Annotated in this window: 107 protein-coding genes, 1 tRNA gene and 2 pseudogenes (1 of these 110 running past the window's edge); 51 read left to right on the top strand and 59 right to left on the bottom strand. The window is 68.7% G+C overall.

Features of this window, described 5'->3' with window-relative positions; translation table 11 throughout:
* On the top strand, window positions 1-315 hold the 3' portion of the coding sequence (trxA, locus tag OXS27_RS03860) for a thioredoxin (RefSeq protein WP_243925026.1). It extends 9 nt beyond the left edge of the window; 315 of the gene's 324 nt are visible here — the last part of the coding sequence; the start codon falls outside the window, past its left edge; it ends in the stop codon at window positions 313-315.
* 142 nt (window positions 316-457) lie between these two features.
* Here trxA and OXS27_RS03855 read toward each other — a convergent pair whose 3' ends face one another.
* The 3 genes from OXS27_RS03855 to trpA all read right to left on the bottom strand — a co-directional run bounded on the left by OXS27_RS03855 (window position 458) and on the right by trpA (window position 3,610).
* Entirely contained in the window at window positions 458-1,783 is a 1,326-nt protein-coding gene (locus OXS27_RS03855; RefSeq protein WP_243925027.1) for a folylpolyglutamate synthase/dihydrofolate synthase family protein, read from the bottom strand.
* Window positions 1,784-1,793: 10 nt separating this feature from the next.
* Window positions 1,794-2,690, bottom strand: a complete 897-nt coding sequence (accD, locus tag OXS27_RS03850) for an acetyl-CoA carboxylase, carboxyltransferase subunit beta (RefSeq protein WP_243925028.1) — start codon at window positions 2,688-2,690, stop codon at window positions 1,794-1,796.
* 80 nt (window positions 2,691-2,770) lie between these two features.
* The gene (gene trpA / locus OXS27_RS03845; protein WP_244004913.1) at window positions 2,771-3,610 is read right to left on the bottom strand and encodes a tryptophan synthase subunit alpha; all 840 of its coding nucleotides are present in this window, start codon (window positions 3,608-3,610) and stop codon (window positions 2,771-2,773) included.
* Window positions 3,611-3,759: 149 nt separating this feature from the next.
* On the opposite strand from trpA, the gene OXS27_RS03840 reads away from it, so the two are divergent.
* Window positions 3,760-4,422 carry an HAD-IA family hydrolase gene (locus OXS27_RS03840; protein WP_267354353.1) on the top strand — a complete coding sequence of 221 codons (663 nt, stop codon included), beginning with the start codon at window positions 3,760-3,762 and terminating at the stop codon, window positions 4,420-4,422.
* An 86-nt stretch (window positions 4,423-4,508) separates the two neighbouring features.
* Entirely contained in the window at window positions 4,509-7,163 is a 2,655-nt protein-coding gene (locus tag OXS27_RS03835) for a glucosidase (protein WP_267354352.1), read from the top strand.
* A gap of 28 nt (window positions 7,164-7,191) precedes the next feature.
* On the opposite strand, the gene OXS27_RS03830 is transcribed toward OXS27_RS03835, so the two are convergent.
* From OXS27_RS03830 to OXS27_RS03795, 8 genes are all read right to left on the bottom strand, one after another.
* On the bottom strand, window positions 7,192-7,599 hold the full coding sequence (locus tag OXS27_RS03830; protein ID WP_243925032.1) for a MucR family transcriptional regulator: 408 nt from the start codon (window positions 7,597-7,599) through the stop codon (window positions 7,192-7,194).
* A gap of 349 nt (window positions 7,600-7,948) precedes the next feature.
* Window positions 7,949-8,665: an LrgB family protein gene (locus OXS27_RS03825; RefSeq protein ID WP_243925033.1), complete on the bottom strand. Its 717-nt coding sequence runs from the start codon at window positions 8,663-8,665 to the stop codon at window positions 7,949-7,951.
* Between the two features lie 3 nt (window positions 8,666-8,668).
* Window positions 8,669-9,073 carry a CidA/LrgA family protein gene (locus OXS27_RS03820; protein WP_243925034.1) on the bottom strand — a complete coding sequence of 135 codons (405 nt, stop codon included), beginning with the start codon at window positions 9,071-9,073 and terminating at the stop codon, window positions 8,669-8,671.
* A gap of 14 nt (window positions 9,074-9,087) precedes the next feature.
* Window positions 9,088-9,549 carry a TerB family tellurite resistance protein gene (locus OXS27_RS03815; protein WP_267354351.1) on the bottom strand — a complete coding sequence of 154 codons (462 nt, stop codon included), beginning with the start codon at window positions 9,547-9,549 and terminating at the stop codon, window positions 9,088-9,090.
* 178 nt (window positions 9,550-9,727) lie between these two features.
* Window positions 9,728-10,378 carry a DJ-1/PfpI family protein gene (locus tag OXS27_RS03810; protein ID WP_267354786.1) on the bottom strand — a complete coding sequence of 217 codons (651 nt, stop codon included), beginning with the start codon at window positions 10,376-10,378 and terminating at the stop codon, window positions 9,728-9,730.
* Window positions 10,379-10,523: 145 nt separating this feature from the next.
* Window positions 10,524-11,222, bottom strand: coding sequence for a thiaminase II (gene tenA / locus OXS27_RS03805; protein WP_267354350.1), 699 nt, complete (start codon window positions 11,220-11,222; stop codon window positions 10,524-10,526).
* A 1-nt stretch (window position 11,223) separates the two neighbouring features.
* The gene (locus tag OXS27_RS03800; RefSeq protein WP_267354349.1) at window positions 11,224-11,898 is read right to left on the bottom strand and encodes a response regulator transcription factor; all 675 of its coding nucleotides are present in this window, start codon (window positions 11,896-11,898) and stop codon (window positions 11,224-11,226) included.
* Window positions 11,895-13,313, bottom strand: a complete 1,419-nt coding sequence (locus OXS27_RS03795; RefSeq protein ID WP_267354348.1) for an ATP-binding protein — start codon at window positions 13,311-13,313, stop codon at window positions 11,895-11,897. Before OXS27_RS03795 ends, OXS27_RS03800 begins: the two co-directional genes overlap by 4 nt.
* Window positions 13,314-13,621: 308 nt before the next feature.
* Between OXS27_RS03795 and OXS27_RS03790 the strand changes: the two genes are divergently transcribed.
* On the top strand, window positions 13,622-14,434 hold the full coding sequence (locus OXS27_RS03790) for a hypothetical protein (protein WP_267354347.1): 813 nt from the start codon (window positions 13,622-13,624) through the stop codon (window positions 14,432-14,434).
* Between the two features lie 265 nt (window positions 14,435-14,699).
* Here OXS27_RS03790 and OXS27_RS03785 read toward each other — a convergent pair whose 3' ends face one another.
* The 3 genes from OXS27_RS03785 to OXS27_RS03775 form a co-directional block, all read right to left on the bottom strand.
* The gene (locus OXS27_RS03785; RefSeq protein ID WP_243917973.1) at window positions 14,700-16,463 is read right to left on the bottom strand and encodes a DEAD/DEAH box helicase; all 1,764 of its coding nucleotides are present in this window, start codon (window positions 16,461-16,463) and stop codon (window positions 14,700-14,702) included.
* Window positions 16,464-16,615: 152 nt separating this feature from the next.
* Window positions 16,616-16,999 carry a type II toxin-antitoxin system VapC family toxin gene (locus OXS27_RS03780; protein WP_243917975.1) on the bottom strand — a complete coding sequence of 128 codons (384 nt, stop codon included), beginning with the start codon at window positions 16,997-16,999 and terminating at the stop codon, window positions 16,616-16,618.
* Complete coding sequence (locus tag OXS27_RS03775; protein ID WP_267354346.1) at window positions 16,996-17,253, bottom strand: type II toxin-antitoxin system prevent-host-death family antitoxin; 258 nt, start codon at window positions 17,251-17,253, stop codon at window positions 16,996-16,998. Before OXS27_RS03775 ends, OXS27_RS03780 begins: the two co-directional genes overlap by 4 nt.
* A gap of 107 nt (window positions 17,254-17,360) precedes the next feature.
* On the opposite strand from OXS27_RS03775, the gene OXS27_RS03770 reads away from it, so the two are divergent.
* The gene (locus OXS27_RS03770; protein ID WP_243917979.1) at window positions 17,361-18,455 is read left to right on the top strand and encodes a calcium:proton antiporter; all 1,095 of its coding nucleotides are present in this window, start codon (window positions 17,361-17,363) and stop codon (window positions 18,453-18,455) included.
* Window positions 18,456-18,620: 165 nt separating this feature from the next.
* On the opposite strand, the gene OXS27_RS03765 is transcribed toward OXS27_RS03770, so the two are convergent.
* On the bottom strand, window positions 18,621-19,358 hold the full coding sequence (locus OXS27_RS03765; protein ID WP_267354345.1) for an FAD-binding oxidoreductase: 738 nt from the start codon (window positions 19,356-19,358) through the stop codon (window positions 18,621-18,623).
* A complete protein-coding gene (locus OXS27_RS03760) occupies window positions 19,333-19,938 on the bottom strand; it encodes a sulfite oxidase-like oxidoreductase (RefSeq protein ID WP_267354344.1) in 606 nt (201 codons plus the stop codon). The genes OXS27_RS03765 and OXS27_RS03760 overlap by 26 nt, the downstream gene beginning before the upstream one ends.
* A gap of 167 nt (window positions 19,939-20,105) precedes the next feature.
* Between OXS27_RS03760 and OXS27_RS03755 the strand changes: the two genes are divergently transcribed.
* Entirely contained in the window at window positions 20,106-20,408 is a 303-nt protein-coding gene (locus OXS27_RS03755) for a hypothetical protein (RefSeq protein WP_010682882.1), read from the top strand.
* Here OXS27_RS03755 and OXS27_RS03750 read toward each other — a convergent pair.
* From OXS27_RS03750 to OXS27_RS03740, 3 genes are all read right to left on the bottom strand, one after another.
* Window positions 20,378-21,340, bottom strand: a complete 963-nt coding sequence (locus tag OXS27_RS03750) for a DMT family transporter (protein WP_243917985.1) — start codon at window positions 21,338-21,340, stop codon at window positions 20,378-20,380. The genes OXS27_RS03755 and OXS27_RS03750 overlap by 31 nt on opposite strands.
* Entirely contained in the window at window positions 21,337-21,612 is a 276-nt protein-coding gene (infA, locus tag OXS27_RS03745) for a translation initiation factor IF-1 (protein WP_243917987.1), read from the bottom strand. The genes OXS27_RS03750 and infA overlap by 4 nt, the downstream gene beginning before the upstream one ends.
* Before the next feature lie 211 nt (window positions 21,613-21,823).
* Window positions 21,824-22,972 (bottom strand): branched-chain amino acid ABC transporter substrate-binding protein, encoded by a 1,149-nt coding sequence (locus OXS27_RS03740; protein WP_267354343.1) that lies wholly within the window; start codon window positions 22,970-22,972, stop codon window positions 21,824-21,826.
* A gap of 236 nt (window positions 22,973-23,208) precedes the next feature.
* Between OXS27_RS03740 and OXS27_RS03735 the strand changes: the two genes are divergently transcribed.
* Both OXS27_RS03735 and OXS27_RS03730 read left to right on the top strand, forming a co-directional pair.
* On the top strand, window positions 23,209-24,414 hold the full coding sequence (locus OXS27_RS03735) for an amino acid aminotransferase (RefSeq protein ID WP_267354342.1): 1,206 nt from the start codon (window positions 23,209-23,211) through the stop codon (window positions 24,412-24,414).
* A 4-nt stretch (window positions 24,415-24,418) separates the two neighbouring features.
* The gene (locus tag OXS27_RS03730) at window positions 24,419-25,450 is read left to right on the top strand and encodes a hydroxyacid dehydrogenase (protein ID WP_267354341.1); all 1,032 of its coding nucleotides are present in this window, start codon (window positions 24,419-24,421) and stop codon (window positions 25,448-25,450) included.
* A gap of 189 nt (window positions 25,451-25,639) precedes the next feature.
* Here the strand turns inward: OXS27_RS03730 and OXS27_RS03725 are convergent, their stop codons facing one another.
* The 3 genes from OXS27_RS03725 to OXS27_RS03715 all read right to left on the bottom strand — a co-directional run bounded on the left by OXS27_RS03725 (window position 25,640) and on the right by OXS27_RS03715 (window position 28,234).
* The gene (locus OXS27_RS03725) at window positions 25,640-26,434 is read right to left on the bottom strand and encodes a TIM barrel protein (protein ID WP_267354340.1); all 795 of its coding nucleotides are present in this window, start codon (window positions 26,432-26,434) and stop codon (window positions 25,640-25,642) included.
* A gap of 3 nt (window positions 26,435-26,437) precedes the next feature.
* Complete coding sequence (locus OXS27_RS03720; protein ID WP_267354339.1) at window positions 26,438-27,109, bottom strand: aspartate/glutamate racemase family protein; 672 nt, start codon at window positions 27,107-27,109, stop codon at window positions 26,438-26,440.
* A 75-nt stretch (window positions 27,110-27,184) separates the two neighbouring features.
* Complete coding sequence (locus tag OXS27_RS03715) at window positions 27,185-28,234, bottom strand: LacI family DNA-binding transcriptional regulator (RefSeq protein ID WP_267354338.1); 1,050 nt, start codon at window positions 28,232-28,234, stop codon at window positions 27,185-27,187.
* 120 nt (window positions 28,235-28,354) lie between these two features.
* On the opposite strand from OXS27_RS03715, the gene OXS27_RS03710 reads away from it, so the two are divergent.
* The 7 genes from OXS27_RS03710 to OXS27_RS03680 all read left to right on the top strand — a co-directional run bounded on the left by OXS27_RS03710 (window position 28,355) and on the right by OXS27_RS03680 (window position 37,209).
* Window positions 28,355-29,662: an alpha-hydroxy acid oxidase gene (locus tag OXS27_RS03710; protein WP_267354337.1), complete on the top strand. Its 1,308-nt coding sequence runs from the start codon at window positions 28,355-28,357 to the stop codon at window positions 29,660-29,662.
* A gap of 13 nt (window positions 29,663-29,675) precedes the next feature.
* On the top strand, window positions 29,676-30,731 hold the full coding sequence (locus tag OXS27_RS03705) for a lactonase family protein (RefSeq protein WP_267354336.1): 1,056 nt from the start codon (window positions 29,676-29,678) through the stop codon (window positions 30,729-30,731).
* Window positions 30,732-30,885: 154 nt separating this feature from the next.
* Window positions 30,886-32,181 (top strand): MFS transporter, encoded by a 1,296-nt coding sequence (locus OXS27_RS03700; RefSeq protein WP_267354335.1) that lies wholly within the window; start codon window positions 30,886-30,888, stop codon window positions 32,179-32,181.
* A 13-nt stretch (window positions 32,182-32,194) separates the two neighbouring features.
* Window positions 32,195-33,028 carry an NAD(P)-dependent oxidoreductase gene (locus OXS27_RS03695; RefSeq protein ID WP_267354334.1) on the top strand — a complete coding sequence of 278 codons (834 nt, stop codon included), beginning with the start codon at window positions 32,195-32,197 and terminating at the stop codon, window positions 33,026-33,028.
* Between the two features lie 260 nt (window positions 33,029-33,288).
* Entirely contained in the window at window positions 33,289-33,990 is a 702-nt protein-coding gene (locus OXS27_RS03690) for a substrate-binding domain-containing protein (protein ID WP_243918002.1), read from the top strand.
* A 129-nt stretch (window positions 33,991-34,119) separates the two neighbouring features.
* Window positions 34,120-35,751: an AarF/UbiB family protein gene (locus OXS27_RS03685; protein WP_267354333.1), complete on the top strand. Its 1,632-nt coding sequence runs from the start codon at window positions 34,120-34,122 to the stop codon at window positions 35,749-35,751.
* Between the two features lie 252 nt (window positions 35,752-36,003).
* Entirely contained in the window at window positions 36,004-37,209 is a 1,206-nt protein-coding gene (locus OXS27_RS03680) for a PAS domain-containing sensor histidine kinase (protein ID WP_267354332.1), read from the top strand.
* On the opposite strand, the gene OXS27_RS03675 is transcribed toward OXS27_RS03680, so the two are convergent.
* Window positions 37,146-37,547 carry an Hpt domain-containing protein gene (locus OXS27_RS03675; protein WP_243918020.1) on the bottom strand — a complete coding sequence of 134 codons (402 nt, stop codon included), beginning with the start codon at window positions 37,545-37,547 and terminating at the stop codon, window positions 37,146-37,148. The genes OXS27_RS03680 and OXS27_RS03675 overlap by 64 nt on opposite strands.
* A 228-nt stretch (window positions 37,548-37,775) precedes the next feature.
* Here OXS27_RS03675 and OXS27_RS03670 point away from each other — a divergent pair, with 228 nt between their 5' ends.
* The 5 genes from OXS27_RS03670 (at window position 37,776) to OXS27_RS03650 (ending at window position 42,768) form a co-directional block, all read left to right on the top strand.
* Complete coding sequence (locus tag OXS27_RS03670) at window positions 37,776-38,144, top strand: BrnT family toxin (protein WP_267354331.1); 369 nt, start codon at window positions 37,776-37,778, stop codon at window positions 38,142-38,144.
* Window positions 38,131-38,361: a BrnA antitoxin family protein gene (locus tag OXS27_RS03665; protein WP_267354330.1), complete on the top strand. Its 231-nt coding sequence runs from the start codon at window positions 38,131-38,133 to the stop codon at window positions 38,359-38,361. The genes OXS27_RS03670 and OXS27_RS03665 overlap by 14 nt, the downstream gene beginning before the upstream one ends.
* An 87-nt stretch (window positions 38,362-38,448) precedes the next feature.
* Window positions 38,449-39,909 carry a HAMP domain-containing sensor histidine kinase gene (locus OXS27_RS03660; protein ID WP_267354329.1) on the top strand — a complete coding sequence of 487 codons (1,461 nt, stop codon included), beginning with the start codon at window positions 38,449-38,451 and terminating at the stop codon, window positions 39,907-39,909.
* Entirely contained in the window at window positions 39,894-41,297 is a 1,404-nt protein-coding gene (locus OXS27_RS03655; protein WP_267354328.1) for a sigma-54 dependent transcriptional regulator, read from the top strand. Before OXS27_RS03660 ends, OXS27_RS03655 begins: the two co-directional genes overlap by 16 nt.
* 145 nt (window positions 41,298-41,442) lie before the next feature.
* Window positions 41,443-42,768 carry an MFS transporter gene (locus OXS27_RS03650; RefSeq protein ID WP_267354327.1) on the top strand — a complete coding sequence of 442 codons (1,326 nt, stop codon included), beginning with the start codon at window positions 41,443-41,445 and terminating at the stop codon, window positions 42,766-42,768.
* Between the two features lie 260 nt (window positions 42,769-43,028).
* On the opposite strand, the gene OXS27_RS03645 is transcribed toward OXS27_RS03650, so the two are convergent.
* Window positions 43,029-43,241, bottom strand: coding sequence for a hypothetical protein (locus OXS27_RS03645; protein WP_243918032.1), 213 nt, complete (start codon window positions 43,239-43,241; stop codon window positions 43,029-43,031).
* A gap of 171 nt (window positions 43,242-43,412) precedes the next feature.
* On the opposite strand from OXS27_RS03645, the gene OXS27_RS03640 reads away from it, so the two are divergent.
* The 3 genes from OXS27_RS03640 (at window position 43,413) to eda (ending at window position 47,401) form a co-directional block, all read left to right on the top strand.
* Entirely contained in the window at window positions 43,413-44,534 is a 1,122-nt protein-coding gene (locus tag OXS27_RS03640; protein WP_243918034.1) for an asparaginase, read from the top strand.
* A gap of 387 nt (window positions 44,535-44,921) precedes the next feature.
* Complete coding sequence (gene edd, locus OXS27_RS03635) at window positions 44,922-46,748, top strand: phosphogluconate dehydratase (RefSeq protein WP_267354326.1); 1,827 nt, start codon at window positions 44,922-44,924, stop codon at window positions 46,746-46,748.
* A gap of 23 nt (window positions 46,749-46,771) precedes the next feature.
* Complete coding sequence (eda, locus tag OXS27_RS03630; RefSeq protein ID WP_267354325.1) at window positions 46,772-47,401, top strand: bifunctional 4-hydroxy-2-oxoglutarate aldolase/2-dehydro-3-deoxy-phosphogluconate aldolase; 630 nt, start codon at window positions 46,772-46,774, stop codon at window positions 47,399-47,401.
* Window positions 47,402-47,532: 131 nt separating this feature from the next.
* Here eda and OXS27_RS03625 read toward each other — a convergent pair whose 3' ends face one another.
* Both OXS27_RS03625 and OXS27_RS03620 read right to left on the bottom strand, forming a co-directional pair.
* Window positions 47,533-49,644 carry an ABC transporter ATP-binding protein/permease gene (locus OXS27_RS03625; protein WP_267354324.1) on the bottom strand — a complete coding sequence of 704 codons (2,112 nt, stop codon included), beginning with the start codon at window positions 49,642-49,644 and terminating at the stop codon, window positions 47,533-47,535.
* A 148-nt stretch (window positions 49,645-49,792) separates the two neighbouring features.
* Window positions 49,793-50,110, bottom strand: coding sequence for a hypothetical protein (locus tag OXS27_RS03620; protein WP_243918041.1), 318 nt, complete (start codon window positions 50,108-50,110; stop codon window positions 49,793-49,795).
* A 289-nt stretch (window positions 50,111-50,399) separates the two neighbouring features.
* Here OXS27_RS03620 and OXS27_RS03615 point away from each other — a divergent pair, with 289 nt between their 5' ends.
* Both OXS27_RS03615 and OXS27_RS03610 read left to right on the top strand, forming a co-directional pair.
* Entirely contained in the window at window positions 50,400-51,032 is a 633-nt protein-coding gene (locus tag OXS27_RS03615; protein ID WP_243918043.1) for a 2OG-Fe(II) oxygenase, read from the top strand.
* Between the two features lie 20 nt (window positions 51,033-51,052).
* Window positions 51,053-51,697, top strand: a complete 645-nt coding sequence (locus OXS27_RS03610; RefSeq protein ID WP_267354323.1) for a peptidase inhibitor family I36 protein — start codon at window positions 51,053-51,055, stop codon at window positions 51,695-51,697.
* 28 nt (window positions 51,698-51,725) lie between these two features.
* Here OXS27_RS03610 and lpxB read toward each other — a convergent pair whose 3' ends face one another.
* From lpxB to OXS27_RS03565, 9 genes are all read right to left on the bottom strand, one after another.
* On the bottom strand, window positions 51,726-52,889 hold the full coding sequence (lpxB, locus tag OXS27_RS03605; protein WP_243918047.1) for a lipid-A-disaccharide synthase: 1,164 nt from the start codon (window positions 52,887-52,889) through the stop codon (window positions 51,726-51,728).
* The gene (gene lpxI / locus OXS27_RS03600) at window positions 52,886-53,752 is read right to left on the bottom strand and encodes a UDP-2,3-diacylglucosamine diphosphatase LpxI (RefSeq protein ID WP_267354322.1); all 867 of its coding nucleotides are present in this window, start codon (window positions 53,750-53,752) and stop codon (window positions 52,886-52,888) included. Before lpxI ends, lpxB begins: the two co-directional genes overlap by 4 nt.
* Window positions 53,753-53,764: 12 nt before the next feature.
* A complete protein-coding gene (gene lpxA, locus OXS27_RS03595) occupies window positions 53,765-54,583 on the bottom strand; it encodes an acyl-ACP--UDP-N-acetylglucosamine O-acyltransferase (protein WP_267354321.1) in 819 nt (272 codons plus the stop codon).
* Window positions 54,580-55,056, bottom strand: a complete 477-nt coding sequence (fabZ, locus tag OXS27_RS03590) for a 3-hydroxyacyl-ACP dehydratase FabZ (RefSeq protein WP_243918053.1) — start codon at window positions 55,054-55,056, stop codon at window positions 54,580-54,582. Before fabZ ends, lpxA begins: the two co-directional genes overlap by 4 nt.
* Window positions 55,057-55,212: 156 nt before the next feature.
* Window positions 55,213-56,271: a UDP-3-O-(3-hydroxymyristoyl)glucosamine N-acyltransferase gene (gene lpxD / locus OXS27_RS03585; RefSeq protein ID WP_267354320.1), complete on the bottom strand. Its 1,059-nt coding sequence runs from the start codon at window positions 56,269-56,271 to the stop codon at window positions 55,213-55,215.
* A 52-nt stretch (window positions 56,272-56,323) separates the two neighbouring features.
* Complete coding sequence (gene bamA, locus OXS27_RS03580) at window positions 56,324-58,894, bottom strand: outer membrane protein assembly factor BamA (RefSeq protein WP_267354319.1); 2,571 nt, start codon at window positions 58,892-58,894, stop codon at window positions 56,324-56,326.
* 435 nt (window positions 58,895-59,329) lie between these two features.
* Complete coding sequence (gene rseP, locus OXS27_RS03575) at window positions 59,330-60,484, bottom strand: RIP metalloprotease RseP (RefSeq protein WP_243918059.1); 1,155 nt, start codon at window positions 60,482-60,484, stop codon at window positions 59,330-59,332.
* A gap of 136 nt (window positions 60,485-60,620) precedes the next feature.
* On the bottom strand, window positions 60,621-62,198 hold the full coding sequence (locus OXS27_RS03570) for a DHA2 family efflux MFS transporter permease subunit (RefSeq protein ID WP_243918061.1): 1,578 nt from the start codon (window positions 62,196-62,198) through the stop codon (window positions 60,621-60,623).
* A gap of 8 nt (window positions 62,199-62,206) precedes the next feature.
* On the bottom strand, window positions 62,207-63,448 hold the full coding sequence (locus OXS27_RS03565; protein ID WP_267354318.1) for an HlyD family secretion protein: 1,242 nt from the start codon (window positions 63,446-63,448) through the stop codon (window positions 62,207-62,209).
* 138 nt (window positions 63,449-63,586) lie between these two features.
* On the opposite strand from OXS27_RS03565, the gene OXS27_RS03560 reads away from it, so the two are divergent.
* Window positions 63,587-64,225: a TetR/AcrR family transcriptional regulator gene (locus OXS27_RS03560; protein ID WP_267354784.1), complete on the top strand. Its 639-nt coding sequence runs from the start codon at window positions 63,587-63,589 to the stop codon at window positions 64,223-64,225.
* Between the two features lie 9 nt (window positions 64,226-64,234).
* On the opposite strand, the gene dxr is transcribed toward OXS27_RS03560, so the two are convergent.
* The 4 genes from dxr to pyrH form a co-directional block, all read right to left on the bottom strand.
* Window positions 64,235-65,413, bottom strand: coding sequence for a 1-deoxy-D-xylulose-5-phosphate reductoisomerase (gene dxr / locus OXS27_RS03555; protein WP_243918065.1), 1,179 nt, complete (start codon window positions 65,411-65,413; stop codon window positions 64,235-64,237).
* Between the two features lie 19 nt (window positions 65,414-65,432).
* A complete protein-coding gene (locus OXS27_RS03550; protein WP_267354317.1) occupies window positions 65,433-66,302 on the bottom strand; it encodes a phosphatidate cytidylyltransferase in 870 nt (289 codons plus the stop codon).
* Window positions 66,303-66,322: 20 nt separating this feature from the next.
* Window positions 66,323-66,886 (bottom strand): ribosome recycling factor, encoded by a 564-nt coding sequence (gene frr, locus OXS27_RS03545; protein WP_243918069.1) that lies wholly within the window; start codon window positions 66,884-66,886, stop codon window positions 66,323-66,325.
* A gap of 116 nt (window positions 66,887-67,002) precedes the next feature.
* Window positions 67,003-67,725 carry a UMP kinase gene (pyrH, locus tag OXS27_RS03540; protein ID WP_243918071.1) on the bottom strand — a complete coding sequence of 241 codons (723 nt, stop codon included), beginning with the start codon at window positions 67,723-67,725 and terminating at the stop codon, window positions 67,003-67,005.
* Window positions 67,726-68,072: 347 nt separating this feature from the next.
* Here pyrH and OXS27_RS03535 point away from each other — a divergent pair, with 347 nt between their 5' ends.
* Window positions 68,073-68,621 (top strand): metallophosphoesterase, encoded by a 549-nt coding sequence (locus OXS27_RS03535; protein WP_267354316.1) that lies wholly within the window; start codon window positions 68,073-68,075, stop codon window positions 68,619-68,621.
* Window positions 68,622-68,909: 288 nt separating this feature from the next.
* Here the strand turns inward: OXS27_RS03535 and tsf are convergent, their stop codons facing one another.
* Both tsf and OXS27_RS03525 read right to left on the bottom strand, forming a co-directional pair.
* Window positions 68,910-69,836, bottom strand: coding sequence for a translation elongation factor Ts (gene tsf, locus OXS27_RS03530; RefSeq protein ID WP_267354315.1), 927 nt, complete (start codon window positions 69,834-69,836; stop codon window positions 68,910-68,912).
* Between the two features lie 118 nt (window positions 69,837-69,954).
* A complete protein-coding gene (locus OXS27_RS03525; protein ID WP_243918083.1) occupies window positions 69,955-71,022 on the bottom strand; it encodes a 30S ribosomal protein S2 in 1,068 nt (355 codons plus the stop codon).
* A gap of 328 nt (window positions 71,023-71,350) precedes the next feature.
* Here OXS27_RS03525 and OXS27_RS03520 point away from each other — a divergent pair, with 328 nt between their 5' ends.
* A complete protein-coding gene (locus OXS27_RS03520) occupies window positions 71,351-71,608 on the top strand; it encodes a hypothetical protein (RefSeq protein WP_267354314.1) in 258 nt (85 codons plus the stop codon).
* A gap of 18 nt (window positions 71,609-71,626) precedes the next feature.
* Here the strand turns inward: OXS27_RS03520 and OXS27_RS03515 are convergent, their stop codons facing one another.
* The 7 genes from OXS27_RS03515 to OXS27_RS03485 all read right to left on the bottom strand — a co-directional run bounded on the left by OXS27_RS03515 (window position 71,627) and on the right by OXS27_RS03485 (window position 77,310).
* Complete coding sequence (locus tag OXS27_RS03515; RefSeq protein WP_267354313.1) at window positions 71,627-72,364, bottom strand: pseudouridine synthase; 738 nt, start codon at window positions 72,362-72,364, stop codon at window positions 71,627-71,629.
* Window positions 72,361-73,266: a class I SAM-dependent methyltransferase gene (locus OXS27_RS03510; RefSeq protein ID WP_267354312.1), complete on the bottom strand. Its 906-nt coding sequence runs from the start codon at window positions 73,264-73,266 to the stop codon at window positions 72,361-72,363. Before OXS27_RS03510 ends, OXS27_RS03515 begins: the two co-directional genes overlap by 4 nt.
* 159 nt (window positions 73,267-73,425) lie before the next feature.
* Window positions 73,426-74,412 (bottom strand): GTPase Era, encoded by a 987-nt coding sequence (gene era, locus OXS27_RS03505; RefSeq protein WP_267354311.1) that lies wholly within the window; start codon window positions 74,410-74,412, stop codon window positions 73,426-73,428.
* Window positions 74,409-75,185 carry a ribonuclease III gene (gene rnc, locus OXS27_RS03500; RefSeq protein ID WP_267354782.1) on the bottom strand — a complete coding sequence of 259 codons (777 nt, stop codon included), beginning with the start codon at window positions 75,183-75,185 and terminating at the stop codon, window positions 74,409-74,411. The genes era and rnc overlap by 4 nt, the downstream gene beginning before the upstream one ends.
* Complete coding sequence (lepB, locus tag OXS27_RS03495) at window positions 75,185-75,970, bottom strand: signal peptidase I (RefSeq protein ID WP_267354780.1); 786 nt, start codon at window positions 75,968-75,970, stop codon at window positions 75,185-75,187. The genes rnc and lepB overlap by 1 nt, the downstream gene beginning before the upstream one ends.
* A gap of 183 nt (window positions 75,971-76,153) precedes the next feature.
* On the bottom strand, window positions 76,154-76,564 hold the full coding sequence (gene acpS / locus OXS27_RS03490; RefSeq protein ID WP_267354310.1) for a holo-ACP synthase: 411 nt from the start codon (window positions 76,562-76,564) through the stop codon (window positions 76,154-76,156).
* On the bottom strand, window positions 76,561-77,310 hold the full coding sequence (locus tag OXS27_RS03485) for a pyridoxine 5'-phosphate synthase (RefSeq protein ID WP_267354309.1): 750 nt from the start codon (window positions 77,308-77,310) through the stop codon (window positions 76,561-76,563). Before OXS27_RS03485 ends, acpS begins: the two co-directional genes overlap by 4 nt.
* A 381-nt stretch (window positions 77,311-77,691) precedes the next feature.
* On the opposite strand from OXS27_RS03485, the gene rpsF reads away from it, so the two are divergent.
* From rpsF to OXS27_RS03460, 5 genes are all read left to right on the top strand, one after another.
* A complete protein-coding gene (rpsF, locus tag OXS27_RS03480; protein ID WP_243918120.1) occupies window positions 77,692-78,156 on the top strand; it encodes a 30S ribosomal protein S6 in 465 nt (154 codons plus the stop codon).
* A gap of 3 nt (window positions 78,157-78,159) precedes the next feature.
* Window positions 78,160-78,423, top strand: a complete 264-nt coding sequence (rpsR, locus tag OXS27_RS03475; RefSeq protein ID WP_058194722.1) for a 30S ribosomal protein S18 — start codon at window positions 78,160-78,162, stop codon at window positions 78,421-78,423.
* A gap of 129 nt (window positions 78,424-78,552) precedes the next feature.
* The gene (locus OXS27_RS03470) at window positions 78,553-79,599 is read left to right on the top strand and encodes a DUF2232 domain-containing protein (RefSeq protein ID WP_267354308.1); all 1,047 of its coding nucleotides are present in this window, start codon (window positions 78,553-78,555) and stop codon (window positions 79,597-79,599) included.
* 41 nt (window positions 79,600-79,640) lie between these two features.
* Window positions 79,641-80,213, top strand: a complete 573-nt coding sequence (rplI, locus tag OXS27_RS03465) for a 50S ribosomal protein L9 (protein WP_243918124.1) — start codon at window positions 79,641-79,643, stop codon at window positions 80,211-80,213.
* A 155-nt stretch (window positions 80,214-80,368) separates the two neighbouring features.
* Window positions 80,369-81,907, top strand: a complete 1,539-nt coding sequence (locus OXS27_RS03460; RefSeq protein ID WP_267354307.1) for an AMP-binding protein — start codon at window positions 80,369-80,371, stop codon at window positions 81,905-81,907.
* Between the two features lie 9 nt (window positions 81,908-81,916).
* Here the strand turns inward: OXS27_RS03460 and mgtE are convergent, their stop codons facing one another.
* Window positions 81,917-83,287, bottom strand: a complete 1,371-nt coding sequence (mgtE, locus tag OXS27_RS03455; protein WP_243918134.1) for a magnesium transporter — start codon at window positions 83,285-83,287, stop codon at window positions 81,917-81,919.
* Between the two features lie 428 nt (window positions 83,288-83,715).
* On the opposite strand from mgtE, the gene pqqA (OXS27_RS03450) reads away from it, so the two are divergent.
* Window positions 83,716-83,805 (top strand): pyrroloquinoline quinone precursor peptide PqqA, encoded by a 90-nt coding sequence (gene pqqA, locus OXS27_RS03450; protein WP_007559223.1) that lies wholly within the window; start codon window positions 83,716-83,718, stop codon window positions 83,803-83,805.
* Window positions 83,806-83,886: 81 nt separating this feature from the next.
* Complete coding sequence (gene pqqA, locus OXS27_RS03445) at window positions 83,887-83,976, top strand: pyrroloquinoline quinone precursor peptide PqqA (protein WP_091712468.1); 90 nt, start codon at window positions 83,887-83,889, stop codon at window positions 83,974-83,976.
* 140 nt (window positions 83,977-84,116) lie between these two features.
* Here pqqA (OXS27_RS03445) and OXS27_RS03440 read toward each other — a convergent pair whose 3' ends face one another.
* Complete coding sequence (locus tag OXS27_RS03440; protein WP_267354306.1) at window positions 84,117-85,364, bottom strand: nucleoside transporter C-terminal domain-containing protein; 1,248 nt, start codon at window positions 85,362-85,364, stop codon at window positions 84,117-84,119.
* Window positions 85,365-85,419: 55 nt separating this feature from the next.
* Window positions 85,420-86,016: a TetR/AcrR family transcriptional regulator gene (locus OXS27_RS03435; RefSeq protein WP_267354305.1), complete on the bottom strand. Its 597-nt coding sequence runs from the start codon at window positions 86,014-86,016 to the stop codon at window positions 85,420-85,422.
* Window positions 86,017-86,165: 149 nt separating this feature from the next.
* Between OXS27_RS03435 and OXS27_RS03430 the strand changes: the two genes are divergently transcribed.
* From OXS27_RS03430 to OXS27_RS03420, 3 genes are read left to right on the top strand one after another with little or no spacing between them, the layout of a single operon-like run.
* Complete coding sequence (locus OXS27_RS03430; RefSeq protein WP_243918139.1) at window positions 86,166-87,017, top strand: SDR family oxidoreductase; 852 nt, start codon at window positions 86,166-86,168, stop codon at window positions 87,015-87,017.
* A gap of 1 nt (window position 87,018) precedes the next feature.
* Window positions 87,019-87,924: an alpha/beta hydrolase gene (locus tag OXS27_RS03425; protein ID WP_267354304.1), complete on the top strand. Its 906-nt coding sequence runs from the start codon at window positions 87,019-87,021 to the stop codon at window positions 87,922-87,924.
* A complete protein-coding gene (locus tag OXS27_RS03420) occupies window positions 87,921-89,402 on the top strand; it encodes an NAD(P)/FAD-dependent oxidoreductase (protein ID WP_267354303.1) in 1,482 nt (493 codons plus the stop codon). The genes OXS27_RS03425 and OXS27_RS03420 overlap by 4 nt, the downstream gene beginning before the upstream one ends.
* A gap of 13 nt (window positions 89,403-89,415) precedes the next feature.
* Here OXS27_RS03420 and OXS27_RS03415 read toward each other — a convergent pair whose 3' ends face one another.
* Both OXS27_RS03415 and OXS27_RS03410 read right to left on the bottom strand, forming a co-directional pair.
* Window positions 89,416-90,069: a protein-L-isoaspartate O-methyltransferase gene (locus OXS27_RS03415; protein ID WP_243918145.1), complete on the bottom strand. Its 654-nt coding sequence runs from the start codon at window positions 90,067-90,069 to the stop codon at window positions 89,416-89,418.
* Window positions 90,070-90,913: 844 nt separating this feature from the next.
* Window positions 90,914-91,285 carry an FkbM family methyltransferase gene (locus tag OXS27_RS03410; protein WP_276592297.1) on the bottom strand — a complete coding sequence of 124 codons (372 nt, stop codon included), beginning with the start codon at window positions 91,283-91,285 and terminating at the stop codon, window positions 90,914-90,916.
* A gap of 795 nt (window positions 91,286-92,080) precedes the next feature.
* Here OXS27_RS03410 and OXS27_RS03405 point away from each other — a divergent pair.
* The 5 genes from OXS27_RS03405 to OXS27_RS03385 all read left to right on the top strand — a co-directional run bounded on the left by OXS27_RS03405 (window position 92,081) and on the right by OXS27_RS03385 (window position 96,450).
* Complete coding sequence (locus OXS27_RS03405) at window positions 92,081-93,370, top strand: PQQ-dependent sugar dehydrogenase (protein WP_267354301.1); 1,290 nt, start codon at window positions 92,081-92,083, stop codon at window positions 93,368-93,370.
* On the top strand, window positions 93,370-93,963 hold the full coding sequence (locus OXS27_RS03400; RefSeq protein WP_346732983.1) for a c-type cytochrome: 594 nt from the start codon (window positions 93,370-93,372) through the stop codon (window positions 93,961-93,963). Before OXS27_RS03405 ends, OXS27_RS03400 begins: the two co-directional genes overlap by 1 nt.
* A 301-nt stretch (window positions 93,964-94,264) precedes the next feature.
* Window positions 94,265-94,972: a glutathione binding-like protein gene (locus tag OXS27_RS03395; protein ID WP_267354299.1), complete on the top strand. Its 708-nt coding sequence runs from the start codon at window positions 94,265-94,267 to the stop codon at window positions 94,970-94,972.
* A gap of 9 nt (window positions 94,973-94,981) precedes the next feature.
* A complete protein-coding gene (locus OXS27_RS03390) occupies window positions 94,982-95,557 on the top strand; it encodes an NUDIX hydrolase (RefSeq protein ID WP_243918154.1) in 576 nt (191 codons plus the stop codon).
* Window positions 95,554-96,450, top strand: a complete 897-nt coding sequence (locus tag OXS27_RS03385; RefSeq protein WP_267354298.1) for an inositol monophosphatase family protein — start codon at window positions 95,554-95,556, stop codon at window positions 96,448-96,450. Before OXS27_RS03390 ends, OXS27_RS03385 begins: the two co-directional genes overlap by 4 nt.
* Before the next feature lie 30 nt (window positions 96,451-96,480).
* Here OXS27_RS03385 and OXS27_RS03380 read toward each other — a convergent pair whose 3' ends face one another.
* Entirely contained in the window at window positions 96,481-96,834 is a 354-nt protein-coding gene (locus tag OXS27_RS03380) for a helix-turn-helix domain-containing protein (protein WP_243918158.1), read from the bottom strand.
* A 50-nt stretch (window positions 96,835-96,884) separates the two neighbouring features.
* Between OXS27_RS03380 and OXS27_RS03375 the strand changes: the two genes are divergently transcribed.
* The gene (locus OXS27_RS03375; protein WP_267354297.1) at window positions 96,885-98,030 is read left to right on the top strand and encodes an MFS transporter; all 1,146 of its coding nucleotides are present in this window, start codon (window positions 96,885-96,887) and stop codon (window positions 98,028-98,030) included.
* An 81-nt stretch (window positions 98,031-98,111) separates the two neighbouring features.
* Here the strand turns inward: OXS27_RS03375 and clpB are convergent, their stop codons facing one another.
* The gene (clpB, locus tag OXS27_RS03370) at window positions 98,112-100,736 is read right to left on the bottom strand and encodes an ATP-dependent chaperone ClpB (RefSeq protein ID WP_267354296.1); all 2,625 of its coding nucleotides are present in this window, start codon (window positions 100,734-100,736) and stop codon (window positions 98,112-98,114) included.
* 199 nt (window positions 100,737-100,935) lie between these two features.
* Between clpB and OXS27_RS03365 the strand changes: the two genes are divergently transcribed.
* Together OXS27_RS03365 and OXS27_RS03360 are read left to right on the top strand one after the other, a co-directional pair.
* Window positions 100,936-101,706 (top strand): MOSC N-terminal beta barrel domain-containing protein, encoded by a 771-nt coding sequence (locus OXS27_RS03365; RefSeq protein WP_267354295.1) that lies wholly within the window; start codon window positions 100,936-100,938, stop codon window positions 101,704-101,706.
* A gap of 124 nt (window positions 101,707-101,830) precedes the next feature.
* A complete protein-coding gene (locus OXS27_RS03360) occupies window positions 101,831-102,841 on the top strand; it encodes an NAD-dependent epimerase (RefSeq protein ID WP_267354294.1) in 1,011 nt (336 codons plus the stop codon).
* A 145-nt stretch (window positions 102,842-102,986) separates the two neighbouring features.
* On the opposite strand, the gene OXS27_RS03355 is transcribed toward OXS27_RS03360, so the two are convergent.
* Window positions 102,987-103,745, bottom strand: a complete 759-nt coding sequence (locus tag OXS27_RS03355) for a collagen-like protein (RefSeq protein WP_267354293.1) — start codon at window positions 103,743-103,745, stop codon at window positions 102,987-102,989.
* A gap of 269 nt (window positions 103,746-104,014) precedes the next feature.
* Window positions 104,015-105,928, bottom strand: a complete 1,914-nt coding sequence (locus OXS27_RS03350) for a GGDEF domain-containing phosphodiesterase (RefSeq protein WP_267354778.1) — start codon at window positions 105,926-105,928, stop codon at window positions 104,015-104,017.
* A 489-nt stretch (window positions 105,929-106,417) separates the two neighbouring features.
* Here OXS27_RS03350 and OXS27_RS03345 point away from each other — a divergent pair, with 489 nt between their 5' ends.
* A complete protein-coding gene (locus OXS27_RS03345; RefSeq protein WP_267354292.1) occupies window positions 106,418-107,485 on the top strand; it encodes a spore photoproduct lyase family protein in 1,068 nt (355 codons plus the stop codon).
* A 48-nt stretch (window positions 107,486-107,533) separates the two neighbouring features.
* On the top strand, window positions 107,534-107,992 hold the full coding sequence (locus OXS27_RS03340; protein ID WP_267354291.1) for a nucleoside deaminase: 459 nt from the start codon (window positions 107,534-107,536) through the stop codon (window positions 107,990-107,992).
* A 4-nt stretch (window positions 107,993-107,996) separates the two neighbouring features.
* Here OXS27_RS03340 and OXS27_RS03335 read toward each other — a convergent pair whose 3' ends face one another.
* Entirely contained in the window at window positions 107,997-108,308 is a 312-nt protein-coding gene (locus OXS27_RS03335; RefSeq protein ID WP_243918178.1) for an ETC complex I subunit, read from the bottom strand.
* A 25-nt stretch (window positions 108,309-108,333) separates the two neighbouring features.
* Window positions 108,334-108,410 (bottom strand) — tRNA-Pro (locus tag OXS27_RS03330).
* A gap of 343 nt (window positions 108,411-108,753) precedes the next feature.
* Here OXS27_RS03330 and OXS27_RS03325 point away from each other — a divergent pair.
* The 3 genes and pseudogenes from OXS27_RS03325 to OXS27_RS03315 form a co-directional block, all read left to right on the top strand.
* Window positions 108,754-109,692: pseudogene (locus OXS27_RS03325) on the top strand (IS630 family transposase); the annotation flags it as partial.
* A gap of 367 nt (window positions 109,693-110,059) precedes the next feature.
* Window positions 110,060-110,944 (top strand): glycoside hydrolase family 16 protein, encoded by an 885-nt coding sequence (locus OXS27_RS03320; protein WP_267354290.1) that lies wholly within the window; start codon window positions 110,060-110,062, stop codon window positions 110,942-110,944.
* Between the two features lie 45 nt (window positions 110,945-110,989).
* Window positions 110,990-111,523, top strand: a pseudogene (locus OXS27_RS03315) (transposase).
* The last annotated feature ends 1 nt before the right edge of the window (window position 111,524 follow it).

Below are 111,524 nucleotides of genomic sequence, written 5' to 3'. Positions count from 1 at the left end.
ATGAAGGTGACCGACGCGAGCTTCGAGCAGGACGTTCTTCAGTCCGCCGAGCCCGTCGTGGTGGATTTCTGGGCGGAGTGGTGCGGCCCCTGCCGCCAGATCGGCCCGGCCCTTGAGGAGATCGCCACCGATCTGCAGGGCAAGGTGAAGATCGCCAAGGTCAACGTCGATGAGAACCCGCAGATCGCCGCCCAGTACGGCATCCGCTCGATCCCGACGCTGCTGCTGTTCAAGAACGGCGAGCGCGTGGACCAGAAGGTTGGCGCCGCGCCGAAGGGCGACCTGTCGCGCTGGATCGGCGCCCAGACCGCCTAATCAAAAAGCACCGATTTGACGTGGAAAGCCCGGCCGTAAGGTCGGGCTTTCTTGGTTCAGAGGCCGGATGTGGTGTCTGTGATCCCACGCCGAGGTCCGGTGCACGGTTGTCCGGTCTCAGGACGAGCCGAGAACGTGCCGTTCAGACCGGCGGGGTGTCGTTGGCGGCCAGGACTAAGCCGGCGAGGTAAAGCGAGCCGCAGATCAGGATGCGCGGTGGCCGCTCGAAGGCGATGTCCTTGACCATCGCCAGGGCCGCTTCGATGCTCGGCGCCGCGTAGGTCGAGAGGCCGACGCCCTCACCGATCCGGGCGACTTCTTCGGCCGGACGCGCCGCCAGCGTGCCGCTGATCGGCACCGCCACGAGGGCGCGCGCCAGTCCGACGAAGTTGCGCAGGAAACCGTCCGCGTCCTTGGTGCCGAGGAGCCCGACGATCAGCACCAGGGGGACGTCGCTCTTCTCGCCGAGATCCGCCATGGCGGCGGCGAGGATCCGGCCTCCGTCGATGTTGTGGCCGCCATCGAGCCACAGCTCGGTGCCGGGATCGAGCTGCGCGGCCAGCCGCCCGCGACCCAGGCGCTGCAGCCGGCCCGGCCAGTCGACCTCGGTGAGGCCCTTCTCCAGGGCCGTGTTGCCGATGTCGCCGAAGCCCGCCGCCCGCAGGGCCGTGATCGCCGTGCCGGCATTGACCAGCTGGTGGCGCCCGGCGAGGCGGGGGCGCGGCAGGTCGAACAGGTCGGTCTCGTCCTGGTAGACGAGCCGGCCGCGCTCCTCGTGGACCGAAAAATCCTGGTTGCCGACGAAGATGGGCCCAGCCCCGATCTCTTCGGCGCGCCGGCACAGCACCGCGTCGGCCTCGGCGTAGTCCTGGGCGGCGATCACCGCCGGGCAGCCGCGCTTGAAGATCCCGGCCTTCTCGGTCGCTACCGATTCCACCGTGTCGCCGAGATACTCCGCATGGTCGCGGCCGATCGGCGTCACCACCGCGCAGGCGGGCTGCGCGATCACGTTGGTTGCGTCGAGCCGCCCGCCGAGCCCCACCTCCAGCAACAGGACATCGGCCGGGCTCTCCGAGAACAGCACCAGGGCCGCCGCCGTGGTGATCTCGAACATGGTGATCGGCGCGCCGGCATTGGCGCTCTCGCAGCGCGCGAACGCGTCCGCCAGCCGATCCTCGTCCACGAAATGTCCACCCCCGATCCCGCCGATCCGGATCCGCTCGTGGAAGCGCACGAGATGTGGCGAGGTGTAGACATGCGCGGCCAGCCCGCCCGCTTCGAGGATCGCGCGCATGAACGCGATGGTCGAGCCCTTGCCGTTGGTGCCGGCGACATGGATCACCGGCGGCAGGCGCCGCTCCGGATGGTTGAGCTGGGCGAGCAGCCGCTCAATCCGGCCAAGCGACAGGTCGATGGTGCGGGGGTGCAGCGCGAGGAATCGCGCCATCAGGGCATCGGATGAGGCCATCGCGCGGGCTTTACGCCGCCTCGTCGGCCGTGACCGGGGTCGCCGGCGCGGCGACGTTGGTCAGGAGGCCGCAGAGGCGGGTGATCGTCTCCTTGAGCTGGTGGCGGTGGACGACCTGATCGACCATGCCGTGCTCACGCAGGTATTCCGCCCGCTGGAATCCGTCCGGCAGCTTCTCGCGGATGGTCTGCTCGATCACCCGGGGACCGGCGAAGCAGATCAGCGCCCCCGGCTCGGCGAGGTGCACGTCACCCAGCATGGCGTAGGAGGCCGTGACGCCGCCGGTGGTCGGGTTGGTCAGAACCACGATGTAGGGTAGCCGTGCCGCATTGAGCCGGCGGACCGCCACGGTCGTACGCGGCATCTGCATCAGCGACAGGATGCCCTCCTGCATCCGCGCCCCGCCCGAGGCCGCGAACAGCACGTAGGGCGTGCGCTTCTCCAGCGCCGTCTCGGCGCCGCGCACGAAGGCCTCGCCCGCCGCCATGCCGAGGGAGCCGGCCATGAAGCCGAATTCCTGCGCGGCCAGCACCATCGGGAGGCCGCCGACCCTGCCGAAGCCGATCTTGAACGCGTCCTGCAGACCGGTCTTGGCGCGCGCCTCCTTGAGCCGGTCGACGTAGCGCTTCTCGTCGCGGAACTTGAGCGGGTCGATCGGCGCCTCGGGCAGCGCCACGTCGATCCACGTGCCCTCGTCGAACATCATCTTGAGGCGCGCCTGGGCGCTCATCTTGAGATGATGCTCCGAGCCGGGGATCACCCAGTTATTGGCCTCCACCTCCTTGTGGAATACCATCTGGCCCGTATCCGGGCATTTGACCCAGAGATTCTCGGGCGTTTCGCGCTTGAATAGGGTCTTGATCCGGGGGCGCACCACCTCCGAGATCCAGTTCATCGGTTCGACCATCGCCTCGCGTCCGTCCGCTTCGAGCCCGCGACAATATCAGGTGGCCGGCGCTTCACCGCCAGGGTCGGCATGGATGACCCTCAGGCCGCCCGCTCCACCGAAGCGGCGCGCACGCCCTCGGCCAGTTCGCGCACCAGCCCCGCCACCGCCGGGACACTGCCCGCCTGGGGACGGCCCTCGGCGTCGAGCGAGCGCACCAGCGCGTCCACCAGGGCCGAACCGACCACGACACCGTCCGCACCCTTCGCGATCGCCGTCGCATGCGCGCCGGTCTTCACACCGAAGCCGACCACGACCGGCAAATCGGTGTGGCGGCGGATGCGGCCCACCGCCTCCGAGACCTTGCCGAAATCCGGCGTCGCGGTGCCGGTGATGCCGGTGATCGACACGTAATAGACGAAGCCCGCCGTGTTCGCGAGCACCGCCGGCAAGCGCCGCTCGTCGGTGGTCGGCGTCGCGAGCCGGATGAAGGCCAGCCCTTTGGCGAGTGCCGGCAGGCACAGCTCGGAATCCTCCTCCGGCGGCAGATCGACCACGATCAGCCCGTCGATTCCGGCCGCCACCGCGTCCTCCAGGAACCGGTCGACGCCGTAGGTGTGGATTGGATTGTAATAGCCCATCAGCACGATCGGCGTGGCGTCGTTCTCCGCCCGGAAGCGGCGCACGAGGTCCAGCGTGCCGGCGACGGTTTGTCCGGCTTTGAGCGCCCGCAGGCCGGCCGCCTGGATGGCCGGGCCGTCCGCCATCGGGTCGGTGAAGGGCAGGCCGAATTCCAGGATGTCGGATCCGGCACCCGGCAGGGCCTTCAGGACCTCCAGGGAGGTCTCGGGATCGGGGTCGCCCGCCATCACGTAGGTGACGAGGACGGCCCGGTTCTCCGCGCGGGCGCGGGCGAAGGTGGCGTCGATGCGGCTCGGCATGGGTCGGCAGGGTTCGCGGTTGCGGGCATCTGGAGCCCGGGGTTGCACCCGCGCTACACCAAAGCCGGCGGCCCGTGAAGCGGGCGGCGCTCGGCTCCCCTGCGCGCACCCTGGTTGCTGCCGTGGCGGCCCGCCGCTAGCGCTCCGCCATGACCATTACGCTCCCGACGCGCCGTTTCGCCGCGCTGCTGTTCGACATGGACGGCACGCTCATCAGCTCGATCGCCTCGGCGGAGCGGACATGGTCGCGCTGGGCTGCAGCGCGCGGGCTCGACGTGGCCACGTTCCTGCCGACGATCCACGGCGTGCGTTCCGTGGAGACGATCCGCCGCCTCAACCTGCCGGGTGTCGACCCGGATGTGGAGGCCGCTGCGATCACGCGGGCCGAGATGGAGGATGTCGGCGACGTCACCGAGATCCCGGGGGCGCGCGCCTTCTTGGCGACGCTACCGCCGGATCGCTGGGCGATCGTGACCTCGGCGCCGCGAGCCCTGGCCCGGCGCCGACTCGAAGCGGCCGACATGCCAACACCCACCCTGATGATCGCAGCCGAAGATGTGGCCCAGGGCAAGCCCGCGCCGGACTGCTTCCTGCTGGCCGCGCGCCGACTTGTAATCGCCGCGGCGGAGTGCTGCGTGTTCGAGGACGCGCCGGCCGGGATCCGCGCCGCCGAGGCGGCGGGCGCATCCTTGGTGGTGGTGACGGCGACCCATCACGAACCGGCGCCGGCCGGGCATCCGGCGATCGCCGATTACCGCCGGCTCCGCGCGGTGGCGGATCCGGACGGTATTCGCCTCACGACGGAGCATTGAGGCAATCTCGGCAGAGCCGTTGACTTTCGTCGCCGGCCGCGTGGCCCTATTCAGCGTGCGAACGCCGGATGCGGAACAGTATGCCGATGACCAAGCCCGACGGCATGAGGCCGCGCCTCTTCGAGACCGAAGAAGGCCTCCGGCTGGTCGCAGCGCGCAGCGATCCGGCGTGGCGCCACTGGGGGCCGTATCTCAGCGACCGGCAATGGGGCACGGTCCGGGAGGATTACAGCCCGGACGGTGAGGCCTGGGATTACCTGCCCCACGACCATGCCCGGTCCCGCGCCTATCGCTGGGGTGAGGACGGGATCGGCGGGTTCGGTGACCGGCACCTCAACTGGTGCCTGTCGCTGGCCCTGTGGAACGGCCGCGATCCGATCCTGAAGGAGCGGCTGTTCGGACTGACCAACCAGGAGGGCAACCACGGCGAGGACGTCAAGGAACTCTACTACTACCTCGACGGCACTCCGACACACGCCTTCATGCGGATGCTCTACAAATATCCGCAGGCCGAATTCCCGTATGAACGGCTCGTCGCGGAAAACGGGCGCCGCGGCCTCGACGATCCCGAATTCGAGCTGCTCGACACCGGCGTCTTCGAAGCAGGCCGCTACTTCGATCTCGAAGTGGCCTACGCCAAGGCGGCGCCCGACGACATCCTAATGCGGGTCACCGCCACCAACCGGGGGCCGGACCCCGCCGATCTGACGCTGCTGCCGCAGCTCTGGGCCCGCAACACATGGTCGTGGAAAGAGGGTTCGCCGAAGCCTGAGCTGATGGCGGGATCCGACGGATCGGTCTGGGTACGCCATCCCGATATGCCGCCGATGCGCTTCTTCGCCGAGGATGCCGCCGAGCTGCTGTTCACCGAGAACGAGACCAACACGCGTCGCCTGTTCGGCGCCGGGCCCGCGGATGGCTTCTACAAGGATGGGATCGACCGATGCGTGGTCGGCGGCGATCGGGCGGCCGTCAATCACCTGTCCGGCACCAAATGCGCCGCCCGCTACGTGCTCCATCTTGGCCCCGGCGAGAGCCGTATCTTACGCCTGCGCCTGCGCGCCGAGACCGCCCCGGGGGAGCCCTTCGCGGATTTCGACACGGTCTTCGCCCAGCGTGAATCCGAGGCGGATAGCTTCTATGCCGCCCTGCAGGCCCCGATCGCCGATCCCGAGATGCGCCGCGTCCAGCGGCAGGCGCTGGCCGGCATGCTGTGGTCGAAGCAGCTCTATCATTACGATGTGCGCGAGTGGCTGGCGGGCGACCCTGCACAGCCCGTCCCCTCCCCTGCGCGCCGGAACGGGCGCAACGAGGACTGGGCGCATCTGCGCGCCAACGACATCATCTCGATGCCGGATGCCTGGGAATATCCCTGGTTCGCCTCTTGGGACCTCGCCCTCCAGGCGATCGTCTTCGCGCTGATCGACCCGGACTTCGCGAAGAACCAGCTGCTGCTCCTCGTCGACGAGGCCTACGCTCATCCGAACGCGGCGCTGCCGGCCTACGAATGGGGGTTCGGGGACGCCAACCCTCCGATCCACGCGCTGGCCGCCTGGCGGGTGTTCGAGCTGGACCGGGCGCTCGCAGGCACCGCGGACCACGCCTTCCTCAAGCGGATCTTCAACAAGTTGACCCTGAACTTCACGTGGTGGGTCAACCGCAAGGATGCCGACGACCGCAACCTGTTCCAGGGCGGCTTCCTCGGGCTCGACAATATCGGGATCTTCGACCGGTCGAAGCCAGTGGGCGACGGCGCCACCCTCACACAGTCCGACGCCACCGCCTGGATGGCCGCCTACGCGCTGGCCCTGATGCGCATCGCCATCGAGCTGGCGCTCCAGGACCCGACCTACGAGGACATGGCAGAAAAGTTCTTCGAGCATTTCCTCCTGATCGCCGCGGCCACGGGCGACGGCGTCTGGGACGAGGAAGACGGCTTCTTCTACGACGTGATCGAGACCCGCGACGGCGCGCGGCTGCCGATCCGGGTGCGGACCCTGGTGGGCCTGATCCCGATCTTCGCGGTGGCCACGATCAACGAATGCGACCTCGAGAAGCTGCCCGCTTTGCGCAACCGGATGCTGTTCTTCCTGAAGAACCGCCCGGACCTTGCCTCCCTGGTGTCGCGCTGGAACGAGCCGGGCCAGGGCCAGACCGCGCTGCTGTCGCTGCTGCGCGGACATCGGCTGAAGGCGCTGCTGCACCGCGCCCTCGATCCGGCGGAGTTCCTATCCGATCATGGCCTGCGCGGGGTGTCGCGCGTCTATGCGGATCGGCCCTTCTGCTTCGCCTGGGACGGGCGGGATCTCGGTCTCGCCTACGAACCCGCGGAGTCGCGCTCGCGCCTGTTCGGCGGCAATTCGAACTGGCGCGGGCCAGTCTGGATGCCGGTCAACTACCTGTTGATCACCGCCCTGAACCGGTTCCACGACTATTACGGCCCGGATTTCCGGGTCGAGGCACCGACCGGCGCGGGGGGAACCTCCTCCCTGCGCGAGATCGCCCTCGACCTGTCACGTCGCCTGATCGCCCTCTCGACCCGGGATTCTGACGGGCACAGGCCGGTCTACGGAGAAAGCCGGATCGAGCAGGACGATCCGCATTTCCGCGACCTCGTGCTGTTCTATGAATATTATGACGGCGACACCGGCCGGGGCGTGGGCGCCTCCCATCAGACCGGCTGGTCCGGGCTCGTGGCCCTGCTGATCCAGGACGTCGCCACAGCTTCGGCGCCGGACTGAACGGCAGCGCGTGATCCGACGGTGCCCCCTACTCGGCCGCCGTCCTCATCCGGAGCCGCTGATCGGCCCCGATCTGGCGCGAGATGTCCGAACGACGGGCGCTGTAGATCGCCGACACCAGCGGGTAATCGACCGGCAGGCCCCACTTGGCCCTGTAGGCTTCGGGCGTCAGCCCGCGGAGGGTCAGATGCCGTCGCAGGGTCTTGTAGGGTTTTCCATCCTCGAAACTGACGATCGCGTCGGGCCGGATCGACGCCCGGATCTGCGCTTCGGTCGCGCGTCTGGTCGGCGCTTGCGACGGGCGGTCCAGACCCACAACCGCGCCGTGTACCGTGGTCAGTAGATCCGGCAGAATATCGGCCGGGACGCTGTTGCGCGTGACGTAAGCGCTCGTGATCCGCGCGGCGATCTCGACACTGGGCGGGGTGATCCGCATGGCCGCCTCCTCCGTACCGTCGGAATTCGACGGGGGTTTATATTCGCGTTGCGACGTCGACCGACCTTGAGAGTCTGAACAGTCGAACACTCGACACAACTAGAGCGCGAATTAATTTATGAATCACTCTACCTAAAATATGTAAAGGCCGTCAACGCCAATCCAGCATGCGCGCCTATCGGGGACGGCGTCGATGTCGCCGGGCGTGCCGCTCAGCCCCAGCGGGCGAGGTGTCGAGGCTGGGCGTGCCAGGATGCTCCGGACAGGACGGGAGGTACGCTTCCAGTCGGCAGCCGCGTGGATCGCACGTCACCCGCACGAAGCCGGCCGCCCGATCCGCGAACGCGGCTCAGAACAGCAGGTGCAGCGCCAGCGGCGCCAGGATCGCCGTCAGGAAGGCGTTGAGCCCCATAGCAATGCCCGCGAAGGTGCCGGCCACTTCGCTTACCTGGAAGGCGCGTGCGGTGCCGATGCCGTGGGCGGCGAGGCCAGCCGCGAAGCCCCGGGCGCGCATGTCGTGGATCTTCAGCGCGTTCATCATCGGCGTGACGAGGATCGCCCCGATGATGCCGGTGAGGATCACCAGGATCGCGGTCAGCGTCGGGTCGCCGCCGAGCGCCTCCGCGATGCCCATGGCGACGCCGGAGGTCACCGATTTCGGGGCGAGCGAGACGAGAACCGGCTGCGGGATGTCGAGCAGCCGGGCCAGCGCGATCACCACCGCCAGCGTCGTCGCCGCCCCCGCGGCGAGCGCCGTGAGCATTGGCACCAGCGCCCGCTTCACGGTGGCCCGCCGCTCATAGAGCGGCATCGCCAGCACGACGGTCGCGGGTCCGAGCAGGAAGTGCACGAACTGCGCGCCCTCGAAATAGACCGGATAGGCCGTGCCGCTCAGGGCCAGCACGCCGCCGACCAGCGTCACCGTGATCAGCACCGGATTGGCGATCGGATGCCGGCCGGTCGCGGCGGCGATCCGGTCCGCCAGGACGTAGGCGGTCAGCGTCACGGTCAGCCACAGCAGCGGCGTCTTGGCGAGGTAGACCCAGAGGGAGAAATCGCCGCTCACGCGTCAGGACTCCCCATCGCGCCCCGGCCCCTCCACCCGGGCCGCCACCGCACGGAACACCAGCACGGTCACGAGCAGCGAGAGCGCCGTCGACACCACCAGCACGATAGCGAGCTTGACGCCCTGCGCCCGCAGCAAGTCGAGGCGGCCCACGACGCCGACGCCCGCCGGAACGAACATCAGCGACAGGTTCATCAGGAGCCCCCGCGCGGTGGTCTCGAGGGTGCCGTCGGTCAGCGGCTTCGGGAGAAAGCGGGGCAAACCGAACCGCGGATTGTCGCGCAGCAGCAGGAAGCCGAACATCAACCCCATGCCGATTACGGGTCCAGGGATCGGCACGTGGGCACCGCGGGCGATCGCCTCGCCGACGAGCTGGGCCAGAAGAATGAGCGCCAAGCTCGCGATCATCGCCCAGCTGCCCCTTACGCCAGCCCGGCCTGCTGCTGGCCGGTCCGGCGCGCCGTCGCGATGGCGCCATCATCGAAGCCGAGCAGCCGACCGAGCCGCTCCACCAGGGCCTCCTCGAACTCGTCGACCCGGCCGTCCGCCGCCGCGACCGACCATGCCATCGCGAGAAGCTCCTGGCGCTCGGCCTTGTTGGCCTCGTGAGGGATCATCTCGACGAGGCTCACCACGTCGCGGGTCTCCGCATCCATCGCGGCCGCGCGCTCGATCAGCGCCCGCGCCGCGTCCGGACCGTCGGCGTAATGGCCCTGCACGAGGCGGGACAGGCGCTCGCTCTCGGAGTCCGCCAGGATCCCGTCGACCCGCGCCACGTGGACGAGGAGCGCGGTTGCGGCGAGATGCGTGTCGTCCACGGCTTCGTGCGCACCCACGCCGAGGGCTTCGGCCGCGTAGGCGCGCAGGCGTGCGATGAGGGACATGGGAGCTCCGAAGGGGGCACCGATCGTTCGTGCCTCGCACAGTTCGGGCCGAGGCCGACCGCCGTCAAGCACGGCACCGCGGATGGAAGCCGGGCGTGGCCGCGCTGCATCGCCCCGGTCTTGGAGTCATGACGCGCTCACTTGCGCCGAACCGGTGTCCACTTCGGCGCAGAGCGCCCTAGCGCCGCGCCGCCTCGGTCGCCCTGGCGACCAGATCCGCCAGGATCGCGTCCGCCGCCCCAACCACCTCGGGCCCGGCCTCCGCGGGTGTGCCAGCCCGGAACGGCGGGACCGGGGCGTATTCGGCCACGAGCTGCGCCGTGCGGGCGTAGGCAGGTCCGCGCAAACGGGCGGCCAGCGCCAGCCCGAGGTCGAGCCCCGCCGAAATTCCGGCACCGGTCATGCGATTGCGATCGATGACGACACGCTCCGCCACCGGCTCGGCGCCGAGGAGCGGCAGCACCGCGTCGCGCACGCACCAATGCGATGTGGCGCGATACCCCCGCAGCAGGCCGGCGGCGCCGAGGATCAGCGATCCGGTGCAGACGCTCGTCACCCAAGCGGCCCGTTCGGCACGATCCCGCAGGAAGGCGAGCAGCCGGGCGTCGCGCATCTGCGCGGGCGTTCCGTCGCCGCCCGGCACGAACAGGACGTCGAGGTCCCGCGGGCAGGTCTCGAAGGTGTGGGTCGCCAACAGCGACAGGCCGGTATCGCTCGCCACCGGACCGGCGGCCTCGGCGACGAAGTGCAGGCTGCCGGGCGCCAACCCCGCGAGCAGCTCCTGCGGGCCGACGAGATCGAGCGCGGTGAGGCCCGGGAACAGCAGCATCGCGATCCGGACCGGCCGATCGTCCGGGATCGGCGCCGGAGCGTCGTCCGCCCGGGTTAGGAGCGGCCAAGCGGCAGCCGCCGCAGCCGCGGCGGCGATGAGGTCCCGGCGGTGCGGGCCCGCCGGCCCGGTCACGAAAGGCGCGTCACAGCGGCCAAGCCGCGTCGCGATAGGCGCTGTCCCAGAACATCCATTCGAGGCGCGTGGCCTGGGTGAAGGCGTGGTGCATGCGTGCCCGCTGGCCGGCAGTGACGTCCTCCGCCGCCCGGTCGGTGGCGGCGATCATCGCGGCGACGGCCTCGGCGAACTCCGCGCCCGCATAGGTGTCGATCCAGGCGCGATAGGGGTTGTCGGGTTGGGCGCGGGCGAAGATGTCGTCGCCGACTTCCTTGTAGATCCAGAAGCAGGGCAGCAGGGCAGCGCAGACCACCGGGAACGGCTCGGCATACGCAGTGGCGAGCAGGTAGTTCACGTAATGGTCGCAGGCCGGCGTCAGCGGCGTGGCCGCGAAGGTCTCGGGCCCGATGCCGTAATCGCGAAAGAAGCCGCCGTGCAGGGCGCGCTCCACCACGATGGCCTCCTGGGCGGCGGCCGAAAACTGCACGATCCCGTCCGGATCCGGTGCCTTCGCGGCGGCGAGGCTCAGCGCTCGGCCGAAACCCACAAGGTAATGCGCATCCTGCACGATGTAGTGGCGGAACCTGTCCTGCCGCAGCGTGCCGGCGGCGAGTTCCGCGTTGAACGGCATCGACCGGATCGTCTCGTAGGCGACGGCGTTGCGCGCCCAGGCCTCCCCGGAGAACGGCCCCTGTCCGGAATGCTCGACTATGTCAGCAGCGGCCATGTCAGCCCTGCCGCTGAGCGTGCGTGACGGCGACGTGGATCAGCTCGGCCAGTGTTCGCACGCCGAGCTTTTGGCGCATCTGCGAGCAGGCATTCGTGACGGTTTTGTAGCTCACCGACAGGTCGGTGGCGATCGCGCCGTAGGACCGCCCCTGGGCGAGGCGCGCCAGGATCTGCTGCTCGCGCGGGGTCAGCTGCGATTCCGGCGTGCGCCGGGCGTCCGCCCGCAGCATCGCGACTTCGGTGGCCAGCCGCCGGTCGAGATAGACCTCGCCGATCCGCACCTTGCCGAAGGCCTCGAACAGCTCGGCCGAGGCGTGATCCTTCAGGACGTAGCCGAGCGCCCCGGCCTCCAGGGCGCGGGCGACGATCACCGGATCGTTGTGCATGCTGAACACGAGGATCCGCGTCTGCGGCGCCACCGCGCGGATCCGGCGGATCAGGCCGAGACCGGCCATGCCGCTGCCCTGGAAGGTCAGGTCGCAGATCACCACCGGCGGCCGGAGCCGGTGGAAGATCCGGTAGCCGGCGACCACCGAAGTCGCCTCCGCGATGGTCTCGACGCCGGCATCCTCCAGCACGCGGCGACAGCCCTGCAGGACGATCGGGTGATCGTCGATGACGAGAACCGGCAGGCGCGTGGCGGCGATGTCGATCTGGGAGGTAATGGCGTTCATGCGCTCTGCGCGTTGTTCTCGTCGCCCCGGTCCGGCGGGACCGGGATCATGATCCGGACGATTGCGCCGGGGCCGGCATTGTCAAGGGCGAAGGAGCCGCCCAGGGCCTCGACTCGCTCGCGCATCCCCGAAAGACCCAGCCCGGTGCCGGGCTCAGCCGGGGCGCCGGGGCCTGGAAGCCCGGTGCCGTTGTCGCGGATCGTCACCGTCAGGTGGCTCCCGGATTCCATGGCCTCCGCCTCGACCCGGGTGGCGGCGCCATGCCGCACGGCGTTGGTGGCGCTCTCCTGCACGCAGCGGAACACGGTGAGATCCACGAGGTCGCCGTAGCCGCGCGCCAACCCATCGAACCGGCCGACGAAGTCGAGGCCGGGATGGCGCTGGGCGAAGCCGCGCAGGAGCAGATCGAGGCAGGTGGCGAGCGGCGCCTGCCCGAGACCGTGCGGCCGCAGACGGTTCAGCAACTCCCTGTTGACGGTCTGGACCTGCCCGACGATGGCGCTGATCTCGGCCGCCCGCGCGGTAAGCTTCTCGCGGCTCGGTTCGGTCGGACCCGAGGCGATCCGGGCGATCGAGGCCGCATTCGCCTCCAGCGCGAACAGGCACGGGCCGAACTCGTCGTGGAGTTCCAGGGCGGTGCGGCGGCGCTCGTCGTCCTGCGCGGTTAGCAATTGCCGGTTGAGGCGCCCGTTGGCGGCGCGGACCTCGCCCAAAGCCGCCGCCACCTTGTTGAACCGCTCGGCGATGACCGCGAGTTCCTGGGCGCCGGGGGGCGCGAGGCGGGCGGTGTAATCGTGGTGCTCTAGCTGCGTCAGGCCGACGCCGAGCCGCCGCAGCGGCGCCAGGATGCGGCCGAGAGCGACGTAGAGCGCCATCAGCATGGCGACGTTGATCGCCGCCGTGGTCAGCGAGAGCGCCCGCGCGTAGCCCCAGATCTCGTCGATCTCGTCGAGGGGCTGGGTGGTGATCTGCGCCGAGCCGAGTTGCTGCCCCTTCGCCGTGATCGGAAGGGTGTGGCGCTCGATCGGCGGCATGATCAGGTCGGCGAACCAGCCCGGTGCTTCCCGTACGGTCCGATGGGTCGGGACCGCGCTGCCGACGCGCGCACCGGCATCGTCGAGGACCGCGACGCGGACGTGCCGCAGCACCTTGAAGCGCAGGTCGAGGGTCTGGAGCAGGCTTTCGGGTGGGGTCGTCTCGGAGAGGCGGATCGTGTCGGCGACCAGCGATTCCACGGTCGCGAGCGAGGCCCGGGTCTCCACCCGCACCGCCGTCCGGGCGTTGAGCACGATCACGCCACACGAGATCAGGGCCGCCAGGGCGTCGATGAACAGCACCACGGCGATGAGCCGCGCCCGGGTCGACCACGTCGACCAGGGCCAGCGCCCGGCCCGGCTTGCGGCAGCCGCGGCCATCGGGAGATTTGTAGGTCGTGCATCCACGCCGAGACCCATAGCGGGCACGCGGGCGAAGTCCATGCGGCGGCGGTCGATCCGGGCGTCTTCAATGTGCCGGTCGATGACGGATCGTTAAGCCGTAGCTGCATATCTTGTGGAACGTGGATAGACTGGCCCCGCCCAGAATTCGGACCGACATCTTTGCGCCGTATTGCGGCTCCTCTACTGGCAGCCGAGTTGAACCGCCTCCGGCTCGCCGGAGGAAGGCGATCGGTCATGGGGGGGCTGGTCGCGCGCGTCGTGCCTCGTGTCAGAGACCCCGGACCATGATCGACCTCGCTCTGGACCCCTCAGACACCCGAGACAATCGGAATCCGGCAGCGCCACCGCGCCGTGCGCTCGACCTGCGCATCGTCCTGTTCGGGCTGGCCGGGATCGGCGTGCTCGGCGGCTTCGGGGTCGCCGCCTCGACGCTGATGGCCGGGCTCGCATCGCCCCCCCCGATGAAGTTCACCGCCGCGCCAGGCCGGGCCCAGGACTGGCCCGATTTGAAAGACGGGCTTCCGGCCCTTGCCGGAACCGTCGCGTCGGCGCCCCCTGAAGCGAAGCCGGCCGAACCGGTCGCTCAGGCCCCGCGCATGGCATCCTTGCCCGACACGTTTACCCCTGCGGCAGCACCCAGCAAGGCGCCGGTTGCGCCCACCGCCAAAGCCGCCGACGCATCCGTTCCCCCGACCCGGCGCATCCCGACCCCGACACAGGTCTCGCCGCTCGCCGCGAGCCGTCAGGTCGTGCCGCTTCCGCCGAGCCGCACGGCTGCGCTCCAGACGCCGCGCGCATCCGAGACGGTACGCGCCCGCGTGCTGACCGAGCCGGCCCCGAAGCCGGTCGCGGCGTCCGCACCGGCGGAGAAGGCCGCGAAACCGACGCCCAAGGTCGTCGCCACGAAGCCGACACCGCCGACGAAGACCGCCGAGAAGGCCAAGCGTACGGCTCCCACCGCCGTTGCACAGGCGGAGCCCGCGGAATCGGAAGAAACGGAAGTGCTCGGGATCAAGCTGCCGTCGCTGGCGCCCGCCGGACGCAAGCTGAAGGAAAGCGTCGACGCCATCGGCGACGCGGTGAAGAGCGTATTCTGAACGGCCGGACAGCCCGCGCGCGCTTCCTGAAAATTCACTGCGGGCTACGAAGTCCACACAATCGCGCCGACACGCTCTCCGCCTCCTTGCGGGGAGAAGTTGGAGGTGGGGGGTGGCGCAGGCGGCACCATTGCGCCTCATCCTGAGCCACCCTCACCCCTGGCCCCTCCCCAAAAGGGGGAGGAAAAAGCGCTTTCTTTTGAGAGCCTTGAGCCTGGAGCGAGATGTGTAAATCCACAAGTCCGCGCCAGCGAGCGCTTCGGCCTCAGCCGCGGCCCGTATTGCGGCCTGGCTTGTGCTCGGGACGCGGGCCGGACTGTTCGGCCTTGCGCTGATGCTTGCCGGCACGGGGGCTGGCGTAGCCCTTCGGGCCGCTGGGACCAGCCGAACGGCCCTGACGCTCGGTCGGTGCGGCATCCCCCGCGATCGCCTCGATCTGGATCTCCGGCGAGCCATTCCGGGCGAAGGCTTCGGCGAAGCGTGCCGCCGCGTTGCCGCGCACCTCGAACTTGGTCTCGCGATCGAAGATCCGGATCGCGCCGATCTCCTGGCGGTCGATGCCGCCCCGGCGGGTCAGCATCGGCAGCAGGCGGCGCGGATCGGCATTGTCGCGGCGGCCGAGGTTGAGCCGGAACCAGACCGCAGGCCCCATGGAGGCGATCCGCTCAGGGTCCATCGGATCGTAGGGCGGACGCTCGCCCCGGGGGGCCCGACCCTCACCGGGGTCGCTGACCTCCTCGGGAGCCGGCAGGCGGGTGCGGTAGACGCGGGCCAGCAACGCCGCCAGTTCCTCCGGGCTCTTGCCGGCGAGCAGCGTCTCGGCCAGCGCGATGTCCTCCTCGGCGGGGGGCTCGGCGAAGAGCGGGTCTTCGAGCATGCGCTCGCCGTCGAGACGCCGGATCTCGTCGGCCGAGGGCGGCCCCGACCATTCGGGGCTCACCTTGGCCATGGCGAACATCTGCTCGGCCCGGCGCCGCCGGGAATTCGGGATCAACAACACCGAGGTGCCCTTGCGCCCGGCGCGGCCGGTGCGGCCGCTGCGGTGCTGCAGGACTTCGGCGTCGTGCGGCAGGTCCGCGTGGATCACGAGGCTGAGCGACGGCAGGTCGATGCCGCGCGCGGCGACGTCGGTGGCGACGCAGACCCGGGCGCGACCGTCGCGCAGGGCCTGGAGCGCCGCGTTGCGCTCGCCCTGGCCGAGTTCGCCCGAGAGCGCCACCACCGAGAAGCCGCGCTCGGTCAGGTTCGCCTGGAGATGGCGAACGGCGTTGCGGGTGTTGCAGAACACGATCGCGGTCGCGGCATCCGCCTCGCGCAGGAGGTTGAGCACCACGTGCTCGGTCTCCCGCGGCATGATCCGTACCGCCCGGTAGGCGATGTCGGCGTGGCCCCGGGTCTCGCTCTTGATCGCGAGCCGCAGGGCGCCGCGCTGGTAGCGCTCGGCCAGCGTTTCGATCGCCTTCGGCAGCGTCGCGGAGAACAGGTAGGTCGCCCGCTCCGGCGGGGTCGCCGAAAGGATGAACTCGATATCCTCCCGGAAGCCGAGATCGAGCATCTCGTCGGCCTCGTCGAGGACCACGGCGCGCAGAGCGGTCGGATCGAGGTTGCGCCGCTCCAGATGATCGCGCAGGCGCCCCGGCGTGCCGACCACGATGTGGGTGCCGTCGGCGAGCATCCGGCTCTCCCGCCGGGGATCCATGCCGCCCACGCAGGCGGTGATCCGGCCACCGGCCGGGCCGTAGAGCCACAAGAGTTCGCGTTGCACCTGGAGCGCGAGCTCCCGGGTCGGCGCGATCACCAGGGCGAGCGGGGCCGCCGCAGGCGGGAGGGCCTCGGCGTCGCCCATGAGCATGCCGGCCATGGCGAGGCCGTACGCCACGGTCTTGCCGGAGCCGGTCTGAGCCGAGACGAGGAGGTCGCGTGCGCCGGCTGCCGCCTCCAGCACCGCGGCCTGGACCGGGGTGGGATCGGCGTAGCCGCGTTCGGATAGGGCCCGCGCGAGGGGGGCGGGCAAGGTCGGGAAAGGCAAGTTTTAGAAACTCTCAACGGCCGCGCCGCACTCGGCTGCGCGCCATCGCGCGGCGAAGAGTTCTGGCACCGGACTTTATTCGGGTCGCCTTAAGGTAACGCCAACCGGGCGCGCTGACCACTCCCGCCGCAGCATGGGGCGGTTGCACCGGCTCAATCCAGGGTGCGAAGGTCGGTTTGGCTGAAATCCTGGCCTACAAAGAGCAGCGGGCAATCCTGTTCCTTCGCGAGGTGATACGCGAAGCAGTCGCCGAAGTTCAGGCCGGCCGGTTGAGACCCTTTCCCCCAGCGCCGATCGATTCCGGCGATGCGGCGCGCCGCGGCGGCGGTCACCGGCACGATCTCGATGGCGAGCGCTTCGATGAGGGTGCTCATCTCGTCGTTGATGTTCCGACGGGCAGAGACGATCAGGGCCTCGGCCAACGTGGCCGCCGACATGAGAAGCCGCTCTTCGCGCTGGATGATGGCGCTACACCGCTCCGCCTCCGGTTCTCTCAGGAGAATCGCCATCAGCGCCGATGTATCGATGACGATCATCCTGGCAGGCCGTCGTCGCCGTAAAGGCAGTCCTGGCTCCAGGCTGCACCGGGCCCGGGTGCGAGCTTGGCGGCAGCGGCAGCTTGCAGGGCCGCGATGATGTCGCCGCGTGCCGCGAGATCAGGCTTCGGCACGATGGTGGTGAGGCGAACCACAGGCTGGCCGTGCCGGGTCAGAATCACTTCGTCGCCGGCCTCTGCGCGCCGGACCAAGTCGGTGAGTTGTGCCTTGGCGTCGGTCACAGATACCCGCATCGCATCCTCCCGGATCGCCTCTGGTCGCGTCATGCAAATGGACTATGACATGGTCTAACATTGGAAGCCGCAGCGTCAATGCGGCGGGTCAGGAGAGCGGCACGGACATGATCGGACTCCTGCGGGTGGCGGTGGCCTGGGCGACGGTTCTCGCCTTCGCGTGGTTCGGAAAGGGCTGGCTTGCCGACCTGTCGCAGCCGCTCGTCGCTGGAGCGCTGTTCGCGTGGCTGCTGGCGGTGATCGTCTGGGCGGCCTTCGGCGTCGTGCACGAGGCGGAGGCGATCGCCCACCGGCTGGGCGAGCCGCTCGGCACCCTGGTGCTGACGCTCGCCATCGTGATCATCGAGGTGGCGCTGATCTCGGCCGTGATGCTCTCGGCGAAGGACGCACCGACCCTCGGCCGCGACACGATGTTCGCCGTGCTGATGATCGTGCTGAACGGCGTGGTCGGGCTCGGGCTGCTGGTCGGCGGCCTGCGCCATCACCAGCAGCGCTACAACCTGCAGGGGGCATCCGCCTTCATGGCGGTGATCATCCCGCTCACCACGATCGCACTCGTCATCCCCAACTTCACCAGCTCGACCAGCGACGGCACGCTGACGACCCTCCAGGCCGTGGCCTTCTCGGTGTTCACCCTGGCGCTCTATGGGGTGTTCCTGTTGATCCAGACCGGCCGGCACAGCGAGTTCTTCATCGACGCGGAGGCTCGGGATGCGGAGCCACCGGCCGACGCCGCCTCCGAGTCGGGCGGCAGCATCGCCAAGTCGATCGGCCTGCTTCTGGCCAACGTCGTGCCGATCGTGATCCTGGCCAAGAGCCTCGCGGTGATCCTCGACCATGGGATCGCGGCGCTGGGTGCCCCCTCGGCGCTCGGCGGCGTGCTGATCGCCGCCATCGTGTTCACCCCGGAGGGAATCTCGGCGCTCAAGGCGGTGGCCCGCAACGAGTTGCAGCGGGCGATCAACCTGTGCCTGGGCGCGGCGACCTCCACGGTCGGCCTGACCGTGCCGGCGGTCCTGGCCATCGGGCTGCTCACCGGCCAGACCGTGGTGCTCGGCCTCAAGCCCACCGAGATGACCCTGCTCGCCGTGACGCTGATCCTCAGCGCCCAGACGTTTTCCGGCACCCGCACCACGGTGCTGGAGGGCGCTGTGCACCTCGTGCTGTTCTTCGTCTACCTCGTGCTGATCTTCAGCCCGTGAGCTTCGACGTCGGCGTGTCTATTGATCACGTTGCGACACACCAATGGAGGAACACCGTTCGTACTCACGGACGCGACGAGCCCCCTCTCCCGTGCGGGAGAGGGGACCCGAGCCTAGCCGGGTTGGGATTGTGCAAATGGCTTCGTCAAAGCGCCGTCGCAGCGCTCACGCCCCGAACCGCTCGGTGCGGATGATTCCCGGTGCTACGCCGGCCGCCACGATCAGGTCGGAGGCCGCCGCGACGAAGCGGTTGGAGCCGCAGAGGAACACCTTCCCGGGCGGCCCGGTCCGGCGCAGCGCTTCTGCGACGAGGGCGGCATCGATGCGCTTGCCCCCCGGTTCCCGGGTCGTCGCGAGGTGGAGCGAGACGCCGGGATCCTCGGCCGCCAGCCGCTCCAGCTCAGGGAGCGCGATCGCGTCGGCCCGGGTCCGGACCGAGTAGATCAAAGCCGCCGGAATCGCCCGCCAGCCCTGCGCCCGCCGCCGCAGCATCGCCAGCAGGGGAACCACGCCGGATCCACCGCCGCCGAGGAGCAACGGGCCGCCATCGGGACCGTCCCAGGAGAACGAGCCGCCGATCGGCCCACGCAGCTCGACCTGATCGCCCACCTGGGCGATTCCGGTGAACCAGCCCGAGACCTCGCCGTCCGGCAGGCCCTCGATCATCAGTTCCAGGGTGCTGCTGCCATCCGGCGCCGAGGCGATCGAGTAGCTGCGCTGGGCCCGATACCCGTCCTCGGCGGTGAGCCGGACGTCGACATGCTGGCCGGCGCGATAGGTGTCCGCCAGCGGACAGCACAGCCGGACGCTCGTCACGTGGGGCGTGACCGGCGCGATCGCCGTGATCGCGGCCCGGTGCCAGCGGAAGACGATCGCCTCAGTCACCGGTGTAGCGCTGCTCACGCCAGGGATCCCCGTACATGTGATAGCCGCGCAGCTCCCAGAAGCCGGCGGTGTCGGTCTTGGTGAAGCGCAGGCCCTTCACCCATTTGGCGCTCTTCCAGAAGTAGAGATGCGGCACGAACAGCCGCGCCGGGCCGCCGTGATCCGGGTGGATCGGCTGGCCGGCGTAGCGCGTCGCCACCAGGGCCTGCCCGCCGACGAGATCGGCCACCGGCACATTGGTGGTGTAGTCGTCATAGGATTCCGCCAGCAGGAACGGCGTCGGCGCCGCGATCCCGGCGTCCGTCAGCAGGTCGTCGAAGCTCACGCCCTCCCAGGCGGTGTCGAACTTCGACCATTTGGTGACGCAGTGGATGTCCCCGTTCCACGTAGTCCGGGGCAGCGCCTCGAACGCCTCCCAGCTCCACGTCTTGATCGGGCGGGAGCCGTCGCGCAGCGTGAACTGCCACGTGGCGCGATCGACCGTCGGGTTCGGGCCGATCTGCAGGATCGGAAAGTCGTCGGTCAGATACTGGCCCGGCGGCAGGCGTGCACCGGTCTCGGGCGGCTGCCTGCGCCCGACGAAACCCCGTGTCACCATGCCGGCCTCCGTTGCGCACCCGATCGAGCGGGTGTGGTGCGGCGGAACACCCCACGTCAAGCCGGCCGGTCCGGCCGTGTGCGGCCGAACAAACGCCCCAAAGCTCAGGCGTGCTAGCAGGACTGTGCCGATGTTCGGCACGAATCGCCTGCTTCCAGGGGGATGTCATGAAGTACCTACTCGCGACGAGCCTCGTCGTCGGGAGCCTCGCCACGCTGGCGCCGGCCGCTCAGGCCCGCGACGGCATCGGGGCCGGCGGCGCGGCTGCGCTCGGCGTGCTCGGCGGCCTCGCGGTCGGCGGCGCCATCGCGTCGTCCAACAACGGCTATTACCCGGGCCGCCCGGTCTACCGCGCCCCGCCGCCGGTCTACGTCGAAGAAGATTACGGCCCGGTCTGCCATTTCGAGCGCCGCCGGACGGTCGATCCCTACGGCGACGTCTACATCCGCCGCGTCCGCGTCTGCGAGTAAGTGGCCTCCGGCGCGGGCTCGACGGCCCGCCCCGGCTTCAGCCGCTCGGCACAGGCGATGCCGCCGAGCACCAGCGCCAGGGCGATCCCTTCCGTCGCCCCGAACGGCTCGCCGACCAGCAGGACGGCGAGGATCGCGCCGAAGATCGGCACGAGGTTGACGAACAAGCCGGCCCGGTTCGGGCCGATCAACTCGACCCCGCGCATGAAGAACAGCTGCGCCAGGAGCGAGGGCCCGAGGCCAACGAAGGCCACCATCGCCCATCCCTCCGGGCCCGGCCAGACGGCGTGCCCCGTTGCCCATTCCACCGCCAGCGGCGGCAGCGAGGTCAGCAGGGCGGCGACCGCCATGGCGGCGAAGAAGGCCAGCCCCGGGACCTTCGGCCGGGTCGGCAGGAAGATCGTGTAGCCCGCGTAGAGGAGGCAGGCGCCGAACACGAGCACGTCGCCGCGGTTGAAGGCGAGGTGCGTGAGCACGGCCAGGTCGCCATGGGTCGCGGCCAAGCCTGCGCCGATCAGGGTGAGAACCACGCCCGCCATCTGACCGGCCGTGACCGGGACCCGGTAGGCCACGCGGTTCAGGAGGATCACCAGCACCGGGATCGCCCCCTGGAACAGGGCGAGGTTGATCGCCCCGGTATAGGCGCCGGCGGCGTAGAACAGGCAATTGAAGGCCGTATAGCCGAGGCCGCCCATCAGCAGGATGCGCAGCCAGTGCGGGCGAAGCAGGGGCCAAGCCGCGGCGAGCTTGCGCCCCGCGAAGGGCACCAGCACCGTACAGGCCACGGCCCAGCGCAACGTCGTGATGACCTGGGGCGAGATATGCCCGGGCGCCCAGCGGCTCGTGACGGCGTTGCCGGCCCAGAGCAGCGCCGTGAGTGTGAGCAGGCCGTAAGCGGGTGCGGCCGCGTGGGCCGCCCGCTCCGAACTCAACGGCGGCGGAACTGGCCGCCACGCACCTGCGGCCGCGGGCCGGAGGAGCGCTCGTCCTTGTGGCGGAACACGAGGCGGCCCTTCTCGAGATCGTAGGGCGACATCTCGACGGTCACCCGGTCACCCGCCAGCGTCTTGATGCGGTTTTTCTTCATCTTGCCGGCCGTGTAAGCCACGATCTCGTGGCCCTGGTCGAGCTGCACGCGGTAGCGCGCATCCGGCAGGATCTCGACGACGAGACCGTCGAACTGCATCAATTCTTCTTTTGCCATGCACCTTCTCCAGTCGGACCGTCCGGCAGCAGGCGTTCCGGCAATACGTCTCGGTTTATGATCGAGCTCGGGAAACGCCGCAGGGCGCGGATCCGATCCGACGGACCGCCCGCGCCAGCTCAGCAGCACGCTCGCATGTAGTCGCCGCGGGAACCGGCCGCAAGTCGCGGAGCGGCCTAAGGGATCCGTCATCGACATGATTTGGCGGCTTTCACGGCTCGGCGGTGTCGTGTCCGGCATAGTCGAGGCGGCCATCCGGCATCCGCCGCCACACACGCAGGGTGACGGCGCCGCCGGTCCAATCGCCCCTCGCGTCAAAACCGACCGACCCGAGGATCGTGCGGGCGGGTGGGCCGCTACGCAGGGCCTCAGCCACCTTGCGACCATCCGCGATCCGGCCGGTCTTCGGATCGGCCGCACGGGCACGGTCGACCGCCTGATAGAGCAGTTCCACTGCCGCGTAGGCGCCGGCCGCCACGCTGTCCGCATCCGGGCCGCGCGGGACCGGCTTGCCGCTTCGGGGATCGGGTAATCGCGGCGGATCGGGCGCGAGCGTCATGACGGTGCCCTCGCCAGCCGTGCCGGCCATCGTCGTGAAGCCGGGATCGAGGATCCCGTCGCTCGCCACCAGGGTGGCACCGAGCCCGGCCTGCCGCATCGCATGCAACAGGGTCGCGGCCTCGGGGGCGAGCCCGCCGAAATAGACCGCCTCGACCCGCGCCGCCTTCAGCCGGGCGACGAGATCCGCGAGATCGCGGGTACCGCGGGGGAAACTGTCGAACAGCACCTCCGGCGCACCGGCCTCCTTCAGCTGCGCCGCCACCGCGTCGGCGAGGCCACGGCCGAAGGTCGAGCGATCGTTGAGGATGCCGACCCAGCGACCGGCGAAGGTTTTGGCGAGGTAAGCCCCGGCGGCCCGGCCCTGCTGCGCGTCGCTGGGACCCAGCCGGAATGTGTTCCAGAAGCCGCGGCCGGTGAGCGGCGAATAGCTCGCGCCCGTCGTGACCAGCACGGCGCCGGCATCCTCGTAGACGGGCGAGGCGGCGGCGACCGCGCCGGATTCGAACGGCCCGACCACGAGACGCACCCCGTCGGCCATGAATTTCCGGGCTACGGAGACGGCCTGCCGGGCGTCCCCGGCATCGTCGGTGGGCACCAGCACCAGCCGGGGGCGCCCGCCGGCTGCCCGGTTGATGTCGGCCACCGCCTGCTCGGCCCCCTGCCGGAGGCCCTGGCCGAAGGCGGCGTCCGGGCCTGAGAGCGGCGCCGAGAGGCCGATCCGCACCGGCGCCTGCGCGGTGGCCGGCGTCGCGGCCGTGGCGATGAGGCCGGCGAGGGCCAAGGCGAGGTGTCGGATCATGGCGGCACCCTACGGCCCGGCACAGGGTTTCCGGAAGAGGCGCTTCCACGTACGGACGAGCCTGTCCGGCCGGCAATGGGCCATGCACCCTGTGAGCGTATCGGCATACAGATTCGCACGGAAGCGCTGGCGGGCGGGCGCGATGTGCGGAATAAGGGCGTCACCCCGGCTTGACGCCGGGCCTGCTGGCGCGCCGACGCGCCGCCGACCAAGACCCTCTGGGACGATTGACGATCATGACCTCGCTGTTCGCCGGCATCCAGGACGCGCCGCTCGATCCGATCATGCGCCTGTTCGAGGCCTTCAACGCCGACCCGAGCCCGAAGAAGCTCAACCTCGTGGTCGGCGTCTACACCGATGCGGACGGCAAGGTGCCACGCCTGCGCGCCGTGCAGACCGCCGAAAAGCGCTGGATCGAGAAGGGCCTGCCGAAGACCTACCGGCCGATCGAGGGCACCAAGCCGTTCCGCGACGCGGTCCAGGAGCTGCTCTTCGGCAAGGGCGCGCCGATCCTGTCGCAGAACCGCACCGCGACGCTCCAGAGCATCGGCGGCACTGGCGCGCTGAAGACCGGCGCGGACGTGCTGGCCAAGCTCTATCCGAACGCCCAGGTGGCGGTCAGCAACCCGAGCTGGGAGAACCACAAGGCCCTGTTCACCCAGGCCGGCTTCACCGTGGTCGATTACCCCTATTTCTCGGCCGAGACCGGCGGCGCCGACTATCCGGCCATGAAGGCCAATCTCCAGGATCTGGCGAAGGGCTCGATCGTGGTGCTGCACGCCTGCTGCCACAACCCGACCGGGGCCGATCTCAGCCTCGATGAGTGGCGCGACCTCGTGCCCCTGATGGCCGAGCGCGGCCTGATCCCGTTCCTCGACATCGCCTACCAGGGCTTCGGCAACGGCCTCGACGCCGATGCCGAGCCGGTGCGCCTGTTCGCCGAATCGGGTCAGGAGTTCCTGGTCGCCTCCTCGTTCTCGAAGTCGTTCTCGCTCTACGGCGAGCGCGTCGGCGCGCTCACCATCGTGGCCGAGAACCCGGCCGCGCGGGCCAAGGCCGAGTCCTTCGCCAAGCGGCTGGTGCGGGCGAGCTACTCGAACCCGCACACCCACGGCGCGGCGATCGTCGAGATCGTGCTGACCGATCCCGAGCTGCGGGCTGACTGGGAACGCGAACTCGGCGAGATGCGCGACCGGATCCGCACCATGCGCGAGCGGATGGCCGACAGCCTGCAGCAGCGCCACCCCGAGCGCGGCTTCGACGCGATCAAGACGCAGAAGGGCATGTTCTCCTACACGGGCCTGAGCCCCGCCGAGGCCACCCTCCTGCGCGAGGAGCACGAGGTTTACGCTCTGGAGACCGGCCGGATCTGCGTGGCCGCGGTCAACACCCATAACATCGACCACGTCATCGATGCGATCGACGCGGTGGTGAAGGGCTGACCCTGTGGCGGCCCCCAAGCGCGTCTGCCGGTTCAACGTCTGGATCAACTCGGTCTTCGACGAACTGCTGAGGGCCGAGCCCGATATCGACCTGCAGGTCGGCGATCTGCAGGGACCGGAGGACGCGCTGCTGGCGCTTTTGCGCGAGGCCCACGTCTTCCACGTCTCGCCCGCACGTGACGAGCTGCCGCGCCGGTGGCACGTCACCGACGCGCTGCTGGCCGAGTGCCCGAACCTGCTGGCCGTTTCGTCGGGCGGCGCGGGCTTCGACACGGTCGACGCCGCCGCCTGCACCCGGGCCGGCGTCGCGGTGGTCAATCAGGCCGGCGGCAACGCCCGATCGGTGGCGGAGCTGGCGATCGGCCTGATGCTCGCGGTCTCGCGCAAGATCTGTATTTCCGACCGTCTGCTCCGGACCGCGCGGGGCTTCTCGCGGGAATCGCTGATGGGCCACGAGATCGGCGGCTCGACGCTGGGGCTCGTCGGGATCGGGCATACCGGCCGCGCGGTGGCCAAGCTCGCCCGCGGCTTCGACATGCGGGTCCTGGCCTACAATCCGCTCCTGTCGGCTGACGAGATCCGGGCCCGCGGGGCGGAGCCGGTGGAGCGGGCGCAGTTGCTCGCCGAGTCCGACATCGTGTCCCTGCATTGCCCGCTCGACGACACGACCCGCGGCAGCTTCGACGCCGAGACATTCGCGGCCATGAAGCCGGGGGCGCTGTTCATCACCACCGCCCGCGGCGGCATCCACGACGAGGCTGCGCTCGCGGAGGCGCTGGCTTCCGGACAACTGGCCGGCGCAGGCCTGGACGTCTGGGCACCGGAGCCGCCGACGCTGGGCTCGGCGCTGCTCCAGCTCGACACGGTGGTGGCGACCTACCACACGGCCGGCGTCACGCATGAGGCGCGCCGCAATGTCGCTGCCTGGGGCGCCGAGCAGATCATCGGCATCCTGAATGGCGAGCCCCCACCAAGGCTGGTCAACCCGGAGGTGTGGCCGGCGGTGCTGGAGCGGCGGGCGCGGCTGCTGGGCTGAGCTCCAGGCGGCAACCGCTATAAGGCGCTGATCCACCCCTCCACCTCATCTGAGGTGCCCGCGTCAGCGGGCCTCGAAGGAGGGCTTCACGGATCGCAGTGCTATCTGGAGGGCTCCTTCGAGGCCTCCGCTGCGCTCCGGCGCCTCAGGATGCGGGTGAAATTCGGATTTCCCAGATCTGGCGGCCCGCTATGGCGCAGCCCCCATCCACCCAAACCCCGCCTCGGTCCCGGCCGCAGGGTGATACTCGCAGCCGACGAAGCCAGCATATCCGACCTCTTCCAGCGCCGCGAAGATCGGGTCGAACGCGATCGTGCCGGTCCCGGGCTCGTGCCGGCCGGGATCGTCGGCGATCTGGACGTGGGCGATGAGCGGCGCGTGGGCGCGAATCAAAGCCGCCGGATCGTGGCCTAGACAGACGCAGTGATAAGCGTCGAACAGCAGCTTGACGTTGTCGCGCCCGATCGCCCGGATTGCATCCACCGCCACCAGCGGATCGTCGATCACGTAATTGGCGATCGAGCCTGGGCCGATCGGCTCGACGATCACCGTCATGCCGCGTGCCTTGGCGGCATCGGCCGCGAAGGCGAGGTTTTCAAGATACGTGTCCCAGAGCTTCGCCTGCTCGACCCCCGCGGGTCGGACGCCCGCCATTGGGTGGACCATGCGGCAGCCGAGTTGTTCGACGTAATCCAACATCGGCGCGATCGTGGAGCGGTAATACTCCACCTTGTCGGGTAGGGCCGCGAACCCCTTCTCGCCCTTGGAGGCGTTGCCCGCCGGGAAGCCGGTCTGAACCAGCGGGACGCCAGCCCGCTCCAACCAGCCCGCCACCTCCCGGGCCGGCGTCGCGAACAGATTCGGATGCTCCACAGCCCGGAACCCGGCCTTCGCGGCAGCCGCGAAGCGTTCGGCGAGCGGCAGCTCCGTGAACAGGAAGCCGCAATGGCCGCTGAGGCGGTTCTTGAAAGCACCGAGCTTCATGGGTCAGGCGCTCCGGCCGGTCTCAAGCGTGGCGCGCATCCGGTCCACCGCGGCGTGGGGCGCGGTCAAGACCGGGAGGGACACCGCCTTCCGCACCGCCTCGGCGGCCCGGGAGGTGGAGAAATGCGCCAGCATAATCGCGTCGCAATCGGCCAGTTCCGGTGCACGCTCGGCGATCAGGCGATTGTGGGTCTCGGCATCGCCGGCCCGCAGGCGCGCCATGGCGTCGTGCACTAGGATGGTCCGCAACGTGGCCGGGCGCCCCGACTGGCCCACGAACTCCTCGAACTCGTCGGTCATCGTGCCGATGGACGGGCCGAAGGTCGCCAGCATGCCGATGCGCTCGCCCTGCGCGATCGCGGCGCGGAACATCGCCTCGTTGGGCTTGAGCACCGGCACCGGCACCGTCTCGATCAGCCGGTCGATCGCCGGCCCGAAGGCCGAGCAGGTGATCAGGATGCCGTCCGCGCCCATGTCGTGGCCATAGCGGCCGAACCGCACGAAGCGCTCGATCATGCCCTCCGAGATGGCGCCGGGCTCCTTCGCCCGGTCGGCCGAGAGGCCGTCGTCGAGGAGGTTCACCGTCTCGGCCTCGGGCCAGCGTTCCACGAAGGCGGCCTGGATCGGCGCCATGGCGACCGGCGTCGCGTGCAGGAGGACGATGCGGGGCGCCATTGGATCTTCCAGGTTGAAGGCAGGGGCGATCGACGCGTTGTAAGCGATTTCAGAACGGTGGCACAATAGCGCAGGTCACCCCGCACCGCGCCGGGGCGGCGCCGTGCTGGCGCGCAGGATCAGCTCAGCGTCGATCTCCGTGAGCCGCACCACCGGGCGTCCCTGGATCCGGGCGATCAGGTGGTCGCCGGCGGCATGGCCGATCTCGACGGAGTGGATGCGGATCGTCGTCAGCGGCGGGTCGAGGAAGGGCGCGAAATCGGAATCGTTGTGGCCGATCACCGACAGATCGCCCGGCACCGAGATCCCGCGGGCACGGGCCTCGATCATTGCTCCAAAGGCGATCTGATCCGTGCCGCAGATGATCGCGGTGGGGGGCGGTCCACCCGCCAGCATCTGGCGGAACCCGTCGCGGCCGCCGCCGATCCCGTAGGAGATCTCGATGTCGTGCTCGGGCGCCAGCCGCAGCCCGCGTGCGGCGAGCGCCTGGGCGATGCCGGTCACCCGGGCGCCGCCGCGGTCGTTGTCCTTGCGGAGCCCCGAGATTACCCCGATCCGGCGATGACCGAGATCCATCAGGTAATTGGCCGCCCGCGCTGCGGAGGCAGCGTTGTCGAACCCCACGCAGGGGTACTCGCGCGACAGACTGAAGGTCTGCACCATCGGGATGCCCGAGCGGGCGATCCGAGCATGGAGATCCGGGTGGTGGATGTCGCCCACCAGCATCAGCCCATCGATGCCCCGTTCCAGCAGGAAGGTCGCCTCGCGCAGCTCGTCCTCCAGGTCGTAGCCGGCATTGGCGGCGATGAGCGTGTAGTCCGCCTGCCGCAGCCGGTCCTGCACGCTCGACAGCACGCGCACGAACGCCTCGTTCTCGATGTTGGGCACGACCGCGCCGACTGCCATGAAGCGGCGGGTTGAGAGCGCCCGGGCGGCGCCGTTGGCGACGAAGCCGAGATCCTGCGCGGCGCGCATAACGGCCTCGCGCTTATCGGCTCGGACCCCGGCAGAACCGTTCAGCACGCGGGAGACCGTCGCGGTGGAGACGCCGGCGCGGTGGGCCACGTCCCGCGCCACCGGGCCGCGCCCCGGCGGTTCAAGGATGTCGTCCGGCAGATCCAGCACCGATTTCTTCTCCCCCCCTGCTCGGGCTCGTCCAGCATTATATTGACACTCCTGCGCGCGGCTGGCTATCTGAAAGCGCTTTCAAAAACCGCTCCACGCGGCGGCCCTGAGGGAGGATCCATGGCGACGCTCGACCACCCGGCCTCCACAACGGGAGTGCCTGAGCGCGAGGCGCCGACCGTCGGCGGGGCCGACGCCGGCGCGCCGGGGATCGCCGCACCACAGGCAATCGTTACCAGCCTCAAGCGCAGCGACGCGGTCACGCCCTACTGGTTCCGCGACCTGCTGGCGCTCGACGATTTCGAGCGGCACGCCAAGCGGCTCCTGCCGCCGATGATCTTCCAGTACGTCTCCGGCGGGGTCGAGACCGGATCGGCGCTGGCGCAGAGCCGCGGCGCCTATGCTGACTACGCTCTCGTCCCCCGGCTGATGCGAGACACCTCGGCGCGCGACACCGCCACAACGCTGTTCGGCCACACCTACGCGGCGCCCTTCGGGATCGGCCCGCTCGGCGGGGCCGCCTTCATCGCCTACCGGGGCGACCTCGCGCTCGCCGAGGCGGCGCGGCGGATGAACCTGCCGATGTGCCTCAGCGCCTCCTCGCTGATCAAGCTGGAGGACGTCTTCGCCCAAAACCCGCAGGCCTGGTTCCAGGGCTACCTGCCGGGCGACCAGACCCGGATCGATCGCCTGCTCGATCGGGTCGCCGCCACCGGCTACCGGACCTTCGTGGTCACCGCCGACACGCCGACGCTGGGCAACCGCGAGCACAACACCCGCAGCGGCTTCTCCATGCCGATCAAGGTCACGCCCAAGGTCGCGTGGCAGAGCGCGACCCACCCGCGCTGGCTGATCGGCACTGTCGCCCGCACCTTTCTCAAGCACGGCGCGCCGCATTTCGAGAACACAGAGGCCGAGCGCGGGCCGCCGATGATGTCGCAAGGCGCGGTGCGCAACACCATCGCGCGGGACCAGCTTTCCTGGAAGAATCTGGAGGCGATCCGCAAGCGCTGGACCGGCAACCTCCTCGTGAAGGGGCTGCTTGCGCCCGAGGATGTCGAGATCGCCCGGGAATGCGGCGCCGACGGCGTGATCCTCTCCACCCACGGCGGGCGCCAGCTCGACTACGCCGTGGCGCCCCTGGACGTGTTGCCGGAGATCGCGGCCAAGAAGGGCGGACTGAAGATCATCGTCGACAGCGGCATCCGCCGGGGCACCGACGTGATGAAGGCTTTGGCGCTCGGTGCCGACTTCGTCCTGCTCGGCCGGCCCTTCATGTTCGGCGCGGCGCTCGGCGGCGCGGCGGGCGTCGAGCACGCCATGCGGATCCTCAAGGAGGAGCTCAACCGCGACATGGCGCTGATCGGGATCAACCGCCTGTCCGAACTCAATCCCGATTTCCTGCGCCGCGTCCCGCGTCGGACCTGATCCGGAAACCTCCATGCCCGACGCCCCCCTCGGACTCGCCTTCGTCGGCTGCTTCACCACCGAGCGGCGCCGGGCGCGCGGCCAGGGCATCGATGTCTACCGGACCGGGGACGGGCTTGATGGCTGGGCGCATCTCGGCCGGGTCGAAGGCCTGACCAATCCGTCCTTCCTCGTCGCTGACCCTCGGCGCGCCGTGCTCTACACGGTGCAGGGTGACGGCGCGGACGCGAGCGCCTTCGCGGCTGCCCCGGACGGCACCCTGTGCGCCCTCGGCAGTGCCGCCACGGGCGGCACCAACAGCGTGCATCAGGCCCTCGACCCGACCGGGCGCTTCCTGATCGTTGCCAACTACGCCAGCGGCTCGGTCGCCCTTCTGCCGGTCCGTTCCGATGGCGGGCTTGAGCCAGCGTGCCACGTCCTGCCGCTGTCGGGCGATCCGGGGCCGCACCGAACCGAGCAGGCCTGTGCCCACCCGCACCACGTGGTCCTGGCGCCGGACGGGCGGCACGTGCTCGTGCCCGACAAGGGGCTCGACCGCGTCTTCGTCTTGGCGATCGACGGCGAGCGGCTGGCAATCGTGTCGGAGACCGCGATGCGGCCCGGCGCCGGGCCGCGCCACATCGCATTCCACCCGCGGGCGCCCCTCGCCTTCCTGATCAACGAGCTGGAGTCGAGCATCGCGACCTGCCGCTGGGACGCGGAGGCTGGAGCGCTCACGCCGCTACAGCTTACTCCGACCCTGCCGCCGGACTTCTTCGGCGCCAGCACGGCCGCGGCCATCGTGGTCAGGCCGGACGGACGGTTCGTCTACGCCTCGAACCGTGGCCAGGACGGCATCGTGCGCTTTCGCGTGGATGCCGAGGCCGGGCGGCTCGATCCCGCCGGCTGGACCCCTTCGGGCGGCCGCGACCCGCGCTTCATGACCCTGGCGCCGGACGGACGACACCTCCTCGTGGCCAACGAGCAGGGCGACAGCCTCGTGGAATTCGCCATCGATGCCGTCAGCGGGGACCTGACCAAGACGGGCACGCGCCCGAGCCTCAGTCCCTGCACGATCGCGTTTTTGTAGGAGGTCCAAGTCTTTGTCCGCAGTCATGATTCCAGCGGACCGCATCCTACGACCCATACCAATCCCACCCGCAACCTCATCCTGAGGTGGAGGGCGGGAATGACCAAGATCAACAAACGACAATAAAAATGACGAAAACCCCGGAGGAAACCCCATGTTCGCCAAGCGCTACAGGTTCCTGATCGCGTTCCTGCTGTTCATAGCCGGGATCATCAACTACATGGACCGCGCCGCGCTCGGCGTGGCGGCGCCGTTCGTCAAGCAGGATCTCAACCTGTCGCCCGCCGAACTCGGGGTGATCTTCTCGACCTTCTTCTTCGGCTACGCCCTGTTCGCCTTCGTGGGTGGCCAGCTCGCCGATCGCTACGGCCCGCGCAGCGTCTACAGCTGGGCCGCCGCCGCCTGGTCGGTCCTGTGCATGCTGACCGGCGCGGTGACCGGCTTCGCCCAGATGTTCGCGGTCCGCGCCCTGTTCGGCTTCGCCGAGGGGCCGATGAACTCCACCACGAACCGCACCCTGACCACGTGGTTCCCCCGCGAGGAGACCGCCCGGACCATCGGCTTCACCTTCTCGGGCCAGACGGTCGGCAGCGCCATCGCGGCGCCCGTGGTCGGCCTGCTGGCGATCCAGTACGGCTGGCGGGTCGCCTTCGTGGCGATCGGCGCGGTCGGCCTGCTCTGGGTCGTGGCGTGGCGCCTCCTGATGACCGATCGGCCGCAGGACAATCCCCGCGTCGGCGCGGAGGAGATCGCGCTGATCGAGCGCAGCCGCGCGGTCACGCACCTCGCGCCGTCGGACCACGCCCGCTCGCTGAAGGAATACCTGTTCCTGCCCAGCACCCTGTCGCTGGGTCTCGGCATGTTCGCGGTGAACTACACCCTCTACATCTTCCTCTCGTGGCTCCCGAGCTACCTGACCGATGCCCTGCACATGCCGGTGCAGCAGATGGCGCTCGTCGCCTCGATTCCCTGGGCCTGCGGCTTCGTCGGCTATGTCGGCGGCGGCATCGTCGCCGACCACCTCTACAAGCGCATGGGCGACAAGCTCGCCGCTCGGAAGATCACCACGATCGTGCCGCTCGCCATCGCGGGTGTCGCGCTGATCGCCGTCAACGCTGCGCCGAATGCCGCGGTGGCGGTCGCGCTGATCGCGCTGGCCGTGCTGATGCTGACGAGTTCCGTGCAATCCTGCTGGGCGACGATCCACGAGCTGGTGCCCGAGGCCCGCGTCGGCGGGGTGAGCGGCTTCATCCACCTCCTGAGCAACATCTCAGGCATCATCGGACCGACCGCCACAGGCCTCGCCGTGCAGTATCTCGGCGGCTACGCCAGCGCCTTCGTGATCGCGGCCCTGATCGCGGCTGCGGGCGTCGTCGCGATGGCGATCTTCGTGCGGCGGCCCCGCCTGCCTGAGCCGGCCGCCTCCCTCGACGTGGCCAAGGCCGTTTGACCCCGGAGCATCCATGAGCGCCGAGACCCTCCCGCAAAGACCCGTCCTGCTGACCGGCGCGTCGGGCGCCCTCGGGCGCGTGCTGACCCGCGCGCTCGGGGAGGCCGGCTGGACGCTCCGGCTCACCGATCGCGTCCCCTTCCCCGATCCGCTGCCGGACGGCGCCCGCTTCCAGCGCGCCGACCTCGAGGACGGCCCCGCGATCCTGCGGCTGGCCGAGGGCTGCGGCACGATCCTGCATTTCGGCGGGATCTCGGTGGAGCACCCGTTCGAGACGGTGATCGGCCCCAACATCCGCGGCCTCTACCACGCCTACGAGGCGGCCCGGCGCGAGGGCGCTCGGATGGTGTTCGCGTCCTCGAACCACGCCATCGGGTTCCACGAGCGGTCCGAGGTTCTGGACGATAACTGCGCGCTGAAGCCGGACGGCTATTACGGCCTGTCGAAGGCCTACGGCGAGCTGATGGGCGGCCTGTACCGCGACAAGCACGGGGTCGAGAGCGTCTTCCTGCGGATCGGCTCGTGCTTTCCGGAGCCCACAGACGCGCGGATGCTGGCGACGTGGCTGTCCTATGGTGACATGACCCGGCTGGTCATGCGCGCGACCCTGGCGCCGACGCTCGGCCCCGACGGTACGGTCGTGATCTGGGGCGCCTCGAACAACAGCCGCATGACGTGGTGGGGTCGGGACGGGCGCGACACCATTGGCTGGGCGCCGCAGGACAGCGCCGATCCCTACACGCAAGCCCTGGAAGGCAAGACCAGCGGTGATCCGGTTGTGGAGCGCTACCAGGGTGGCGGGTTCACGGGGCTCGATTATTCCCGGGGAGATTTGGGGAAATCCTGATCCGCGCTTGCCGTGTCTCCCCTCCCCCTTTGCGGGGGAGGGTGGCCCCTGCGTCAGCAGGAGTCGGGAGAGGGGAGCGCGGTTTCCGAAAGAAGCGCGGCCGGCATGAAGGCCAGTAACACCTTTTGATCCGTCGCTCCCCTCTCCCGCCCCCCTTCGGGCGCCACCCTCTTCCGCAAGGGGGGGAGGGAGAGAAGCGGACGGGCTTGCGAGCCCGATCGCCGGATCGACCGGCTCTCCAAAAAAAGATGGATCACGACATGACCGACGATCACGCCGCAACCCGCCTGAAATGCGCCCTGGTGGTGCGCGGCGCCTTCGACGCGCATGTCATCCCGGCCTTCGAGGCGGCAGGCGGCCGGGCGGCGATCCACTGGGCGCCGACCGCCGTCATCATGAAGGTGCTGGAAGCGGGCGAGACCGCCGACGCCGTGCTGGTCCTGTCGGACGCCATGGACCGCCTGATCGCGGACGGCCGTGTCGAACCGGAAACGCGGGTCGATGCGGTGCGCTCGCGCTACGGCCTTGCCGTGAAGGCCGGGACGCCCCATCCGGACATTTCCACCGTCGAGGCCCTGAAGCGCACCCTCACAGCAGCGCGCTCGGTGGCCTATTCGCGCACCGGCGCCAGCGGGATCTACTTCGCCGGCCTGCTGCCGCGGCTCGGGCTCGCAGACGCCGTGAACGCCAAGGCCACCATCATCCCGCAGGGCTTCACGGCAGAGAAGCTGGTTTCGGGCGAGGCCGACATCGCGGTCCAGCAGATCAGCGAATTGATGGTTGTGCCGGGGATCGAGGTGGTCGGGCCCTTCCCCGATCCGGTGCAGGAGGTGACGACCTTCGCGGCGGCGATCCTGCGGGGCGCGACCGACCGGGCGGGCGCCGCCCGCTTCCTCGCCGGGCTGACAACGCCGGAGGCCACCGCGGCCTACCGGGCGAGCGGGCTGGAGCCGGCCTTCTGAGCGGGAGGAGGAGGGACCCCCTTTTGACGACGGGCGCGGCGACCTTCCACGCTTCGCGACCGCAAAAAAGTCCTTATGCTCGTGCTGTCCGGGCGCTCTTCCATCCCGTCGGACCGGATCGCGCCCTCCATGCTGAAGACCGCCTTCGTTGCCGCCCGCGACCGCCAGCGGCTGTCGGAGATCGCGACGATCCTGATCGGCTTCGGCGTCACCCGCGTCGTGGACCGCCTCGGCCTGCGCTATCTGCCCCTGCTGCCCCGCCGACGGCCCCGGGTCGACGTGACCCGCCTGTCGGAGCCGGAGCGGCTGCGTCGGGCGATCGAGGCGCTCGGCCCCACCTTCATCAAGTTCGGGCAGGTTCTGGCGAGCCGGCCCGACCTCCTGTCGCCGGCCTGGACCGAGGAGCTGCAGAAGCTTCACAGCCAGGTCGTGCCGGTCTCCTGGGAACAGATCGGGCCGCAGCTCGAACAGGACCTCGGCGCACCGCCCCAGGAGGTGTTCGCCGAGTTCGACACGAACCCGATCGCCTCGGCGTCGATCGCCCAGGTCTACCGGGCGCGGCTGCACACGGGCGAGGACGTCATCGTCAAGGTGCTCCGCCCGAACCTGCGCAAGATCATCGAGGCGGATCTGCGCCTGATGGCCCACGGCGCCCGCATCGTGGAGAACGAGTGGCCCGACATGGCCCGCTACCAGCCGCGGGAGCAGATGCGCCACCTCGCCGACGGGTTGAACGGCGAGCTCGACCTGCTCAACGAGGCGCGCAACTGCGAATTGCTGGCGCAGATCTTCGAGGAGCGCGACGACATCGTCTTCCCGAAGATCCACTGGGAGCACTGCTCCGAGCGGGTGCTGGTGCAGGACTTCATCCACGGCATCCCGCCGAACGACGACGCGGCGCTCCGCGCGGCCGGCCTCGACAAGAAGCTGCTTGCCCAGAAGGGCACCGACGCCTTCCTGCAGATGGCGCTGATCGAGGGGCACTTCCACGCCGATCCGCACCCCGGCAACATGCTGGCGCTGCCGGGCAACAAGATCGGCTTCATCGATTTCGGGATCATCGGCCGCCTGTCGCAGCGCCGCCGGTCGCAGCTGCTGGTGCTGATCGGCGCGATGCTCAAGCAGGATTCCGACGGCCTGATGGCCGTACTGCTCGACTGGACCGGCACCAGCAACCCCGACCTGACCCGTCTCCAGGTCTCGGCCCAGTCCTTCGTGGAGAGTCACTCCTCGATCCCGCTGAACCTCGGGCTGGTGCTGACCGACTTCATGAACATGGCCCGCGAGAACGACCTCGCCATGCCGACCGATCTCGCCATCCTGTTCAAGGGGCTGGTGACCGCCGACGGCGTGATGCGCCACCTCGATCCCGATTTCGATCTGTTCGCGGCGGCTGGCCCCACGGTCAAGGCGAGCATGCAGACGCAGTTCTCGCTCTCTGCCCTCAAGCAGAAGGCCGAGGCGCTCGGCGTCGGCCTGTACGGGGCGGCCTCCGAGCTGCCGACCCTGATTCACCTGATGCTGGTGCGCCTCAAGCAGGGCCGCGTCACGGTCGAGATCGAGGTGAAGGGCCTCGACAAGCTCACCCGCGGCATTGAGCGCGCGGCCGCCCGGGTGGCGGTGGCCCTGGTGGTGGCGGCCTTCGCGACCCAGCTCGCGCCGCGGCTCATCGACCTCGGCACGCCGGTCTTCGTCTCGATCGGCTTGATAATCTTCGTGCTCGGGATCGGCTGGCTCGTGCTGCTGATGCGCAAGAAGTAGCCGACTTCGTTACGGAGGCCGAGCGCGACATAAGTTTTCGCCCCGCAGTTAATACACGTTTCGATTGATTATCCGGGCCGCCATGGTAGCGTGAGGCATCCAACGATTCGCTCGGCGGCGGCAGGGATCCGGCATCAGAAGCGGCTCAAGCCGTCGATGCCCCCTCCCGATATCGTGTCGCCGCATCTGCGCGTCGGTGGACCTGCTGCGTCGCGCAGAGGCGCGCCGCCGGGTGGACCAGGGGGGCGAACGATGGAAGCAATCATCGTGTTGCCGCGGATCAACGGGGCTGAGCGGCGCCTCGACATGCTCGAGGCGGAGAATGCCCGCCTGCGCGATCTGTTGGCGCAGGCGAGCGCGCTGGCCGATCGGGAGCGGCAGCGCAGCCGCCGCCTCGGTCGAATCATCGAGGCCGCGAGCCGCGTCGAGGCCAGCCGGGTCGCCGCCGAGCGGCCGCGGGCCGCAGCGCCGGAGGCCCGGGCGCCGCTGGCCGGGCTCAAGCCCTCGGCCCAGCCATCCGCCTTCAACGACTACCTCGAACTGCTCGATCACGACGGGTACCTGATCACCGCCTCGGCCGACGGCCCGGCCCTGTCCGGCGTTCAGGACGAGGCGGACGCGATCGGCCGCTCCTGGATCGAGGTATGGACGCGCCAGGAGGATCGCGAGGCCGCAGCCGGGGCCCTCGACTGGGCACGCCTCGGCCGGCCGAGCCGTTTCCAGGCGCGGATCGAAACCGTTCAAGCGATCCGGTGGTGGGACGTGGCCGTGACGCCGATCGGCGCGACGCCCGGCAGCCCCGAGCGGATCCTCACGGTGTCGCGCGACATCAGCGAGTTGAAGCTCGCGGAGGCGCATCAGACGCTGCTGATGCAGGAACTCGCGCACCGGATGAAGAACACGATGGCCGTGGTCCAGGCGGTCGCGGCGCAGACCATGCGCAACGCGGTCTCGCTGGAAGCCGCCGGCGAGGCGCTGGCGGCGCGCCTGCTGGCGCTTGCGAAGGCTCACGACGTCCTGCTCCAGGGCTCGTTCGCCCGAGCGTCCCTGGTCGGTCTGGTCGCCGGGGCGATTTCGCTGCACGACGACGGCCTGACCGATCGGTTCCGGGTCGAGGGCGCCGACCTGACCCTGGGACCGCGCCACGGCCTGACGCTGGCGCTGATGCTGCACGAACTCGGGACCAACGCCGCCAAGTACGGCGCCCTCTCGGTTGCCGGCGGCAAGGTCGGCATCACCTGGACGGTGATCGACGCGGAGGGCGGCTCGCGCCTGCGCTTCCGCTGGGAAGAGAGGGGCGGCCCGCCCGTGACGCCGCCGACCCGCAGCGGGTTCGGCACGCGCCTCATCGCCCGCAGCCTCGTCCACGGCTTCGGCGGATCGGCGCAGCTGACCTATCCGCCGGAAGGGGCGGTGCTGACGTTCGAGGCGCCGCTCGAAGCGGTCATCGCCGGCTGACCGTCGCCATGCGTGACGGCGGCCAGGTCCTGCAGGGCCGGGATCGTCCGATCGCGCAGCATCCGCACGGCGGCCAGGGGCTCCGTCAGGTCGTGTCCCGCGGCGGCATTCTCCTCGACCGCCCGGCAGGCCTGGGAAAGCGGATCGCAGCCCAGCATGCCCGACATCGACACGAGCGTGTGTGCCTCGCGCCCGTAATCGGCCGCAGAGCGGTCCCCCTCCGCGAAGGCGGTGGCGAGGCTGAGGCGGAAGCGGTCGACGATGCGGCCGAGCTTCTCCGGTCCGATCACCGCGCTAAGCTCGTCGAGCGCTTGTCGATTCACGAGCGCCTGGGACACGGTCCGTCTCCGTCGGAGCCTGCTGGTGGCGGTCCCGAACGCATGACGATCGGCAACAGCCCTGAACAAACCGTCCGTACAGCGGGTCGCTCCGCTGCCTCGCAGTCCTGATGCACACCTTAGGGCATCTTCGCGGGAATCGGAACTGGCGCGATGCTCTGGACCTCTAGCCTTGTATTATCGCTCCTTGGGCCGGGCGCCGGCATTTGCGAACGATACTCTCGGTGCATGCTGCGAGGCGCACGCTTGCACCGGGTCGCGACCGCCCTGACGGAGCAGATTCCGTTGTTGGCAACCAATTTTTTGGGTGTACGAAAATTCGTGGATATCGAGTTCGACCCAGTCACGGACCGTGCCAACGTCATCAAGCACGGCATATCCCTGCTGGCGGCGGAGGAGTTCGATTGGGATACGGCGTTGGAGCGTGAAGACGATCGCTTCGATGATGGAGAGGTCCGGTTCGTCGCCCTCGGCCTGATCCGGGATCGTCTGCACGTGCTGATTTTCACTGAAGGCTCCCAGGCGGATGTGATCCGGCCCATCAGCTTGGGTCTGGCGGAGAAGCACGAGGTGAGGTTCTACCATGGCCACGTTTGATCCCGAGCGTCACGACGATAATCCGCCGCTGGACGCGGCCTTCATGGCCGGGATGGTGCCGGCCCGGCGCGGGCGGCCGAAAGGGGAATCGCCGAAGGTGGCGGTCAAAATCCGCCTGGATGCCAAGACTGTGGAATCCCTGCGCGGAAGTGGCCCCGGGTGGCAGACCCGCGTGAATGCGCTGCTCGGTAAGCTGGTGGCGACCGGTCAGATCTAGACTATTCTCTGCCGGGGCCGATACCGGTTCGGCGCAAGAGAGCGCGGCAAGGCGGGGACTCGAAGCCGTGTTCGACCGAGCGCCGCCGTGACGGCCTACAGCTTGCGCGCCCGGCTCCTCGCCCTGTGGATCCTGCTCCTCGCCTCGGCGATCGCGACCGCCTACCTGATGTTCGGCGTCTACGCCCAATCGACCGGCGTCCAGGTGGCCCGGGCGGACATCACCGTCGGACGGGCCTGCCGCGAGATCATCGATCGGTACGCCGCCCGGGTCGGCCTGCGGGGCGACATCGCCGAGTCCGACCTCGCCGGCGTGGTCGAAGCCGCGCTTGCCGGCACACCGGGGATCGAGGGCGGGATCTGGAGCGCCCAGGACGGGTCGATCGCCTACGCCTATCCGACCTACGAGGGGAGCGGTCCGAAGACCGATCTCCCGGTCGCCGAGCGCCACACGATCGCCACCCTGAACGCCCAGGCCCTGCGCGTCGGCCATGCCGTGTCGCTGAACCGGCCGAGCCGCACACAGGTGCTGCTGCTCCAGGCCTGCCCCCTGCGTGGACCGGAGCCCGGGCTGACGGCCTGGGCCATGGGACGCGCCCACGTCAACGACGGCCCGACCTACACGCGCTTCCTCGCCGGGCTCGGGTTCCTGACCGCCACGGTCCTGGGCTCGGCGGCCTTTCTCGGTTGGTTCCTCTATGGATTCTCCGACCGGATCGCCCGGCTCGAGGCCGCCCTTTCGGCGCCGCGACCGGACGGCGAAGACCTGCCGCGCCTCGATCACACCGGCGAGCGGGAGTTCGACCGCCTGGTCGAGGCCCTCAACGCGGCGGGCGGACGGCTGCGGGACGCGCGCGGCCGGGTCGTGGCCGCCGAGCGCTTGGCCGCCGTCGGCCGGCTCGCGGCAAGCATCGCCCACGAGATCCGCAACCCGATCGCCGCGATGCGGCTGAAGGCCGAAAACGCCCTGGTCAGCGGCGATCCGGACCGGGCGACAGCGGCCCTACGCACGGTGCTCGGCCAGATCGCGCGCGTCGACACGCTGCTGCGCGACCTCCTCAACCTGACGCAGGCGCGCCCGCTCAACCGGGCGCCGACCGCGGTGGCGCCGCTGCTCGTGGAGTGCGCCGGCCTGCACGAGGATCTCGCGAGCGCACGCGCCGTGCGGATCGTGATCGCGGCGACCGGACTGCCCGAGGGGGACCATCCGCATATCGACCGTGCCCAGATCGCGCGCGCCCTCGACAACCTGCTCCTGAACGCCCTCCAGAACACGCCGCCCGGTGGTCGAGTCGACCTCGGCGCCGAACGGGCCGCGGTCGATGGCGCCCTCCGCCTGCGGCTGCGGGTCAGCGATACCGGCCCCGGCATCGATCCGACGATCCGCGACAACCTGTTCGAGCCCTTCGCCACGGGTCGCGCGGACGGGACCGGCCTCGGGCTCGCGATCGTGCGCGAGATCGCGCTGGCCCATCGCGGCGAGGTCAGGCTGGACGAGAACGCGTCGGAGACCACCTTCCTGCTGGATCTGCCATGGCAACCATCCTGATCGTCGACGACGACCCGGCCCTGCGCGAGGGGCTCGCCGAGACCGTGGCCGACCTCGGACACAGGCCGCTACCGGCGGCGTCCGGCTCGGAGGCGCTGGCACGGCTGCAGGCGGGCCCGGTGGATGCTGTGCTCCTCGACCTGCGCATGCCCGGCGACCTCGACGGCATGTCGGTGCTGGAGCGGATCTGCGCGCTGCCGGACCGGCCGCCCGTGACTGTGCTGACGGCGTTCGCCAGCCCGGCCAACACCATCGAGGCGATGCGCCTGGGCGCGCATGACCACCTGACCAAGCCGATCGGCCGCGCCGACCTCGCGTCCGTCCTCGACGCGATGCTCAAGACGGTCCGGCCGGCGGGCGCCGTCCCGGATGCCGCGGCTGGCCATCCGGGCCTCGTCGGCTCCAGCGAAGGCATGCGGCGGGTCCAGAAAACGATCGGCCTCGTGGCCGACACCGCCTCGACAGTGCTGATCCAGGGCGAGACCGGCACCGGCAAGGAAGAGGTTGCGCGGGCGCTCCACGCCTTCTCCCGGCGGCGGGCGCGCCCCTTCGTCCCGGTGAACTGCGCGGCGATCCCGGGGGATCAGCTGGAGAGCGAGCTGTTCGGGCATGTCCGGGGGGCGTTCGGCGGGGCGACCGGGGACCGGGCCGGCGCCTTCCACCTGGCCGAGGGTGGCACGCTGTTCCTCGATGAAATCGGCGACATGCCGGCCGCCATGCAGGCCAAGATCCTGCGGGTCATTCAGGACTGCGTGGTGACGCCGCTGGGCGGCCGCTCGGCGCGGGTCGATGTCCGCCTCCTGGCCGCCACCCATCGCGACCTCCCGGCGCTCGTCGCCGAGGGCCGGTTCCGCGCCGATCTCTACTACCGCCTCAACGTGGTGCCGCTCGCCCTGCCGCCCCTGCGCGAGCGCCTCGCGGACATCGTGCCGCTGGCCGAGCATTTCCTCGCCCGTTCGAGCAAGCGCCTCGACCGGGGCGCCGCCTCCCGCCTGCTGGCCCACGACTGGCCGGGCAACGTCCGAGAGCTGCGCAACGTCGTCGAGCGCGCGGCGGTGCTGGTCCGCGGCGGCGTGATCGCGGCCGCGGACCTTGACTTGCCATCAGACCGGCCCGAACGGCGGAACGGAGATTCTCCGCCGGCCGATTGGCTGTCCGGCGATCTGCCGAGCGCCGTCGCCCGCCTCGAGCGGGCGATGATCGTGGCCGCCCTGCGCGAGACAGACGGCAACCGGGCGGGCGCCGCCCGCCGGCTGGGGATCCAGCGCCAGCTCCTCTACGCCAAGATCGAGCGTTACGGCCTCGGCGCACCGGGCCTCGATCTGTCGGCGGATCCGACATGCGATGTCGGGAATCCTGACGCTTCCAGCAGCCTCGGCCCCGAATAACCCGTTCATCCCGAAGGCAATCGTCCGCGATGCGGTCACGATCACCTTTGTGACGGAACCGAACATCCGCGCGGGCGTCGAGCACCGCGAGCGATGGGCTGTCCGGATCCCGGCGGGCCCTTTGGTGTGATCAGGGCGGATCGGGATGAGCAGAATCGGGACGAGCGCGACGTGCGCCGACGCGGAGACCCGCGCCGCCTCGACCAAGGCCCTGCGCGGCCTTGATGCGCTCAACTTCTTTCTGGCCGACGTGCGCGACGGGCTCGGCCCCTACCTCGCCATCTACCTGATCGCCGTGCGCGGACCGGACCAGGGCTGGAACGAGGCGACCACCGGTCTCGTCATGACCTTCGCGGGTATCCTCGGCCTCGTGGCGCAGACGCCCGCGGGCGCCTTCATCGACGCAACCAACCACAAGCGCGCCGTGGTGATCGGCGGCGCCATTGCGGTGACGGCGAGCTGCCTGGTCCTGCCGTTCATCTCCAACTTCTACGTGGTGACGGCGACCCAATCGATCGCGCATGTCGCCGGCACGATCTTCCCGCCGGCTCTGGCCGCCATCACCCTCGGCCTCGTCGGCCCGAAGATGTTCGCCAAGCGGATCGGCCGCAATGAGGGCTTCAACCATGCCGGCAACGCGGTCTCGGCCGCGGTGGCGGGGGGGCTGGCTTACTTCTTCGGGCCGATCGTCGTGTTTTGGCTCATGGGCATCCTGGCCGCCTGTTCGATCGGCGCCATGCTGATGGTGCCGGCCGACGCCATCGACGACGATCTCGCCCGGGGCATGACCGAGGAAGAGGAAGCCGCGCAGGAAAAACCCTCCGGCCTCGCCACCCTGCTCCAGAACAAGGCCCTGCTCCTGTTCGCGGTGCTGTGCGCGATCTTCCACCTCTCCAACGCCGCCATGCTGACCTCGGTCGGCCAGCTTCTGACGCACCTGTCGGGCAAGGATCACGCGACCTCGCTGATCGCCATCTGCATCGTGGCGGCGCAATGCGTGATGGTGCCGGTGGCGATCTTCGTCGGCGCCAAGGCCGACGTGATCGGCCGCAAGCCGATCTTCCTGGCGGCCTTCGGGGTGCTGGCCCTGCGCGGCGTACTCTATACCCTATCGGACAACCCGTTCTGGCTGGTGGGCGTCCAGCTCCTCGACGGGATCGGCGCGGGCATCTTCGGCGCGCTGTTCCCGATCGTGGTGTCCGATCTGACCCGGGGCGGCGGTCGCTTCAACACCGCCCAGGGGGCCGTTGCCACCGCTCAGGGCATCGGCGCCTCGCTCAGCGCCACGCTGGCCGGCGTGATCATCGTGTCGGCCGGTTATTCCACGGCCTTCCTGGCGCTCGCCGCCATCGCGGCCCTGGGCTTCGTGCTGTACCTCGCGCTGATGCCCGAGACCCGCGACGCGGTCGCCGCCGGCAACGAGCCCGAGAGCGGCGGCACGCTCCCGCCGGTCGTTCCCGCGAACGCCTGAGCGGCTGCTTCTCAGGACGACCCCCCGACTCGCTCACACGATGTTGGCTCTGCACCGCCGCTTTCCCGGGCACATGCAGCGCCAAGGAATGCGGCCTGGGAATCAACGAAAGACTGCGCGAAGCGTCGATCCGGATCGATCGGAGCCGCTTGCGCGACGCTATGCGTGCTGGTTTCCGGATCAGATCCCGCTGTGACTCCGCCCGTCCGGCAAAGGACGGCGCATCCCGAAACCGGTTAGCGCCCTACCCGCCCCGTGCGTCACGAAGCGACAGCGAGGTCCGGTGCAACCGCGAACGCCTGGGTCGCTTCCGGCGGCGCCTTGCGCGAGATGTAGTAGATGTCGACGGCGCGCCAGAAGGCACCCTGCTCCTCTTCTGAGCGACGGGAGAGAGAGCCTTGGAGGATTGCCATCGCGGCTCGGGCGGGCTCGCTCCGCTCCAGTTCGTCGAGCAGGCCGGCGAGATGCTGCATGGGGCGAACCTCCGTTCGGAGAGCGACGAGTTCTAACGCTCGAGCTTGCGTAACGATCCAGGCCGGCGTGATCCGCGACGGCCCGCACGATCCTTGCCTGACGAGGCTGCGCGGCTACCATCGCCGCGTCGAGTCCGACTCGTCATCGTTTCAGAGCTAGAGGATCACCGCATGTTTTCCTGCCGAAGCGGCGCGGCCCATTCCCTGCGCGGAGCGGTCTTCGCGCTGGCCCTGGCCAGCCTGTGCGGGGCGAGCCCGCTGAGCGCGCGCGAGATGCCCGAGTCCGGGACGGCCGCCGCGACCCGGAAGCCGAACGTCGTGATCCTCGCCACCGGCGGCACCATCGCGGGCGCCGGCGCGGATGCCGCAAACAGCGCGACCTATACCGCCGCCAAGGTGCCGGTCGACAAGCTGATCGCGGCCGTGCCGCAGATCAGCACCGTCGCCAATGTCCGCGGCGAGCAGGTCTTCCAGATTGCCTCCGAGAGCTTCACGGATGCTCAGCTCGTCCAGCTCGGCAAGCGCGTCTCGCAGCTCCTCAAGCAGGACGACGTCGACGGCGTGGTCGTCACCCACGGCACCGACACCCTGGAAGAGACGGCCTTTTTCCTCGATCTGGTCGTGAAGAGCGACAAGCCGATCGTGGTCGTCGGCTCGATGCGGCCGGGCACGGCGATCTCGGCCGACGGCGCCCTCAACCTCCTCGACGCCGTGACCGTGGCGGGCAGCAAGGAGGCGATCGGCAAGGGCGTCACCGTGACGATGAACGACACCATCCAGTCCGGCCGCGATGTCACCAAGCGGACCAATGTCGTGCCCAGCGCCTTCTTCAGCCAGTGGGGGCCGCTCGGCATGGTCATCGAGGGCAAGACATACTTCTTCCGCTCGCTCTCAAAGCGGCACAATTCCAGCTCCGAGTTCGACATCGACCAGATCGACAGCCTGCCGCTGGTCGGCATCGTCTACGGTTCGGGCAACATGATTCCGGGTGTCTACGACGCGGAGGTCCAGGCGGGCGCGAAGGCGATCGTCAATGCCGGCACCGGCAACGGCTCGGTGGCAGGCTACCTCGTCGACAAGCTCAAGGACATCCGCTCCAAAGGCACGCTCATCATCCGCTCGTCGCGCGTGCCGGACGGGCTCGTGCTGCGCAACGCCGAGCAGCCGGACGACACGTACGACTGGGTGGTCGCCAACGACCTGAACCCCGCCAAGGCCAAGATCCTGGCGGCCGTGGCGCTCACCAAGACGAGCGACACGAAGGAGCTGCAGCGGATCTTCTGGGAATATTGAGGCTCTTCAAGGTGAAGAGCCCCTGCTGAAAAGGCGGAGGCTCCGCGAGTTCCCTCCCCCCACTGCGGGGGAGGGTGGGCCCTGCGTCAGCAGGGGTCGGGTCGGGACGAAGTCCCGCGAGGGGGGAACCCGGCTTCCGGAAGCAGCGAGACCTTCAAGACGAGTTGGACCAATCCTGCACCGTCGCTCCCCTCTTGCGGGACTTCGCCCCGACCCGCCCCCCTTCGGGGGCCATCCTCCCCCGCAGTGGGGGGAGGGAGAGCACTTGGCCGCTGGGTTACATCCCACGGCACACAGCTTAAGTACCGGCAACCGACGCGGCCGTGGCGCCGAGTCCGAATCACAGCCTCGACCCCGCCCGTCGGCCCCGAGCCTGGAGAAACCAGCATGACCGAGCTCCATCCCGAGGTCGCGGCGGTCACCGAGCGCGTCGTCACGCGCTCCCGCGAGACCCGACGCGCCTATCTCGACCTGATCGCCCGCGAGCGCGAGGCGGGCGTCCGGCGCGGCAAGCTCGCCTGCGGCAACCTGGCCCACGGCTTCGCGGCGGCTGGCGAGGACAAGGCGGCGATCCGCGACGAGCGGACCACGATGAACATCGGCATCGTCACCGCCTACAACGACATGCTCTCGGCCCATCAGCCGTACGGGCGCTACCCGGAGCAGATCAAGCTGTTCGCCCGCGAGCGCGGCGCGACCGCTCAGGTGGCAGGTGGCACCCCGGCCATGTGTGATGGGGTTACGCAGGGCCAGAGCGGCATGGAACTGTCGCTGTTCTCCCGGGATGCGATCGCGCTCTCGACCGCGGTCGCGCTCAGCCACGGGATGTTCGACGGGGCGGCGCTGCTCGGCATCTGCGACAAGATCGTCCCGGGCCTGCTGATCGGCGCCCTGCGCTTCGGCCACCTGCCGACGATCCTGATCCCGGCCGGGCCGATGCCTTCGGGGCTGGCCAACAAGGAGAAGCAGCGGATCCGCCAGCTCTACGCCGAGGGCAAGGTCGGCCGCGCGGAACTGCTCGAATCCGAGTCCGCCTCCTATCATTCGGCCGGCACTTGCACGTTCTACGGTACGGCGAACTCGAACCAGATGATGATGGACATGATGGGCCTGCACATGCCGGGCGCCTCGTTCATCAATCCCGGCACCAAGCTCCGGCAGGCTGTGACCCGGGCGGCGATCCACCGGCTCGCCGAGATCGGCGGCGGCGGCAACGACTATCGGCCGCTCGGCCTCTGCGTCGACGAGAAGGCGATCGTGAATGCCGCGGTCGGTCTGCTCGCCACGGGCGGCTCGACCAACCACGCCATCCACCTGCCGGCCATCGCGCGTGCGGCCGGCATCGTGATCGACTGGGAGGATATCGACCGGCTGTCCAACGCCGTGCCGCTGATCGCGCGCGTCTATCCGAATGGCGCGGGCGACGTGAACCACTTCCACGCGGCCGGCGGCATGAGCTTCGTGATGGCCGCGCTGCTCGATGCCGGACTGCTGCACGACGACATTCTCACCGTGGCGGGCCAGTCTTTGCGCGACCACGCCCGCGACCCGAAGCTCGACGGCGAGGAACTGGTCTTCGAGGATGCCGTGTCGGAGAGCCTGGACGATGCCATGCTCCGGCGGCCCGCCACGCCGTTCCAGCCGGATGGCGGCATGCGGCTGGTGAAGGGCAATCTCGGCCGGGCGACGTTCAAGACCAGCGCCGTCGAGGAACAGCGCCGGACCATCGAGGCCCCGGCCCGGGTCTTCTCCGACCAGGACGCGGTGTTGAAGGCGTTCAAGGCCGGCGAGCTGGAGCGGGACGTCGTGGTGGTGGTCCGGTTCCAGGGCCCGAAGGCCAACGGCATGCCGGAATTGCACAAGCTCACCCCGCCGCTCGGTGTGCTGCAGGACCGTGGCCACAAGGTCGCCCTGGTGACGGACGGCCGGATGTCCGGCGCCTCCGGAAAAGTCCCGGCCGCCATCCACCTCAGTCCCGAGGCGCTCGGCGGCGGACCGATCGGCCGGATCCGCGACGGCGACATCGTCCGGCTCAGCGCCGCCGACGGTCTGCTCGAAGTTCTGGTGGACGAAGCCGAGTTCGCCGCCCGTTCCCAAGCCGAAGCACCGCCGCCCAGTCAGGGCACCGGGCGCGAGTTGTTTGCGTTCATGCGCCATGGGGCCGATACGGCGGAGCGCGGTGCCTCCGCGATGCTCGCCGCCGCCGGCCTCTGAATTCAGCACAGGAGTTGCCGACCATGAACGATCTGACCAGCATCGACGCGCTGATGCGCTCAGTGCCCGTCATTCCGGTCCTGGTGATCGACGATGTCGCCCAGGCTCGGCCCATCGCCGAGGCCTTGGTGAAGGGCGGGCTGACCGCCCTGGAGGTCACCCTGCGCACGCCGGCCGCACTCGACGTCATCCGGGAAATGACCCGGGTCGAAGGCGCAGTCGTGGGCGCCGGGACAGTGCTCAACCCCCGCGATCTGGAGAACACACTGGCGGCGGGGGCCGAGTTCATCGTCTCGCCCGGGCTCACGGAGCCGCTGACCGACGCCGCCAAGGCCAATGGCGTGCCCTACCTGCCGGGCGTCGCCACCGCGGCCGACATCATGCGCGGGCTGGATCACGGGCTTGACCGGTTCAAGTTCTTCCCGGCCGAGGCCGCGGGCGGCATCAAGGCGCTGAAGTCCCACGCGGCGGTGTTCGGTGCGGTGCGGTTCTGCCCGACGGGCGGAATCACCGAGGCGACAGCGCCGGATTGGCTGGCGATCCCGTCGGTGCTCTGCGTCGGCGGCAGCTGGGTGGTGAAGCCCGGTACGCCGGATCCGGCGGCGATCGAGCAGGCGGCCCGGGCAGCCGTGCGGTTGCGCAAGGCGGCGTAAGAGCACCACGTCCTGAGCATCTCGAAGGGACCCTCCAGGAAGCTCTGCGATCCCGGAAGCTCTCCTTCGAGTCCCGCCGACGCGGTCACCTCAGGATGAGGTCGCGGGCTGGAGAGGCGTACGTCTGCCAGCTACTCCGCCGGCAGCGGCCGCCTCTGCTCACGCGGAGTGAACACCCCACCCTCCGGCTCGAGCGTGATGCGCCGGTCGTGGAAAGCCTCCAGCGTCGATCGGTGACCGATCGACACGATCGTGGTGCCGGGCAGCCGCTCGCGCAGCATCCGGTAGAGTGCCGCCTCGGAGGGCTCATCGAGGGAGGCGGTTGCCTCGTCGAGGAACAGCCAAGCCGGCTTGGCCAGCACCACCCGCGCGATGGCGAGCCGCTGCTGCTCGCCCCCTGACAGGCGCCGCTCCCAGGTATCGACCTCGTCCAGGCGGTCGGCGAGGTGCGGCAGCTGGGCGGCGACCAGGGCCTCCTTGATGGCGTCGTCGAAGAACTGATCGATGGTGTTCGGGTAGACCACGGCGCCGCGCAGGGTACCGAGCGGGATGTAGGGCCGCTGCGGCAGCAGCAGCGCCGACTGCCCCGCCGGCACGTCGATCCGGCCCTTCCCAAACGGCCAGATCCCGGCAATCGCGCGGAACAGCGTCGACTTGCCCGAGCCGGACGGCCCGGTGACCAGGGTCGCGCTGCCCCGCGGCAGCGTCAGCGCGTCGGCGGTCACGATCTGGCGTCCGTCCGGCAGGGCGAGCACCAGCCCGCGCGCGGTCACGTCGCCGGTCGTGTCGTTGCCCTGGACGAGCCCGTAGCCGGCATTCTCCAGCGCCTCGGCCTTGGTCATGGCCCGGCGGAAGGAACCGAGACGGTTGGTGTTGGCCTTGTAGGCGGCGAGTGTCGTGTAGGAATCCACGAAGAACGAGAGCGAACTCTGGACCTGCCCGAAGGCCTGCGAGGTCTGCTGGAGGGCGCCCAGCGTGATCTTCTTGGCGAAGAAGGACGGCGCTGCCAGCACCATCGGAAAGATCACGCTCGCCTGCCGGTAGCTGAACGTGAAGGCGATGAGCTTGATGCGGCGGAAGATGATGCCGACGTAATTGTCGATGACGCTGTGGAACAGTGTCGAGAGCCGCGAAGCCTCAGCGCGCTCGCCGCGCAAAAGCGCGATCTGCTCGGAATAAATCCGGTTCCGGGCCAGCGCGAAGCGGAAATTCGCCTCGACCTGCTCCTGCCGGAAGTCGAGCCCGATCAGCGGCCGGCCGATCAGGTGGGTCAGCCACGTGCCCACCACCGCGTAGCCGATCACCAGCCAGACCAGGAAGCCCGGGATGACCGTGTCGGTGAACGGCACCACGAAGTCGCGCGACAGGGTCCAGAGAATCACCATGAACGAGACGAGCTGCGCCGCCTGGCTGAGCAGGCGGATCGACAGCGTGGTGGTCTGCACGATGAAGCTGTTGACGTCCGCCTGGATACGCTGATCCGGGTTATCCGCCTCCTCGTCGGTGAACGGGATCCGGTAATGGGTGCCGTTGCCGAGCCAGCGCTCGTAGAGGCTGTGAGTCAGCCACGTGCGCCAGCGGATCAGCAGCGAGGAATCCACGAACAGGTCGAACATGCCGATGGCGATGTTCAAAGTGGCCAGCGGCACGAACACCCAGAGCAGCTGGTACCAGAAGGCGTTCGCGTCGTACTCCTGCAGGGAGTTGTAGATGTCACGGTAGAAGAAATTGAACCGCAGCGTCAGCGCCACGTCGGCGAAGTTCACGAAGATCGAGAGCGCCACAAGGTTGCGGCCGATTCGGCCTTCGGTGGTCCCGAACCAGCGGAACAGGCCGATCTCCTTGGTCGGCTTATCGCGGTTGGCGAAGTACGGGTCTGCGATGTTGGTGATCGCCTGGATCGGCTCGAGATAGGAGATGCCAAGCACAATGGCGGCGAACACCACCGCGCCGGTGGCGGCGAAGGCCGGCGGCAGGAGTGCGGCGATCACGGGCGGCAACAGACCCATCGCGGCGGCCGTCTTCGTACCGGCGAGCAACAGGTAGCCGACGCCGTAGACCGAAACGAACACCTTCAGGTAGGCCGAGATGGTGTTGGACGCGATCAGGATGCCGGCAAGCACGAAGCCCGCGAGGGAGACGTAAAGCGGCGGGCTCGGGATGCCCGGCAGGGCCAGCAGGATCAGCGCGGCGATGGCCGTGAGCACGGCTTGGATCCCGAGCCCGGTCCTGAGTGCTGCCACGCGTCTCTCCCGCCCCACCGCGCCTGAAAGAGGCGCAACCCGGCGGCCTTGGCCCCGGTCGATGGCGAGATAGTGGCCTTTGCCGCACGCTGTCGCGTGAAATTATCGTCACGTTCGCGGGATGCGGCGATTTACGCCGATCGCGCGCCTACCAGTTCCACTCCTCGAAGCCGGGCTCGCGGCACCGATAGCCGATCGGGCATTGCGGATTGTCGCGGGTTGGCGCGAAGCGCAACTCGGCGATCTCAGAGCCGCTGCACTGGGCGGGGCCGCTGACGAAACGCTCCGGCGCCGACCCGGCCGCGATCACGACATCCCGCTCGCCTTTGACCAGCGCCATCGCCTCGGCGCAAGTCATCCGGGCCGTTATCGAGCCGCGTGGCGCCCGGGTTTGCGCAAGCGCCTCCGCCCCGGGCGTGACCGCGACGAGGTGTATACACAGCAGGGCGAAGGCCAGCGGCCTCATCAGACACGGGTCCAGCATGCGCCCAGGACGACTATCCGCGGGCATCAAACTTATCCTGCACGGGCACGCGGCCCGAGACTGTCACCGGAATGCGCCACCGGACGGCTTTCGCCGTCGGACCGCCGCAATCGACAGATTATGAGATTCTCGGACCGCCGCGACGGGTTGCACCATGACGGCCGAGGCCCGACGGGGGCCGAACAGGAGCATCCCTCCGCCCGGACCTCCGGCACGTGCCATCCGCGCCCGGCGTGTCGGCCGATTCGCCCTGGACCCAAGGGATCCCTCGATGTCCGCCCTCTCGATCCTCGACATCTCGGCGGTGCGCGCCGCGCCCCTCTCCCGGGAGCCCTACGCCTTTACGCTGGGCAACAACGTCCTGAATCCCGAGGCGATTGACGAGATCCGCCGCGACTTCCCCGATATTTCCAAGCCCGGCTATCTCACCGTCGACGAAGTCGCCCTCAAGGGGCGCTTCAAGGCGCTGATCGACGAACTAGAGAGCGACGAATTCTCGAAGATCCTCGGCGAGAAGTTCGGCATTGATCTCGTCTCTTGCCCGCGGCTCACCACCATCATGCGGAAGAGCCAGCCAAAATATGGCTCGATCCACACCGACGGGCCGTCGAAGGTCTTGACGCTCCTCGTCTACATGAACGACGCCTGGGAGGCCCCGGCCGCCGGCCGCCTGCGGGTGCTCTACGACGGGAAGAACTACGAGCCCTTCGCGGTGGAGGTGCCGCCGACCATGGGGACGATGTTCGCGTTCCTGCGCGCCGACAATTCCTGGCATGGGCACGAGCCGTTCGAGGGCGAGCGGCGGGTCGTCCAGGTCGCGTGGCTCAAGGACGCCTCGGAGTTGGAGCGCAAGCGCAAGCGTAACCGCACGGCCCAGTTCCTGAAGGGGATTTTCGGTCGCTGAACCGACGACGGAGGGGGACGATGGGAGCGGTGGTGCTGTCGGATCCGGGCGACGAAACCCGTTCCGGGCCCAGGCGTCGCTACGTCTTGCCGGCCCTGCTGATCGCCGGTTGGGTCGGGCTGTTCGCCTATAGTGCCGCCTACCTGACGGAAGACCTGCCGTTCCGGCCCCAACGATCCGAGGCGCCATCCGCGGAGACAGCCGCCGGGCCGCGGGCCGTATCGAGCCGCCTCGCGATGTTCGATCAGACGGAAGCCGGATCGCAGCGCAGGACCGGCGAGACGGCGGCAGCCCCGACGGCAGCTTCTGCGGTACGTCAGGCCGCCCGGCCAATGCAGCCAAGCCCCCTCCCCCGACCGGTGCCGACGGCGCCCGATTATGTCGGGCTCTGGGGGCCGAGCCCGGCGGCGTGCGGGCACCCTTCGCGGCGGCGGGGCTACATCCCGGCGACGATCACGCCGGATCAGGCCCGCGCCGGTCGCACCCTCTGCACCTTCCGTGAGATGCATCGATCCGGAAGCACCTGGGTGACCGCAGCCGAATGCAGCGACCGCGGGCGGCACTGGTCGTCGCAGGTCCGACTGACGGTGGACGAGGATCACCTGACATGGTCGAGCAGCCGCGGGACCGTGTTGTACACGCGCTGCAACCGGCGCAGCGGGTAGCGAGCCAAAGCTCGGACCGATCCCGGGCCTAACCGGACAGCCGCCCCGCAGCCTGCAGGACGATCCGGGCGGCGGCGCGGCTCGGCGTATCCCCATCCGTGAGCCGCATCCGCGCGTCGATCCGCGCGAGCGCCGTGCATTGCGCCGCGCGGGCGCGTCCACCCGCCAGCAGGGGCGCCAGGGCTTCGGCGAGGCGCGCAGGCGTGCAATCGGCCTGGACGAATTCCGGCATGACGTTCTCGGCGAGGATCAGGTTCGGCAACACGATGCTGGGCACCTGGATGAGCCGGCGAGCGATGACCTCCTCGGCGCGCGAGACCTTGTAGGCGACCACCATCGGAACGCCCGCCAGCGCGAGTTCCAGCGTGACCGTACCCGAGGCCGCAAGCGCCGCCCGGGCACCGCGGAAGACGGCGTATTTCGGCCCCTCGCCGGTGACGATCCGGACCGGGACCGGCCAAGCCGCCGCGAGACGCTCGATGAGGGCGCGGTGGCGTGTCACCGCCGGCAGGACCGCCTCGACCGGAACGGTGCGGCTTACGCGCTCCAGCGCCTGACCGAAGACCGGCATCAGCCGCTCGATCTCGGACCGGCGCGATCCCGGCAGGATTGCGAGGCTGTAGGGCGCCGTCTCACGGCGCAGGGTCTCGGCGCCGGACGGGCGCAACTCGGCCAAGCGCTCGATCAGCGGATGCCCGACATAGGTGCAGGGCGGCCCCCCGAGGCGCCGATGCGCGTCGGGCTCGAAGGGCAGCAGCGCCAGAACGTGGTCGATGAACGGGCGCATGCCCTTTGCGCGCCACGGTCGCCAGGCCCAGACGCTCGGCGAGACGTAGTCGATGATCGGGATGCCGGGGGCGGCCTTGCGCACCCGCTTCGCCACCGCATGGGTGAAGCCGGGGCTGTCGATGATGACCAGCACATCCGGCCGCGCGCGCCTTGCGGCCTCGGCGGTCTCGCGGATGCGCCGCAGCAGCGTGCGGGCACGGGCGAGCACCGGCAGGTAGCCCATCACCGCAACGTCATCGAGGGGGAACAGGGACGCGAACCCCGCCTCCGCCATCGACTCGCCGCCGACGCCACCGAAGGTCACGTCGGGTGCCGACTCGCGCAGCGCCCGCATCAGCTTGGCGCCGAGCTGGTCGCCGGAATCCTCGCCCGCCACGAGCCAGACGCTGCGAGGTCGGGTCATCGCGACGCGCTTCCATAGCCGACGACGAACAGGCCGAGGTGGTCGGCCTCCGCGGCGGTGGCGGCGCGGTCGATCACCAGGGTTCCGCCGGCTTCGAGGGCGAGGCCGACACAGCCGGCGCGGGCGGCGTTGCGCACCGTGCGCGGGCCGATCGCCGGCAGGTCGATGCGCCAATCCTGTCCGACCTTGGGCGCCTTGACCAGAACGGTCGCGGGGAGCGCCCGTCCCCAGCCGAACGGCCGGCGCCCCAGGGCACGCGCCCGGGCGAGCATCCGGTCGGTCCCCTCCGGTCCCTCGACGGCGAGCGCCCGATCGCCGGCGACAACCACGGCCTGCCCGAGGTCGAACGGCGAGAGCGCCGCCAGCACGCCACGCCCCGCGGCGATCGAGGCCGCAGCCATCGCATCCGGCTGCCGGCGTCCGATCGGCCCCTCCGGGCAGAGGAGATCCGGCGCGGCCTCGTGGACGCCGAGGATGCGATGCCCCTCCTCCTCGACCAGTGCGAGCGCGGCGCGTAGGAGGCGGTCATCGCCCCCGCCCGCCATGGCCCGCAGGGTCTCGCGGTTGCGCAGGGCCGCGCCGGCATTGAGGATCGCGGCCGGGCTCGGACGCGACACGCCCCCGACCGGCACCACGATGGCCGGCCCCCAGCGGCGCAGCAGCTTCAGGGTGGCGGCGAGGTCGAGGAGGTCGACCGTGGCATCGGCGCTGGCACGCAGCTTCTGCCCCGTGAAGCCGCGCAGGGCGATCACCCGGAACGGCCGCCGCGCCCGGCGCAGGGAGTCGGCGACGAGCTCCGGCAGCCGCCCGGCCCCAGCGATCAGCACGAGGGAGCCCTCGGGGACAGGATCGGCCTTCGCCATGGCTGGGACCGATCAGGCGGCGCCGATTGGGGTCGGGACCTCGCGCGGCGTGCAGATCGAGCGCTTGCCGCCGACCCGGATGAAGTCGAGGATCTCGCGGACCGCGTCGTGGGACTCGAAGGTCGCGGCCACGTCCTCGACTCGCTCCATCAACGTCCCCTCGGGGGCGAAGAGCAGCCGATAGGCCCGCCGCAGGGCGTGGATGTCCTCCCGGGCGAAGCCGCGGCGCTGCAGGCCGATGATGTTGAGGCCCGACAGGTAGGCGCGGTTGCCCAGCACCATCCCGTAGGGAATGCAGTCGTTCTCCAGCCCCGAGAGGCCGCCCACGAAGGCATGTGCCCCGACCCGGGCGAATTGGATCACGGCGGCGCCGCCCCCGAGGATCGCGTAATCGCCCACCACGCAATGGCCGGCCAGCATGACGTTGTTGGAGAAGATCACGTGCGACCCCACCCGGCAATCGTGCCCGACATGGGAATTCGCCAGGAAGGTGCAGTGATCGCCGACCACGGTCTCCAGCCCACCGCCGCTGGTGCCGGGATTCATGGTGACGCCCTCGCGGATCAGGCAGTCGGCGCCGATCGTGAGGGTGGATGGCTCGCCGCGATACTTCAGATCCTGCGGCGGATGTCCGATCGACGCGAAGGGGAAGATCCGGGTGCGGGCGCCGATCGTGGTGCGTCCGGCCAGGACGACGTGGCTGACCAGCTCGCAATCAGCTCCGAGGACGACCTCCGGCCCGACATGGCAGAACGGGCCGATCCGTGCCCCGTCGCCGATCCGGGCGCCGGGCTCAATCACCGCGCTCGCGTGGATGACGGGCGCGCTCACTCCATCACCAGCATGGCGCTGATCTCGGCCTCTGCGACCAGCGTGCCGTCGACCCGGGCCTCGCCGCGGAACCACCACATGGTCCGGCGCTGGTTCAACTTCTTCATATGGAAGCGCACCTGATCGCCAGGTGTGACGGGCTTGCGGAACTTGCATTTGTCGATGGTCATGAAGAACACCTGCTTGGTGCTCCGCCCATCCGCCCTGATGTGGCGACAGCAGATCGCCCCCGCCGTCTGAGCCATGCCCTCGATCAGGAGCACGCCCGGGAAGACCGGCATGCCCGGGAAGTGACCCATGAATTGCGGCTCGTTGGCCGTGACGTTCTTGATGCCGATGCAGGATTCGTCGCGATCGATCTCGACGATCCGGTCCACCAAGAGGAACGGGTAACGGTGCGGCAGCAACTCCAGCAGCGTCTGTATATCGGCTGTGCCCAGCTCGCCGCCGGTCTCGCGCGCCGCCTCACTCATCGGATCCCGCACCTCGACTTGCCGCCCGCGGCGGCCTGACATCCTGCCGCCCTCAGCGGAGGGAGCGCCCTCTTCGGCAGAAATCGCCGGGAGCGCAAGACCTTCCGGCGGAGCGGATCGATCCGGAGCCCCGGTAGATCAGACGATTGGCCCGTCTCAGGCCTCGTCGTCCGCCTGCGCCTTGCCCGAGCGCTCGGCCAAGCGGGCCAGGGTCGTGAGTTCGCGGAACCAGGCTCGGACCGGCTTAGCGGGCGTGCCGCCCCAGCGGCTGCCCGGCGGCACGTCGCGGTTGACGTTGGAGGAGCCGGCGATCTGCGCACCGCGTCCGATGCGCAGATGCCCGACGACGCCGACCTGCCCGCCGAGGACGACGTAATCCTCCAACGTGGTCGAGCCCGAGATACCGACACCCGATACGATCACGCAGTGGCGCCCGATCACCACGTTGTGGGCGATCTGCACGAGGTTATCGATCTTGGTCCCCTCCCCGATCACCGTGTCGCGCGAGGCGCCCCGGTCGACCGTGGTGTTGGCACCGATCTCCACGTCGTCCTGGACGATCACGCGGCCGATCTGCGGCACCTTGAGATGGGTGACGCCCATGGCGAAGCCGAACCCGTCCTGGCCGAGCCGTACGCCCGGATGAAGGATCACGCGGTTTCCCAGGAGGGCGTGGCTCAGGGTTGTGCCGGCGCCGATGGCGCAATCGCGCCCGATGCGCACGCCGGGCCCGACCACGGTGTTCGGGCCGATCACCGTACCGCTGCCAACCTCCGCGCCGGGGCCGATGACGGCGCCCGGATCCACCGTGACGTCCTCTTCGAGACGAGCCTCGGGATGGATATGGGCCCCGGGCGCGACGCCACGAGCGCCGAACTGCGAGCCGGGGCGCAGGGCATCCGGATGCAGCCGTCCGAGCAGAGTGGCGTAGGCGCGATAGGGGTCCCGGCTGACGAGGGCGACCGTGCCGGATGGGCAGCGGGCCGCGAAGCGCGGCGAGACGAGGCAAGCTCCGGCCCGCGTGGCCGCGAAGGCGTCGCCGTAGCGGGCATTGTCCATGTAGGCGAGGTGCGAGGGCCCGGCGCTTTCGAGGGGCGCGGCCCCGGCAAGCCGAAGGTCCGGATCGGCGCCCTCGGGCAGGCTGGCGCCAGCGACCGTCGCGATCTCCGCGAGGGTCAGGTCCGCCGCAGCGGCGAAGAAGATGGGATCTGACATGCTGGACAACGCGCCGGTCGGGGTAATCCGACCGGCGCGCCTGGAATTTTGATCAGAAGCGCGAACCGCCGGAGAAGCGGAAGGCCTGGGTCTGATCCTTACCGACATGGCCGTACTTGCCGAGGATCGGCACGAAGACCGGGATGCCCTCATCCTTGGTCAGCGCGTAGGCGTAGTCGAAGCGGATCGGGCCGAGCGGCGAGTTCCACAGGATGGAGGCACCGACCGAGGAGCGGATCGTGGCGCTGTCGCGGACGTTCACACATTCCGGCTCGACGCCGATCTTGTAGGCGTTGAAGTTGCAGCGCCCGGTCGCCGGATCCGTACCGTTGATGAAGCTGTCGCCGTTCACGTCGAAGGCGCGCTTGCTGCTGTAGCCGAACAGCGTACCGGCATCGGCGAAGAGCGCACCCTTCAGGCCCAGGTCGCGCGGCACGCCTGGCAGCGGGAACTGAACTTCGAGGGTACCGCCGATGTAGGTCGAGCCACCGATCGCGTTCGAGCGGGCGTCGGCGATTCCGACGTCGCGCGGGCCGATGCCGTTCGGAGCGAAGCCGCGGACCAGCGACGGGCCGAGGAAGAACTCGTCGGTCACCCGCAGCGGGTCGTTGTTGAGGGAGCTGATATGGCCGCCCTGGAAGCGGACGAAGCCGATCACGTCCTCGTAGAGCTCCTTGTAGTAGCGCGCGTCGGCGGTGACCCGGAAGAACTTCGAGTCTCCGCCCAGGCCCGCCACGTCGGGCTTCAGCTCGGCGTAGAGGCCGTTATGGGGCGCACCGATCACGTCCAGCGTCGAGTAGGCGAGCGTCAGGCCGGCCAGCGAGGTCAGCGTGTTGCCCTGCGAGCCCTTGATGGCGATCGAGGCTTCACCGTCATAGGCACAGTTCGGATAGACCGCCTGACCACCGATGTTGCGACCCGTATTCGGGTCGATCGTGCCCGCCCCGTAGGTGGCGGTGTAGCCCGGGATCGGCACCGAGCAGTCGTTGTACGGCCGCTTGAGGGTGTTCGGCACCTTCAGCTCGGTGTTGTACAGCGAGTAGCGCAGCGTGATGCCGAACTCCTCGGTGATCGGCAGGCCGAGGCGCAGCTGGCCGCCATACACCGTGGTCTCGTAGCGCGAGTACCGGGTCAGGTCGGAGTACTTGTAGAAGGCGTCGAAGCCGGCGGCGAGCCGGTAGCCGAGGAAGTACGGCTCGGTGAACGAGAAATCGACACCGCGCGAGTACTGGCCGCCGGTGCCGGCGAGGCGGACATACTGGCCGCGGCCGAGGAAGTTCGACTCGGAGACCGAGACCTCGCCGATGATGCCGTCCTGGGTGGAGTAGCCGCCGGCCACCGAGAACGAACCCGTGGGCTGATCCTCGACATCGATGTTGATCACCACGCGGTCGGGCGCGGAGCCCGGCTCGTTCGAGAAGCGGACCTTCTTGAAGAAGCCCAGGCCGTTCAGGCGCCGCTCGGCGCGGTCGGTGAGCACGCGGTTGTAGGCATCGCCCTCGGCGATATCGAGCTCGCGTCGGATGACGTAGTCGCGGGTGCGGGTGTTGCCGCGGATGTTGATGCGCTCGACGTAGACGTGCGGGCCGTCCTCGACCACGAAGCCCAGGGAGACCTGATGGCTGCCGGGATCACGCTGACCGGTCGGGCGGACCTGCGCGAACGGGTAGCCCGCGCGGTTCACTTCGCGGGTGACGTTGTTCAGCGTCTTCTCGACGTCGTCGGCGTTGTAGACATCGCCCACCGTCGTCGCGACACCGGTGTTGAGCTGGGCCGTGTCGAGGCCGGGCAGGCGGGAATCCACCTGCACCGCGCCGACCTTGTACTGCTCGCCCTCGTTCACCGTGACGGTGATGACGTAGCCCGACGTCTCGCCCTCGACATAGCGCGCGTCGGCGCTGACCACCTGGAAATCGGCATAGCCGTTCTTCAGGTAGTAGCGGCGCACCTGGTCCAGGTCGTTGGTGATGCGGTCGGGATCGTAGACGTCGGAGGTCTTGATGAACGACAGGAAGTTCATCTCCGAGGAGCTCATCAGCCCCTTCAGCGTCCGCTCCGAATAGGCATTGTTGCCGACGAAGTTGATCGAGACGATGCCGGTCTTATCGCCCTCGTCGATCTGGTAGATCACGTCGACGCGGCCGTTCGGCAGGTCGACGGTGCGGTAGGTCACCTTGGCGGTGCCCCGGCCGAAGCGCTTGTAGACGTCGCGGATGCGGGCGAGGTCGGCGTTGATGATCGCCTCGGTGTAGGGCCCGCGGGCCTTCGCCTCGACCACCCCTTCCAGGGTCGCCTTCTCGATCTTCTTGTTGCCCTCGAACACCACCCGGTTGATCAGGTTGTTCTCGCGGACGGTTACCACCGTGCGGCCGCCCGACTGGGCGACCTTCACGTCCGAGAACATGCCGCTTGCGAGCAGGTTACGGCGGGCTTCCTCGGCGGAGCCTGACGCCGTTCCGGTCACGTAGGACCGGACCGTGTCGGCATCGACGCGCTGGTTGCCCTGGACGACGATCTGCTGCGCCTGAGCGGCCCCGGTCAGGACGACGCTCAGGCCCGCAGTGACTAGGACGATGGTTCTCCGCACCGACTTACGTCGGGGCTTCCCCGTCAACGACATCATGCAATCGCCCGTTTCTGTTCTGGTCGCGGGGGTTAGCCCGTCTTAGGCGACCGTTGATCGGTCGTCCCGTCACCTGGTCCAAGCGTGGCTTCGGTCCAAGCGTAGCTCTTAGCGGGATTCCACTGCCAAGCAAACGCGCGGGAGGCCATCGTCAGGGGATTTTGGGGGGTCGTGGCCTTCGCGCCACTTAACGATGCGGCCGCGCCTCGGGCAAACCGGCGATCGTGGTGAATGGCGCGTAAACGTTTGTGAAAACGTGTCTTTTCCGTCCCACCCGCGCGGCCGTTGACAGCGCATTAACCGGATTTTGACCCCTCGTCGGGGCGCCGATCGGGCCGCTTCACGGCCGGATCGCGGCGGGAATGGGGCACCCTTTTCGGTGGAGGGCGGACAGGATCCCCAACGGCTTCGAGGACGGCCCTCAACCCCTCCGGATCACGTGTTCCGCCAGGACGCGCCGAGGTTGAGGATATCGTTCCAGGCGGCGAACAGCATCAGCATCAGGACCAGGGCGAGTCCGATCCGGAAGCCGATCTCCTGGGCACGCTCGCTGAGCGGACGGCCGCGGACGACCTCGAAGGCGTAGAACAGCAGATGCCCGCCATCGAGCAACGGCACCGGGAACAGGTTCAGGAGGCCGATCGAGACCGAGAGGAGCGCGATCAGGCCGACGAGGCCACCGACGCCGCCGGTCTTGGCGACCTCGCCGGAGACCCGTGCGATTCCGATCGGACCCGAGAGCTGGTCGGCCGACTCACGGCCGGTCATCAGCTTGCCGAGATACGAGAAGGTGCGCTCGACGACGAAGTAGGTCTCCTTCACGCCGAGATCGAGGGAATCGACGGCCCCATAGCGCACGAGGCGCGCCTCGGAGCCCGCAGGCGAGCGAATTCCAAGCCGGCCGATCCGATGGCGGCCGAACGGGGTCTTCTCCTCGAAGGTGGCGGGCGTCGCCTGAATGGTGAGCGGCTGGTCGTTGCGCTCCACCGTGAAGGTCAGGGGCGTCCCGGCACTGCCCGTCACCGTGCGGTACATGGCGTTGAAGTCGCCGATCTTCTCGCCGTCGATGGCGGTGATCACATCGCCCGGCTGGAATCCGGCTTGGGCCGCGACGCTGTTGGGCTCCACCGAGGAGACGCGGGCGGGCAATTCATAGCGGCCGCCGAACCAGATCGCCCCGGCGAACAGCGCGATCGCCAGGATGAAGTTCGCCACCGGTCCGGCGGCGACGATCGCGGCGCGCTTGCCCACGGGCTGAGTCGGGAAGCTGATCGCCCGCTCCTGCGGGGTCATGCGGGCCACGGCCTCGGGGTCGGGCATGCTCGCCCCGTTCACGTCGCCGTGGAACTTCACGTAGCCACCGAGGGGAATGGCGCAGAGCTTCCAGCGGGTGCCGCGGCGGTCGTTGAACCCGACGAGTTCCGGCCCGAAGCCGAGGGAGAAGGCGTGGACGCCGACGCCGCACCAGCGGCCGACCAGGAAGTGGCCCATCTCGTGCACGAACACCACGACGGTGAGCACGAACAGGAACGGGATCAGGGCGCCGAAGAAGCCCCCGGCAGTGCCGCTCATCGCGTTGAGGAAGTCCATAAGCCGATCCCTGGCCGTCGCCGCGCCGGCCCCCCGGACCGGCACATCCCGACATCCTAGCAGATCGGCGGGGCGCACCGCCAACGCAATCCTGTGCGGGCTCGCGCATCGTCGCCGCGGGTGACGGGCCTCCGCGTCAGTGGCCGCCCCCGCCTCCGGCTGCCGCGCGCGGGCGCCGGACCATCGGCACGGCGCAGGCCATCGCCAGGAACAGCACCGTCAGGGCGAGGAACACGTCCTCGAAGGCCATGACGAGTCCCTGGATCCGGACCGTGTTGGTCATGGCTTTCAGCGCCATGCCGGGGGCCGCGCTGCCGAAGGACTCGAAGCCGCGCTGCAGGCCGTCGAGGCGCTCGAGGGCGGCGTTGCTCGACCAGCTGAAGCGCTCGTGCAGCCGGGCGAGGTGTAGGTCCCAGCGGTCGTTCAGCACCGTGTTGATCAGGGCGAGGCCGACCGCGCCGCCGAGGTTGCGGGTGAGATTGAACAGGCCGGAGGCGTTCTTCATCCGGGCCGGCGGCAGGGTGCCGAGCGCGATGTTGTTGATCGGGATCATGCACAGCATCAGCGAGCAGCCGCGCAGGATCTGCGGCAGCAGCAGCTCGTAGAAATCCCAATCCTTGGTGAGGCCGGTAACGATCCAGGTGCCGCAGGCGAAGCCCGTGAAGCCAACTCCCATCATCAGGCGTGGATCGACCCGGCCCGAGAGACGCCCGGCGATCGGCGCGGTGATGAACATGAACAGGCCGGAGACGAACATGGTCTCGCCGATCATCAGCGCCGAGTAGCCGCGCACCCGGGCGAGATAGACCGGGTAGATGTAGGTCAGGCCATAGAGGCCAATGCCGAGCACGAAGCTCGCCACGCAGCCGCTGGCGAAGTTGCGGTCCGAGAAGGCGCGCAGATCGACGATCGGTTGCCTCGCCGTGAAGACCCGCCAGAAGAACAGCAGCCCCGAGACCCCGCAGACCAGAGCGCAGGCGAACACCGTCTCGTCCTGCAGCCAGTCGTGGTTCGGCCCCTCCTCCAGCACGTATTCGAGGCAGCCGAGGAAGCCCGCCATGAAGGCGAGCCCTGCCCAGTCGAAGGATTCCAGCAGGCTGTAATTGGGTTGGTCGAAATCGACCAGGATCCAGGTCGAGACCGTCACGAAGATACCCGGCACGACGTTGATTAGGAACAGCCAGTGCCAGGACATCAAGTCGGTGAGGTAGCCGCCGACCGTCGGGCCGATGGTCGGCGCGAGCGTCGCAACGAGGCCGATCATCGGCGACACGATGGTCCGCTTGGAGGGCGGAAAGATCGTGAAGGCCGCGGCGAACACGGTCGGGATCATGCCGCCGCCGATGAAACCCTGCGCGGCGCGCCAGACGATCATCTCGCCGATCGACGAGGAGGTCGCGCACATCAGGCTCATGAGCGTGAAGCCGCCCGCCGAGATCGCGAACATCCAGCGGGTCGAGAGTACCCGCGACAGGGTGCCGGAGAGCGGGATCGAGATCACCTCGGCGATCAGGTAGCTGGTCTGGACCCAGGGGATCTCGTCGCCCGAGGCCGATAGGCCGGCCTGGATCTCGTTCAGGGAAGCCGAGACGATCTGGATGTCCAGGATCGCCATGAACATCCCGAACACCATGCAGACGAACGCCACCATGCGGCGGCGATCGAGCGGCGGCTCGGCGGCGCGGGCCGGCGCGAGGGCGGCGGTGGCGGCCATCGCGGTTCTTACCGGCTCGCGGTGCTGATTGGCCGCTCGCGCGCGGCCCGGTCGAGCACCGAGCGGTCCGCGCCGGCGCGGGTATCGACGCGCACCACCGCCGACAGGCCGGGCCGCAACAGACCCTCGCGGGCGATATCGTCCGGCACCCGCACCCGCACCGGCAGGCGCTGGACGATCTTGGTGAAGTTGCCGGTCGCGTTGTCGGGCGGCAGCAGGCTGAAGACCGAGCCGGAGGCCGGCGAGAACGATTCCACCACGCCCTGGATCTCGCGATCCGGATAGGCGTCGATCGTCACCGTCACTGGCTGGCCGGGGCGCATGCGCTGGACCTGGGTTTCCTTGAAGTTCGCGTCGATCCGCACGCTCTGGAGCGGCACCAGGGCGGCGATCCGGGTGCCAGGCGCGACATAGGCGCCGGCCTCCACGGCCTTGTTGCCCACCACGCCGTCGAACGGTGCACGGATCACCGCGAAATCCAGATCCCGGCGCGCCCGGTCGACGGCGGTGCGCAGCTCCGCCGCGACGCTCTCGGCCTCGCGCTTCTGCGCCGTGAGGACATCGACGTTGGCGCGGGCCGCCAGAAGGCCGGCCTCCATGGCCTTGACCGAAGCCTCGGTCCGGTCGCGATCGGCGCGGGTCTGGTCGATGCGTGACTTCGCGACGTAATCGGCCTGCATCTGCGTCGACCGGGCGAAATCCGCCTGGGCGCGGACCGCGTCGGCGCGGGTCGCGTCGAGCTGCGCGGCCGCCTGGGCGACCTGCGCCTGGGCGGCCTCGGCCTGCCGGGCGATCCGCGCGATGGTGCTCTCCTGGGTGGCGAGCTTGTCCTGCGCGGCCTGAAGGGCGAGGCAGTAATCGCCGTCGTCCAATTGGGCGATCACGTCGCCCTTCTTCACCGAGACGCCGTTCACCACCGGAACCGCAGCGAGGTAGCCCGGGACCTTCGCGGCCAGAACGGAGATGTCGGCCTGGACGTAGGCATCGTCGGTCGAGACGAAGAAGCGTCCGACCGTCCACCATTGCCAGCCCGCATAGGCGCCGCCGCCGAGTAGCCCCGCCAGCGCGGTGAGTAGGACGGCACGCCTCAGCGGCCGACGGCGGGGCCGGGACGCTTCGGAAGGGCCGGTATGGGCGGCTGCCGGGACAGCGTCCGATGCAGGCTGCCGCGGCGCCGGGCCTTCTGCCCGCTCCTCCTCGCTCAGATCGATGGCGGGAGACGGCCGATCAGCGTCGTCGCGCAGGGACATCTCGGAGCCTCAGATCGAATGACCGAACCGTTCGGTCAAAAATCGGACCCGCCTTGACGCGAATCCGGAATGGCTTCAGGTTATGTTGACCGAACGGTTCGGTCAAGCGAAGCGGCGTCTGGGACACGGAGCGGAATGATGACGCAGGGGGCGGTGCTGGAGCGGGGACAGGCACCGCATGAGGGCGACAAGCGGCGGCAGATCCTCGACGGCGCCCGCACGGTCTTCCTCTCGGCGGGCTACGATGGCGCGAGCATGGGCGAGATCGCCCGGGCGGCCGGGGTCTCGAAGGGCACGCTCTACGTGTATTTCGACAGCAAGGAGGCGCTGTTCGAAGCCTTGATCGTTCAAGAAAAGGCGAGCCTCGCCGAGACGCTCTTCACCTTCGATCCGAACGATACCGATATCCCGGCCGTCCTGACGCGCCTGGGGATGAGCTTCCTTGCCGAGATGTCCCAGCCGCGGCACATCTCGGTGCACCGCATGGTGATCGGCGTCTGCGAGAAGTTCCCGCACTTCGGGCAGGTCTATTACGAAGCCGGTCCGGCCCGCGGCGTGTCGCGACTCGCGGCCTATCTCGACGTGCAGGTGCAGGCCGGCCGGCTGCGCATCACCGACACCACCTTGGCGGCCCAGCACTTCCTGCATCTTTGCCTGGCCGGCCTGCTCACGCGCATGCTGTTCGCCGCCGGCGGCGAGGCGAGCGAGGCCCGGATGCAGGTCCAGACCGCAGAGGCGGTGCGGGTGTTTCTGGCCGGGTACGGGCCGGGGCACTAAGGCGCGGACTTATCCGGCGGCGCGCAGCTCCGGCAGCGCTTCCGCGCTCCAGACCCGGACATGGGCGTCGATGGCCAACGCCTCGTCGACATCGGCCGGCGCGGTCCGGTACGGGCCAGCGAAATGCGTGCAGGCGCGTTCGACCAGATCACTGATCCCGTAGAAGCCGATCCGCCCGGCGATGAAGGCCGCGACCGCGATCTCGTTGGCGGCGTTCATCACAGTTGGCGCCGCGCCACCTGCAGCCAGCGCCGCCCGGGCGATCCGCAAGCACGGGAAGCGCTCCTCGTCCGCAGCCTCGAAGGTCAGGGAGCCGAGCTTCACGAGGTCGAGCGGCCGGCCTCGCTCGATGGTCAGCCGGTCGCCGAGCCCAAGGCAGTGCGAAATCGGCACCCGCATGTCGGGCAGCGCCAGCTCGGCGGTCACGGCGCCGTCGAGCCAGTAGACCATCCCGTGGATCACCGATTGCGGATGCACCACGACGTCGAGGCGCTCGGGCTCGATGCCGAACAGGTGGTGCGCCTCGATCAGTTCGAGACCCTTGTTCATCAGGCTCGCCGAATCGATGTTGATCTTCATGCCCATCGACCAGGTCGGATGGTTGGCGGCCTCCGTGGCGGAGGCGGCGGCGATGCGCTCGCGGGTCCAGGTGCGGAACGGGCCGCCGGAGGCCGTGATCATCATGGTGCGCACGTCGGCGAGCGGGCGGCCGGCGAGCGCCTGGCTCAGCGCGTCGTGCTCGGAATCCATCGGCAGGATCGTGGCGCCGTAGCGCGCGGCGTCGCGCATGAAGGCGTCGCCGGCGCAGACGAGGCTCTCCTTGTTGGCAAGGGCAACCGTGCGCCCGAGGCGGAGCGCCGCGTGGGTGGATTTGAGACCCGCAGCCCCGCTCACCGCCGCCACCACGATATCGGCGTCCCGGGCGACCGCCTCCATGACGGCGCCCTCCCCCACTCCGTTGGGAATGCCGGAGCCCGACAGGGCCTCGGCGAGCGCAGGCCCGGCGGATTCGTCGGCGAGCGCCGCGAAGGACGCGTTCAGCTCCCGCGCCATCTTGGCCAGGGCGACGGGATCCTTGCCGCCCACCAGGGCCCCGACCCGGAAGCGGTCGGCGTGCTGGGCAAGCAGGTCCGCGGTGGAGCGGCCGATCGAGCCGGTGGCGCCGAAGACGGTGACGATCTGGGTCACGGGTTCAACTCCCTCATCGTCACGCAATCAGACCGACCCCGCACAGGGCGAGATAGACGGCCGCCAGCACGGCCACCGCAAAAAATCCGTCGAGCCGGTCCATGACGCCGCCATGGCCCGGGATGATCTTCCCGGAGTCTTTCACGCCGTAGCGGCGCTTGAGGCCGGACTCGAGGAGATCGCCAGCTTGGCTCAGGATTGAGGCAACGGCGCTCACACCCGCCACAACCGGGAGGGAAGCGGCACTGGGTAACGTCATCCCTGCGAGGTCGGCCACCACCGGCACCAGGGTCCCGGCCGCGACGCCACCGATCAAGCCACCGATGGCGCCGGACCACGTCTTGTTGGGCGAGACCCGGGGCATCAGCTTCGGGCCACCGATCTTCCGGCCGGCGAAGTAGGCGGCGATGTCGGTGGACCAGACCACCGCGAACATCCAGGCCGGTCCAACGAGCCCGATCGCAGGGTCATCGCGCAGGGCCACCGGCACCGCCGCGACGGCTCCGGCGCCGAGCACGCCGATGAACGCGCGTGTCCGGCCCCATCCGGTCCGCGCCACCGTGGCACAGGCGGCGGCGCCAAGTATCAGAACCGCAAGGCAGGCCGGTGCCGGGGCGCCGCCGCGCTGGCAGAGCAGGAGCGCACCAAGCGTCGCCGCACCAAGCGCGATCAGCACCTCGCGCGGCTCGGTCCGGCTCATGGCCATCCACTCGGCGAAGCCAATGATGCCGGCCGCCAGCCAGATGCCCGCGAAGGGCCAGCCGCCATAGACCAGCCCCGCCAGCACGCCGGCCCCGAGCACGAGGCCCGAGGCAACGCGCAGCCACAGCTCGCGCCGGCCCTTGCGCGGAGCCTTGGACGGCGCAGCCGGTGCGGTTGCGGAGGTCACGAAAGTCTCGGCCGGCGGCCTTAGACCTGCATGATCTCCTTCTCCTTCGAGGCCAGCACGCCGTCGATGTCGGCGATGAACTGGTCGGTCGCCTTCTGCACGTCGGCGGCCTGGCGCTTCTCGTCGTCCTCCGAGATCGCGCTGTCCTTCAGGAGCTTCTTGAGATGGTCGAGACCGTCCCGGCGGACGTGGCGCACGGCGACGCGGGCCTCCTCGGTGTACTTGTGGGCGACCTTGACCATCTCCTTGCGCCGCTGCTCGTTCATCTCGGGGATGCGGAGCCGGATGGTCTGTCCCTCGGTCTGCGGGTTGAGGCCGAGATCGGATTCGCGGATTGCCTTCTCGACGGCGGTCACCATGCTGCGATCCCAGACGGAGATCGACAGGAGCCGCGGCTCCGGCACGCTCACCGTGGCGACCTGAGCCATCGGCATCGCCGCGCCGTACGCATCCACCTGGATCGGATCGAGGATCGAGGGCGTGGCGCGCCCGGTGCGCAGCGAGCCAAGATCCTTCGAGAGCGCGGCGACGGCGCCCTGCATCCGGCGCTTGATGTCGTTGAGGTCGAATTCCGGTGTAGCCATGAGAATCGTCCCGAGACGTCTGACGTGATCTTCTCGCCCGGCGCGGGCAGTCGCGGCCTCAATGGACGAATTTTTTCAGGGCCGCAAACGGTCGCGGCCCCATCGCGGCCGCGGCGTCAGGGCGCGACCAGCGTGGAGGGTGCGTCGCCCGACAGGATCGCGGCGATCGAGCTCGGCGGGTGAAGCGAGCCGACCACGATCGACAGGCGGCTCTCCCGGGCCAGCGCGAAGGCGGCGGTGTCCATGACCTTCAGGTCGCGGGCGATCGCCTCGTCGTGGGTGATGCGATCGTAGCGGGTGGCGTTCGGGTCGGTCTTCGGATCGGCGGAATAGACGCCATCGACCTGCGTCGCCTTCAGCACCGCGTCGCAGCGCAGCTCGGCGGCGCGCAGCACGGCGGCAGTGTCGGTGGTGAAATACGGGTTGCCGGTGCCCCCGGCCAACACGACCACCTGACCCTTGTCCAGGTGGTGCAGAGCCGGCTGCCGGGCATAGGTCTCGCAGATCGTCGGCATCGACACGGCCGACATGGTCCGCGCCTGGACGCCGGCCGCGTTCAACGCCGTCTCGATTGCGAGCGAGTTCATGACGGTCGCCATCATGCCCAGCGAATCCCCGGTGGCCCGGTCGATCCAGCCGGCCGCGGAGATGCGCGCACCGCGGATCATGTTGCCGCCGCCCACCACGATGGCGACTTCGGCACCGGCCTCGATGGTGCGGGCGATGTCATCGGCCAAGGCCGCCAGCGTCGGCGGATGCAGCCAGTAGCCGTCCGGTGCGGCGAGCGCCTCCCCCGACAGCTTCACGAGGATACGGCGAAATGGCGTCGTCTCCGGCATCTCGATCCCCGTTCGACCCGCCCCGCGCGAGCCGGGTGGCTTCTACGTCAACCGTGTGAGCGCCGTCGAGGGGCCCACCGCGATCGGAGGGGGATCGTCGGTCGAAACATCACCGACGCGCGGCCGACGCGCAGCTCTGGCAAAGGGTCCGGAAACGACCCCCGGCCCGGGACATCCATGCGCATCGCCTAAATGATCAACACAGAATCCAGCAGCGTCGGCGGCGCGCCCGTCCGAGTTCGCGCAGGCCCGTGCGTTCCTGAACCGCCTGTCACCGCCCTGGATCGGCGTGCCCGGCAACCACGACATCTCGCCCTACGATCTGCTGCAGCGGTTCGCGATGCCCCTTGCGCGCTATCGCGCCGGAGATGGAGCCGAGCTTCACGGATTCGGAGATCGGTGTGGTCTGCCTGAACACGGTGCGGCGCTGGGCGCCGGAGCCGGATTGGTCGCATGGGGTGATCCGGCGCGGTCAGATCGCCCGGACCGAGGCACGCCTCGCGGCGATGCCGGAGCACCTGTTCAAGATCGTGGTGGAGCACCACCCGTTCAGGCCGCCGCCCTGGGACGCGGAGGCCCGGCTCGTCGGGCGCGCCGACCTGGCGCTGGCCGCGTTCCGCCGCTGCAGCGTCGGCCTGAAGCTCGCCGGGCATCTGCACCGGCACTATGCGCGCTTCGCTTTGGATTACGATCCCACCACGGACGCGGTCGCTCGTGGTGTGATGGACGGCTGCCGGGGACGTCTGCTGGAGGTCCAGGCTGGCTCGACGACCTCGACGCGCCTGCGCGGGAACGATCCCAACGCCAAAAACCGCATCACCATAGCGGATGGCTGCGCCACCGTAACGGTCCGAGTCTGGGATGGCGGAGCCTGGGTCGATGCGGCGCCGGAATGATGAGAGACCACCATGCCGGCACCGATCATCAGCTTCCCGTCAGGACGCCGACGGCGCCAAAGATGGTCATCACAAGGCCGGACGCGAAGGCGCCGATCATCAGGTAGGAGAGGGGCTTCAAATGCATGCGCGGACCGTACTGCGCATCTGCGAAATGCAGTGTGCGCCGCAACACGCAACCAAAATGGCCCGGTCCAACCGTCGAAAACAGGAAGCCCCGCCCGGCCGTCGCCGGACGGGACTCGATCAGGGAGCGGTCGAGAAAACCCGACCGATCGCCCGCTGCGATCAGGCGCGACCGGCCTGCTGAGCGACCTCGGTGGCGAAGTCCGGACCGTCTTCCTTCTCGATGCCCTCGCCCAGCGCGTAGCGCACGAAGGCCGTCAGGGTCACCGGACCGCCGACCTTGGAGCCGGCTTCCTTCAGAACCTGGCTCACCGTCTTCGAGCCGTCGTGCACGAAGGGCTGCTCCAGGAGGGTGACCTCCTTGTAGTAGCTCTTCAGGCCGCTCTCGATGATCTTGGTCATCACGTGGTCCGGCTTGCCGGCGTTCTTCTCGCGCAGGATGTTCGACTCGCGCTCCACCGTGGCCGTGTCGACGCCCGAGGCGTCGAGCGCCACCGGGTTGGTCGCCGCGACGTGCATGGCGATCTGGCGGCCGAGCGCCGAGAGCGCCTCGACATCGCCCTCGGATTCCAACGCCACGAGCACGCCGATCTTGCCGAGGCCCTCGGAGATCTGATTGTGCACGTAGGAGGCGATGACGCCCTTCTTGACCTCGAGCTTGGCGACCCGGCGCAGGTTCATGTTCTCGCCGATCGTGGCGATCAGGGCCTGCAGCTTCTCGGAGACGGTCTCGGTGGCGCCCGGGAAGTGGGCGGCCTGGAGGCCCTCCAGCGTGCCGTCGGTGTTGAGCGCGATCTTGGCGGCCTCGCGGGCGAAGGCCTGGAAGGCGTCGTTGCGGGCGACGAAGTCGGTCTCGGAGTTCACCTCGACAACCGCGGCGTGATGGCCGGCGGACTCAACGGCGACCAAGCCCTCGGCGGCGACGCGGCCGGCCTTCTTGGCGGCCTTGGCGAGACCCTTCTTGCGCAGCCAGTCGACCGCGGCCTCGATGTCGCCCTGCGTCTCGTTGAGCGCGCCCTTGCAATCCATCATGCCGGCGCCGGTCGTCTCCCGGAGCTCCTTCACCATCGCGGCGGTGATGTTGGCCATGGCGGTCCCTTTCGTGTGGTCTGGATGAGAGAGGCCCGGCGCGCGGGTGAGCGGCCGGGCCCGGTATGGCTGGAAGCGCGACGGCCCGATGACGGGGCCGCCGCGAACTCCCGATGGATCAGGCCGCGGCGGCGGCCTCGACGAAGCCGCGGGCCTGCGAGACCCACGAATCGCGATCGATGCGGCCGTTGAGCTTCAGGTCGGCATCGACCTTGGCGACGTCCTCGGCGGTCATCGCGGCGATCTGCCAGTAATGGTAAATGCCGGCATCGTTGAGCTTCTGCACGATCTGCGGGCCGGCGCCGTTGAGCTTGGTCAGGTCGTCCGGCGCGCCGCGCGGGGCGGCGAGCAGCTCGAAATGCTCGGTCGACTCAGCGAGCATCGCCACGTCGGCCGGATCGAGAGCATCGGACTCAACGGTGACGGCCGCGTCGTCGTTGGCCGGCAGCTCTTCGGCCATCGGCTCCTCGGAGGCGCCGAGATCCATGCCCGACGAGCCCTGCGCGCGCGAGATGCCGTCGATCGCGGCCTTGGCGATCAGGTCGCAGTAGAGCGCGATCGCGCGGCCGGCGTCGTCGTTGGCCGGGACGATGTAGCTGATGCCGTCCGGGTTGCAGTTGGTGTCGACGATGGCGGCGACCGGGATCCCGAGGCGGTTCGCCTCCTTGATCGCCAGCTGCTCCTTGTTGGTGTCGATCACGAACAGCAGGTCGGGGACGCCGCCCATGTCCTTGATGCCGCCGAGCGCCTTCTCGAGCTTCTCCTTCTCACGGGAGAGCATCAGGCGCTCCTTCTTGGTCAGACCCGGGCCGCCGGTCTCCAGCGTCTCAGTGACCTTGCGCAGGCGCGAGATCGAGCCCGAGATGGTCTTCCAGTTGGTGAGCATGCCGCCCAGCCAGCGGGAGTTGACGTAGTACTGGGCCGAGCGCTTGGCCGCCTCGGCGATCGTGTCGGCCGCCTGGCGCTTGGTGCCGACGAACAGCACGCGGCCGCCCTTGGCCACGGTGTCGCTCACCACCTGCAGCGCCTGATGCAGCGCCGGCACGGTCTGGGCGAGGTCGATGATGTGGATGTTGTTGCGGGTGCCGAAAATGTACGGCTGCATCTTCGGGTTCCAGCGGTGAGACTGGTGACCGAAATGGGCGCCCGCCTCGAGGAGCTGACGCATAGAGAAATCGACGGCCATATCTGTGTACTCTCCGGTTGGATCCGCCGCGGAGGGATGCAGCCGCCCGACGCAGTCGGACGACCACCGGAAACGCCTCATTCAGGCATGAGGCCAGCTCCGCGTGTGGGATGGGCGGGCCCATAGCAGAGTGCGGCGTTGGCGGCAAGGCAGCGACGTTTCGGACTGTCATCAGGTTGAAGCGCGACGCCTTTTCCCGGCGGCATGCAGCGAAGCGACAGGCAGCCCGGGATTCGGCACAGGACTCGCTGCGAAAGCGACTCCGTATGATGTTCCGTCCACGGTTCGGCAGCTTGCCAAGTCTGCCTCGCGCGGCGAAAAACGACCCATGGCCGCCGTCGCGTTCGACACTCTGAAATTTGCGCGGACACTTCGGGACAAGGCCAAGCTCTCCCCCGAGCAGGCGGAGGGCTTGGCCGATGCCATGGCGGAGGCCTTGCAGGGTGATCTCGTCACCAAGGCGGATCTGCGCGCCGAACTGGCGGAGACCCGGTCCGAGATCGTGCGCTGGGTCGCGGGTTTGATCGGCTTTCAAACCCTCGCGGTCATCGGTGCGGTTATCGCTCTCGCCCGGGCCGTGCACTGACGGCGTCCGAAAACAGAATCACCCGCCCGCGAACACAGCCTCCACGTCGGGCGCCGTCATGATGCGATAAGCGCCCGCCGCCAGATCCGCCGGCAGGTCCAGCCCACCGACCCGGTCCCGGTGCAGGGCCGTCACGTGGTTGCCCACGGCGGCGAACATCCGGCGGACCTGATGGTATCGACCCTCGGTCAAGGTCACCGCGCAATGAGTGGCATCCTCGACCGCGAGTATCACCGGGAGCAGAGGCCGCTCCTCGCCCTCCAGCATCAGCGTGCCGGAGGCGAAGACCGCTGTCTCGCTGCCGGTCAGCGGTCGGTCGAGGGTCACGCGGTAGCGCTTCGCCAAATTGGCCTTCGGACTGATGATCCGGTGCAGCAGCGCACCGTCGTCGGTGAGCAGCAGCAGGCCGGAAGTCTCCTTGTCGAGGCGGCCCACGGTGGAGAGCGGCGGGTCGCGGCGGCGCCAGCGCTCCGGCAGCAGCCCGTAGACCAGCGGACCCGCCTCCTTGTGCGAGCAGGTCACGCCCAGCGGCTTGTGCAGCATCAGGCACAGGCCCGGGAGGGGATCGAGGGCTTCGCCGTCGATCACCAGCCGATCCGGCAAGTCGGGATCCAGGGCGATCCGGTCCCCGGCATCGGCCCATTCCGCGCCGTCGAGGCGGATCGCGCCGGCGCGGGCCAGATTCTGGATCTCCCGGCGCGAGCCGTAGCCCAGATTGGCCAGCAGCTTGTCCAACCGAACCGCCTTCGCGCTCACCGGCGCGCCTCGTAGACCCGGTAGCCGTTCGCCTGCACGGTCACGGCAACGCTGCGGAACGCCGCCTGAAGCGTCGCCTCGTAGGGCAGGTGCGCGTTGGCCACGAGCCACAGGGTCCCGCCGGGCCGCAGCACCTCGGCGGCCCGGGCGACGAAGGCCCGGCCGAGCGCCTGATCTTCAGCGCCGCCCTCGTGGAACGGCGGGTTCATCACGACGAAGTCGAGCTTGCCGGGCACGAGCCCGGGCGTACGGATATCGGCCCAGAGGATCGTCGCCCGCGGATCGGCGACGTTGCGGCGGGCCATTTCGACGGCACGCCGGTCGATCTCCACCAGGGTCATCGCGGTCACGGCGTCCGAGGCGAGGACCGCCCGGGCGAGTATCCCGAGGCCGCAGCCGAGATCGGCCCCCCGACCCTTCAAGGCCGGCAGGTTCGCCACGAGCAGGGCCGTACCGGGATCGAGCCGGTCCCAGGAGAAGATGCCCGGCTGCGTGCACAGGGCGAGGTTGTCGACATGGCGGGGGCTGCCCTCGTCGATCGCCTCGGCGATGCCGGCCGGCTCGGGCGGCCGGTCGGTGCGGCAGATCCGATGGTGCCGGCGCGGCTGGTCGGCGGCAGCGCACCCGAAGGTGGTGAGTTCCTTGGCCAGCCGGCTTCCGCCCCGATCCTTGGGCGCCAGGGCGATCATCCGGCCGCCCGGACCCAGAGCCCGCAGCACCTGCGCGAGCACGTAGCGCCGCTCCACCGTTCCCGGCGGGGCGAGGACGGTGGCGGTGTCGAGACTGTTCTCGGACAGATCCTCGAGCCGCGCGGCACCGGGAATCAATGGGGAAACCTGGACGGCATCGCCGGGGATCTCGGCGAGATCCATCGGCGGCAGGCCGTAGACGGCATGTCGCATGAATGATTCGGGCGTTGGAGAGCTGGCCCCGGAACGCAAGTCCGCGGCGGTGCGGGGAAGACCCGCGCCCGACTCGGATCATCCGGGGGAACGTCCCGGTTTATACCGGAATAGAGCCGGAAGCCCAGCCTCCCCAATCGACGCTGCCCGGATCGGGCATCATCCCCGGGGGAACTCGAGCCCCATCTCGCGGTAGCGGGCCGGATCGTCGGCCCAGTTCTCACGCACCTTCACGTGCAGGAACAGGTGGACCTTCGCGTCGGCCGCCTCGGAGATCCCGATCCGGGCCGCCTGCCCAATCGCCTTGATGGTCTGGCCGCCCTTTCCGAGCACGATCGAGCGCTGGCTCTCGCGCTCCACGAAAATCGTCTGCTCGATCCGCACCGACCCGTCAGTCCGGACTTGCCACTGGTCGGTCTCGACCGTGGAGCGATAGGGCAGCTCCTCGTGCAGCCGGTCGTAGATCTTTTCCCGGGTGATCTCGGCGGCCAGCATGCGCAGGGGCGCGTCCGAGACCTGATCCTCCGGGTAGAGCCAGGGACCCGCCGGCATCCGGGCGGCGAGCGCACGCCGGAGATCCTGCACGCCACTGCCGTTCAGCGCCGAGATCATGAAGGTCTCGGCGAAGGGTGCGGCGGCGTTGAGCTTGGCCGCGAGCTCGAGCAGCCGCTCCCGGGCGATCAGGTCGATCTTGTTGAGGATCAGCAGCTTGTCGCGCTTCACGCCGTCGAGGCGGCCGAGCACCGCTTCGACCTCCTCGTCGACCCCCTTGCGGGCATCCACCAGCAAGCAGACCGCGTCCGCGTCCGCGGCGCCGCTCCAGGCCGAATGGACCATCGCCCGGTCGAGTCGGCGCTTGGGCGCGAAGATGCCGGGCGTATCGACCAGAACCACCTGCGCGGTGCCTTCGATGAAGATGCCGCGCACCAGCGCCCGCGTGGTCTGCACCTTGCGGGAGACGATGGAGACCTTCGTGCCGACGAGGTTGTTCAGCAGCGTCGACTTGCCGGCATTCGGCACGCCGATGAGCGCGACGAAGCCCGCCCGGGCGTCGGCCGGCGTGCCCGGGAGCGCCGAGACGGCGTTGGCGGGTCCCTCGTTCGAAGCGTCGTCCTGCGAAGCGTCGTCCTGATCGTGATCGGTCATGTTGTCTCCGTCGGCCCCGCCGCCGGCAGGGCTCCGATCCCCTCCCGCTCCATCAGCGCCTGCGCGGCCGCCTGTTCGGCGATCCGCTTGGATGTGCCCTCGCCGAGCCCGGGCGCAAGGCCCTCGACCTCAACCGCGATGCGGAATCGTGGCGCGTGGTCCGGACCTGTACGCTCAACCACCGCGTAGGTGGGGATCGGCAGGCCGCGGCCCATGGCCCATTCCTGCAGGGCGGATTTGGCGTCGCGACCCCGTGCCGCCGCATCCGGCTCGCTCGGGTGGAAATGCGCCTCGACCACAGCCCGGGCGGCATCGAACCCGGCATCGAGATAGATCGCGCCGAGGATCGCCTCACAGACATCGGCCAGGATGGTCTGGTTGCGCCGTCCCCCGCCCATGACCTCGCCCTGTCCGAGGATCAGGTAGGGCCCGACATCCCAGGCGGCGGCCACGACCGCACAGGTCTCCCGCCGCACGAGTGCCGCGAGCCGCCGCGACAGGTCACCCTCGTCGGCATCGGGAAAAGCGGCGTAGAGCCGGTCCGCCACAGCGAGGCCGAGCACGCGGTCGCCGAGGAACTCGAGGCGCTGGTAGCTGCCGCCGCGTCCGGCGGCCTTGCTGGTATGGGTCAGCGCGCGGGTGAGCAGGCTCTGGTCGGCGAAGCTGTGCCCGATCCGCGCCTCCAGCACGCCAAGCGGCGGGCGCGGCTTGTGGGCGCGCCGGGTCCGCGCCGAAATCCGGGGCTGGGCCGCCTCGTCCAAGTCCGCACCGATCAATGGATCGTCGAGAACAGGCGCGACCAGCGGACATGGGCCGGCCAGTTCCAGACCTGCCACGCCGGTGTGCCCTCGTCGATCGAGAAGAAGATCATCTCGGCCCGGCCCACGAAATTGGCGAAGGGCACGAAGCCGACATTGGCGAGATCGCGCGAATCGGTGGAGTTGTCGCGGTTGTCGCCCATCATGAAGAAGTGTCCGGCCGGGACCGTATAAAGTTCGGTCTTATCCCAGAAGCCGTTGTCGCCGTCGCGCTCGATCACATTATGGACCACGCCGTTGGGCAGGGTTTCCAGGTATTGCGGGACCTTGGTGGCCTGACCGTAGGGATCGGTCGTCTCGTAATCGGCGATCCGCTCGCGCTTGACCGCCTTGCCGTTGATGTTGAGAACGCCGTCGATCATCTGGATTTTGTCGCCCGGCAGGCCGATCACGCGCTTGATGTAGTCGGTCGCGTTGTCCTTCGGCAGCTTGAACACCGCGATGTCGCCGCGCTTCGGCTCGGCGGCCCAGATCCGGCCATCGGCCTGGACGGGAATGTACTCCGAGAGCGGCAGCGAGTACTTGGAGTAGCCGTAGGAGTATTTCGAAACGAACAGGTAATCGCCGATCAGAAGAGTCGGCACCAGAGAACCGGACGGGATGTTGAACGGCTGAAACAGCAGCGTCCGCACCACGAGGGCGATGAGCAGCGCCTGGATGCCGACCTTCAGGGTCTCGCGGATGCTGGCCCAGGTGCCGGTTTCGGCGGGCTTCCTGAGCGGCTTGCCGTCGTAATCCACGCGCACGTTCCGTCTTCGGTTGAAATTGCGTCGTCTGCCGCCTGCGGAGGCGGCGCTGTCAGCGGTTGTCCCGAGGAATACGCCGCAATCGTGTCCGCCGTGAGCGGCGGGTCTAGACCAAGCGCGATCCCCCCGCAACGCACGAAGGGGGCCGGCTAATCCGCGCTCCGATCCGCGCTCTGGTCAGGCGTCGTTCCCGGCCGGCAGCGCCTCGATGATCACGAAGGCTTGTGCCAGGGGTGGATCGTCCGTCAGGCTGACGTGAAGGTGAGCCGCATGGCCCGGCGGCAGCAAATCCGCGAGTCGCTCTGCGGCCCCTCCCGTGAGGTGCAGGGTCGGCTGGCCGGAGGGGAGGTTCACCACCTCCATGTCGCGCCAGAACACGCCGCCGCTGAGGCCGGTGCCGAGCGCTTTGGCGCAGGCCTCCTTGGCGGCAAAGCGCCTTGCATATCCCTCGGCGCGGGCCGCGCGCGCGTCGCAGCGGGCCCGTTCCCCGTCAGTGAAGACGCGCTGGGTGAACCGCGCACCGTGGCGCTCCAAGGTCCGAGCGATCCGGCGAATGTCGCAGAGGTCCGATCCGATCCCGATGATCATGACGACCGAGCCCGGTCCATGGCGGCCCGCATGTCCCGCACGGCCTGGGCGAGCCCCTTGAAGATCGCGTCGGCAATCAGGGAATGGCCGATGTTGAGCTCTCGGATCTGTGGGAGAGCCGCGACGGGTCCGACGCTGCCGAGCGTGAGGCCGTGGCCGGCATGGATCTCGAGCCCCAGTCCGGCACCGTGCTCGGCGGCGCGCCGGATCCGGGCCAGCTCGTGCGCGGTCCGTGCCGCATCGTTGTCGAGGGCGGCCTCGCAGTAGCTGCCGGTATGCAGCTCGACCACCGGCGCGCCGAGGGCCCGGGCGGCCTCCATCACCGCCGGTTCCGGTTCCACGAACAGCGACACCCGGATACCGGCTTCCGCCAGCGCCCGGATGCGGGGGGCGAGGTGATCGCGACCGCGGATGATGTCGAGGCCGCCCTCGGTGGTGCGTTCCTCGCGCTTCTCCGGGACGAGGCAGGCGGCGTGCGGCCGGGTGCTCAGCGCGATCGCCACCATCTCGTCGGTCGCCGCCATCTCGAAGTTGAGCGGAACGGACAGGCCGCGCTTGAGCGCCGCGATGTCGCTGTCGCGGATATGACGCCGGTCCTCGCGCAGATGCGCGGTGATGCCGTCGGCCCCCGCCTCGACCGCGAGCAACGCGGCCCGCACCGGGTCCGGATAGTCGCCGCCGCGGGCGTTGCGGACGGTGGCGACGTGATCGATGTTGACGCCGAGGCGCAGCTCTTCGGAGGTCATCCGCTGGTTCGTCCCAAGATCGGCGTGATGCGCCGGGCTTCTGGTCGCGATATGCTGGCGTGCCGACGTTCCGGCAAGGCGGCGTAACGGATGTTGCGCCGCGCAGCGGCTCCATTCGCGAACCTCTCCGACTTGCCATCCCGGCAAAAACCGACTATGCGCCGCCCCTCGCGTTCGCTCCGGCCGGGGGCTGAACGGACGGTGCCGCTTGCGGCATAGGGCTCTTCCCGATCCCGTCGTCCGGTGTCTCCGCCTTCGATCAACCGCTCGGGCCTGAAAATCGGCTCGAAGGGCTTGGCGCCGGGTGATCCGCGATATGAACCGGCCCGAACCATCCGCCTCCGGGCGGCCGGGCTCCTTTTGACGACGAAAGGCCCGACAATGCCTCTCTACGAGCATGTGCTCTTGGCCCGCCAGGACGTGACGTCCCAGCAGGTCGAGACGATGATCGACACCTACAAGGGTGTGATCGAGCAGAACGGTGGCCGTCTCGAGAAGATCGAGATGTGGGGCGTGAAGTCCCTCGCCTACCGGATCAAGAAGAACCGCAAGGCGCATTTCGCGCTGCTTAACATCGACGCCCCTCCGGCCGCGATCGCCGAGATGGAGCGCCAGATGCAGATCTCCGAGGACGTCCTGCGCTTCATGACCGTCCGGGTCGAGGAGCTCGATCAGGAGCCGTCCGCCATGATGCAGAAGCGCGACCGCGACGACCGCAAGGATCGCGAGCGCGGCCGTCGTCGTGACGACGAGGGCTTCGGCGGTGGTGGCGGCTTCGGCGGCGACCGGGGTGACCGCGGCGATCGTGGTGATCGCCCCGAGCGCAGCTTCGGCGGGGAGGGCTAACCCATGGCATTCGGTGCTGGTGCTGGTGCTGGTGCGGGCGGTGGACGCCGCCCCTTCTTCCGTCGTCGCAAGACGTGCCCGTTCTCCGGCGCGAACGCGCCGAAGATCGACTACAAGGACGTGAAGCTCCTGTCCCGCTACGTGTCCGAGCGCGGCAAGATCGTGCCGTCGCGGATCACCGCGGTCTCGGCCAAGAAGCAGCGCGAGCTCGCTCAGGCGATCAAGCGCGCCCGCTTCCTCGGCCTGCTGCCCTACGTGATCAAGTAGGTCACGGATCACCAACCGGCCCGGCATCTGCCCGGGCCGGTCCTCGCAGAGGGCGGCCCTGGTCGCCCGATCGTTGGGGCGCGGAGTCGCCTCTAACCCTGCCTAAGCGGCAGTGGGACAGCGGAATTCATGGTACAGCACATCGGCATCGGTATCGGCGCTGGGCTCGTCTCGGCACTCCTGTTCGGGGTGCTCCTGAAGGCGACGCCGCTCGCGATCCTGCTCTATCTCGTGGCGCCGCTGCCGATCCTGATCGTCGGCCTCGGCTGGAACCACAAGGTCGCGCTGACGGCAGCGGCGGCGGGCAGCCTTGCCCTCGCCGTGGTGATCGCGCCCTTCATGGGCCTGGCCTTCGGCGCTTACATCGCCCTCCCCGCTTGGTGGCTCGCCTACCTGACGCTCCTCGGGCGCGAGACGTCCCGCGGCCTCGAATGGTATCCGACCGGCCGCCTGCTCGGATGGATCGCCGCCACGGCGGCTCTGGCCTTTATCGCCATCGCGGTCCTGTCCTCGCCGAACCACGCCGCCTTCGATCGGCAGTTGCGCAGCCTCGCCCAGACGCTGGTGCAGGCCCGCATGCCCGCCACCCGCACTGCCGAGCAGAGCCGCCGGGCCGACGCGCCAGCGGCCGAGACCGACCGGTCCGGCCAGGATGCGGGCGCCGACACCGATGCGCAGACCCCGGCCGAAACCGATGACGCCGACGTCACGCGGACCGAGATGGCCGACGCCCTGGCGCGCGTGGTGCCGGCTTTCGCGGCCAACGGGCTGGCGCTGCTGCTCGCCTTCTATCTCTGGGCTTCGGCCCGGATCGTGAAGATCTCCGGCCGTCTGCCGCGGCCCTGGCCCGATATTCCATCGACCGCCATGCCGCGGGTGACACTGGCCGCGCTCGGAGCCGCGCTGCTGCTGTGCCTCGGACCCGGCTATGTCGGCGTGCTCGGCGTCGCCCTGGTGGGGGGGTTCAGCGCGGCCTTCGCGCTGCAGGGCCTCGCCGCCTTCCACGACCGCTCCCGCGGCCGGCCCGGACGCACCCTGATGCTGTTCGGGCTGTACCTGATCCTGTTCGTGACGCAGGGCATCGCCCTCGTTGCCCTCACTCTGTTCGGCCTCGCCGACACAGCCCTCGACCGCCGGCGTTCCCAGGATCGCCCGAGGAACAGCCCGGCGCCGTGAAACCCCGGCCCACGTGGCCGACCATCTGAAGGAGAAAGACCATGGAAGTGATCCTGCTCGAGCGCGTGGCCAAGCTGGGCCAGATGGGCGAGACCGTGAATGTCCGCCCGGGCTTCGCCCGCAACTTCCTGCTCGCCCGCGGCAAGGCCCTGCGCGCGACGGAAAACAACAAGAAGCACTTCGAGGCCCAGCGCGCCCAGCTCGAGGCCCGCAACCTCGACCGCAAGAAGGACGCCGAGGCCGTCGCCGAGAAGCTGAACGGCCAGAGCTTCGTGCTGATCCGCCAGTCGGGCGAGACCGGCGTGCTCTACGGCTCGGTCTCGACCCGCGACCTCGCCGATGTCGTTGCGAAGGATGGCTTCACGGTGGATCGGGGCCAGTTCACCCTGAACCAGCCGATCAAGACGCTCGGCCTGCACAAGGTCCCGGTGGTGCTGCACCCCGAGGTCGAGGTTGAGGTCACCGTCAACGTCGCCCGCAGCCCCGAGGAGGCCGAGCGTCAGGCCCGCGGCGAGTCCGTGACCGAGCGCGAGGCCTTCAACCTCGACGATCTCGGCCTCGAAGTCGGCGCGGCGCTGGCCGATGCTGGCGAGGGTGCCGACGACCGCGGCTGAGTCTCTTCGCAATGCCGCTCGGTCCGGGCCCGCCCGGATCGAGCATTCTCAGGGGGACGGGCTGGCGCCGCACGGCGCTGCCGTCCCCCTTCTGTTGACGACGGCACGCGCAGGCAGGACACGGGTCAAAAGCCTACTTCTGGGGGAAGCGCCCGGTGTCCGACACCCTGACTGACGATCGCCATCCGCCCGCGCGGTTCAACGCGGCCCGGTACTGCCTCGCCGAGAACGCGCGCCTGCGCCCCGACAAGACCGCCCTGGTGATGGTCGGCGACGGCGCGGTCGAACGGCTCTCCTTCGGTGCGGTGGAGCGCGCGGCGCGCGGCATCGCGGCCGGCCTGCTCGGGCTCGGGCTCGCACCGGGCGACCGGGTGATGATCCGGATGGACAACGAGGCCGATTACGTCCTCGTGCATTTCGGCGCGCTCGCGGCCGGGCTGGTATCGCTGCCCTCCTCGCCGCAACTGACGGAGAGCGAGGCGGCATTCCTGATGGAGAATTCGGGCGCCGCCGCGCTGGTAATCGGAAGCGGCTGCACCGTCGCGCCGGAGGCCCTGGGCGACCGGCTGCTGCTTGATACCGCAGCCATCGCCGCCCTGAAGGCCGGCCCGCCGCTCCCCGACTACGCCGACACCGCCGCCGACGATCCGGCGATGCTGATCTACACCTCCGGCACGACGAGCCGGCCGAAGGGCGTGCTGCACGCGCACCGCGCCGCCTATGGCCGCCGGCCGATGCTCGCCCACTGGCTCGGGCTCACCGAATCCGACGTGATGCTGCACGCCGGCACCATGAACTGGACCTACACGCTGGGCGTGGGCCTCAGCGATCCGTGGTCGGTGGGCGCCACGGCGGTGCTCTACAACGGCCCGCGCGATCCCGCGGTCTGGCCCCGGCTGATCGCGGGCTACGGCGCCACGGTCTTCGCCGCCGTGCCGACCCTCTACCGTCAGATCCTGAAATACGGTGCCCCGGCGACCCACGACCTGTCGCGCCTGCGCCACGGCTGCACGGCCGGCGAACCGCTCCCGGTGGAACTGCTCGCGGCGTGGCGCGAGGCCACCGGCACGCCCCTCTACGAGGCGCTCGGGATGAGCGAGATCTCGACCTACATCTCCAGCGGCCCCACGATCCCGGTCCGTCCCGGATCGCCCGGCAAGCCGCAGCCCGGGCGGCGCGTGGCGATCCTGCCGACGGAGGGCGAGCCGGTGCCGCTGCCGGCAGGCGAGACCGGACTGCTGGCCGTCCACCGCTCCGAGCCGGCCCTGATGCTGGGCTATTGGAACCGGCCCGAAGAAGAAGCCGAGGTGATGCGCGGCGACTGGTTCGTCGGCGGCGACCTCGCCCGGCTCGATGCCGACGGCTACCTCTGGTTCGAGGGCCGCAACAACGACCTGATGAAGGCGATGGGTTACCGGGTCTCGCCCGACGAGGTGGAGGTGGTGCTGGCCGCCCACCCATCGGTGGCAGAGGTCGGTGTCGCGGAGTTGCCCGTGCGCGCCGATGTCTCGGTCATCTGCGGATTCGTGGTGCTGCAGCCGGATGCGGAGCCCGACGCGGAGGCGCTGCTCGCATGGTGCGCCGAACGGCTCGCCGCCTACAAGCGCCCAAGGGAGATCCGCTTCCTGGAAGCCCTGCCACGGACAGCCAACGGCAAGGTGCAGCGGAAGCGGTTGGCCGAAGCGGTCGAGTGAAGGGGCGCCCTAAAGCAGCGTCCCGCGCAGGATCAGCAGCGCCACCGAGAAGTAGATCACGAGTCCGGTAACATCGACCAGCGTCGCCACGAACGGCGCCGAGGCGGTGGCCGGGTCGAAGCCGAGCCGCTGCAGCAGGAACGGCAGCATCGAGCCCGACAGCGAGCCGAAGGTCACGATCCCGACGAGCGCCGACCCCACCGTGGCGGCCACCAGCGGCCAGTGCTCGCCGTAATCGTAGAGGCCGAGCTTCTGCCACGCCACAATGCGGATCACCGCGATCACCCCGAGGATCGCGCCGAGCAGCATACCCGTGGGTAGCTCGCGCAACGCAACCCGCCACCAGTCGCGCAGGCGGATCTGATGGAGGGCCAGCGCCCGGATCAGCAGCGAGGTCGCCTGCGAGCCGGAATTGCCACCCGAGCTCATGATCAGCGGGATGAACAGCGTCAGGACGATCGCCTTCTCCAACTCTCCCTCGAAGCCCTGCATCGCCGAGGCGGTCAGCATCTCGGAGAGGAACAGCGCGCAGAGCCAGCCGGCGCGCTTCCGGATCATCGTGAAGAAGCCGATATCCATGTAGGGCTCGGGCAACGCCTCCATGCCGCCGAAGCGCTGCACGTCCTGCGTCTGCTTCTCGATCATGGCGTCGATCATGTCGTCGACCGTGACGATGCCGATCACGTGGCCGACCGCATCGATCACCGGCAGGGCCAGCAGGTCGTACTTGGAGATCAGCCGGGCGGCCTCCTCGCGGCTCGCGGTCGGCGAGACGGCGAGCGGGCGTCGGCCCGGCGCGACGCTCAGCACGTTGTCGTTCGGATCCCCGGAGATCAGCCGGCGCAGGGGCACGGCCTTGGTGAGCGCGCGGGTGCGCGGATCGAGCACGAAGATCGCGTAGATGGTCTCGCGGGTCTTCTCGACGTGGCGGATGTGCTCCAGTGTCTGGCCCACCGTCCAGGTCCCCGGCACGGTGACGAACTCGGTGGTCATCAGCGAGCCGACCGTCTCCTCGCCGTAGGCCGAGAGGCGATCGACGGCGCCGCGGGTCTCGGCATCGAGTCGGGCGCGCAGGTCCGAACGGCCGGGCTCCTCGATCTCGCGGAAGACGTCGGTGACCCGGTCGGCCGACATCCCCGACAGGTAGGCGGCGACGCGGTCGCGCGGCAGCATCTCGATGATGTCCGCGACGCAGTCGAGTTCCGGCTGGTCCAGCACCTCGACAGCCCGCTCCATCGGCAGGCCGAGCAGGATCGCGGCGGCGACCTCGGGGGCCTCGTCGTTGAGCTTCTCGACGATGTCGGGAGCCCGCTCGTCCGAGAGCCGCGCGGCCAGCACGGACGGATCGATGCGCGTGTCGAAGGGGGCGATCTCGTTCATGGCCTCGCCTCGTGGTTACGAGGCGACGCGGCGCCGGTCATCCTGGGTCAGGGCCGTGACCGGGCGGTGCGCCGGTCGCCCCGCGGCCAGGCCTCTCAGCGGCTCAGGCGGGATGACGGCACGGGGCCGGGCACGGCTGGCACGATCGGTCGGGCACGTCGCTTCGCGGGTCGCTAATGAAGGGGAGCGCGACGCCGCCGGAGCGATGTCGCGCGGCTGCGTCGTGCGCCAGCGCACAAATTCCGTCAAGCCGTAACCGTTCCAGGGATGTCGGCTTTCCGCCTTGCGCATAAAGGGCGCCAGCCGGTGTCGCGCGGCGGCATCAGAGGGCCCCACGGGTCCCTATGAGAAATATAAGTGTTGTGCTCACTTGTATTGCGTCCAAGATATTGCCTATATGGGTCTCACCAACAACGAGGAGAAACGCCATGGCTTGGTCTGCCCCGATCGTGTCCGAGATCTGCGTCGGCATGGAAGTCACGAGCTACGAGTCGGCCGAGATCGACACTTTCAACTGAGTCGATCCTGTCGGGAGCGGAATAAGCTCCCGCTATATTGGATGCTTCAGTCACTCACACGAAATTCCTTAGGAGGAACACATGGCCTGGACCGCTCCGATCGTTTCCGAGATCTGCGTTGGCATGGAAGTCACCAGCTACGAATCCGCTGAGATCGACACCTTCAACTAAGATATCGACCGAACAGTTTGGGCGCCGCTTCTCACGAAGCGGCGCTTTTCTTTTGTGCGCGCTTCAAGTGCTAGTCTCCGGCGGCGAAGATCTCGGGATCGACCCTCACGATCCCCGGCCGAGCCTTGGGACCCGCCGTCTCAGCCGACGAACAGCCCTGCGATCGCCGCGCTCGTGAAGTTCGACAGGGTTCCCGCCAGGATCGCCCGCAGCCCGTAGCGGGCCACCTCCGAGCGTCGCTCCGGCACCAGGCTCGCGAAACTCGCGAGCTGGATCGCGATGGAGGCGAAGTTCGCAAAGCCGCACAGGGCGAAGCAAACGATTGCCTGTGAGCGCGCGTCCAGCGTCCCGGCTTTCAGGGTCGGTGACAGATTGGCGTAGGCCAGGAATTCGTTGAAGGCGAGTTTTTGACCGATCGCGCCGCCGACCAGCGTCGCATTCTCCCACGGTACGCCGAGGAGCCACGCCAGAGGACTCAGCGCCCAGCCGAGCACGCTCTCGAACGAGGCGCCGGGATAGCCAACCCAACCGCCGAGGGTGCTGAACAGCCCGTCCGCCAGCGCGATCAGCCCAACGAACGCGATCAGCATGGCGCCGACCGAGACGGCCACCACCAGCCCTTTCTGCGTTCCATCGGCCGCCGCCTCGATGATGTTGGCCGCCCGGGTCTCGCCGAACTCCACCCGGGTGGTGGTGATCCGCGTCGGCTCCGTGGAGGGCACCAGCATCTTGGCGTAGACCAGCCCGCCGGGGATCGCCATCACGGAAGCCGCGAGCAGATAGGTCATCGGGACGCCGAGCGCCGCATAGCCGGCCAGGATCGAGCCGGCGGTGGACGCGGCACCGCTCGACATCACGGCGAACAGCTCGGCCCCGGTCAGGGCGGCGAGGAACGGGCGCAAGGCCACCGCGATCTCACTCTGGCCGATCGCGATGGTGATCACCGCAGCAAAGGACTCGATCGGCGACGTGCCGAGGATCCGCCGGAGGCCTGCACCCAGCCCACGGGCCAGGGCCTGCATCACGCCGAGATGGTAGAGCACCCCGATCAGGGCGGAGACGTAGAGGATTTGCGGCAGCACCCGCAGCGCCAGGATGAAACCCGAACCGCCGAACAGCTCGAACATCTTCGGCTCGACGAGGCCTCCGAACAGGAAGGCGGTGCCGCGGTCGCCGTAGGAGAGCACGCGCACGACGATATCGGCCGCCGCATTGAGGGCCACCTGCCCCGCCGGCAGGAACAGGATCAGGGCGCCGAGGCCCACCTGCAGCGCCAGACCGGTGAGCACCACCCGCGGGCGGATTGCCCTCTGGTTCGTCGAGAACAGCACCGCGACGGCGATCAGCAGCAGGAGGCTGAGGCCGGCATGGATTAGGCGGTCGAGCATCGCATCCTTCGATCATGAGCGATCACCGCCCATGGAAGGTTCGGGCCAGACCGTATCAATCCGGTTGAAGGGCGACGAGATACGGGACGAATAAGTCGCGCACCTGCGCGAAGCCCCAATCGAGATCGGCCTCCGTCAGCTCGGTGCCGCCCTGAAGGCGATGGCTCATCCAGTGGCTGGAGACGATCCAGGCATTGTCGATCAGTCGCCCGAGGGCCTCCGGTGCGATCCGCAGCCGTCCCGCCGTGACCGCCGCCTCGAAGACGCCCCGGGCGAGGCTCTGAGTCCGCGCCCGAAGGGCGTGAACGCGCGGGCGCAGAGCCGGGGCGATCTCCACCATGGCGATGCCGTCCCGATAAATGCAGCGGTAGCGCCAGATCAGGTCGAGCCACCCCCGCTGATAGGCCAGGAGCGCCTCCGGCGCCGCGAAATCCGCCGGCATCCGGCCGGCGACCGTCATGGCTTCCCCCTCGAACCCGGTGAACACCGCCTCCACCAAGCCGCTCTTGCGCGGGAAGTAATACTGCAGGTTCCCCTGGCGGATCCCCGCCGCCGCGGCGATCTCCGCCGTGGTGACCCGGCCCAGGCCGCGGGTGTTGAACAGCGTCAGACTCACCGCAAGGATCCGCTCGCGCGTGCGCGGGGCTTCCACGGCGGCGTCCGTTTCGTTCGGTGCCCGGCGACTTTGCCCGCGCGCCATCGTCTCCCCACTGTGTCTAGGGTGTTCACCCTAGACAATCCCCGAGGCCGGGGCTATCCCTGATCCAAGCCCGGACCAACCGGCGAAACGGGAGGCGCAGCTTGGCTCACAGGTTTCAGCTCGCGGGAAAAGTCGCGCTCATCACCGGCGCCGCGAGCGGCATCGGGGCCGCGCTGGCCACCGGCCTCGCCGCGAAGGGCTGCAGCCTGCTGCTGGTGGACCGCGATCCCGAAGGGCTCGAAACGATCGCCCGGCGGATCCGCGAGCACGGCGCCGCGGTCGAGACCCGGGTCGTCGACCTCGTGGACGCAGCGGCGATCCGCGCGTTGCCGGACTGGGCCGCACAACGTTTCGGTCACGTCGATATCCTCATCAACAACGCCGGCGTGGCTCTGGGCGGCCGGTTCGACGAGACGCACCTCGAAGATTTCGAGTGGCTGATGGACATCAACCTGCGCGCGGTCGTGCGGATGTGCCACGCCTTCCTGCCGATGCTGAAGGCGCGCCCCGCGGCGCAGATCGTCAACCTGTCGAGCCTGTTCGGGCTGATCGCGCCGCCCGGTCAGGTTGCCTACTGCACCAGCAAGTTCGCCGTTCGCGGCTTCTCGGAGGCGCTGCGGCACGAATATGCCGGCACCGGGCTCGGTGTGACCGTGGTCCATCCGGGCGGCGTCGCGACTGCCATCTCACGCAACGCCCGCGGCCGGCGCCCGCCCACCGATCCCGACGCGGCCAAGCGCGCGGCGGTGGAGGACGAGAAGGCCCGGGAAGCCTTCGGCAAGTTCCTGACGCTCGCCCCCGCGGACGCCGCTGCAGCGATCATCGGCGGCCTCGAGGTCCGGGCGCCCCGCATCGTGATCGGCAAGGATGCCCGCAACGCGGCGCTGATCCAGCGGCTGATGCCGGTGGGATATTGGAAGCTGATGGTCCGATTGTCCGGCGGGAAACTCTGAGATGGCGAGCCTGCGCGCCTATATCGGCGCCTACATGATCCGCAGCCGCGTCCGGGGCCAGCTGGCCAGGGCCCGCAATGTGGCCGACTTCCGCCGCATCTTCCAGGCACCGACCTTCCCCGATCCGAAGGGCGTGACATACGAGCCTGCCACCCTTGGCGGCGTGCGGGGCGAGTGGGTCCGGCCGAAGGCGGGACCCTGTCAGCGGATGCTCTACATCCACGGCGGCGGCTTCATCGCCTGCTCCCCGCGCACGCACCGGCCCGTCACGGGTGCCCTGGCCAACCGCGGCTTCACGATCTTCGTCCCCGATTACCGGCTCGCCCCCGAGCACCCGTTTCCGGCCGCGCTGGAGGATGTCGTAGCGGTCTGGCGTGCGTTCAGCGCCGAGGGCGCGGCCTGCGTGGCGGGCGAATCCGCCGGCGCCAACCTCGCCCTCGTGCTCATGGGCGAGGCGCGGGTCCGCAACCTGCCGATGCCCTGGGCCGGCGCGCTATTCTCTCCGGCCACCGACTTCGTGTCGGAGGAGGGCTCGCGCATCACGAATGCATGGCGCGACGCGATGTTCGACCCGAAGGCCCTTGCGAAGATCCGGGACATGTATCTCGGAAACGCCGACCCGGCCGATCCGCGAATCTCGCCGCTGCTCGGCGACCCGACCGGATTTCCGCCGTTGCTGTTCCATGTGGGCGGCCGGGAGGTTCTGCGCGACGATTCCGTGCGCATGGCTGAGCGGGCCCGGGCGGCCGGAGTGGTAGCCGAGGCGAAGGTCTTTCCCGTCGTCGCCCATGCCTGGCAGTTCGCGGTGAGCATGCTGCCCGAGGCGCGCGCCTCCCTCGACGAGGCCGCTGCCTTCCTCAAGGCCCATGCACCGAAGACCGACGCAACGTCCGGGAGCCCCGCATGATCACCGATGTGCCGAACGAGACCGGTCCGGAGCCGCTGGCGGTCCTCATCGTCGGCGCCGGCTTCTCCGGGCTCGCCATGGCGATCCGCTGCAAGCAGGCCGGGATCGCGCCGCTGCGGGTGATCGAGAAGGCCGACAGCCTCGGCGGCACGTGGCACGACAACACCTATCCGGGGGCGGCCTGTGACGTCCCCTCCCACCTCTACTCCCTCTCGTTCGCCCCGAAGGCGGACTGGAGCCGGATGTATGCGCCGCAACCGGAGATTTTGGCCTACCTGCGCGAAACCGCCGAGCGCCACGGGCTGATGCCGCTGATCCGGCTCGGCACCTCTTTCCAGGGTGCGACCTGGGACGAGGCGGGTGGTGTCTGGCGCGTGGCGACCGATCGCGGGCCGATCACCGCGCGGTCAATCGTCTCCGGCATGGGCGGCCTGCATCATCCGGCCTATCCCGACCTGCCGGGCCGCGACAGCTTCGCGGGGCCGGCCTTTCACACGGCCACTTGGGATCATGCGGTGGACCTCACCGGCAAGCGAATCGGCGTGATCGGCACGGGGGCGAGCGCGATCCAGGTGGTACCGGAACTCGCGAAGGTGGCCGGCCACCTGACCCTGTTCCAGCGCACGCCGCCCTGGATCATGCCCAAGAACGACCACGCCATCGCGGAGCGCGCCAAGACGCGCTACCGGCGCCTGCCGCTGGTCCGGCGGCTCGAACGGGCCCGGCTGTTCTGGCTTCACGAGGTGCGCGCGCTGCTCGGCTTCACCAAGGTCTCGAAGCTCACCGGCCAAGCCGAGGCCCTGGCGCGCCGCCATCTCGCCAAAGCGGTGCCCGACAAGGCATTGCGGGCGAAGCTGACGCCGAACTACCGGCTCGGCTGCAAGCGGGTGCTCATCTCGGACGACTATTACCCGGCGCTGCAGCGTCCGAACGTCACCCTGGAAACCGGCGGTGTCGCGCGGGTGACGCCGACCGGACTGGTCACCCAGGACGGCCAGGCGCACGATCTCGATGTCATCGTCTACGCCACCGGCTTCGACGTGACCGCGACCTTCACGCGGATGAACCTCGTCGGCCGCAGAGGCCTGACGCTGAAGCAGGCCTGGTCCGGCGGCATGGGCGCCTACCAGGGCATCACGGTTGCGGGCTTCCCGAACTACTTCATGCTGCTCGGGCCGAATACGGGGCTCGGGCACAACTCGGTCGTCGCGATGATCGAGGTTCAGGTGCAGCACGTGCTTGATTGCCTGAAGGCCCTGCGGCGGGGCACCCGCGTCATCGAGGTCCGCCCGGAGGCGCAGGCGCGCTTCCTCGACCGGATCCGCACCCGCCTTGCCGATAGCATCTGGCAGGCCGGCGGCTGCCGGAGCTGGTATCTCGACGCGGAGGGGCGCAACGCAACCCTCTGGCCCGATTCCGTGATGGCCTACCGCCGCAGCGCGCGGCGCGCGCGGATGGCGGATTACCGGCTCGGCTGAGCGCCCGGAGCCTTCAGAACGCGAACCCGGCCGCCTCCTGAAAACCGTCTAGGCCGGGCAGCGACGCGTCGAACAACGGGCGCGCCCCGAAGGCGTCGCCGGCCCGGACGAACAGGGTCACCTTGGCGTTGCGGTGGGGGCCCATCACGCAGACGAGGCGGCCGTCGTCCTTGAGCTGATCCAGCAGCGCCTGCGGCCGGACCTCGATGCGGCCGTTGATCAGGATCGCATCGAACGGCGCCTGCTTCGGCGCGCCCGATTCGATCGGCCCCTCGACCACCTGAGCGGCGGTGCCGAGCCGGGCGCGCGCCTCGGCGGCCAGTTCCGGCACCGACTCGAGCGCCGTCACCTGCGCACCGAGATGCGCCATCACCGCCGCCGCATAGCCGTAGCCGGCGGCGACGTCGAGGGCAGACACGCCCGGCCGGATCTTCAGGGCCTGGATCATCCGCGCCACCACCATCGGGGCCGGCATGCAGCGGGTCGAGCCGTGGGCCTCGCCGATATGCAGGGTCTGGTCGATATACGCGAAAGGCTCGCGGTCCCTCGGCACGAAGCTCTCGCGCGGCACGGTGTCGAATGCGTCGAGCACCGTGTTGTCGTTCACGTCGAAGGTCCGCAACTGGCAGTCGACCATCATCCGCCGCGCCTGCGCGTAATCGATCATCGAACTTTGTCCTCGCACCGGATCGGAACGCCGCGTCGACCGGGCTCCGGCGGACAACCGGCCACCCCGGCCAAGCCTAAGCTTCCCGGACGGGGGGCGTTTTCGGAGATCGATCGCCAAAACGCAAGGCGCACGCACGTGGCCTGCTCAAACGAAGCGGCATCCCGGCCTGACCTGTAAGCCCGACATCCGATGCCGACCTTGAAGATCGCTCTACCGATTCCTGTCGATGCGCGCGGAGCTCCTCCGCCATGTCCTGCATAGCAGCCAGGTCCCGGGCGGCTGCCATGGGGGGGCGAAAAAGGGTATCCGCGCCGTGCGTCTGTACGCCCGCGGCGCTGCCCTGACGGTACGGCGACAGGGGGCCGATCCGCCCCAACCGGTGACGCGCGACCCAGGCTTTCGCCAAACGGCTGCCCGATGGCACCAAACCGCAGGCCGACTCGCTCTATCGGTGCACCTACGAGCCCGTGGGACCGAAAGTTCTGGGCCTCGCCGCCATTAAGGGCCCGGTCGCTCGGCTGCGGGGACACACGACCGCAAATCTGGTGGGCGGAGTGCGACACCTCTTGGCGCTAAACATTCCGCAGAGCGGCCAGTTCTTGCGCGACTTCGTCTATCTCGGCTTCAAGCGCAGCGACGCCGGCGCACGCGTCTTCCGCTGGGCGCTTGGCAAAACTGCGCCGTTCCTGCGAAGACAGCGGGGTTAGCTAGGCCGGCGACACGAACGATGCAAAAACCCCTGATTTAGTGCGCAGGTGAAAGTACGTTCGATTGACGGCCTATCTTACCTGCATATCGGCTGAATTTTTCACCGAATTGCTTTATTAACGGCGCCATTTCGTCATTTAACCACATAGCTATTAATTACACGGTTACGCATATGTTCAGGATGCTCGCATTGTCCTCCGCTTAGTCCATGTAAAACTGCAATATTGTAGAATAAATCATCGTTCCGAAGTTCGCATACTTCATAACCATGACGCTTGAAGATGCTACGGATAGCATCACGCTTCAGTTGCTCGAAGTTGTGCTCGACGCTTGCTAGTCCGAAGCAATACCGAGAGAAATCAAAAGCCTCCAATACCGCAAGCTCCGCCCCCTCGATGTCTAGCGACATACAATGTATCTCCGTCGGGGCATTGTAGCGCTCGAGGAGTTCAACTGGATTTAATGTGTCGACCTTCACTATTCCCCTTGTAGCCGATGCCCTCAAGCTCGCCGTATTGCCTTCTGATTAAACCGCAACCAGTTTACTCAAACCGTGTGCATCCTCCAATTCCATGCAAATTCTTGACTCTGGCCAGAGTGCACAATTCACGGTGACGCACGACCGATTAGCGCATACGGATTTATAGTAATTTGGATTTGCCTCGACGCATATACCATTCCAGCCAAGCTTTTTTTCCAGATAAATTGTGTTGCTTGTCGTTATCCCGTCAAATGCGCCGAATTCTAAAAAATATCCGCCACGAAGGCCACGGTAACATTCCACCACCCATTGATCCTGCCCAATGTGCGACGCGTAATTCACTGCATTATCCTTATTCCATTGCCTAACCGAAGCTAAATACGGCGCCATTCCTTCGTCAGAATAGCCCGTCATATCAGCATAAATCATTTATCATCACATGCTTCAGCATGTCCATCATTCTAAAACATTACCGTACCGACGGGAAAGATAAATAGTCTTATTGTGATACGCAGTCTCATTGTGATGATATTTATGCCGAATTTCACATCAGGTCTGTCTAATCAGCACGGCAAGCCATAAATCGGATGTTTGTCGAAGTAACAGCCTACCTCATCGAAAAGATGGATCGAAACGTGGCACCGGCACGCACGAACCTGTGTCCACTTCGGCGGAAGGCGCTCCAATCCAAACCGGGTTACGGTGCCGGAGGGCTGTCGCAAGGGTCTCCGTTGAGTAGCTCGCATTCTGAAGCTTCTCGTTGAATAAAGAGTGCAGAACACGCGGTCTGAGCGAGAACCGGCCGCATCGGGAGACACCATGACGCCAACCGACAAGATTTCGAGCAAGCCGCTCCTGACCCGCAGCCTCGCCGCTGCCCTCACCTGCCTGGGCCTGGGTGCGGTTGGCCCCTACGCCGCGCACGCCCAGGAGACGCCCGCCTCCGCGGCCCCGCCGGCACCCGTGAAGGCCGTCGAGCGCGGCGATGCCCTCTATGGCCGCCCCGAGGGTGGCGCGGCCTCGAAGCTCGCCCCGGTGGCGGGTCCGCCGCTCGCGACGCCGGTCGCCAAGCTGCCGCTCGACAAGCTCAAGGTGCCGGACGGGTTCAAGATCGAGGTCTATGCCAGCGGCATCGCCAATGCCCGCGAGATGACCCAGGCGCCGGACGGGACGCTGTTCGTCGGCACGCGGACCGTGGGCAAGGTCTACGCGGTGCTGCCGCAGGCGGGGCCGGACGGAAAGCGCGAGATCAAGACCATCGCGTCGGGCCTGCACCGGCCGAACGGAGTCGCGTTCCACGACGGCGCCCTCTACGTGGCCGAACTCTCGAAGATCTGGCGCTACGACGACATCGCGAATCATCTCGACGGCTCCGAGAAGCCGACCCTCGTCACTGACGATCTGCCGAAGGACGAGGCCCATGGCTGGAAGTTCATCGCCATTGGACCGGACAACAAGCTCTACGTGCCGATCGGCGCTCCGGGCAACATCGTGATGCCGCCCGACACCCACGCGCAGATCCGCCGGATGGACCTCGACGGCAAGAACCCCGAGGTCATCGCCCGGGGCGTGCGCAACACGGTGGGCTTCGACTGGAACCCGAAGACCAAGCAGCTCTGGTTCACCGATAACGGCCGCGACTGGGTCTCGGAGGATATCCCGAACGACGAGCTGAACGTGCTCACCGAGCCGGGCAAGCAGCATTTCGGCTACCCGTACTGCCACCAGGGAACCTTCACGGATCCGGAATACGGCTGGGGCCATTCCTGCGCCGAGTTCACCGCGCCGACGGGCCTGCTCGGGCCGCATACGGCCTCGCTGGGGATGCGATTCTACACCGGCACGCAGTTCCCGGAGGCCTATCGCGACGCGATCTTCATCGCGCAGCACGGCTCGTGGAATCGCACCACCAAGCTCGGCGGCGCCGTTGTGGTGGCCAGGCCCGGGACGGACGGCAAGGTCGCGGCGGTCGAGCCGTTCCTCACCGGATTCCTGCAGGACAACAAGTATGTCGGCCGCCCGGTCGACGTGCTGGTGGCCAAGGACGGGTCGCTACTCGTGTCGGACGATTATAACGGCGCGATTTACCGGGTCAGCTACGGCCAGTGATGCAGCATTTCCTCGGGTTACGCGCGATTCGGGGGCTGATTCCGGCCCTCGGATCGCTGTTGGCGGGCGCGGCGCTCGCCGCCCCGGATGCGGCGATGCAGGAGCGTCTCGCCCCCTGCATTGCCTGCCACGGTGCGGGCACGTCCGAGACCGAGGGCATACCCTCGCTCGGCGGTCAGATGCCGGATTACGTGGTCACGCAGCTGTTCCAGTTCCGCGAGAAGCAGCGCGAGGCACCGCCGATGAACGACATCGCCGCCGGGTTCTCCGACGACGACCTACGCGCCTACGCGGACGCGGTGGGTACGCTGCCGCCGCCGGCCCGGACCGGGGACCCCGCCGATCCGGCCCTGATGGCACGGGCCCAGGCGCTCGTCGCCAAGCACCAATGCACCTCCTGCCACGGCGCCGACCTCGCCGGCCGCGATGCGATCCCGCGCATCCGCGACCAACGGGAAGAGTATCTCCTGAAGGCGCTTGCCGGCTACAAATCGAACGCGCGGCCGGGCTACGACCCTGCCATGAACGAGGTCGCGCAGGAGCTGAGCGAGGCCGACATCAAGGATCTGGCGGCTTACGTATCGCGTCTCTGAGGGCCACTTCGAAACTGCCTCGACCTCATCCTGAAGTGCCTGCGTCAGCAGGCCTCGAAGGAGGCCTCCAGAGATCGCCGTAGCCTCTGGAATGCTCCTTCGAGGCCTCCGCTGCGCTCCGGCATCTCAGGATGAGGGAGTTGGAGAATCGACTCTCCGATCCCGGTCTCCGCCGTTCCGGCCCGGCCGAGATACCGCGCGTGTCTGTCGGAGGCCGACGAGCAAGTCCGAGCCAGAGCTTGACCGCAGCGCCCCGCAGGCCCACTTCCCGTCCGCCGGGGGCATAGCGGGACGCAAGCCGATGATCGATCTGCATTACTGGCCGACGCCGAACGGCCACAAGATCACGATGTTCCTCGAAGAGGCAGGCCTGTCTTACAAATTTAGTCCGGTCAATATTGGAAAAGGCGAGCAGTTCAACCCAGACTTTCTGAAGATCGCCCCCAATAACCGCATGCCGGCGATCATCGACGACGAGCCGGCCGATGGTGGCGCGCCGGTCTCGCTGTTCGAATCGGGCGCGATCCTGCTCTACCTCGCCGAGAAGACCGGGCGCTTCATCCCCCGCGACCTGCGCGGCCGGGCCGAGGTGCTCCAGTGGCTGTTCTGGCAGATGGGCGGCCTCGGCCCGATGGCCGGCCAGAACCATCACTTCTCGCAATACGCGCCGGAGAAGATCGAGTACGCGATCAAGCGCTACGTCAACGAGACCAACCGGCTCTACGGCGTGCTCGACCGGCGCCTGGCCGACCGCGCGTATGTCGCCGGATCCGAGTATTCCATCGCCGACATGGCCTGCTATCCCTGGATCGTGCCGTGGGAGAAGCAGGGCCAGGATCTCGATTCGCATCCGAACCTGAAGCGCTGGTTCTCGGCGATCGCCGAGCGGCCCGCCACCAAGGCGGCCTATGCCCGGGCGCCGGAGGTCAATCCCGATTTCGGGAAGACCATGAGCGAGGACGCCAAGAAGGTGATGTTCGGCCAGACGGCCGCCAACACCCAGCGCTGACCCGTCCCGATGAGCGAGACGCCGGCCGCGCTGCCCCTGAAGGTGATCCACCGGGGGTGGAACACCTTCGGGATCGCCACCCTCACCCTGGCGGACGGCAGCACCGTGCCGCGGGCGCTGGAGGATCATGGCGAGGCGGCCGTCGTCCTGCCCTATGACCCCGAGCGGCGCGTGGCGCTGCTCGTCCGGCAAGCCCGGGTCGGGCCGGCCTTCTGGGGCGAACCGGCCGATCTCGACGAGGCCCCAGCCGGCGGCCTCGACGGCGGCGAGCCCGAGGCGACCGCGATCCGGGAAGCCATGGAGGAAGCGGGCGTCCGCCTCGCTCACTTGGAGTGCGTGACGCATGCCTACAGCATGCCGAGCGTGTCCTCGGAGCGCCTCTGGCTCTACCTCGCGCCCTATCGCCAGGCCGACAAGGTCGCGGCCGGTGGCGGTTTGCACGCGGAGGGCGAGCAGGTGCTGCCCATCGAGATTCCGCTCGCGGAATTGGGCGAGGCCGCCCGCTCGGGCCGGCTGCCCGATCTCAAGACGCTGGTGCTCGTCCAGGCGCTCATGCTCCGCAACCCCGAATTGTTTGCCGCATGAGCGTTCCGCCCGATGCCCCGGCGCAGGATGTCCTCGCCCGGATGCTGGCCTTTGCCGAGGACGCGGCTGCGCTCGCCCTGCGGATGCGGGTGGCCGGACTGGATATGACCAACAAGGGTCCGGATCTGGGCCAAGCCCTCACCAGGGCCGATCTCGCCGTCAGCCGCTTGGCGCATGACCGGTTCGGCCCGGACCTGATCGAGGAGGAGACGGCCGGCGAGCTGAGCCGTGCCGCCGCCTCGGCGATGCTCGCTCGGGACGCCTGGACCTTCGTGGCCGATCCGATCGACGGGACCCGCCCCTTCGCGGGCGGCCTCACGGGCTGGGGCGTGATGGTTGCGGCCTGCCGGTCGGGCTGGCCGCGCATCGGCGTCATGACCCTGCCGGTCTGGAACGAGGATCGCGCCGGCCCCGCCCGGATCCGGTCGGCCGAGGACGCGCGCGGCATCCTGCTGGCGGCCTGCGAGGGTCAGGCCCTCTGGGCGCCTACGCGGGGCGGACGCCCGACCGAGGCGCTGCGGCCGCTGGAACGGCCTGACACGCACACCGGGCATGTCGGCTGGCTCGCCGTCGCGGCGCAGCGCTACACCCTGGATTACGGGCGGGGCTGGTTTCCCTGGGGCGAAGGTGGCGCGATCGCTGATGCCGCCCTGCTGGCGACCGGCCGGCTCGACGCGACCTTGAGCAATCATATGCTCTGGGACCTCGCTCCGGTGCTGCCCGTGTTCGAGGCGCTGGGTTTCCGCTTGGTCCACTGGCCGGATCTCGCGGAGCCGCCGGCCGCGTTCATCGACCTGTTCGATGCCGGGCTCTCGGGCCACGACGATCTCTGGATGATCTGCCGGGATCGGGATCAGGCGGCCGATCTGGCGCGGGCGATCCTTCGCGCTTAGAACCGGTCCCGAAGGCCGGCCGCCGACAAGTCAGCGCATCGTCGTACGGGTTGTCGCCATCGGCGGCTCATCCGCATTCCCATGCCGCATGATCGCGTCCAGCAGGCCGGGAAAGCGCGCATCGACATCCTCACGCCGGAGCGAGATCAGGCAGCGCATCCCCTCGGGCCGCGTGCGCGTGACTCCGGCCTCGCGCAGGATCTTGAGGTGATGCGTCATCGTCGAGCGCGGCACGCTGTCGGCCAGAAGGTTGCCGGAGGCGTGCTCTGTCCCGTCCTTGAGGTCGGCGACCACGGCGAGCCGCGTTGGATCACTCAGCGCGAACAGGATCCGGTGCAGCGTCAGCTCGGCGGCATCCGGGTGGAAGAACTTGCGTGGGCTCATGGTGGCGATAATGTACGTTCTTCGTCGTACATCGTAAAGCGAGTCGTGCAATGGAACGTATCGCCGTACTCGCCCTCGGGATGTTCGCCCTGGGCCTGGATGCCTACGTCGTCGCCGGCCTGTTGCCGGGGATCGGCGCGAGCTTCGAGATCGCGCCCGGCGAAGCCGGGCAGACCGTGACCGTCTTCACCCTCACCTACGCCCTGGCCGCGCCGGTCTGCGCCACGCTGCTGGCGGGGCGGCCCGTCCGAAAGATCCTAGCGCTGGCGCTCGCGGTCTTCGCGGCCGCCAACGCGCTGAGTGCCTGGGCGGCGGGCCTATGGGGGCTGCTCCTCGCCCGGGCACTCGCCGGCCTTGCCGCGGGTCTGTACGCGCCGGTGGCGGTCGCCGCGGCCGCCACCCTGGCGGATCCACGGCGCAAGGGCCGCGCCCTCGCCGTCACGCTCGGCGGCATGAGCACCGGCACGGTCATCGGCGTGCCGGCCGGTCTCTGGATCGCGCAGCGTCTGGGCTGGCAGGGGACGCTCTTGATGGTCGCGCTGCTCGGCGCCCTGGCGACGGCCGCGATCCTCCTGCGTCTGCCCGATATTCCCGCCCCGGAGCCCCCGTCCCGGCAGGCGCGGGTCGCGCTTCTCGCCGATCCGCAAATCGTCGCCACCGTGGCGGTCTCGTTCCTGACCGCGGTGGCCAGCCTCGGCCTCTACACCTACGTGGCGCCGCTGCTTGATCGCGCGGGGCTCGGCGCGGCTGCGGCATCGTATTTCTGGATCTGGGGCCTTGGCGGCCTCGTCGGCAGCTTCGCGGTCGGCTCCCTGATCGACTGGACGGGCGCGCCCCGGCGTCTGATGGCCCTGATCCTGGCTATCCTGGCCCTGACGCTGGCCGCACTGCCGGCTCTGCTCGGTCTCGGCTTCCTGGGCTTCCTGCCGTTCCTGATCTGGGGTGCGATGGGCTGGGCCTCACAGGCGCCGCAGCAGCACACGCTGCTCAGCCTGAGACCCGACCACGGCAGCGTCGCCGTCGCACTGAACAGCTCCGCGAACTATCTCGGCGGCGCCGTGGGCGCCGCGCTCGGGGGCGTGGTCGTGACGGTGGCGGGCATCACCGCCCTGCCGGTCGCGGCAGCCGGGGTCGCGGTGGCGGCCCTGATGCTGCAGCTCGCGATCCTGACCCGCAGGAAACCGATGGCCGGCTGACACCTGGCGTCACGAACAAAAAGGGGGCGGCGCGCCACATCAAGGCGCGCCGCCCCCTCACCAACTCTGCGCCGTGGGCGCTCAGTTCAGCGTCGCATGGACCGGCCGCCGCTCGGTGCCGACCGTGACGTCGCCGATCATCAGCCCCATCGGGCCGAGCTGCACCGGCACCGTCTCGCCGTCATGGAGCTTGCCGGAGAGCACCAGCTCGGCCAGCGGATCCTGGACGTTCTTCTGGATCACCCGCTTCAGCGGCCGCGCCCCATAGGCCGGGTCGTAGCCCTTGTCGGCGAGCCAGTTCTTGGCGTCCTCGTCGACCTCCAGGGTGATCTTGCGATCGTCCAGAAGCTTCTGCAGGCGCCCGAGCTGGATCTCCACGATCGCCCCCATCTCGGACCGGGCGAGCCGGTGGAACAGGATGATCTCGTCGACCCGGTTGAGGAATTCGGGCCGGAAGTGGCTGCGCACCACGCCCATCACCTCGTCCCGTACCGCCTCGGTTTCCGCACCCGCGGGCTGGTTGACCAGATACTCGGACCCGAGATTCGAGGTCATGATCAGCAGCGTGTTGCGGAAGTCGACCGTGCGCCCCTGCCCGTCGGTGAGCCGCCCGTCGTCGAGCACCTGCAACAGGACGTTGAACACGTCCGGATGCGCCTTCTCGACCTCGTCGAACAGCACGACCTGATAGGGCCGCCGCCGCACGGCCTCGGTGAGGGCGCCGCCCTCCTCGTAGCCGACATAGCCCGGAGGCGCGCCGATCAGCCGGGCGACCGCGTGCTTCTCCATGTACTCGGACATGTCGATGCGCACGAGCGCCGTATCGTCGTCGAACAGGAAGCCGGCGAGCGCCTTGGTCAGCTCGGTCTTGCCGACGCCCGTGGGCCCGAGGAACATGAACGAGCCGATCGGCCGGTTCGGATCCTGCAGGCCTGCGCGGGCGCGCCGGACCGCGGTCGAGACCGCCTCGACCGCTTCGCGCTGGCCGACCACGCGCTTGGCGAGCGCCTCCTCCATGGCCAGGAGCTTCTCGCGCTCGCCCTCCAGCATCTTGTCTACCGGCACGCCGGTCCAACGGGAGACCACGCCAGCGATGTGGGCTGGCGTAACCGCCTCCTCCATCATCGTGTCGCGGCCGTTCTCGGCCTTCGCCTCGATCTCGGCGAGCTGCTTCTCAAGGCCCGGGATCACGCCGTAGGCCAGCTCGCCGGCGCGCTGGTATTGGCCCTGGCGCTGTGCCGCGGCCAGCTCGTTGCGGGCTTCGTCGAGCTTCTTCTTCAAGCCGGCCGCCGTGCCGAGCTTGTCCTTCTCGGCCTTCCAGCGGGCGGTGATCGCCGCCGAGCGCTCTTCGAGATCGCCGAGTTCCTTCTCCAGCCGGACCAGCCGGTCGCGGGAAGCGGAATCGGTCTCCTTCTTGAGCGCCTCCGCCTCGATCTTCAGCCGGACGATCTCGCGGTCGACGTTGTCGAGTTCCTCGGGCTTCGAATCGACCTGCATGCGCAGGCGCGAGCCGGCCTCGTCCACGAGGTCGATCGCCTTGTCGGGCAGGAACCGGTCGGTGATGTAGCGGTTCGACAGCGTCGCCGCCGCCACCAAGGCCGAATCCTGGATGCGCACGCCGTGGTGCTGCTCGTACTTCTCCTTCAGGCCGCGCAGGATCGAGACCGTGTCCTCCACGGTCGGCTCCGAGACGAAGACCGGCTGGAAGCGCCGGGCCAGAGCCGCATCCTTCTCGACGTGCTTGCGGTACTCGTCGAGCGTGGTCGCGCCGACGCAGTGCAGCTCGCCGCGGGCCAGCGCAGGCTTCAGCAGGTTCGAGGCATCCATCGCCCCATCGGCCTTCCCGGCGCCGACCAGCGTATGCATCTCGTCGATGAACAGGATGATCCCACCCGCGGCCGCCGTGACCTCGGAGAGCACGCCCTTCAGCCGCTCCTCGAACTCGCCGCGATACTTCGCGCCGGCGATCAGCGCGCCCATGTCGAGGGCGAGCAGGCTCTTGTCGCGCAAGGATTCGGGCACGTCGCCGTTGATGATGCGCAGGGCCAGCCCCTCGACGATCGCGGTCTTGCCGACGCCGGGCTCGCCGATCAGCACCGGATTGTTCTTGGTTCGCCGGGACAGGACCTGGATGGTCCGCCGGATCTCCTCGTCGCGGCCGATCACCGGGTCGAGCTTGCCGTCCCGGGCGGCCTCGGTGAGGTCGCGGGCATACTTCTTCAGCGCGTCGTAGGCGTTCTCGGCCGAAGCGTTGTCGGCGGTGCGGCCCTTGCGCAGGGCGTTGATGGCGCCGTTCAGCGAGGCGGGGGTGACGCCCGCCGCCTGGAGCGCCCGGCCGGCCTCGGAATCCTTCTCCACCGCCAGGGCGAGGAGCAGACGCTCCACGGTGACGTAGGAATCGCCCGCCTTCTCGGCGGCCTTCTCGGCGGTGTCGAACAGGCGCATCAGCTCACGCGTCGCCTGCGGGGCGGACGCGTTGCCCGAGACCTTCGGCTGCTTGGCGAGCCACTGCTCGGTCTGGGCCAGAGCGACGCGCGACTGACCGCCGGCGCGGTCGATCAGGCCGGCGCATAGGCCCTCCGGATCGTCGAGCAGCACCTTGAGCAGGTGGCCCGGCTGCAATTGCGGATGTCCCTCGCGCATCGCGAGGTTCTGCGCCGCCTGCACGAAGCCCCGGGCGCGTTCGGTGTATTTCTCAAAGTTCATGCACAACCCTCCCGTACCGGCATCCGCCGCCCAAGATGAGGCACGGCGCCACCGAAACGTCGCCCTCCGGCACAGCGCCGCACGAGGGCCCCGGCGCCAATGGTGGCCGCCGGTAGACCGGATGTGGTGTTGCAATTGAGCACCACAAGGGGCGGCGAAGCTCTTGCGCGGCGGATCATTTCAGGGCCACGCTGCGTGCATGACCGATGCGATTCACGTCAGCGCCTTGTACCGCTATCCGGTGAAGGGCCTGAGCCCCGAACCCGTCGAGCGGGCCGACCTCGAGACCAGCGGATTTTTCCCCGGCGACCGGCTCTACGCCATCGAGAACGGGCCCTCGGGCTTCAACGCGGTGGCGCCCCGGCACCAGCCCAAGACCAAGTACCTGATGCTGATGCGCGACGAGGCCCTGGCCCGGTTGCGCACCCGCTACGACGATGCCACGGCGACGCTGACCGTGGAGGGCTGCGGCGATCCGCAGAGCTTCCGCCTCGATACCGAGGCCGGACGCGACGGCCTCGCCGACCTGATGCGCCGGTTCGTCCCCGAGAGTCTGCGCGGCGACCCGAAGGTCCTCGAAGCGCCGCCGCAATACCGGTTCACCGACTCACCCACCGGCTATGTCTCGCTGATCAACCGAGCGAGCGTGGCGGCGGTGGAGGATTACATCGGCACGCCGGTCGATCCCCTGCGCTTCCGCGGCAACCTGCTGATCGAGGGGCTCGCCCCCTTCGCCGAGTTGGAGATGGTCGGCCAAGTGATCGAGGCGCCGAGCGGGCTTCGGCTCAAGATCACCAAGCGGACGGTGCGGTGCGCGGCCACCAATGTCGATCCGACCAGCGGCATCCGCGACTGCGACATCCCCTGGACCCTGGACGCGCGGCTCGGCCACCGCGATCTCGGCGTCTACGCGGAGGTGATCGCGAGTGGCGCGATCGCGCGCGGCGACACCTTGCGGCCTGTGGGCTGAGCGGCGGCGGGCGGCTCCGAAGCCCCTAGCGGGATAATCCGAGCGTCTCCGGATTGCGGTGCAGGGTGTCTACAATCCGCCGCCGCACGTATATGTGGAGCGTGCCGCAGCCTCGGAGCGCGCGATGAAGCAAGTCCTGGTAACCGGGGCGGCCGGGTTCATCGGCTATCACGTGGCCACACGCTGCCTGGAGGCCGGCTGCCGTGTCGTCGGGCTCGATAACCTGAACGGGTATTACGACGTCGCGCTGAAGGAGAGCCGACTCGCCGCGCTCAGGCGTTTCGACGGATTCACGTTCCGGAAGATCGACCTGGCCGACCGGGCAGCCACGGAGGCGGTGTTCCGGGAGCAGGCCTTCGACACGGTCATCCACCTCGCCGCGCAGGCGGGCGTGCGCCACTCGATCGAGAACCCGCACGCCTACGCGCGGAGCAACATCGACGGCTTTCTCAATGTACTGGAGGGCTGCCGGCACGCGCGGATCGGCCACCTGCTCTACGCCTCGTCGAGCTCGGTCTACGGGGCGGTGACGCGGATGCCGTTCTCGGTCCACCAGAACGTCGATCATCCGGTCAGCCTCTACGCGGCGACCAAGAAGGCGAACGAACTCTTCGCCCACAGCTACAGCCACCTCTACGGCATCCCGTGCAGCGGCCTGCGTTTCTTCACGGTCTACGGCCCCTGGGGCCGTCCCGACATGGCGCTGTTCCTGTTCACCCGGGCGATCCTGGCAGACGAGCCCATCCGGGTGTTCGGCCACGGCCGGATGCAGCGCGATTTCACCTATATCGACGACGTCGTCGAAGGCGTCGTGCGCCTCGCCGGGACGCCGGCGTCACGCAATCCCGACTGGAATTCGGACGCGCCCGATCCCGGCAGCAGCAGCGCCCCCTATCGGGTCTACAACATCGGCACCCACCAGCCGGTACCGTTGCTGCGCCTGATCGAGATCCTGGAAGACTGCCTGGGCCGCAGTGCGCGCAAGGAATTCCTGCCGATGCAGCCCGGCGACGTGCCCGCCACCTACGCGGATGTCGAGGATCTCGCGGCCGCGGTCGGGTATGCGCCGAGCACGCCCATCGAGGTCGGCGTGGAGCGGTTCGTCCGCTGGTATCGGGATCACTACCGGGTCTGATCGACTTGGCGGAGACGGCCGTGCGGGTACGGCCGGGCATGACCCTCCGCAGAGTTGCGTCGGCACGTCAACGCATCCTCCGCTTGGGTCCGAGCCGGCCGCAGGCATCCTTCGACAAACCAGCAGACCAGTTTGCGAAACTGGCTCAGTACCGATCTTCCGACGTCACGCCGCCGCCCGGCTCGACATCGGGCGAGGCGTTTGGCGACGGCTCTTCCCGGTCCGGACGCGGCCGGCTCGCCGCGCGCCGGGGGGGCGGTGCCACCTTCTGCGCGGTGCTGGGGGCCGCGGCCTTTCCGGGTGGACCGGCCGGTCCGGGCGGACCCACCGGCCCCTGGGCTCCGCGCGGTCCGGCGGGGCCCATCGGGCCCATCACCCCGGACGGGCCAGTCTCCCCGGCAGGACCGGTTTCGCCAACCGGCCCTGGCCGACCGGGCTCGCCCTGTACGCCTGCAATCCCTGCCGGACCGGGCGGACCGACCGGGCCCGGCATCCCCGTCGCGCCCGCCTCGCCGGTTCGGCCGGTCTCCCCCCTCGGACCCGGCTCACCACGGAGACCCTGCGGTCCGGGCGGTCCGACGATGCCGGGGGCCTGAGGACCCTGCTGCCCACAGCCGCCGACCACGACACCGCGGGATTGCTTCGGCGTCCGAAGCGTCGCGATGCAGGTCTCCGGATGATAGACGACCCGGAACTCGAAATAGCCGTTGCTGTCGGTCCGCTGCGGAAACCGGCCGTCGAGCGTGATCTCGACGTCCGGATCGTCGGCATATCCGATGACCCAGAGGTCGCCCCCGGTGATCTTCGCCGCCTCGATCCGCATCTCGGCCCAGGCGGGAACCGCCCAGGCGGCCCAGACCGCGGCCATCCCGCAGAGGGCGTTGCGCTTTCGCGCTGCGCACATACCAATTTCCATGATCATTTGAGCGGATACCATGCCGCACAGCTCAGGTTAAGCAATAACCTTATCAATATACCGCGTGTGGAAAACCGCAGTTTTCCAACGGTCATTCCGCAAATGCGGAATACGCTAGCAATTGATGCCCGAATGCTCGGCAACCGTTCGACCCGGCTGGGACCGCAGATCGCCCCCGGTGAGGGGCGCGCAGGGCCGAAGGTTTCACGCGCGGCGCCGACATTCCAGTCACACGGGTAACGCGCCGACCTGCCCGCTCAGGCGGCTTCGATGTGGTTTGCGAACACCTTGGCCTCCAGTTCACACGCCGGCATCGGCCGACCGAGGTGGTAGCCCTGGAGAAACGGGCAGCCCATCGTCTGAAGGGTGCGAAGATCCTCGTCGGATTCGACACCCTCGGCCACGACCTCGAGCCCGAGCATGCGACCCAGGCCCAGCACCGCGAGGACCAAACCGCGCTTGTCGTCCGAGGCGCTGAGCCCCGTGACGAAGCTCCGATCGATCTTGATCCGGTCCGCCCGAAGCTGGCGCAGCGACGACAGCGACGAGTAACCGATGCCGAAATCGTCGAGCGCCACGCGAATGCCCGCACGCGACAGGGCCTGGAGCTTGCCCTGAACGGCCGCGATATCGAGGGCAGTCTCCTCGGTGATCTCGATCTCGAGCATGGCGGCCGGCAGGTCGAGGCCCCGCAAGCGCTCGATGACGATTTCGTCCACCGGCACCTGTGCCATCTCCTGAGGGGAGACGTTCATGGCGACGCGGACATTCGCGAGCCCCCGGCCACGCAGGATCTGCATCATCGCGCAGACCTGTTCGAGGATGTAGCGCAGCAGTGACTCGGTCAGCCCCGCGGTCGCCGCCGTGGCCACCAGGTCGGGCGGCGCGATCCAGCCGAGCCGCGGATGCTGCCAGCGCACCAGGGCCTCGAGCCCCACCAGCGTCTGGGCGTCCATGCTGTAGATCGGCTGGAACCACACCTCCGGAGTACCCTCCGCCAGGGCCGTCGAGAGGTCGCGCTCCAGATCGCGACGGATCTGCAGCCGCTCGCGCAGGCCTGCATCGAACATCCGATAGTGGTTCCGACCGGCCGCCTTGGCGGCGTACAGAGCCGCGTCGGCGCAGCTCAGCATCTCCGTCAGGCTCGGTTCCGGGCCGGGATGAACGCCGATGCTCACGCCGAGCCGACCCGCGTCGAAACCATCCAGGGGCTGCGCGACCGCCGCGACGAGGGCCGCCGCCAGCCGATCGTGCGGCATGCCGGACGCGGCGGGGTCGTACAGCACCGCGAACTCGTCGCCCCCGAGCCGCGCTGCGAGGCCGCTCTCCGGCAGCTCCACGCGGATGCGCCGGGCGACCTCGACCAGCACCCGGTCGCCGGCCTTGTGGCCGTACACGTCGTTGACGAGCTTGAAGCCGTCGAGATCGAGCAGCAACAGGCTGATCGACCCGGTCGGGAGGCGGCTCTCAGCTTGCTGGATGAAACCCGCTCGGTTGAGCAGACCCGTCAGGTCGTCATGCGTGGCGCGTCGGCGCATCTCGTCTGCCAGGGCGCTCACGCTGGCATGGGCCTCCGCGCGTGACCGCGCCAGCGCGGTCGCCTCGTTCTTGATCCGGCTCGCCTCCCGGAAACCGGCCTCGCTCCGGAACGCCGTATGCGTCAGGGCGAGGAGGTAGAGCAGCACGCAAGCCGCAAGGCAGGTCCGGTCGAAGTCGCCGACAGCGACGAGGCAGATGGTGACCGAGAGCAGCGGCGACAGGATGAAGGCCAGCGGGATCCGCGCATATGCGGTCCCGTGCGTGACTGCGCCAGCTGTAATGCCGCAGGTGATTGCGAGGTAGAACAGGGTCTGCGTCGAGGTGTAGCCTTCGCAGAGGAGCGGCTGGCAGGCCCAGACCAGGCCGGATAGGAACGCCGCCGCGATGCAGGCGCGCAGGTGCCGATCGACCGATTGCGTGGCCGCGGCGGCCATGGCCGGGGGCGTCTCCGACGTCAGGCCCAACCCGAGACAGGTCGCACGGCACAGGCCGATCCGAGCCAGGTTCACGATCGTGGAGAACGCGAACCAGAGGGCGCCGGCTTCACCGTGCCCACTGTGATACGCGACCAGCATGCTCGCGAGCCCGAGCAGCATGTTGACCGGGATCGCCGTCAGCACGCTGCCGCGCATGGCTTCGAGCTGGTCCCTCCGAACGAGCGCAAGCGAGAGCGCCCCGGCCGGAAGCACCGTCTTACCCAAGCCCGGAGGCACCGGAACCGACATCTCCTGATCCCGAACAATCATCGCGCGCCCATTCAGCGACGCCCGATGATGCTTCATGAATCGTAAGATAATGTTGCAGGGCAACCGGCGTCTACAGATGGCCGGGATTGAGCCGAGCTTTGGGCATCGCCTGTCTTCTGACGCGGTGACGCCGGTTCGGCCTACGTGACGAAATCAAAACAAAGCGCTGGATCCGCTGTCGATCGCCACGCTGCGGCATGCGACACGCGCATAGGAAGTCTTGGCCATGACGTTCGATGGCTCTGCTCCGGGGCGCTCTCGCGTTCCGCCCATCGCGAACGGGGACGGCCCCAGGACCAGGGGTCGCAAGCCATTCCGAGCCTGCGGCCGGACCCCATATCGTGAGTCGGGCCGCGTCCGGGCCCCGGATCCATCATGGCCCTCACGCGCGATCTCCTCGATATCCGACGGATCTACCACGAACCCGTCGTGGCCGATTACCCGCTGGGCCAGGAGATCCTCGCGCGCTTCCCCGATGCCGAGCGCATCTCGGTACCGTCGCACTGGAACATCCCGGACCTGCACGGCAATGCCGGATCGGTGGACGATTGGGTGCGGATCAAGCGCTCGACCCTCGTGCTGGGGGTGAAGAAGGGCCTGACCATGCGTCCGAACGGCCGCAGCGCCCATTTCATCGCGCCCTCGACCTCCAACGGCTGCGCGATGGCCTGTGCCTATTGCTACGTGCCGCGCCGGAAGGGCTTCGCCAACCCGATCTCACTGTTCGTGAATATCGAGCAGGCCTGCGCGGCGATCCAACGCCACGCCGCGCGCCAAGGCCCCCTTCCGGCGCCGGACCTGATCGATCCGGCCTTCTGGATCTACGACATCGGGGAGAACGGCGATCTCTCGGTCGATGCCGCGGTGAGCAGCGGCGTCGGGAGCCTGATCGCGCTGTTCCGCGACCTGCCGAACGCGAAGGCCTCGTTCGCCACCAAGACCGTGAACCGCGACCTGTTGAACTACGATCCGCAGGGCAAGACGCGGATCCGCTTCTCGCTCATGCCGGCGCGCATCGCCCGGATCGTCGACGTGCGCACCGCCCCGATGCCGGAGCGGATCGCCGCCATCAACGATTTCGTGGCGGCGGGCTACGAGGTCCACGCCAACTTCTCGCCCGTGATCCTCTACGAGGGCTGGGAGACCGATTGGCGCGCCCTCTTCGCCGAGATCGACGGCACGCTCTCGGACGCCGCCAGGGCGCAGCTCAAATGCGAGATCATCATGCTGACCCACAACGCGGATCTGCATGCGGTCAATCTGGGCTGGCACCCCCGCGCGGAGGACCTCCTGTGGCGGCCCGACATCCAGGAGGCCAAGGTGTCGGAGGGCGGAGGCGCGAACCTGCGCTACCGGACCGGCTGGAAGGGCCGGTGGCTCACGCGCTTCAAGGCGCTCCTCGCCGAGACCCTGCCCACCTGCACGGTCCGTTACGCGTTCTGAACTCCCGGCCGGGCCCGGCGTTGGAGCGCCATTGAGAGGGGCGGGATCATGTCGACGCACGAATCCTATATTGACGAGGCCGTCGCGCTTGCCGCCGAGAACGTCGCGGCGGGCGGCTCGCCCTACGGGGCCGTGATCGTGCGCGACGGCGCCGTCCTCGTCCGGGCGGCCAACACGGTCCACGCCACCAACGACCCGAGCGCCCATGCCGAGATGGTGGCGTTGCGCGAGGCGAGCCGGATCCTGGGCCGCCGCGATCTGTCCGATTGCGTGATGTATGCGAGCGGGCGCCCCTGCCCGATGTGCCATGCCGCGATGCGGCTCGCCGGCTTCAAGCGAGGCTACTTCGCGTTCTCGGCGGAGGAGGCCGAGCAGTACGGGGCCGGAAGCGCTACGATCTATGCCGAGCTGTGCCAGCCCCTCGACGCGCAACCGATGCAGATCAGCCAGCTTCGGCCGCCAGGCGATTCGCCCTACCCGGCCTGGCGGGCGCGGCGGGACGCCTGACGGATCAGTGCGTCCAGGGCGCGGTGCGGTTGAACTTGAAATTATCCGAGTAGGACAGACCCCTGCGGGCAGCGGGCTTGGCCGGCTGCTCGACGCGGTAGGCGATGCCCTCGCGCTTGGCGTAGGCCACTGCCTCCTCCTCCGTATCGAATTCCAGCCGGACCTGCTGCATCATGTCGGAGGATCCGTTCCAGCCCATCAGCGGATCGATCTCGCGCGGGCTGGTCCGGTCGAACTCCAGAACCCACTGCTTGGTCCGGGCGAGGCCGGACTGCGTGGCGTCCCGGGACGGACGGAAGATGCGGGCACTCGGCATCTGACGCGACAGGCTCCTGAACAAATGGTCGGGGCGATAGGATTCGAACCTACGACCCCCTGGTCCCAAACCAGGTGCGCTACCAGACTGCGCCACACCCCGACACCCCTTTCAGGGTCCTAGATCCCTACCGTTTCGGCCGGTCGATCGCAAGACGGCTGAGAGCCACAACTAGGACGTCGGGCGCCGACGCGCCTTAGCCGGGGCGCCTCGACGGAACTCCCGCCGTGGCGGGCACCGAAAGCATCGTTCGTCATCGAAACCGAATCTCAGGGAACACGGCGGGCAGGCGCTTGGGGCGCAACGAGCGCACTGGTGCGACCGAAAAGCAGCTGAATTCTTCTTCAGCCTGTTAGAGCGTTTTCGGTTTGTGCTGAGTCGGATGGGTTGGGTCCACGCAGGGCGTGGTGCTGATTCATTGCGCGCTCCAGATGAGGAGCATGGCATGGGCCGACCTTACAGCCAGATCTGCGTGGGCGGGTGGTGGACGCGGCAGGCGCGACCTCGCGCCGGCAAGCAGCCAGACGCCTCGGGGTCGGTGCCGCGACGGCGGTCCGCTGGATGACGGCACTGGCCGCGACCGGGACGTTGGCGGCGCGTCGGCAAGGGCGGGCACGCCGCTTCAAGCTCGATCCGCACGAGGCGTTCCTGCACGGTCTGATCGCCGGGTGGGACGACTTCCGCGTCCGCTTGCGGGAGGAACACGCTCTCACGGTCGGGCCGGAGATCCTGCGGAGTTTTCTCGACGCGCGCGACCTGACGAGCAAAAAAAAGACAGCCCGCGCGATTCAGCAGGATCGCCCGGACGTGAAGGCCGCCCGCGATGCGTGGTTCGATGGCCAGCCTGACCTCGATCCCACCCGCTTCGTGTTTCTCGCTGAGACTTGGACGGCCACCAACATGGCCCGCACCCGCATGGCCGGAACCCGCGGGCGCTCGCCGCGCGGAAAGCGGTTGCGCTCTCCTGTCCCGCACTGCCATTGGAAGACCACCACCCTGGTGCCGGGTCTGCGCCTGTCCGGGATTGCCGTGGCGTTCGTGCTGGACGGACCGATCGACCGCGACGTCTTCCGGGCCTACGTCGAGCGCGCTCGTACCCGAACTCATTTCCGGGGACATCGTCGCGATGGACAATCTCAGCAGCCACAAAAGGAAGGCCGTGCGCGCGGCCATCGAAGCGGCCGGCACGCGGTTGCTGTTCCACCCGCCCTACTCGCCGGGCTTCAACCCGATCCAGATGGCCTTCTCCAAGTTCAAGGCGCTGTTGCGCAAGGCTGCCGAGCGCACCGTCGAAGGGCTATGGTCGGCCATCGGGCGGCTCATCGGCACTGTCACCCGAGACGAGTGCGCAAACTTCTTCGCTGCGGCAGGCTACGAACCAGATCAATCCGAAAACGCTCTGGATGCGTCCCCCATCGAGGCTCGGCCCAGAAGCGTCGGTCAACGAACGGGAGCTAGCAGGGCTTCGACCGGTCGGATGCCCAGAAGGTATCAGCGACGTACGCGCGAGCTGATCAAAAACTGTCGCGCCCACACGAGCTGCGGGCATCTCGATACCGTGATAGTGCTTAGACTGGAAACGATCGAATAAGACGACCGAAGCCACGGATAGGAGGGCAATCTAATCCCACGCAACAAATATAACAGGCCGACAATCTCTTTGCAGAGATTTTTGCTGCAGACTTTACAGAGACTCATCATTCGAGTTAAATCACGGTTGAACCGCTAGTCACACAAACGGTGCGAGCAGCATGGCGAAAATAAGCCTAAAAATCTCAGTCGCTTTAGTCACCGCGTCTGCTGTAGCATATTTGTCACAAAGCACCTTTCCTGCTCGGTCAGAAACGACAGGAAACAAAATCGACCTATGCCACTTCAAGAGGACGTTTACCGAAGACTTCAATACACTCAGCGTCTCGGCATCCAACAACGAGAAGACACGTTGGTCGGCCCATACACCGTGGAACGGTGATTTCGGTGACGCGCGATTCATCGATCCTGTCGATATTTTCTCGGATCCTGAAAAAAATGACCCGTTCTCCGTCAAGGACGGTATCCTGACAATCAGGGCAAGAAAACACAGCGACGGCAAGTGGACCTCGGGCCTGCTGTCTTCAGCCGACCCGACTGGGGCTGGCTTTTCACAGGTTTACGGATATTTTGAAGCGCGCATGAAGCTGCCGCCAGGTCCCGGCGTATGGCCAGGGTTTTGGCTGGGTTCGAGCGCTCCGAAGAGTGACCTCAGTCCGGCCCTTGAAGTGGACCCCCTAGAATATTACGGGCAATTTCCTGATGGGTTCCACTCGGGATGGCACCTCTGGAACAAAGAGGATCCGAAAAAAGATCTGGGAAAAGAGGTCGTTACAAAAGTACCAACAGGATCTCTGAGTAGCGATTTTCATACCTATGGTGTTGAAGTATCAAAGGAGTGGTTAGTATTCTATTTTGACCGCGCTGAAATACTCCGATCGCCGACCCCTCCGGAGCATAAAAAACCGCTCATGTTGCTGGTTAATTTAGCCCTGGGGTCTGGTTGGCCGATCGACAAGACTCCAAATCCATCCGTGCTTCTCGTCGACTACGTCTATGCTTTTGCTCGTGATGAAGCAAACGCCACTACCAAGTGCAAAGACTAAGTTAGATGGAGATAATACGTAAGTGGAAACCATAGGTGGGCCTCGATCGAGGCGACGCTGAAGCCGTGGGCTTCGTCGCCGCTGGAGGTAACGGGACGCTTGACCCCGCTATTTGCGAAGGAACGGGGCGCGGCCTCGGCAGGCGCATGCCTCGACGGGCTGCTCGGCGCGAAGCGAGGCCAGGCGGCTTGGATTCGAGCGGAAGCAACGGGCGAACCTGGGCGCTGGCGTTAAGAAGCGTCGCGCGGCCGCTGGGATGCGAATGCCCTGCGCGCTGTGGCGCGGGACTATGCCTTGAAGTCGCACGCTGACCCCGACGCGGCTCAGGTTCTCGACGTTACAGTCGTTCTCGAACGGGGTAGAGCCTCGTGTGGCGCGCATCGCCAGTACACTGGCTCAGCCGGCGGAATCACGAATTGTCAGATCGATGTGTTTGCGGCCTACGCCTCGCAACAAGATCTTGCGTTCATCGATTCGGCCTCCTACTGCTCAAAACCTGAGCGGCGGATACGGTCCGGTCAGCCGCGACTACGTGCCGAAGGACCGACCTTCGCGATCAAGCCTGGCCTCGCGCGCTAGT

The organism is Methylobacterium sp. GC_Met_3, assembly GCF_026540775.1.
Taxonomy (GTDB): Bacteria; Pseudomonadota; Alphaproteobacteria; order Rhizobiales; family Beijerinckiaceae; genus Methylobacterium.
This window is presented reverse-complemented; position numbering and strand designations above follow the sequence as displayed.

What these genes read in the sequence shown, in the direction of transcription:
- mgtE (WP_243918134.1), bottom strand. Translation starts at nt 83,287, where the DNA reads ATGAACGAGATCGCCCCCTTCGACACGCGCATCGATCCGTCCGTGCTG.
- OXS27_RS03365 (WP_267354295.1), top strand. Translation starts at nt 100,936, where the DNA reads ATGACCGATGCGATTCACGTCAGCGCCTTGTACCGCTATCCGGTGAAG.
- OXS27_RS03390 (WP_243918154.1), top strand. Translation starts at nt 94,982, where the DNA reads ATGAGCGAGACGCCGGCCGCGCTGCCCCTGAAGGTGATCCACCGGGGG.
- OXS27_RS03720 (WP_267354339.1), bottom strand. Translation starts at nt 27,109, where the DNA reads ATGGCGCCCCGCATCGTCCTCCTGCACGCGACGCCGGTCGCCATGGCG.
- OXS27_RS03380 (WP_243918158.1), bottom strand. Translation starts at nt 96,834, where the DNA reads ATGAGCCCACGCAAGTTCTTCCACCCGGATGCCGCCGAGCTGACGCTG.
- OXS27_RS03360 (WP_267354294.1), top strand. Translation starts at nt 101,831, where the DNA reads ATGAAGCAAGTCCTGGTAACCGGGGCGGCCGGGTTCATCGGCTATCAC.
- OXS27_RS03700 (WP_267354335.1), top strand. Translation starts at nt 30,886, where the DNA reads ATGTTCGCCAAGCGCTACAGGTTCCTGATCGCGTTCCTGCTGTTCATA.
- OXS27_RS03835 (WP_267354352.1), top strand. Translation starts at nt 4,509, where the DNA reads ATGACCAAGCCCGACGGCATGAGGCCGCGCCTCTTCGAGACCGAAGAA.
- eda (WP_267354325.1), top strand. Translation starts at nt 46,772, where the DNA reads ATGAACGATCTGACCAGCATCGACGCGCTGATGCGCTCAGTGCCCGTC.
- OXS27_RS03395 (WP_267354299.1), top strand. Translation starts at nt 94,265, where the DNA reads ATGATCGATCTGCATTACTGGCCGACGCCGAACGGCCACAAGATCACG.
- OXS27_RS03320 (WP_267354290.1), top strand. Translation starts at nt 110,060, where the DNA reads ATGGCGAAAATAAGCCTAAAAATCTCAGTCGCTTTAGTCACCGCGTCT.
- edd (WP_267354326.1), top strand. Translation starts at nt 44,922, where the DNA reads ATGACCGAGCTCCATCCCGAGGTCGCGGCGGTCACCGAGCGCGTCGTC.
- tsf (WP_267354315.1), bottom strand. Translation starts at nt 69,836, where the DNA reads ATGGCCAACATCACCGCCGCGATGGTGAAGGAGCTCCGGGAGACGACC.
- lpxI (WP_267354322.1), bottom strand. Translation starts at nt 53,752, where the DNA reads ATGGCGAAGGCCGATCCTGTCCCCGAGGGCTCCCTCGTGCTGATCGCT.
- acpS (WP_267354310.1), bottom strand. Translation starts at nt 76,564, where the DNA reads ATGATCATCGGGATCGGATCGGACCTCTGCGACATTCGCCGGATCGCT.
- OXS27_RS03790 (WP_267354347.1), top strand. Translation starts at nt 13,622, where the DNA reads ATGATCGACCTCGCTCTGGACCCCTCAGACACCCGAGACAATCGGAAT.
- OXS27_RS03735 (WP_267354342.1), top strand. Translation starts at nt 23,209, where the DNA reads ATGACCTCGCTGTTCGCCGGCATCCAGGACGCGCCGCTCGATCCGATC.
- OXS27_RS03640 (WP_243918034.1), top strand. Translation starts at nt 43,413, where the DNA reads ATGTTTTCCTGCCGAAGCGGCGCGGCCCATTCCCTGCGCGGAGCGGTC.
- pyrH (WP_243918071.1), bottom strand. Translation starts at nt 67,725, where the DNA reads ATGCCGGAGACGACGCCATTTCGCCGTATCCTCGTGAAGCTGTCGGGG.
- OXS27_RS03815 (WP_267354351.1), bottom strand. Translation starts at nt 9,549, where the DNA reads ATGTCCCTCATCGCACGCCTGCGCGCCTACGCGGCCGAAGCCCTCGGC.
- rpsF (WP_243918120.1), top strand. Translation starts at nt 77,692, where the DNA reads ATGCCTCTCTACGAGCATGTGCTCTTGGCCCGCCAGGACGTGACGTCC.
- OXS27_RS03400 (WP_346732983.1), top strand. Translation starts at nt 93,370, where the DNA reads ATGCAGCATTTCCTCGGGTTACGCGCGATTCGGGGGCTGATTCCGGCC.
- OXS27_RS03695 (WP_267354334.1), top strand. Translation starts at nt 32,195, where the DNA reads ATGAGCGCCGAGACCCTCCCGCAAAGACCCGTCCTGCTGACCGGCGCG.
- OXS27_RS03645 (WP_243918032.1), bottom strand. Translation starts at nt 43,241, where the DNA reads ATGCAGCATCTCGCCGGCCTGCTCGACGAACTGGAGCGGAGCGAGCCC.
- bamA (WP_267354319.1), bottom strand. Translation starts at nt 58,894, where the DNA reads ATGATGTCGTTGACGGGGAAGCCCCGACGTAAGTCGGTGCGGAGAACC.
- OXS27_RS03485 (WP_267354309.1), bottom strand. Translation starts at nt 77,310, where the DNA reads ATGACCTCCGAAGAGCTGCGCCTCGGCGTCAACATCGATCACGTCGCC.
- accD (WP_243925028.1), bottom strand. Translation starts at nt 2,690, where the DNA reads ATGGTCGAACCGATGAACTGGATCTCGGAGGTGGTGCGCCCCCGGATC.
- OXS27_RS03440 (WP_267354306.1), bottom strand. Translation starts at nt 85,364, where the DNA reads ATGCTCGACCGCCTAATCCATGCCGGCCTCAGCCTCCTGCTGCTGATC.
- OXS27_RS03670 (WP_267354331.1), top strand. Translation starts at nt 37,776, where the DNA reads ATGCTGCGAGGCGCACGCTTGCACCGGGTCGCGACCGCCCTGACGGAG.
- OXS27_RS03340 (WP_267354291.1), top strand. Translation starts at nt 107,534, where the DNA reads ATGTCGACGCACGAATCCTATATTGACGAGGCCGTCGCGCTTGCCGCC.
- OXS27_RS03755 (WP_010682882.1), top strand. Translation starts at nt 20,106, where the DNA reads ATGAAGTACCTACTCGCGACGAGCCTCGTCGTCGGGAGCCTCGCCACG.
- fabZ (WP_243918053.1), bottom strand. Translation starts at nt 55,056, where the DNA reads ATGAGTGAGGCGGCGCGCGAGACCGGCGGCGAGCTGGGCACAGCCGAT.
- pqqA (WP_091712468.1), top strand. Translation starts at nt 83,887, where the DNA reads ATGGCCTGGACCGCTCCGATCGTTTCCGAGATCTGCGTTGGCATGGAA.
- OXS27_RS03570 (WP_243918061.1), bottom strand. Translation starts at nt 62,198, where the DNA reads ATGGCCGCCACCGCCGCCCTCGCGCCGGCCCGCGCCGCCGAGCCGCCG.
- OXS27_RS03355 (WP_267354293.1), bottom strand. Translation starts at nt 103,745, where the DNA reads ATGTGCGCAGCGCGAAAGCGCAACGCCCTCTGCGGGATGGCCGCGGTC.
- OXS27_RS03690 (WP_243918002.1), top strand. Translation starts at nt 33,289, where the DNA reads ATGACCGACGATCACGCCGCAACCCGCCTGAAATGCGCCCTGGTGGTG.
- OXS27_RS03705 (WP_267354336.1), top strand. Translation starts at nt 29,676, where the DNA reads ATGCCCGACGCCCCCCTCGGACTCGCCTTCGTCGGCTGCTTCACCACC.
- OXS27_RS03375 (WP_267354297.1), top strand. Translation starts at nt 96,885, where the DNA reads ATGGAACGTATCGCCGTACTCGCCCTCGGGATGTTCGCCCTGGGCCTG.
- OXS27_RS03780 (WP_243917975.1), bottom strand. Translation starts at nt 16,999, where the DNA reads ATGATCGTCATCGATACATCGGCGCTGATGGCGATTCTCCTGAGAGAA.
- OXS27_RS03775 (WP_267354346.1), bottom strand. Translation starts at nt 17,253, where the DNA reads ATGCGGGTATCTGTGACCGACGCCAAGGCACAACTCACCGACTTGGTC.
- OXS27_RS03680 (WP_267354332.1), top strand. Translation starts at nt 36,004, where the DNA reads ATGGAAGCAATCATCGTGTTGCCGCGGATCAACGGGGCTGAGCGGCGC.
- rpsR (WP_058194722.1), top strand. Translation starts at nt 78,160, where the DNA reads ATGGCATTCGGTGCTGGTGCTGGTGCTGGTGCGGGCGGTGGACGCCGC.
- OXS27_RS03855 (WP_243925027.1), bottom strand. Translation starts at nt 1,783, where the DNA reads ATGGCCTCATCCGATGCCCTGATGGCGCGATTCCTCGCGCTGCACCCC.
- OXS27_RS03405 (WP_267354301.1), top strand. Translation starts at nt 92,081, where the DNA reads ATGACGCCAACCGACAAGATTTCGAGCAAGCCGCTCCTGACCCGCAGC.
- OXS27_RS03425 (WP_267354304.1), top strand. Translation starts at nt 87,019, where the DNA reads ATGGCGAGCCTGCGCGCCTATATCGGCGCCTACATGATCCGCAGCCGC.
- OXS27_RS03830 (WP_243925032.1), bottom strand. Translation starts at nt 7,599, where the DNA reads ATGCGGATCACCCCGCCCAGTGTCGAGATCGCCGCGCGGATCACGAGC.
- OXS27_RS03795 (WP_267354348.1), bottom strand. Translation starts at nt 13,313, where the DNA reads ATGGCCGCGGCTGCCGCAAGCCGGGCCGGGCGCTGGCCCTGGTCGACG.
- pqqA (WP_007559223.1), top strand. Translation starts at nt 83,716, where the DNA reads ATGGCTTGGTCTGCCCCGATCGTGTCCGAGATCTGCGTCGGCATGGAA.
- trpA (WP_244004913.1), bottom strand. Translation starts at nt 3,610, where the DNA reads ATGCCGAGCCGCATCGACGCCACCTTCGCCCGCGCCCGCGCGGAGAAC.
- OXS27_RS03525 (WP_243918083.1), bottom strand. Translation starts at nt 71,022, where the DNA reads ATGGCCGTCGATTTCTCTATGCGTCAGCTCCTCGAGGCGGGCGCCCAT.
- OXS27_RS03655 (WP_267354328.1), top strand. Translation starts at nt 39,894, where the DNA reads ATGGCAACCATCCTGATCGTCGACGACGACCCGGCCCTGCGCGAGGGG.
- OXS27_RS03415 (WP_243918145.1), bottom strand. Translation starts at nt 90,069, where the DNA reads ATGATCGATTACGCGCAGGCGCGGCGGATGATGGTCGACTGCCAGTTG.
- OXS27_RS03665 (WP_267354330.1), top strand. Translation starts at nt 38,131, where the DNA reads ATGGCCACGTTTGATCCCGAGCGTCACGACGATAATCCGCCGCTGGAC.
- OXS27_RS03685 (WP_267354333.1), top strand. Translation starts at nt 34,120, where the DNA reads ATGCTGAAGACCGCCTTCGTTGCCGCCCGCGACCGCCAGCGGCTGTCG.
- OXS27_RS03725 (WP_267354340.1), bottom strand. Translation starts at nt 26,434, where the DNA reads ATGAAGCTCGGTGCTTTCAAGAACCGCCTCAGCGGCCATTGCGGCTTC.
- clpB (WP_267354296.1), bottom strand. Translation starts at nt 100,736, where the DNA reads ATGAACTTTGAGAAATACACCGAACGCGCCCGGGGCTTCGTGCAGGCG.
- lpxB (WP_243918047.1), bottom strand. Translation starts at nt 52,889, where the DNA reads ATGACCCGACCTCGCAGCGTCTGGCTCGTGGCGGGCGAGGATTCCGGC.
- lpxD (WP_267354320.1), bottom strand. Translation starts at nt 56,271, where the DNA reads ATGTCAGATCCCATCTTCTTCGCCGCTGCGGCGGACCTGACCCTCGCG.
- OXS27_RS03820 (WP_243925034.1), bottom strand. Translation starts at nt 9,073, where the DNA reads ATGATCGCGAGCTTGGCGCTCATTCTTCTGGCCCAGCTCGTCGGCGAG.
- OXS27_RS03335 (WP_243918178.1), bottom strand. Translation starts at nt 108,308, where the DNA reads ATGCCGAGTGCCCGCATCTTCCGTCCGTCCCGGGACGCCACGCAGTCC.
- OXS27_RS03615 (WP_243918043.1), top strand. Translation starts at nt 50,400, where the DNA reads ATGTCCGCCCTCTCGATCCTCGACATCTCGGCGGTGCGCGCCGCGCCC.
- OXS27_RS03650 (WP_267354327.1), top strand. Translation starts at nt 41,443, where the DNA reads ATGAGCAGAATCGGGACGAGCGCGACGTGCGCCGACGCGGAGACCCGC.
- OXS27_RS03770 (WP_243917979.1), top strand. Translation starts at nt 17,361, where the DNA reads ATGATCGGACTCCTGCGGGTGGCGGTGGCCTGGGCGACGGTTCTCGCC.
- OXS27_RS03610 (WP_267354323.1), top strand. Translation starts at nt 51,053, where the DNA reads ATGGGAGCGGTGGTGCTGTCGGATCCGGGCGACGAAACCCGTTCCGGG.
- OXS27_RS03510 (WP_267354312.1), bottom strand. Translation starts at nt 73,266, where the DNA reads ATGCGACATGCCGTCTACGGCCTGCCGCCGATGGATCTCGCCGAGATC.
- infA (WP_243917987.1), bottom strand. Translation starts at nt 21,612, where the DNA reads ATGGCAAAAGAAGAATTGATGCAGTTCGACGGTCTCGTCGTCGAGATC.
- OXS27_RS03385 (WP_267354298.1), top strand. Translation starts at nt 95,554, where the DNA reads ATGAGCGTTCCGCCCGATGCCCCGGCGCAGGATGTCCTCGCCCGGATG.
- OXS27_RS03620 (WP_243918041.1), bottom strand. Translation starts at nt 50,110, where the DNA reads ATGAGGCCGCTGGCCTTCGCCCTGCTGTGTATACACCTCGTCGCGGTC.
- era (WP_267354311.1), bottom strand. Translation starts at nt 74,412, where the DNA reads ATGACCGATCACGATCAGGACGACGCTTCGCAGGACGACGCTTCGAAC.
- OXS27_RS03760 (WP_267354344.1), bottom strand. Translation starts at nt 19,938, where the DNA reads ATGGTGACACGGGGTTTCGTCGGGCGCAGGCAGCCGCCCGAGACCGGT.
- OXS27_RS03470 (WP_267354308.1), top strand. Translation starts at nt 78,553, where the DNA reads ATGGTACAGCACATCGGCATCGGTATCGGCGCTGGGCTCGTCTCGGCA.
- rplI (WP_243918124.1), top strand. Translation starts at nt 79,641, where the DNA reads ATGGAAGTGATCCTGCTCGAGCGCGTGGCCAAGCTGGGCCAGATGGGC.
- OXS27_RS03810 (WP_267354786.1), bottom strand. Translation starts at nt 10,378, where the DNA reads ATGCTGCTGTTCCCGGGCCTCACCGCGCTCGATCTCGTCGGCCCGCAG.
- OXS27_RS03710 (WP_267354337.1), top strand. Translation starts at nt 28,355, where the DNA reads ATGGCGACGCTCGACCACCCGGCCTCCACAACGGGAGTGCCTGAGCGC.
- frr (WP_243918069.1), bottom strand. Translation starts at nt 66,886, where the DNA reads ATGGCTACACCGGAATTCGACCTCAACGACATCAAGCGCCGGATGCAG.
- OXS27_RS03345 (WP_267354292.1), top strand. Translation starts at nt 106,418, where the DNA reads ATGGCCCTCACGCGCGATCTCCTCGATATCCGACGGATCTACCACGAA.
- OXS27_RS03520 (WP_267354314.1), top strand. Translation starts at nt 71,351, where the DNA reads ATGGCCGCCGTCGCGTTCGACACTCTGAAATTTGCGCGGACACTTCGG.
- OXS27_RS03740 (WP_267354343.1), bottom strand. Translation starts at nt 22,972, where the DNA reads ATGATCCGACACCTCGCCTTGGCCCTCGCCGGCCTCATCGCCACGGCC.
- tenA (WP_267354350.1), bottom strand. Translation starts at nt 11,222, where the DNA reads ATGGCCGCTGCTGACATAGTCGAGCATTCCGGACAGGGGCCGTTCTCC.
- rseP (WP_243918059.1), bottom strand. Translation starts at nt 60,484, where the DNA reads ATGGACTTCCTCAACGCGATGAGCGGCACTGCCGGGGGCTTCTTCGGC.
- OXS27_RS03420 (WP_267354303.1), top strand. Translation starts at nt 87,921, where the DNA reads ATGATCACCGATGTGCCGAACGAGACCGGTCCGGAGCCGCTGGCGGTC.
- OXS27_RS03560 (WP_267354784.1), top strand. Translation starts at nt 63,587, where the DNA reads ATGACGCAGGGGGCGGTGCTGGAGCGGGGACAGGCACCGCATGAGGGC.
- OXS27_RS03840 (WP_267354353.1), top strand. Translation starts at nt 3,760, where the DNA reads ATGACCATTACGCTCCCGACGCGCCGTTTCGCCGCGCTGCTGTTCGAC.
- OXS27_RS03350 (WP_267354778.1), bottom strand. Translation starts at nt 105,928, where the DNA reads ATGCGCGGCAGCGTGCTGACGGCGATCCCGGTCAACATGCTGCTCGGG.
- OXS27_RS03800 (WP_267354349.1), bottom strand. Translation starts at nt 11,898, where the DNA reads ATGAACGCCATTACCTCCCAGATCGACATCGCCGCCACGCGCCTGCCG.
- OXS27_RS03565 (WP_267354318.1), bottom strand. Translation starts at nt 63,448, where the DNA reads ATGTCCCTGCGCGACGACGCTGATCGGCCGTCTCCCGCCATCGATCTG.